The sequence below is a fragment of the Proteus mirabilis HI4320 genome (assembly GCF_000069965.1).
GTDB lineage: Bacteria > Pseudomonadota > Gammaproteobacteria > Enterobacterales > Enterobacteriaceae > Proteus > Proteus mirabilis.
On record NC_010554.1, the window covers coordinates 2191513 to 2306855 of the forward strand.

Sequence of the window (115343 nt, forward strand, 5' to 3'; positions counted from 1 at the left end):
GCGGAAAAGAAGTGATTGAGCGAGTAAAAAATGCCGTAGAAAAAGAATATGGCGCACCGATTGCCAATAAAGTCTTCAGTCAATTTGCAAATAATGAATTCGCTGAAAACGGCGAGGGTATTGATGTTTCAGGGTTAAAAAAAATTCACAGAGCTATTGAGCGGGAACTATCTCCTCATAGTGCAACCTTATATATCTGGAAACCAAGCAATCATAGTAATTTGGGACACGCCACACTACAAATAGGTCAAGGTCGCTTACTGTTAAACACAGAAGACGCACAAAATAATCATAAAGAAAACTACATCAGTTGGTGGCCTAACAAGGCGAAGTCATATTTTGATGTGATGGGAGTCCCCTCACAACCAAAAGAGTCGTTAGCATCGGATGTTGCAGCAGAAGAAAATGATGGCTTTGGTTTAAATTACAAATATAAAGAACTAAACAGATATGACCGACTCATGAATATTGCGAAAGGTGAAACGGTCACCACTGCAGATGATTTATCTCTTGCAGACGCAAAAAATATATTGACGATCCCAAATTATATAGAAAATTCAAAAATACCGCGAACAATTGGACAGCCTTTTATTGATGAATGGGTAATAACTCAGAAAAAACTCAACAACATCGCCACAAATTTTCTAGAAGCTGTACAAGGTAAATTTAGTGGAAATACCATAACTATAAATGGTGCCATGATACTATTGACAGAGCCCACGTTACTATCAAAAAGAAAAATCCCACTTTCTGTTGCACAGCCTTTTATTGAACAATGGGATAATATAAAAACACAACAAGAAGATATATCTATTCAATTATTAAAAGCGATGAAGACTTGGATACAAGAAGGTAAGGATCCAACGTTAACGAAAAAACGAATTGCTTTAGTAGAAAACGAATTTGCTGAGCAAAAACAAAAAAGTATTGACAGATTTAAAACCAGCTTACCTGATGAAGGACGAGTATTCCGTATTAATTTAGAGGGGTTAGACGTTGCTGCTATGCAAGCTGAATGGCAACGAATTAAAAATTCACCTAATGGTCGTTATCATTTATTAACCCAAAATTGTTCGAGTATCGTAGCGAAAATTTTAAAAGCGGGTGGCGCAGATGAACTGATTGGCTATAACTGGCAACCTAAATATAATATTTGGACACCAAATCAAATGTTCGCATTTGCTCAAGAGTTACAAGAAGCGCAAATGGCACGACAACAAAGTAGAATGATTCCACCTAACTTACACGCGTTGTCAGGTTCTGAAAATATCCGTCAAGAGCTAGAAAACACCTCCCCTCTTATTTCTGCTGAACAAAAGCTCAATATTGTTTTTAGTGAACAGGAAACGGGTTTTCTACTGACACAAGCATCAGATGAAACGAATGAAAAATTTATTTATATAAAAAATGGAGATAATCAAGAACAACAAAAAATAATGAGTAATTTTATACTCACTCATTATCGTGATTTTGACTCTATCCCTGAGCAACTTTATTTCTTAGATAATACAATCGTGTCACTCGATAAAAACCATTCACGAATATTATCAGAAAAAGTCGGTGAAAATTGGCAACCTGTTGCCTATTCGAATCTAATGACTGCTGATGAATTAACCTCCGCTGCAGAGGTGACAGGAAAAGCACGCGGTGAAAATTATAAAGCGATCATTCAATCGCTTAGAGATTATGAATTACAAAGTACAAATACAAACAACACACCAATAGATATATTTCAGCAACTATCCACATTACGTATACAAATTAATAGTTATCTGCTTAAACACCCTGATTCAAAACGTAACGAAGCATTGCAACAATTACGCGACCAAGTTGATATACGTTATAAACATGCTTCTATCTTATTAAGTAATAGCCAGCAAGTTGATTCAAATAATACTTTTAGTTATTTATATGAGATTTTTTCAAATGCTAACTTAAAAATCAACAAACATATTTATCTTGATGAAAACGGCAACTTTGTTACAAAAGGGAAAAATAATTTACAAAACCAAGACAAACTTATCAGTGGTAAAAATGCAATCACAAGCATTAAAAGATTGGTCGAAAAAGAGTATGGCAGTGAAATTACCAATCAGGTATTTAATCAATTTACAGAAAATGAATTTGCCCAAAATGGCCATGGTATTGACCTGTCAGGATTGAAAAAAATTCACCAAGCAATTGAACAACAAGTTTCACCAATCAGTTCTACACTATATATCTGGAAGCCCAGCAAACATAGTCGCTTGGGGCATGCTGCGCTACAAATAGGTTCTGGGCGCTTACAATTAGATAGCGATAGTGTGCAGGATAACCATGATAATAATTATGTCAGTTGGTGGCCTGCCGGGAGCAAATCGCTCGCAAACCCACTGAATATTACAACAGAAAAAAATCCTGATTTAAAATTACGCTGGTATGATTTAAGCCAACCAGTGAGTCGCTCAACAAATTTCATGACTTTACAAATTGATATTCAAGAAGAGGAAAAGACGAATTTCAAATTAAATAAAGATGAAGGGGAAAATGACAGACAGTTAAAAGAATTTAGAGATAAAACGAATCTTACCCGAGGTCTCGAAAATATTACACCTGAAATCGCAGGCTTACTGTTGAAAGCTCCTCATTTGATACCAGAAACACTTATCCCACCTGAAATTTCACACCCCTTTATTAAACAGTGGAAAAGCCCAAATAGTAATCTACTTGAAGTATCAACAAACTTTTCAATCGCAGTGAAAAACTGGCTAAAAGTCGCCTTTCCAACAGCGATGATTAACCAAACCTTTGCATTGGAAATCAAGAAAATTAAAGAAATTGAAGACCGAAAAACAGAAAATTTCAAAACAAGTGTCGCTGATGATACAAATGATGGCGTGGTGTTTCGCATTAATCTAGAGGGACTTGATGCCGCCGCCATGCAAAAAGAGTGGAAGCGCATTAATAGCCAGTCTGATCCTCGTTACCAATTATTAACCAAGAACTGTTCTAGTATTGTTGCTAGAATATTAAAAGCAGGCGGAGCAGATCAACTGATTGGTCATCATTGGAAACCTCGATTTGGCATATGGACACCAAATGAGTTGTATAAATTTTCTCAAAAGATACAGGAAGCACGCTTAGCCCAAATTGCGGTACAACAAGGCAAACCTATACATTCTAATTTACAAGCATTATCAGACCACAATAAAGTGGCTATTGATAATGACGGTACATCACCAAACGAGAGAAAAAATCTTAGCCCATTAACACGTTTTTTTAATGATCATTTTTTCGGCAGCTATGAACGTCGTAGAGACATGACAACGGTGATGAGAATAAAAAATGAAGAAAAAATAACATTAAAAGGGGATGCAGGCCGTCTTACAGGATCATATTACAGAGGAAACGACAATATTCCAGAAGCTACCGATAAGAAAGTAGTACTATTTTTACATGGTTCAAATTCCCCTACCGAAAAACAATCCTCTAGTTTTTATCATTATTATAACCAACAAGGCATCGATATGTTAGCGATTAACATGAGAGGGTTTGGCGAAAGCGATGGCTCGCCAACAGAGCAAGGAATGTATGCTGATGCACAAACCATGTTCCGTTATCTCGTTAATGATAAAGGTATCGATCCTAAAAATATTATTATTCATGGTTATTCCATGGGGGCACCAATTGCGGCTAAATTAGCCAGCGATATTTCAGCTAACGGTCAGCATATAGCTGGGCTATTCTTAGATAGACCAATGCCAAGTATGTCAAAAGCAATTGAATCTTATGATGAATATAGCCTTAAGAAATTGACTGGACAACTCGCAAAAAAAATCAATGGCCAATTCTCCGTAGAAAAAAATCTACAGGGTTTCTCAAAAGATATCCCCATTATATTGCTCACTGACTGTGGCGAGCTGGGCATTGGTGGTGAAAAAATGCGCACTAAATTACTTGATAAAGGATATCTAGTTAAAGGAGAAAGAACCGATGTTTCTCATTTAGAGAGCCTTAAGTTGATGAATCAATACGGTAAACAAATAATATCAAGTTTACTATCCCCAGAGTATGTAAATAACACCAATCACAGAAATGCGTTAGATTCGATACAAAACCCGATAAAAAAGAATAAGGTGACTGATTGGGGGATGGTATATGTAAAACCCAATGATAATGGGGGTGATAGTCGTTTTGATAGCCAGATTATTATCCAAACAGAGGATGATCCGATAGTCGCTCAAGCAGCTTCGGCACTTGCCGCTAAACATGCCAAAAATAGTATCGTGGTACAATTGGATGCCGATGGTCATTACCGCGTAGCTTATGGCGACCCAGCACAACTTTCAGGTAAAATACGTTGGCAGCTTGTTGGCCATGGTCGTGAAACAACCGAAAATAATCATTTACGCCTTAGCAACTACAATGCTGATGAGCTTTCCAATCAATTGGTTAAATTCAATACCGTATTCAGCAAAGAAAATAATATCAATACAACTCCTGAACATATCAGTATTGTCGGTTGTTCATTAATAAGTAATGACAAGCAGGCAGGATTTGCCCACCAGTTTATCAATGCATTAGATCAACAAGGCATTCGTAGTAGCGTTTCTGCTCGAGTAACAGAGGTCGCCGTTGATAGCAATGGTCACAAATACACCAAAGATAACAACGGAGAGTGGGTAGCCAAACAAACCCAAAACAAGGTAGTGTTAGATTGGAATAAAGAAGGCAAAATCACGACTGAATTTGAGCAAATACATAATGGTGTTGCTGAAGGTGATATTGATTTGACTAAAGTAGGTGCTTCAGCTGACAACAAAGTACGTGGCGCAATTGCAGATAATAATGAAGTCTTTACCGCCCCCAAAAAAGGTAAAAAATCAACCAAACAAAGCTCATCAGGAAGTGATAATTCATCACTAAGCTATTCTGGCAATATCCAAGTCAGTGTGGGTGACGGCGAGTTTACAACGGTTAATTGGGGAACCTCTAATCTTGGGATCAAAGTAGGTACTGGCGGATTTAAATCACTGGTTTTCGGTGATAACAATGTGATGGTACACGTTGGTAATGGTGATAGTAAACATAGTGTTGATATTGCTGGCTATCAAGCTTTCGAAGGTATGCAATTATTTGTTGGTACACGTAACGTCAGCTTTAATCTGGGGCGTAGTAATGATCTTATTGTGATGTTAGAAAAATCAATTCCAACCCCTCCACTGATCAACCCTTTTGATGGTGCTGCTAGAATCACCAAAGTTCTAGAGTCAATCGCATGCTCAGGTGAAAATAATGATAATGATTGGTTGTCGGTACAAAACGATCAGTGGACACTCGCTGGCGCTAAAAAATTTGCCATAGATATGTCAGGAATAGACCAAACGAGCAATGTTGACTATAAAACACTGACTGATCTGAATTCACAGAATAAGCGTAGTAGCCGTGGATTAAAGAGTGATCTAGAAGCCACACTAAACAAAAAATATAACCAGTGGTTAGGTGGTAGTGGCAATAACAACGAGATGGGAAAAATCAGCCGAGCTGAGCAACTTCGTCAACTAGATAGTAAAATCGCTTTTAATTTCGCCATTGGTGGTCAAGGTGCTGATATTCAAGTTACTGCCGGGAATTGGAACTTGATGTTTGGTGATAATATCCAGTCTATTATAGACACTAATCTTGGCTCATTATTTGGCTTAATGACGCAGCAATTTACAGCAACTGGTATGGTGGAAACCACCTTTACTTATACCCCCCAAAACTTACCAACTAAGTTAAAAAATAAATTGCTAGGTCGGTTAGCCAGCGTGAGTTCAGACACGACTCTGGGGGATATTTTTGGAGTAGACTCTACCACAGATGGAAAAATAATCTCTCGTAATGGTGAGCCCATTGATGTTGTCGCTATTTTGAAAGATATGCTCGCTGTAGTGACTGAGTTTGGAGGTGAAAAACTGTCCGCATTTACTGATCCGACTAAATTATTAGATAACCTCCAATCATCTATTAATCTGGGCAAGGATGGTATTATTTCATTTGCTGAAAGCCATGGTTTAAAAGAAAAAGCGACAGAAGATCAACAAAATGAATCTGAAGTTTCAATTAATGCCCAAACACCAATAACAACGAGTCAAACTGAAAATAGCAAGATCACAGAGGAAAATGATCGCCCTTTCGGCTTCAATTCGCTAAATATCCCCAATCTATTTGCCACAATCTTTAATAAAGATAAACAAACAGATATGCGTGATCTCGCAGAAAACCTCAAAGAAAATTTAGCAGCTGATGTACTGAACATGGAGAAGAAAACGCTCGATTTCTTGCGTAATAGTGGTCATTTAAAAGGCGATGGTGACATACATGTCTCTCTTGGCAACTATAATTTCAACTGGGGGGGAGATGGTAATGATCTCGGCGCTTACCTAGGAGATAATAATAATTTTTGGGGTGGGCGTGGTTCAGATACTTTCTATGCAACGGGGATCTCAAATATTTTTACTGGGGGTTACGGAAATGATCTCGGCGTCTTGATGGGGCGCTCAAACATGATGTTTGGAGGCGATGGAGATGACACTGCTATTATCGCCGGTCGGATCAATAATGTCTATTTAGGTGACGGACTCGATAAAGCATTTGTCTTTGGGGAAGGCGGTGAAATTCACACTAATGCAGGTAATGACTATGTTGTCACTACCGGTAACTACAATCGCATTTTCAGTGGTAGTGAACAAGATTTTGTTGTCACAATTGGTAACCACAACCAAATATCCTTAGAAGAAGGCAATGATTTTGCCAAAATTTTTGGTAACTACAATAGGTTGAATGGAGGGGGCGGTGATGACGAAATTCAACTAATGGGTTATCACGCCGTAGTTGATGGAGGCGATGGAAATGATCAACTAATTGCAGCTTCATTCTCGAAATTTAGCCTTCTTAATGGTAATACAGGTAATGATATTATCATATTAGGTGGATATCAGAACCACTTCAAAGGTGGAAACGGTATCGATAGCTTCCTGATTAATAATAATGTGATTGATTGTTATATAGACGATATTAGCCAAGAAGATAATATTGTACTTGGAGATATTGATTGGAATAAATTATGGTTTGAACGCAGTGGCTATGATTTAAAGATCTCACATATTCGCTTCCCACAAAATACAGGGGAACAAGCCACATTTGAGCGCATTGGCTCAACTACTTTTACTGATTATTTCAATGGTAATCAGGCAAAAATCGTTATCGCAATGACTGATAAAGATCACTCTGATCAGCGCGAATATACGGCTTTATCAAGCAATGCACTCGCTATTCAAATTCAGGCCATGAGTACATTTCCTATGAAGGCAGGCGCATCCGGATTTTTCGATAATATAAGTGATGAGGCTAAACAAATGATAGCCGTAGCTTGGACAGATACAATTTCAGGAAAAGGCATATTAGTGTAGTTTAGCCATACTCTATAACTATAATAAATCCTCTCCGTTGGATGTGAACTGTGACGCGAGAGGTTTTTATCTTAAGAGTACTCTCAATGGAAAAATAATATCGTATCAAATTAAATTCCTATGTTGTTTAATCCATCATAATGAAAAAAGAGCCAAGCTCATAATGAACTTGGCTCTTAACATTTACACTTTGTCTTGATTATAAAATCAACTTATTTTTTCTTTTTCGCTTTTGGATTTGGCAGGTCAGTGATGCTACCTTCAAATACTTCCGCAGCCATACCGATTGATTCGTATAGCGTTGGGTGAGCGTGGATGGTTAATGCGATATCTTCAGCATCACAACCCATTTCAATAGCTAAACCAATTTCACCTAACAGTTCACCACCGTTAGAGCCGACAATTGCCCCACCGATAACACGGTTGGTTTCTTTGTCAAAAATCAGTTTAGTCATACCATCTGCACAGTCTGATGCAATTGCACGACCAGATGCTGCCCAAGGGAAAGTTGCTACTTCATAGCTAACACCTTTCTCTTTCGCTTCTTTTTCAGTCATACCAACCCATGCAACTTCTGGCTCAGTATAAGCGATTGATGGAATAACTTTAGGATCAAAGTAATGTTTCTTACCAGAGATAACTTCAGCAGCAACGTGACCTTCATGAACACCTTTGTGTGCCAGCATTGGTTGACCAACAATATCACCAATCGCAAAGATGTGAGGTACATTAGTACGCATTTGTTTATCAACATGGATAAAGCCACGATCATCAACTTCAATACCAGCTTTACCTGCGTCTAATAATTTACCATTTGGTACACGACCGATAGCAACTAATACAGCATCATAACGTTGAGGCTCAGCAGGTGCTTTTTTGCCTTCCATTGTGACATAGATACCATCTTCTTTTGCTTCAACGGCGGTCACTTTGGTTTCTAGCATCAGATTGAATTTTTTGCTGATACGTTTAGTAAAGACTTTAACTACGTCTTTATCTGCCGCTGGGATAACTTGGTCGAACATTTCAACCACGTCAATTTGTGAACCCAACGCATGATAAACGGTACCCATTTCCAAACCGATGATCCCACCACCCATGACCAGTAAACGCTCTGGTACTGTTTTCAGTTGTAGTGCATCTGTTGAATCCCACACACGTGGATCTTCATGTGGAATAAAAGGTAATTCGATTGGACGAGAGCCTGCGGCAACGATAGCATTTTCGAAAGTGATTGTTGTTGTACCTTCACTACCTTCAACAGACAATGTATGTGAGCCTGTGAATCGAGCTTCGCCGTTAACAACATTTACTTTACGGCCTTTAGCCATGCCAGCTAAGCCACCGGTTAACTGAGAAATAACTTTGTCTTTCCAGATGCGAATTTTGTCGATATCTGTTTTCGGTGCATCAAAAACGACACCGTGTTCAGATAATGCTTTCGCTTCTTCGATTACTTTAGCAACGTGGAGTAACGCTTTAGAAGGGATACACCCCACGTTCAGACAAACACCACCTAATGTAGAGTGACGTTCAACTAAAACTGTATCTAAACCTAAGTCAGCGCAACGGAACGCCGCGGAATAACCCGCAGGGCCTGCACCGAGAACCACTACCTGTGCTTTAATTTCAGTACTCATCGTGACCTCATTATTTATTTGTCCGGCGAGTCAGACGATAATCCATATTTAACACCGAGACTTACATACCGCATGCAGTTTACAGAAATGTTAATAAACTGAAAAGCGCTCTAACATGACAGATCTCACAACCTAGAATGTATGACTGCAAAATCTGTCACGGCAATCAGAGAAACCGGCGCTTAGCACCGGTTTAGATGATTACATTACCAAACGACGTAAATCGCTCATGTACTGATTAATCAGAGTGATAAATCGAGCACCGTCAGCACCATCAATCACACGGTGATCGAAAGATAATGACATTGGTAACATTAAGCGTGGTACGAACTCTTTACCGTTCCAGACTGGTTTCATCGAAGAACGAGACAGTCCCATAATCGCAACTTCTGGCGCATTAACGATTGGTGCAAAACCGGTAGTACCGATACCACCAAGGCTAGAAATAGTGAAGCATCCGCCTTGCATATCAGATGCAGTCAGTTTACCTGCACGAGCTTTCTTAGAAACTTCTGCTAATTCATAAGAGAGTTCTAAGATGCCTTTTTTGTTTACATCTTTAAACACAGGTACAACTAAACCGTTAGGTGTATCTACGGCGATACCGATATTGATGTATTTTTTCAGGATCAGTTTCTGTCCATCTTCTGAAATTGAGCTGTTAAAGCGAGGCATATCAGCCAGTGCTTTAGCCGCTGCTTTCATCACAAAGACTAATGGCGTGATCTTAACATCCAGTTTTTTCTTCTCAGCTTCTTTATTTTGCTGTTTACGGAATTCTTCAACCTCAGTGATATCTGCTTCATCAAACAGATTAACATGAGGGATCATTACCCAGTTACGGCTTAAGTTAGCGCCAGAGATTTTCTGGATACGGCTTAGTTCAACTTCTTCAATTTCACCAAATTTACTGAAGTCAACTTTCGGCCAAGGCAACATACCTGGTAATCCACCACCAGCATTAGCAGGTGCAGATTCAGCACGTTTAATTAACTCTTTCACATAAGACTGAACGTCTTCACGTAAGATACGTCCTTTACGACCGGTTCCTTTAACTTTCGCTAAGTTCACACCGAATTCACGTGCTAAACGGCGGATAACAGGTGTTGCATGGACATAAGCTTCGTTTTCAACAAATTCTTCTTTTGCTGCTGGTGCAGAAGCAGGCGCTTTTGCTGGAGCAGAAGGTGCTGCTGATGTAGATGCTGCAGGCGCTACTGGCGCTTGTGCTGCTGGTGCGGCACCGGCAACTTCAAAGGTCATGATCAGTGAGCCTGTTTTCACTTTATCACCGACAGCAATTTTGATCTCTTTTACTACACCGGCAAAAGGTGCTGGAACTTCCATAGAAGCTTTATCACCTTCAACCGTGATCAGAGATTGCTCTTCAGCAATGGTATCACCCACTTTCACCATCACTTCGGTGACTTCAACTTCATCACCACCGATATCTGGTACATTAACATCTTTAATTGCAGAGGCTGCTGGTGCTGATGCTGCAGGAGCCGGAGCTGATGCAGAAGGTGCTGGCGCGCTACCTGCTACTTCAAATACCATGATAAGAGAGCCTGTGCTCACTTTATCACCGACAGCAATTTTGATCTCTTTTACTACGCCAGCAAAAGGTGCTGGGACTTCCATTGAAGCCTTGTCACCTTCAACCGTGATCAGAGATTGCTCTTCTGAAATGGTATCACCTACATTGACCATCACCTCGGTGACTTCAACTTCATCACCACCGATATCTGGTACATGAACTTCTTTCAGTTCGCTCGCAGCAGGTGCGGCAGCAGAAGGCGCAGGAGCGGCTTCTTGAGCGGGTGCCTGAGCACCCTCTTCAGTATCAAAGATCATGATAAGAGAGCCAGTTTCGACTTTGTCGCCCACGGCAATTTTGATCTCTTTAACAATACCCGCTTGTGGTGATGGCACTTCCATAGACGCTTTATCGCCTTCTACGGTGATCAAGGATTGTTCTTCCTCAATACGATCACCGACTTTCACCATCACTTCGGTGACTTCAACTTCATCTGCACCGATATCAGGGACTTTAATTTCAATAGACATTCACTTTACCTCTTACGCCAGACGTGGGTTTACTTTTTCAGGGTTGATGTTGTATTTTTTGATTGCTTCTTCAACAACCTTCACATCAATCTCACCACGTTTAGCTAATTCGCCTAATGCAGCAACAATCACATAAGAAGTATCAACTTCAAAGTGGTGACGCAGATTTTCACGGCTATCTGAACGACCGAAACCATCTGTACCTAAGACACGATAGTCGTCAGCTGGCACATAAGTGCGAACTTGTTCTGCAAACAGTTTCATATAGTCTGTTGAAGCAACAGCGGGTGCATCATTCATGATTTGAGCAATGTATGGTACACGAGGCTCTTCTGATGGATGTAGCATGTTCCAACGTTCACAATCTTGACCATCACGAGCCAATTCAGTGAATGATGTTACACTGTACACATCGGAACCAATACCATATTCAGTTGACAGAATTTGTGCTGCTTCACGTACGTGACGTAAAATAGAGCCAGAACCCAGTAACTGAACTTTACCTTTCGCGCCTTCCAGAGATTCCAGTTTATAGATACCTTTACGGATACCCTCTTCTGCTCCAGCTGGCATTGCTGGCATATGATAGTTTTCGTTTAACGTTGTGATGTAGTAATAAACGTTTTCTTGTTTATCACCATACATACGCTCTAAACCATCTTGCATAATGACAGCAACTTCATACGCGAAGGCCGGATCGTAAGAGATACAGTTAGGAATAGTCAGTGATTGAATATGGCTATGACCATCTTCGTGTTGTAAACCTTCACCGTTTAGCGTTGTACGACCTGAAGTACCACCAATTAAGAAACCGCGTGCTTGTTGGTCACCCGCAGCCCAACATAGGTCACCAATACGTTGGAAACCAAACATTGAGTAGTAGATATAGAATGGGATCATTGGCAAGTTGTTAGTGCTGTAAGATGTTGCAGCCGCTAACCAAGATGCACCCGCACCCAGTTCGTTAATACCTTCTTGCAGGATCTGACCTTTAACGTCTTCTTTATAGTAAGCAACTTGCTCACGATCTTGAGGCGTATATTGCTGGCCATTCGGGCTGTAGATACCGATTTGACGGAACAGACCTTCCATACCGAAAGTACGTGCTTCATCAGCAATAATAGGGACTAAACGATCTTTAATAGATTTGTTTTTCAACATTACGTTCAACGCACGAACGAATGCGATAGTAGTAGAAATCTCTTTAGATTGTTCTTCTAATAACTGGCTGAAATCTTCCAGTGTAGGAATTTCTAATTTTTCATCAAAACGAGTACGACGAGCAGGTAAGTAACCTTCTAGTTCCTGACGGCGAGCATGCAGATATTTGTACTCTTCTGAATCTTTATCAAAAGTGATATAAGGCAGTTCTGCTACTTTCTCATCGCTAACAGGGATATTGAAACGATCACGGAAATGTTTCACACCGTCCATGTTCATTTTTTTCACTTGGTGAGCGATGTTTTTACCTTCTGCCGTTTCACCCATACCATAACCTTTGATGGTCTGAGCTAAAATAACGGTTGGTTTATCTTTGGTTTCTTTGGCTTTTTGGAATGCCGCAAAAACTTTCTTCGGATCGTGACCACCACGGTTTAACGCCCAAATTTCGTCATCAGTCATATCTTTAACTAATGCGGCAGTTTCTGGGTAACGATTGAAGAAATGCTCACGAACATAAGCACCGTCGCGAGATTTGAAAGTCTGGTAGTCACCATCCAGTGTTTCATTCATTAACTGGATCAGTTTACCGGAAGTGTCTTTACGTAGTAGTGCATCCCAACGGTCGCCCCACATCACTTTGATCACATTCCAGCCAGCACCGGCGAAGATACCTTCTAATTCGTTAACAATTTTGCCGTTACCTGTAACTGGGCCATCAAGACGCTGTAAGTTACAGTTAACCACGAAGCACAAGTTATCTAATTTTTCGCGTACAGCGATAGTGATAGCACCTTTAGATTCTGGCTCGTCCATTTCACCATCACCTAAGAACGCATAAACACGTTGCTTAGTGGTATCTTTTAAGCCACGGTGATCTAAATATTTCAAGAATTTTGCTTGATAAATCGCAGATAGTGGCCCCAAGCCCATTGAAACGGTTGGGAACTGCCAGAATTCAGGCATTAATTTAGGGTGTGGATAAGAGGATAAACCTTTACCACCAATTTCTTGACGGAAGTTATTTAATTGCTCTTCAGTCAGACGCCCTTCTAAGAATGCACGTGCGTAGATCCCCGGAGAGATATGACCTTGGAAGTAAACTAAGTCACCGCCATCATTGTCATTATGAGCACGGAAGAAGTGGTTAAAGCAAACTTCATATAAAGTTGCAGAAGACTGGTATGACGCCATGTGCCCGCCGAGTTCCAAATCTTTTTTGGACGCGCGCAGAACCATCATTACTGCGTTCCAGCGAATAGCAGAACGGATACGACGTTCCAATTCCAGATTGCCAGGGTAAGCGGGTTCATCTTCAACAGGAATAGTATTGATATAATCACTGTGTACAGAGCCACCTAAAGCAATATCAAGACCGCCATTACGGGCTTGTTTTAATACCTGATCAATCAGGAACTGTGCACGCTCAACACCTTCTTCACGGATGACCGAGTCGATCGCTTGTAACCAATCGCGAGTTTCGATCGGATCCACGTCATTTTTCAGCATATCTGACATGGTGTATTCCTTATCTGTTATCTGTTTCTAATGGTTATAGGAGCCTATCTTCCCGTGATACCACGGGGATATGACGGGAAGATAGGCCCTGCTGTTATTACCGCTACCCCTGAATATTGCAGGGAGATAGGTAGTACAGACTCAGCGGTCAGGATCTGTGCTACTAAAATAAATCAGGATGTTGTTGGAGCCGGCGTAAAGAACGCTCACGACGAGTATGTTCACGACTCATATCCAACAAAACATCTTCAATAAAGGCCAGATGGCGGTGTGAAGCTTCACGGGCTGCTTCTGGCTCTCTATTAATAATCGCCTGATAAATCTGTGTGCGATGCTCACTTACAGCAGTTAACATCTCTTTACGTGTATAAAGAAACTCAAAATTTTGTCGGATATTCTGCTCAAGCATTGGCACCATACACCTTAATAAGTGTAGCAAAACGACATTATGAGCAGCTTCCGTAACGATTAATTGGTATTGCAATACCGCATCCGACTCCGCTGCGATATCCCCTTTATCATGAGCATCAATAATGCGAGCATGACTGGCTTTAATACGCTCAAGATCATCATCAGTACCGCGTAATGCAGCATAATAAGCCGCAATACCTTCAAGGGCATGGCGTGTTTCTAACAGATCAAATTGAGATTCTGGATGCCCACTGAGGAGTTGAGCGAGAGGATCGCTAAAGCTTTGCCAAAGGTTATCTTGCACAAAGGTTCCACCACCTTGGCGGCGTAATAAAAAACCTTTTGCTTCCAATTTTTGGATTGCTTCACGCAATGAAGGACGCGATACATCAAATTGCTTTGCCAGCTCACGTTCAGGCAGGAGTTTTTCCCCCGGACGTAGGGTGCCTTCTAAAATAAGATGCTCAAGTTGTTGTTCTATCACATCAGAAAGCTTTGGTTGGCGGATCTTTGTGTAAGCCATATTGCTAGAAGCCATTATTGGATAACTATTACCTTGGTTATTGAAATGTCAATTGGTAATACCAATTTAATGTAATGGATAATAAAGTAACAAAGTATTTACTAACTGTCCATACAGTTGTTGAGCGAAATCATAAAAACCTGCAAATTTTAACAAATTATTTGATAAATTCATCAAATTTGATAACTAGATCGCATTATTAGAAAAGATTAAAAACACTATTTTTTAACATTGATTAAACACATAAACAGTCACACTGAAGCGTGACAGCATTCATATATTGATTGTCAATGCAAAAATATCAATTATTAATGCATTTTGTTGTGTTATTTTGCTAATAGTGCTCGGTAATATGACCAATTAAAATGAGGTCCCGGATCTGTTTTCCGACCAGGTGCGACATCACTATGTCCGGTAATATTTTCTTTAATGCCCGGATAGTGTTCAATAAGTTGCTGAGTGAGTGTCGATAATTGCTGATATTGCTGCGGCGTAAAGTCACACTCATCGGTTCCTTCTAGCTCAATACCAATCGAGAAATCATTGCATTTCTCTCGCCCTTTATAGAAGGAAACCCCAGCATGCCACGCTCGTGCCGTAAAAGGCACATATTGCACAATTTCACCATCACGGCGAATTAAACAGTGCGCAGAAACACGCAGATGTGCAATCTCATTAAAAAAAGGATGATCATCAACAGCAAGCGTATTGGTAAACAGTTGATCAATATAAGGTCCACCAAATTGCCCAGGAGGAAGACTGATATTGTGGATAATCAACAATGAAGGGATTTCACCTTCAGGTCTATTGTCATAATTTGGCGATGGAACGTGCTTTACTCCCGTTAGCCAGCCTTGCTTAATCTCCACAACACCCCTCTTTTTTCTACATTTAAAATCATATTAGCTATTTTTATTAATAATATCCGCCAATTAATGCGAACTTGCTCTCAATAATAGTGGTTAATTTTGTATCACGCCTTTTTCTTTTCGATATTTTACTCAATTCTTAGCTTCTCTATTCGCCAATAAAACGCTTTTTTCTCATACTTCAATAGGTTATTTATCAAGGAGAGAAAAATGAATACATTAAATTATCACTCAACAGAGAATGGATTCACGCTAATGGAATTGATGATTGTGATTGCCATTATCTCAATTTTAAGCTCAGTGGCGATCCCTGCTTATCATGGTTATATCCAAAAAGCCGCCTTAACTGATGTATTACAAACCCTGTCGCCTTATCGTTCTGCAGTGGAACTTTGTCACTATGAACATCAATATAACCAATGCCATGCTGATGCCAGTTTTATGCCTCAACAATTTCGTAGTCGATACCTTACTGATATTCATGTTGCCAATGGCGTTATTAGTGCAAAAGGTAAGGCTCAACTAGAAGGACTAACCATCGTAATGACTCCTGCAGCAAACAGCAAAGAGACACTTCCCCAATGGCAAATTAACTGCACATCAACTAACACTGCGTTACAAACGCTATGCCATAAGGTTTTTAAATCTCATTAAACCAATCTAACGACAACCTCAACCAAGGTGGAAAAGCCAATAGGCTCTGTTTCTAGCCCTTACCATCCATAAATCATTTATCGTAAAAAAGAGCTTTCATGAATAATACTATCCATACAGCAACAGAGTTTATTGAGCAATTGTTACGTCACAGCCTTGCTCAACGTGTTTCTGATCTTCATTTAGAGCCACAACAAAATAGCCTGAGAATTCGCGCGAGAATTGATAATCATCTAGTATTATTTTCTCCCCCTGACAATCAATTAGCTAACGAGATCCTGACACGTTTAAAAATCCTCGCGAATATTAATATTGCCGAAAAACGCCTACCACAAGATGGTCAATTTAATTGGTCTTACCAGAAAAACAATTATTCAATACGTGTTGCGACACTTCCTACTTTATATGGAGAAAAAATAGTTTTACGGCTCATGAATAATCTGCAACAGCCACAATTAGCACAGTTAGGTTTTCAAACAATTCACCTAACACTATTAAAAAAATATCTTACTCAACCTCAGGGAATGATTTTAGTCACCGGCCCCACAGGGAGTGGTAAAACTTTAACACTCTATAGTTGTTTACAATATTTAAATAAAGATAATCGTAATATTAATAGTATTGAAGATCCTATTGAGTTACCTCTCCATGGCATTAATCAAACACAAATAACAGAAAAAGCTGGTATTACTTTTGCAACAATATTACGGGCGCTATTACGCCAAGATCCCGATGTTATTATGATAGGTGAAATACGTGATCAACAAACAGCAGAAATAGCAATAAAAGCGGCACAAACAGGCCACCTAGTTTTATCAACACTGCATACTAACTCTACCCAAGCAACACTCGCCCGTTTGGCTAATTTAGGCATCGCAAAAGATTTAATCGACTCTTGTGTAAAATTAATTATTTCTCAACGTTTAGTTCGTTGCTTATGTAGCAACTGTAAATACCCATCACCTGAACAGAAAAATTTCATTATTAATAATCAACAAATTATATTACCCAATTGGCAAGCAACAGGTTGTCAATTTTGTTATTCCGGCTACAAAGGCAGAACAGCTATTTATGATTGTTTTGAACTTGCCAAGCAATCACTCCCCTCACCTTACGCACTATTTAACTCAGGTATTGAACTGATAAAAAAGGGGATCACGTCTTTAGATGAAGTTTATCAAGTAGTCGGAGATATTGAATGAAATTACATTTTATCTATCGCTATAATGCATTAACTTATCAAGGAAAATGGCTAAGTGGCAACGTTGTCGCTCAATCTAAACATGAAGTTATTGATCAACTTATTCAACAACAAAAATTACCAGTAAAAATTCGCCTATATAGGGTAATAATCTTTCAAAATAGTGATAAACAATACCGCATTCAACTTCTTGAACAGTTAGCGTTATTACTTCATTCAGGCTTAGCACTTTTGCCCGCATTAACACTGCTTAAAGAAGAATGTCGTTATTTACATTGGCAATGTGTTTTAAATGATATTATTTTTCACCTAAATCAAGGAGGCGCGCTGTCTAAACAGTTAAGTCGTTATCCACTCTATTTTCCTGCTAATTTAACCCATTTTATTTATATTGGTGAAGAGAGTGGTAAGCTTGATGAAGTTCTCTTATTACAAACAACACAATTAAAAAACCAGCGGGATTTAATAAAAAAAATAATAAAAGCTTTTCAGTATCCTCTATTCTTATTATTAACATTAATCGTTATTACAATATCTATGTTGATCTATGTTTTACCTGAATATCAATCTTTATACAGTGCATTTAATACTGAGCTACCGATGCTAACATTAACCTTAATTAGATGTTCTCAATGGTTTTCTCAATATAGTTTAATTATCCTGCTGTTTATATTAATAATTTCTTATAGCTATTACACTATTAAACACCATAGTGCTAAATTTCGCGACATTGAACAACGATGTTGGCTTAATCTTCCTTACTTGGGGGTCTTATTAAGATATCACCAGCTACATATTATTTTTCAGATAATGACGATTACACAACAAGCTGGATTACCACTGTTACAGGGGTTAAAAATTATTACAGAGCAATTAACGCATTCACTGTATCAACGAGCACTCACTGATATGATAGCGCATATTACTCAAGGCAAATCACTTAGCTCATTTATGCGACATAATCCTCTATTCCCGCCAATCTGTTATCAATTGATCTCTTCAGCAGAAAATTCTGGACAACTACAGTTTTTTTGCCAGCAACTTACCCACTGGTTTTATCATCAATTAGAAGAACGTCTTGATAGTGTAAAAACATGGCTTGAGCCTATTTTAATGACACTGATCGCATTGATTACTGGCACGCTTATTATTGCGATGTATCTTCCGGTGTTACAACTAGGTGATACCATACATTGATGCTAGCAATATCCTAAAGTCATTAACAATGCGTCTAATAATCAAAACATCAGTGATACAATGCATCATCATTACATTTTGATATATTAATAGCCGATTAAGCGAAGATTTAGCCACTTACTGTAAGCTAGGCTGTCAGGGTAGCAGAAAATCGCTTATCATAATAACTGAATAAAACCCAAATATTGCGGTTATTATCTTGTGATAAAAATCAGTTTAAGCTTTAGAATATCGCAATCAACAGTAAATTTTGATTAATTAAAAATAGACGAACGCAATGACTTATACAGTTGCTCTTACAGGTGGTATTGGTAGTGGTAAAACGACCATCGCTAATGGTTTTGCCTCACTCGGCGTCCCTCTTGTGGATGCGGATGTCATTGCACGATTAGTGGTAGAGCCTGATTCGCCAGGATTAAAAGCCTTACAGCAACACTTCGGTGACACTATTTTATTGCCTGATGGCAAGTTAAATAGAGCGCAATTACGTCATATTATTTTTCAAAATCAACAAGAAAAAGCGTGGGTAAACCAGTTACTCCATCCACTTATACAACAAGAGACGCAAAAACAAATTCAACAAATTCGCGCCCCTTATTTTATTTGGGTTGTTCCTTTATTAGTTGAAAATAAACTAACACATTTAGCCGATCGTATTCTTGTGGTTGATGTGACTGAAGAAGAACAAATTACCAGAACTATGCAACGTGATGGTGTAAGCCGAGATCATGTACTCAAAATTTTACAAGCCCAAGCTAAAAGAGAACAACGATTAGCCGTTGCTGATGATATTATTGAAAATCACGATAATAGCTTAAATCAAGATGAACAAATAAAACAACTTCATCAGCATTACTTAGAATTAGCTCAAAAAAGCAATACAGGACAATAGCCATGAGTGAAGAAACCTCAACAATTATTTTTGAACACCCGCTTAATGAGAAAATGCGTTCATGGCTTAGAATTGAAAACTCATTAATTCAATTAAATAGTTTTCAATCTATTAATTCATTATCTTCTGCATTATCTTTTTTTCGTGCCGTTTCAGAATTTATTGAAGTTTTAGATCGCGGGGAGATCCGCGCAGAGCTACTTAAAGAGTTAGAAAAAAGACAAAAAAAACTGCAACAGTGGTTATCCTTTCCTAATGTCGATAAAGAGATTGTCAGTCATATTATTAATGAGTTATCAGAAAGTGCTTGCGCATTAAGTAAAGCACCACGTATTGGACAACATTTAAAACAAGATAAAATCATCAGCTTAGTAAAACAACGCCTCAGTATTCCGGGAGGATGTTGTAGCTTTGACGTCCCTACTTTGCATTTGTGGTTAAATCTTCCTCAAACGGTGCGTACTGAAAAGTTAACTTGTTGGCAGGAAGGGTTATATCCTCTACAAAATGCATTAAATGCCCTATTAACACTTATTCGTCAATCAGATACATTTAAACCGGTATTAAGCCATAATGGTTTTTATCAAGACAGTACGGAAGAAGGTGAATTATTACGGATCAAACTACTTGCCAGCCAGCAAATTTACCCTCAAGTCTCAGGACACAAAAACCGTTATGCTATTCGCTTTTTGCCTCTTGACAGTGAGCATGGCACAATCCCTTCTGAACTACCTTTTGAGATTTCATGTTGTTAATATAGCTTAATATCAACAACAGAAATCATCTCAATTAAATTCAGGAGAGATAATGAGCGAAAAATTAATAGTGAAATGCCCAACATGCCGAACCGAGGTAATATGGGATGAAAGTAGCCCTTATCGTCCTTTTTGTTGTAAGCGTTGCCAGTTAATCGATTTAGGCGAATGGGCGGCTGAAGAGAAGCGAATTCCAAGTCAAAGCGAAAGCAATGACAGCGATGAATGGAGTGAAATGCCAGAGCAAGATCCTAAGCCGTTTAATTAAACGCCCACAGCATACTCATACAGCCACAACAATCATGAAGTGGCTGTATTGATTATTTTTGCAATAAGGCAACAATAGAGCGATTAGCTGGCGGAAAATCTTCGGCATTTAAGGACATAATAGGTATCCAGCGGGAAAGTTGCCCCTCTTTACCGTAAGGTTTATTTTCCCACTCTGTGACTAAAAAGAATGATAATGTAATATGCCTATCAATAAAATCATGCTCTACCGTTTCAAGCAACTGGCATTGTGTCACATTAATACCTATTTCTTCTTGCAACTCACGGTATAATGCCTGCTCTGGCGTCTCTTTATCTTCTAGTTTTCCACCAGGAAACTCCCAATATCCTCCCATATGAGATGTCAAAGGGCGTTGGGTAATAAATACATTATTTTGCTTATCACAAATCACACCTGCAGCAATATGTAGTTTTTTTTTATCTATCATAAACAGCCTTATTAGATCATACGTTTCACTGACAAACTTCACCATTATACCGTAGATCCAATAGTATGAGGTTGATTTTCTTTCTTCACTATTCGGCATCTGCTCCCCCCCCTGATGAACGACCCGCAAAAGTTGGACTCTTTTCGTTTAAACTCAATCATCACTATTTATTAAGATAAATAAATAGTAAAAGTATAAATGCTTTTATATTTTATTTATTAAAATGAAATAATTATTCACAGAATGAATATTTTATATAATGAAATAAATAAATCACTGCCAACAAATGAAAAGTCGCTTTTAACTTAATTAAATATTTTCAAAACCGCTCTCAGTATTCTTCTTTTTTCTCTAAAAAACCTATTTTTTGGTTAATTGATTTTTTCCAACTGGTAATTTACATAGCAAAAATCACAACAAATACAATAACAATAAAAATTAAACAAATGATTTTATTTGTAGATAACGCTTATTCTCTCTAACAAAATCATACTGATTATTTTACGTTTATTGATAGTTAATACTAAAAAAAGGAAAAGTTTTACTTAAATCCATCAATTTTAAAAATATATTCAATTAAAGAGTAACTGGTATTTATTATTTTTAATTTCAATATAATAATAAAATATTATTTATTATCTATATATATTAAAGCCCTATTATTATATTTGAATTAATACCTTTATCTCGAGGTAAAATGAAAAAAAAAGTTGTTTTATTAACACTATTAAGCTGTTTTTCTACCAGTGGATTAAGCGCAAATGAAACAGGAAATTTAGGCTCAATCAGTGAATCAAGGCGTGCATTGCAAGATAGCCAACGTGAAATTAATCAATTAATAGAACAAAATCGCTATCAGCAACTGCAAGAAAAAGCGGTAAATATTTCACCTACCCCAACTTTAATTACTGAGTCAGAACACTGTTTGCCTATAAAAGGCGTTTATATTCAAGGTATTACTTTACTTACTGAGAAGGATCTCAATTCATTATCTCCATTACCAGATCAATGTATTAAGAGTGCTGATATTAATCGCCTCGTGAAAGAACTCACTCAGCGTTATCTTCAACATGGTTATATTACTGCACGTATCCAATTTTTACGTCCTAACCAACATGGCGAATTAGGTCTGTATGCTATTGAAGGGTTTGTTGAACGTATTGAAGGAGGTGATCGAGGTGTTAACACCACACTACTATTTCCTCGAATCAAAGGGCAACCATTAAAACTCGCTACACTCGATCAAGGCTTAGATCAAGCTAACCGCTTGCAATCAAATAAAGTCACAGTGGATATTCTTCCCGGTACCGAATTGGGGGGCTCTGTCATTAAGTTGTCTAATCAACGAAAATCACCTTGGCATCTCAATATCGCTAGTGACAATTATGGACAGAAAAATTCAGGCCGCTGGTTAATACGAACGAATGCTAGTTTAGATAGCCCATTAGGTTTATCTGATTTTGTAAGCTTAAATGCCAACATAACAACAGATAACCCGAATACCCGTTTTAATCGCGCTTATACTTTGCTCTATTCAATTCCTTATGGTGGTTTTACTTTTAGCTCTTTTGGTAGTTATTCGGAGTACCAATTTCACCAAAAATTACAAACACGTACTGTCAGCTTATATGGCGATACCACTCAAGTAGGTATTAGAGGCGATTATGCTTTTAGCCGTAGCCAAAAACAAATTGATACCTTAAATATTCAAGTCACTCATAAACGTATACGCAACTACTTTAGCCAAATTCGTTTAGATCTCAGTAGCCCTAAATTAACCACGATTGAATTAGGGATTAATCATTTGCAGATTATTCCAAATGGCGTATTGAGCACTAATTTGAGTGTTGAAAAAGCGGTCGGCTGGTTTGGCGCAGAGGAAACACCCTATATCACTAACGGTAATGGTAACGACTATCGCTTTACAAAAGTTAAGCTATTTGCCAATTGGTATCAACGCTTTTCTCTATGGCGTTCTACATTTTTATTCAATAGTACTTTTTTAGGCCAATACAGCCACGATACACTCCCCGGCGTTGAATGGCTAAGTTTAACAGACAAAAACGCTATTCGTGGTTTTGATCAAAGCACACTTTCTGGTGATAACGGTGGCTATTTACGCAATACCCTCTCCTATCCCTATCGACTTAACCACTTTTCTATCACACCTCGTATAGGGGTAGATATCGGTCAAGTAAAACAACATGGTAACTACAAAGGATGGCAAGGTGGTTACGGCCTAAGCTCCGGCTTAAATATTCAATATCAACAAGCACAACTCGACCTTGAAGTTGCAAAAGGCGAGTTACTGTATCACCAAACAAATTCCAATAAAACCAAAGATCCTACTCAACTACTGGTTAAATTTTCATACTTATTTTGATCTACATTCATAGCAACAAATGGAGATAACTCTATGAAATCAAAAAACTTTAAACTTTCACCCTCCGGGCGACTTGCTGCGTCTTTAGCAATAATTTTTGTCTCTCTTAATGCTTATGGTAATGGCATCGTGCCCGATGCAGGCCATCAAGGGCCGGATGTCTCTGCTGTTAATGGCGGTACGCAAGTGATTAATATAGTCACGCCAAATAACGAAGGGATTTCTCATAACCAATACCAAGACTTCAATGTTGGCAAGCCTGGGGCTGTATTTAATAACGCATTAGAAGCGGGACAATCTCAACTTGCGGGTCATTTAAACGCTAACAGCAATTTAAATGGTCAAGCTGCCTCTTTAATTTTGAATGAAGTTGTTAGCCGCAACCCATCATTCTTATTAGGTCAGCAAGAGGTCTTTGGTATCGCTGCTGAATATGTGCTTTCTAACCCAAATGGTATCACATGTGATGGTTGTGGTTTTATAAATACCAGCCGCTCTTCATTAGTTGTTGGTAATCCGCTCTTTGAAAATGGTCAGCTAAAAGGCTATAGCACCCTCAACAACACCAATTTACTATCACTTGGTAAAAATGGCTTAAATACAACAGGGTTGTTAGACTTAATTGCTCCTCGTATTGATAGTAGAGGGAAAATCACTGCCGCTGAAATTTCAGCCTTTACTGGACAAAACACCTTCTCACAACATTTTGATATTCTCTCTTCACAAAAACCCGTTTCAGCATTAGATAGCTATTTCTTTGGTAGTATGCAATCGGGTCGTATCCGCATTATTAATACGGCTGAAGGTAGTGGAGTTAAATTAGCAGGTAAATTTACCGCAGATAACGACCTAAGTGTTAAAGCCGATAATATTCAAACAGATAGTCAAGTCCGTTATGACAGTTACGATAAAGATGGCAGTGAAAATTACCAAAACTATCGTGGCGGGATCACGGTTAATAATAGTGGCTCTAGTCAAACACTCACTAAAACCGAATTAAAAGGTAAAAACATCACATTAGTAGCGAGTAGCCATAATCAAATCAAAGCCTCTGATTTAATGGGGGATGATATCACGTTACAAGGCGCTGATTTAACTATCGATGGTAAACAGCTACAGCAAAAAGAGACCGATATTGATAATCGCTGGTTCTACTCGTGGAAATACGATGTGACTAAAGAGAAAGAACAAATACAGCAAATTGGTAGCCAAATTGATGCTAAAAATAATGCGACATTAACCGCAACTAAAGGAGATGTTACCTTAGACGCGGCTAAAATTAATGCGGGGAATAACCTTGCAATTAATGCCAATAAAGATATCCATATCAATGGATTAATTGAGAAAGAAAGTCGTAGTGAAAATGGCAATAAACGTAACCATACTTCTCACTTAGAAAGTGGTAGTTGGAGTAATAGCCACCAAACTGAGACGTTAAAAGCCAGTGAATTAACGGCAGGTAAAGATCTTGGTTTAGATGCTCAAGGCTCAATAACGGCGCAAGGTGCTAAACTGCATGCGAATGAAAATGTGCTGGTCAATGCCAAAGATAACATTAATTTAAACGTCCAAAAAACCAATAATGATAAAACAGTCACCGATAATCATGTTATGTGGGGAGGTATTGGTGGTGGTCAGAATAAAAATAATAATAATCAACAACAAGTTAGTCATGCAACACAATTAACCGCTGATGGTCAATTGCTCCTTGCTGCAGATAACAATGTCAACATTACCGGTAGCCAAGTAAAAGGCAACCAAGGTGCTTTTGTTAAAACCACACAAGGTGATGTCGTCATTGATAATGCGCTGAGTGAAACCATCAGTAAAATCGATGAACGCACAGGAACCGCGTTTAATATCACTAAAAGTTCACATAAAAATGAAACTAATAAACAAACATCTACAGGTAGTGAACTCATTTCCGATGCACAATTGACCGTTGTCAGTGGCAATGATGTTAATATCATTGGTAGTTTAATCAAAAGTGCTGATAAATTAGGTATTCATTCTTTAGGTGATATCAACGTTAAATCAGCACAACAAGTCACTAAGATTGATGATGAAAAAACATCATTAGCCATTACTGGGCACGCCAAAGAAGTTGAAGACAAGCAATATAGTGCGGGCTTTCATATCACTCATACCACCAATAAAAATACTAGTACTGAAACAGAGCAAGCTAACTCAACCATTAGTGGTGCCAATGTTGATCTGCAAGCGAATAAAGATGTGACTTTTGCGGGATCTGATCTAAAGACTACCGCAGGGAATGCCTCTATTACGGGTGATAATGTTGCCTTTGTTAGTACGGAAAATAAAAAACAAGCGGACAACACAGATACCACTATTTCAGGGGGTTTTAGCTACACAGGAGGTGTAGATAAAGTCGGTTCTAAAGCCGATTTTCAATATGACAAACAACATACACAAACAGAGGTAACAAAAAATAGAGGCAGCCAAACAGAGGTTGCAGGTGATTTGACTATTACCGCGAACAAAGATTTGCTTCACGAAGGGGCTTCTCACCATGTTGAGGGGCGTTATCAAGAGTCTGGTGAAAATATTCAGCATCTTGCCGTCAATGATAGTGAAACATCTAAAACTGACAGCTTAAATGTTGGTATCGATGTTGGCGTTAATCTTGATTATAGCGGTGTAACGAAGCCAGTTAAGAAAGCAATCGAAGATGGTGTTAACACAACCAAACCGGGTAACAATACCGATTTAACTAAAAAAGTTACAGCAAGAGATGCAATTGCTAATTTAGCTAACCTTAGCAATTTAGAGACCCCCAATGTCGGTGTTGAAGTTGGTATTAAAGGTGGTGGTAGTCAGAAATCACAAACCGATAGCCAAGCCGTTTCAACCTCTATCAATGCAGGAAAAATCAACATTGATAGTAATAATAAGTTACATGATCAAGGTACTCACTATCAATCAACCCAAGAAGGTATTTCTCTCACAGCAAACACCCACACAAGTGAGGTCGCGCAAGATAAACATCAAACGACATTCCATGAAACAAAAGGCGGTGGACAAGTTGGTGTCAGTACTAAAACGGGCAGTGATATTACCGTTGCTATTAAAGGTGAAGGCCAAACAACTGATAACGCCTTAATGGAAACAAAGGCTAAAGGTAGCCAATTTACCTCAAATGGCGATATTTCGATTAATGTAGGTGAAGATGCCCATTATGAAGGTGCTCAATTTGATGCACAAAAGGGCAAAACAGTTATCAATGCGGGGGGTGATCTCACTCTTGCACAGGCGACTGATACTCATAGCGAAAGTCAATCTAATGTTAATGGTAGTGCAAATCTGAAAGTGGGCACCACGCCAGAGAGTAAAGACTATGGTGGAGGTTTCAATGCAGGGACAACTCATCACAGCAAAGAGCAGACTACCGCAAAAGTGGGCGCTATCACTGGCTCTCAAGGTATTGAATTAAACGCTGGGCATAACCTGACTTTACAAGGTACTCATTTAAGTAGCGAACAAGATATTGCATTAAATGCAACTAATAAAGTCGACCTACAATCAGCGAGCTCTGAGCGTACTGAAAAAGGCAATAATTTATCTGGAGGAGTACAAGCAGGTTTTGGTAAAAAAATGACCGATGATGCTTCATCTGTGAATGGTTTAGGTAGTGCCCAATTTGCTATTGGTAAACAAGATGAGAAAAGCGTATCTCGAGAAGGAGGAACGATTAATAACTCAGGAAACTTAACGATTAATGGCAATAGCGTCCATCTTCAAGGAGCACAAGTTAATAGTAAAGATACTCAGCTAACATCACAATCCGGTGATATCGAGATCACATCTGCGCAGTCTACTGATTATAAAAACAATTGGGGAACAGATATTGGCTTTAATGGCAAAAAAACCAATACCACCCCAAAAGAAGTTACAGAGGAGAAACCTGCTACCTCTATTCATAACATAGGGGGTAAATTACTGGTTAATGTGGAAGATCAACAAAAAACGAGCCACCAAAATGCAACCTTAGAAACAGGTACATTAACGATTAATAGTAATAAAGATCTGACACTATCTGGTGCTAATGTGACTGCTGATAGCGTTACGGGTAATGTTGGTGGTTCACTCAATATTGCTAGCCAAAAAGAGAGTGATCGCCATGTCACTGTTGGCGTCAATGTTGGCTATAACCACACCAATGATCCTAAATCAAGCCAAGTGAATAAAACGGCTAAAGCCGGAGGGTCATTATTAGAGAAAACTATCAAAGATACGATTGATTCAGGAATTAAATCATCAACCGATGCTATCTCTGATAAATACAATTCCCTCTCTTCAACTATTGCAGATAAAACAGGTATCAGTGATGAAACTAAAGCCAAAATTGATCAAGGTTTTGGTAAAGTTGGTAATGGTATTAAGAATATCGTCACAGGTGCTGAAGGTCATACTGCTAATGCAGATATCAAAGTCACTCATGTAGATAATGATGCTGTCACTAAAACCACCTCCTTAACTAGCAACAACGACCTATCATTAAATGTGAATGGCTCGACAAAACTCACCGGAGCAGAAATTGCGAGTAAACAAGGCCAAGTTGATTTAGGGGGAAGTAGCGTTAAATTAGAAAATATTGAAGGACATCATTATGAAGCCGGCGCTGATCTTGGTCTGAAATCCTCTGTGGTGGATTTAGCAAAACAACTGGTAGGTGGAGATATTTCTTTTAAATCCCCCGTTAAAACGAATGAAACCGTCAATACAAAAGCATCTATTTCTGAAAAATAGTCGATACTTCATAAAAGAGTAACTGCCTATTTTTTGTAAGCTAAGCCCACTTGATTGTCATTATTACAAGTGGGCTTTTTATTATCACACTTATGACATCTGCTCCCGATAAACTTACAATTCTTTAATATTTAAAATAAGCCAAAAAAAATAACCCATTGAATATAAACAAAATAAAAGCAAACAAAATAATTATATAATCCTTGACCTTCCCCTAATGGTAAAGCTTAAGCTTTGTCCCATACCATATTTAAGAGGGAAAGTTTGATGAATACACCTACAACATTATCCTCAGCAAATAGGCTGAGCTTACCTGTAGAAGGTATGACATGTGCTTCATGTGTCGGACGTGTTGAACGAGCATTAAAGGCAGTACCTGAAATAAAAGATGCTGCCGTGAATCTTGCAACAGAACGTGCTGATATTACATTTAGCAGTACCCCCAATCCTGTACTTGCTGTAAGCGCGATTGAAAGCTCTGGCTATAAAGTTCCTGAAGAGATCACTGAATTAGCTATTGAAGAAATGACCTGCGCTTCCTGTGTCGGGCGTGTTGAGAAAGCATTAGCTCAAATTCCTGGTGTATTAGAAGCCACCGTGAATCTTGCCACTGAGCGTGCTCATGTGCGTCATTTATCCGGCGTAGTATCTATTACTGATTTAGAAGTGGCGGTTGTCCATGCCGGTTATAAACCACGGCGGCTATCAGATAATCCAGCCAATACTCGTGATTTAAGTGAAGAGCGTCGTGAAAAAGAAGCCCGCTCGTTACGCCGAGCATTACTTATTGCCACTATCTTCACATTACCAGTGTTCGTTATTGAGATGGCTCACATTTTATCCCCGGAGTCCATCATTGGGTAACGCAAACATTAGGGCAACAGCTCAACTGGTATATTCAATTTGTTCTTGCCACCATAGTGATGTTTGGCCCTGGCTTACGCTTTTTCAAAAAAGGAATACCCGCATTATTACGCGGTGCTCCTGATATGAACTCATTAGTATCAGTCGGTACAGTAGCCGCTTATGGGTATTCTGTCGTTTCAACCTTTATACCCCAAGTCTTACCTGCAGGTACGGCAAATATCTATTTTGAGGCTGCTGTCGTGATTGTTACCTTGATCTTATTAGGGCGAAATCTTGAAGCAAAAGCCAAAGGAAATACCTCACAAGCGATTAAGCGTTTAGTGGGTCTTCAAGCCAAAACAGCACGTGTTTCACGTCATGGTGAAATACTAGAAATTCCATTAGATCAAGTTATGATGGGCGATATCGTTGTTGTTCGTCCTGGTGAAAAAATCCCTGTTGATGGTGAGGTTGTAGAAGGCCATTCTTATGTTGATGAAAGCATGATAACCGGTGAACCCGTTCCTGTAGCAAAAGAGATAGGGGCTGAGGTTGTCGGTGGCACCATCAATAAAACAGGCGCTTTTAGTTTTAAAGTGACCAAAGTGGGTGCCAATACGATACTCGCACAAATTATTCGCTTAGTTGAGGAAGCTCAAGGTTCAAAATTACCAATCCAAGCGCTTGTTGATAAAGTTACCATGTGGTTTGTACCCGCAGTAATGATAGGTGCAACGATCACATTCTTTATTTGGCTCGCATTTGGTCCTGAGCCTGCACTAACCTTTGCGCTCATCAATGCTGTTGCGGTACTCATTATTGCTTGTCCGTGTGCAATGGGATTAGCGACACCAACATCAATTATGGTTGGCACAGGACGAGCTGCTGAATTAGGAATACTTTTCCGTAAAGGTGAAGCTTTGCAAGCCTTACGTGATGTTAGTGTGGTCGCACTCGACAAAACTGGTACATTGACAAAAGGCCGCCCTGAGCTAACTGATCTGATCCCAGCAGAAAAATTTGAATATAACGAGATATTAAGTCTTGTCGCTTCAATTGAAACTTATTCAGAACATCCTATTGCACAAGCAATTGTTAATGCAGCAAACGAGGCAAAATTAACGCTTGCTAGTGTGGATAATTTTGAAGCTATTCCTGGTTTTGGTGTTAGTGCAACAGTTGATGGAAGATCTGTCTCTGTGGGTGCCGACCGCTTTATGAAACAGCTTGGGTTAGATGTCAGTCAGTTCGCTTCATCCGCTCAAAAATTAGGTGAGCAAGGTAAAACACCACTGTATACCGCCATTGATGGCCGTCTTGCTGCGATTATTGCCGTTGCAGATCCAATAAAAGAAACAACACCTGAAGCTATTAAAGCATTACATGCATTAGGTTTGAAAGTAGCAATGATCACAGGTGATAACAAAGCAACAGCAAAAGCAATAGCAAAACAACTTGGTATTGATGAAATAGTTGCAGAAGTCCTTCCTGATGGAAAAGTTGCAGCATTAAAACAACTTAGTCAGAAAGGAGATAAAGTTGCATTTGTCGGAGATGGTATCAATGATGCCCCAGCGCTTGCACAAGCTGATGTAGGATTGGCAATTGGTACAGGAACTGACGTTGCCATTGAAGCTGCTGACGTAGTACTAATGTCAGGTGATTTACGCGGTGTTGTTGATGCGATTGCACTTAGCCAAGCAACCATTCGTAATATCAAACAAAACTTATTCTGGGCATTTGCTTATAACGCATTATTAATCCCTGTCGCTGCGGGCATGCTTTATCCTATCAATGGCATGTTACTTTCGCCTATATTCGCTGCCGCAGCAATGGCGCTTTCTAGTGTATTTGTTTTAGGAAATGCACTACGACTAAAACGTTTTCAAGCGCCCATGAAAACACATTAAACATAAATTATCTTTATTGCCAGATCCGAAAAAGATCTGGCTCATGCTGATAAAGCAATTATCTCTACTTAGAAGAAAAGCGCTTTATTATCAGATAAGGAGAATAAGATGAATATTGGTCAAGCTGCAAAAAAATCCGGTATTTCAAGTAAAATGATCCGATATTATGAGCAAATTGGTTTAATACCTAAGGCAATTCGTACTGACGGAGGTTATCGCGATTACAATGATAGCGATGTAGATTGTTTTCGCTTTATCCGCCATTCACGTGCTCTTGGTTTTTCAACAGAGCAAATATCAACATTATTAGTTTTATGGAATAACAGAGAACGGACAAGTGCTGATGTAAAAGCTATTGCCCTTTCTCATATCGATGAATTAAACCGTAAAATAGCGCAATTGCAACGAATGACGCAAACATTATCGCATTTAGCACAAGAGTGCCAAGGTGATAATAATCCTGATTGCCCAATTATTGCTAAGCTAGTCGAACCCCAAACAGGGACAGAACATTAAACAACAAAAAAACAACCTTTATTACCTCCACTCTCCTATTTTATGGTTTTTTATCCATGATAAAAAAAGCCCACCTTTATTCGAAGGTGGGCTTTCTATTTTTAAAATGGTGTTACATTCTTACCCATATAATAAGCAATAAGTAATTAACCTAATTTACCGTGACAATGCTTATATTTTTTACCTGAACCACAAGGGCAAGGTTCGTTACGACCCACTTTTTTGCCTGATGCCACTTGACCATCAACGGCAGACATTTGTGATTCTTTTGTCACTTCATGGCTAAGTTGTTGCTGTTTAGCTAAACGCTCCGCCTCTTCACGACGACGACGCTCTAACTCTTCAACTTCTTCAGGTAAACGAACTTGTACTTTACTTAATGTGCTGATCACTTCATATTTCAGTGATTCCAACATATTAGCGAACATAGCAAAAGATTCACGTTTGTACTCTTGTTTTGGATCTTTTTGTGCATAACCACGTAAATGGATACCTTGACGCAGATAATCCATCGCCGCTAAGTGCTCTTTCCACAGTGAATCCAGTGTTTGTAACATGACACCTTTTTCAAAGTTACGCATCATTTCAGCACTGACAATCTCTTCTTTTGCTTTATAGACTTCGATTGATTTTTCTAAAATACGTTCGCGCAGTGTTTCTTCGTGTAGTTCAGGCTCTTTATCTAACCACTCTTTGATAGGTAAATTTAAATCAAAGTCATTTTGCAGACAGGCCGTTAAACCTTCAATATCCCACATCTCTTCTAATGATTGAGGTGGAATATAGTTATCAATCATCGAAGTAAACACATCTTGGCGAATACTGTCGATAGTTTCACTGACATCAGCAACATCTAACAACTCATTACGTTGAGTATAAATAGCTCGACGCTGATCATTGGCTACATCATCATACTCAAGTAATTGTTTACGAATATCGAAGTTACGGTTTTCTACTTTACGTTGTGCATTAGCAATCGCTTTAGTTACCCATGGATGCTCAATAGCTTCTGTTTCGTTCATTCCCAGTTTACGCATCATGCCTGATACTTTATCAGAGGCAAAAATACGCATTAAGGAGTCTTCCATTGACAGATAGAAACGAGAAGAACCCTCATCCCCTTGACGCCCCGCACGACCACGTAACTGGTTATCGATACGACGTGATTCATGGCGTTCAGTACCAATAATATGTAAACCACCAGAAGCTAATACCGCATCATGGCGTTTTTGCCATTGTGCTTTGATCTCTTCAATTTGCTCTTCTGTTGGATTTTCCAGCTTCGCAACTTCAGTCTGCCAACTTCCCCCTAATACGATATCGGTACCACGACCAGCCATATTAGTTGCGATAGTCACCGCTGATGGTAACCCCGCATTAGCAATGATATCTGCTTCCATAGCATGGAATTTGGCATTCAGGACATTATGATGAATATTCGCTTTTGTGAGTGCTTGGGAGATCTCTTCAGATTTTTCAATCGAGATGGTCCCCACCAGTACCGGTTGTCCATTTTTAGTACGTTCACGAATATCTTCAATAATCGCGGCAAATTTACCTTTTTCATTCATATAAACTAAATCAGGTAAATCTTTACGTACCATTGGGCGGTTAGTTGGAATAACGATAGTTTCTAAACGGTAGATAGAGTTAAATTCAAAAGCTTCGGTATCTGCAGTACCGGTCATCCCCGCTAATTTCTCATATAAACGGAAATAGTTCTGGAATGTAATGGACGCTAATGTTTGGTTCTCATTTTGGATCTTCACACCTTCTTTTGCTTCTACCGCTTGGTGTAGACCATCCGACCAACGACGGCCTTGCATGGTACGACCGGTATGTTCGTCAACAATGATAACTTCGCCATCTTTAACAATGTAATCAACATCTTTTGTAAATAATGCATGGGCACGTAAGGCTGCCGTTACATGGTGCATAAGCATGATGTTAGCAGGTGAGTAAAGTGACTCGCCCTCTTTCATCATACCTGCTTCGGCTAATAGCCCTTCAATTTTAACTAAGCCACGCTCAGTAATATTCACTTGACGCGTTTTTTCGTCGACAGAGTAATCCCCTTCTCCTTGGAAGGTATCTGAATCTTCTTTTTCTTGAGGCACTAAATGAGGAATAACTTTATTCATTTTAATATAAAGTTCAGAGCTATCCTCAGCAGGCCCTGAAATAATCAGTGGAGTACGAGCTTCATCAATTAAAATCGAGTCAACCTCATCCACTAATGCATAGTGTAATTTACGTTGGACACGCTCTTCAGGGCTAAACGCCATATTGTCACGCAAATAGTCGAAACCAAATTCGTTATTTGTACCGTAAGTGATATCTGCGTTATAAGCTTCACGTTTTGCTGGTGGTGCCATATTAGGGAGGTTGATACCAACACTTAACCCTAAGAATTCAAATAGTGGGCGGTTATTTTCCGCATCCCGTTGCGCCAAATAGTCATTGACGGTAACAACGTGCACCCCTTTACCTGATAGCGCATTTAAATAAGCAGGCAGTGTTGCAGTTAAGGTTTTACCTTCCCCTGTACGCATCTCTGCGATACAGCGATCATTTAATACCATACCGCCAATAAGCTGTACGTCAAAGTGACGCATACCAAAAACACGTTTACTCGCTTCACGTACAGTGGCAAAAGCTTCAGGTAAAATATCCTCTTCTTTTTCACCTTTTTTTAAACGCTCACGAAATTCATCTGTTTTGGCTTTCAATTCATCGTCGGTTAATTTTTCAAATTCTGGCTCTAGTTGATTGATTTGAGCAACCACTTTACGCATACGACGAATAGCGCGTTCATTACGACTACCAAAAATTTTGGTTACAATTTTACCTAACATAACTCTTTATTCTCATTTATGGCGTAAATACGCCGAATACAGCCTCTATGTTTATCGACGATAAATCATAGAGATAAGCATAATCTAACAAAGATTAACAAACTCAATTAAGCTGTTAGGTAAGGTCCAGCACGGATACCACGGATCTGAGCAAGCCATAATCCGGTATGATAGGAAATACGATTTTCCGTTAACACGCCACGGGAAATCGGTAAATTAACTAGGGTAGAAGATGGCGCTTGAGTCAGTAACGCATAAAGCGTATCAAGCATGACCTCAGCAACATTCGCAACAGGTGATGGCTCATCTTTTGCTTTTACCATCAATTCAGGTGAATGAATGGTAAAAGCAAAAGAGAGCTGCTTAATCACATTTTTAACGGCATGCTGTTGCCAGTAATTAAAGGTGAAGGATGAAGCAGGATTCTGTACACTCTGGCGTAAGAATAAATTATCAAAAGCGATTAATGCTTGGCTTTGACGATTTTGTGAGGAAGGTGTATCCGTTTGTGATGGATTTTCAGCATGGGCAGACACCAGCGAAGGCATACCAATACCTGCTGCTACCATCCCTAATAGCAGATGCGACCAAAAATATCGTCTGCCAAATTGTCGCCAAAAATTTATAATGCTCATTAACCTTCGTTATTTAATTTTATAATTTGTGGAGTCAAAATCTATGCGGGATAGCTACCCACAATCATTGGAAAACATCCTAAAAGAGCTTGAAGGTTCCAATAAAAGCACATTACAGCTTATACAACAGCGTGCAACAATTTTACTCAAATTAAATCGTACCGTCATGGCACTTTTACCAGCACCGTTACAAGGTAAATGCCGTGTCGCCAATTATCGCAATGCTATTTTAATTATTGAAGTCACAAACGCAAGTTGGATGACCCGATTACGTTATGAAATTCCATCATTACTTTCTGCATTAAGAAAGGAAATTTTACCATCGTTATCCTCAATAGACATCAAAATAAATCCTTCTTTAAGCATAAAAGCGGGAAAAAAGAGTGTCACTTCATCATTAAAAGATCCAACACCCGTAAAAAAACGCCATTTAAGTGTAGAGAGTGCACAATCATTGAAATATTTGGCAGAGAAAAGCCCGAAGAAATTAAGAGAAAGATTAGAACGGTTGGCTGCACTTGCCGGAGAGAGTACAAGTACAGCCAAAGATGACGCTAATTAGAGATAATTAACGTGCTTTCCAATTGAGCGATTAAGCAAAAACTGTCGATGGCGCTTTAAATGCCACTGGCATTTTCGCTTCGTCTTCAAAGGTGACGAATTCCCAAGCAGACTCTTTTGCTAAAACAGCTTGGAGCAATTTATTATTTAGTGCATGACCTGATTTAAACGCGGTAAATTCACCGATAATGTTATAGCCACACATAAATAAATCACCGATTGCATCTAACATTTTATGACGAACAAATTCGTCTTCAAAACGTAAACCATCATCGTTGAGGACACGATAGTCATCAACCACGATAGCGCAATCAAAGCTACCGCCTAAACACAATCCTTTCGATTGTAAATATTCAATATCACGCATAAATCCAAATGTACGAGCACGACTTATTTGACTCATAAAGGATTCAGCAGAGAAATCTAATTTATAACGCTGAGTACTTGCATCGATAGCAGGATGATTAAAATCGATAGTAAAATCTAATTTAAAACCATTATAAGGACGCATTTCCGCCCATTTATCGCCATCTTCAACACGTACTGTTTCCTTGATACGGATGAATTTTTTCGCAGTGCGAAGCTCTTCAATACCTGCATCAAGCAATAAGAAAACAAAAGGTGCTGCACTGCCATCCATAATAGGAATTTCAGGTGCATCCACTTCAATTACGATATTATCAATGCCTAAACCAGCCAGTGCTGCATTTAAATGCTCAACGGTTGATATACGCACATCATCTTCATTCACTAAGCAAGTACATAACATAGTGTCACGAACTGATTTTGCGTCTGCTGGAAAATCCACCGGTGGATTTAAGTCAGTACGACGGTAGATGACCCCAGTATTAGCTGGCGCCGGACGCATTGTAAGCGTAACTTTTTTACCCGTGTGGAGCCCCACACCAGTTGCTTGTACAATTCGTTTTAATGTCCGTTGTTTGATCATCATTTTATCTCGCAATATTATCCGTCCTACCAATTATTATACTTATAATTGGCAGGACAGTTTAGCACAAAAAGCGGAGATGCCAATCTTTTTGACGATTAATCAGCCTGTTTTCTTAAGAAAGCAGGGATATCTAAATAATCTGGCTCTTTGTTAGCTTGAGTAGATTGTTCATTAACCGCTTTAGCTGCAGGCTTGCTCTCTTCTACTGTAGAGAAAGAGGACATGCTATTTTGCATTTGCTGATAACGATTTTCCATAGCGTTTTGTTGATTTTGCTTATTAGTTACCAGCGTAATTTCTGGACGTTTATCCATGCCGATACCTGTAGCAACCACAGTAACACGCAGTTCATCGTTCATTTCAGGGTCAAGAGAAGTACCAATCACCACTGTGGCGTTATCTGATGCAAATGCACGAATGGTGTTACCGACGGTTTCAAACTCATCAAGACGTAAATCAAAGCCTGCTGTAATATTAACTAACACACCACGTGCGCCAGACAGGTCGATATCTTCCAGTAATGGACTTGAAATCGCCATTTCAGCGGCTTCTTCAGCACGATCTTCGCCTTTAGCTGCACCAGATCCCATCATGGCATAACCCATCTCTGACATCACCGTTCTCACGTCAGCAAAGTCGACGTTCATCAAACCTGGGCGAGTGATCAGTTCTGCGATACCTTGAACAGCACCTTTTAATACATCATTTGCCGCACCAAATGCGTCAAGTAACGAAATACCACGGCCGAGTACTTTTAGCAGCTTGTCATTTGGAATAGTGATTAATGAGTCAACATGCTTAGATAACTCAGTAATTCCCTGCTCAGCAAATGCCATACGCTTTTTGCCTTCAAAATTAAAAGGCTTAGTCACAACAGCAACCGTTAAAATACCTAACTCTTTCGCCACTTCGGCAACGACTGGCGCAGCACCGGTACCAGTACCACCGCCCATACCCGCAGCGATAAATACCATATCCGCACCTTCTAGTGCAGCGCGTAACGCTTCACGATCTTCTTCGGCAGCATTACGGCCTACCTCAGGGTTTGCACCTGCACCTAAGCCTTTCGTAATGGCATTACCGATTTGGATAGTTTGTCCAACTGCTGTTTTACGTAATGCTTGAGCATCAGTATTGACCGCGAAGAAATCAACGCCTTCAATACGTTCACGAACCATGTGCTCAACCGCATTACCGCCGCCGCCACCAACGCCGATGACTTTGATCACCGCATCGTTGGTTAATTCCATAGGTTCAAACATAATTTCTCTCCGTTTTGTGCCTTTTAGGGTCGCTTGCTCAAACGACCTCTTTTTAAATTTGTCTGATGATTAAAACTCTCTTTTTAACCAGCCAGTGAGTTTTTTTAGCCAACCACTAACTGCAGAGCGTTTTTCGGTTTCAGTTTCCTCACCAAAGTGAGATTCTTTACCGTAATGCAAAAGCCCGACTGCCGTAGAATAGAAGGGATCCTGCGCATAATCTGTTAGCCCGGTAATATTTAACGGTTTACCGATCCGTACTTGCGTGTGGAAAACACGTTGAGCACATTCAACAAGTCCATCTATTTGTGCAGCACCACCTGTTAAAACAATACCTGCCGCTAAATGGTGCTTTATTCCTTGCTGACGTAATTGTTCCTGAACACTCAAAATCTCTTCATTAACAAGATTTAAAAGCTCGGTATAACGCGGTTCAATCACCTCAGCAAGTGTTTGCCGTTGTAGACTTCTTGGTGGTCTACCTCCGACACTTGGAACTTCGACATTTTCATCTTTGCCAACTAAAGAGCCTAATGCACAGCCATGACGCACTTTTATTGCTTCGGCATCATTTGGTGGTGTACCAAAAGCGTAAGCAATATCGCTAGTCACAACGTTGCCTGCATAAGGAATGACACGAGTATGTCTTAATGCACCACCGGTATATATGGCGATATCCATGGTTCCGCCACCCATATCAACGACACAAACACCTAATTCGCGCTCATCTTCTGTTAGCACAGCAAAACTTGAAGCCAGTCCTGCAAAAATCAGTTGATCCACTTTTAAACCACAGCGCTCAACTGCTTTTACTATATTCTTCGCCATATCGTTATGGCAGGTAATCAGATGTACTTTAGCCTGCATACGTACACCAGATAACCCAACAGGGTTTTTGATCCCTTCTTGGTAATCAATGGCGTACTCTTGCGGTATTACGTGTAAAACACGGTGTTCATCTTTTACTTTGACGGATTTCGCAGTATGCACCACGCTATCAACATCATCTTGTGTTACTTCTTCTTCTGAAATTGGCACCATACCAATTTCATTTTGGCAGCTAATATGTTTGCCTGATAACGCCAAATATACTGACGATATTTGGCAATCTGCCATCAATTCAGCCTGATCTACAGCCCGTTGTACACATTTTACGACGGATTCGAGATCGTTCACGCCACCTTTGTCCATACCCCGAGATGGGCAACTTCCCACCCCGATAATATTCACTACGCCATCAGGCAGGATCTCACCGACAAGGGTGGCTACTTTGGCCGTACCAATCTCAAGACCAACTACTAATTTTCTGTCCGTCGCTTTGATCATTATTGTTCTGCCTTCGCCTTCATCGTGTCATCTGCCACGTCTTGTTTATTCATTCACATCAAGTAATAAAGGAGCCCATCCAACTGCACCACCACTGTCATAACGTAAATCGACATAATCAACCCGTTTGTCAGTCTGTTGTTGCAAGATAGGATACAGCTCAATAAAGCGAGCAATCCGTTTTTCGGTATCCTTACGCCCTAACTCCAATCGGACATCATTGTCTAAGACTAATTGCCATCCTTGACGAGCTGACATTGATGCTGCTTTTAATTTCAGATTACTGGCAAGAAGCTGATCTCTCATTGCTAAATAACCTGCTAATACCATTTTCTCACTTCCTTGCGGCCCATATAATAGTGGGTAATTTCCTTGTGTTTCCAATCGCGTTGGCAGACTGAAAATTCGGCCTTCTCTATCAAGAAAATGTGTGTCATTCCAACGGGTAAATGGCACATACTCCACCAGATGGATTTTTAATTCGTCTGGCCATTGTTTACGTACGGTCACTTGCCTGATCCATGGCATACGTTCAATTTGTTGCTGAATGATATTGACATCCTGTGTCATAAAAGTGCCTGGTTGGCCTAAAGATAAAATGGCCTGACGCACATCATCATTCGTTGTGTAATGCCGCTCACCAGTAAGTACAAGCTTTGATATCGGTAGACGATTAGCATCTTTCATCCAATTCACAACTTGTATTCCGCCCCAAATAATGGTGGCAATCACACATAAGAAGAAGATTAATCCTGATAAATAGCTACCATTACTCGGTCTATCAGAATGACGTTTCTCTTTTATCTCTTTATTATTTAGCGCTGCTTGTGACATAGTAAATTCATTCACCCCTGCGCAACATTCAAATAAGAGAATCGGCTATTCTTTTGTACGATATTCCTACGATTAATACTTCCACTAGATATATATACTCTATAAATACCTTTAGCTTTGATAATTAAATCACTAAATTGTTCAATCTGTTGAGAATTATTTACCTTAAAAGTCAAAATAGCGAGTTTTTCTTTAAATTTCGCTACTTTTAACTGATAAATTTTTCCCACATCTCTTTGAGCAAGCAAATTACCGATCGTATTTTTCGCAAATAAGATCTCTTTTTGACTAAAATCTCCCACCATTACAGTCATTTTCTTAACCATTTCACCATAAATGATGTTCACTTGCTCAAACATCCGTCTTAATCCTCGCTTAAAGATGGTTGTAATTTTGTTTCTGCTAAGCGACGCGCTATTTTACCAATATTTCCAGCACCTTGAACTAAAACAAGATCATTATCTGTTAATACACCCGCTAATATTGAGGAGATGTTCTCAACATCAGAAACCCAAATCGGATCTAGTTTGCCACGTTGACGAATAGTACGACACAGTGAACGACTATCTGCACCGGGAATAGGCGCCTCTCCTGCTGCATAAACATCGGTTAATAATAAAATATCAACTTGATTAAGCACCGTTGCAAAATCTTCATATAAATCACGAGTACGTGTATAACGATGTGGTTGAAATAACATCACTAAACGTTTATCAGGCCAACCTGCTCGTGCCGCTTTTATCGTTGCATCAACTTCTGTTGGGTGATGTCCATAGTCATCCACCAGCATGACTTCCCCTTCTTGGCCATTCACATGCTCAAGACTGAAATTTCCCAAGAAATCGAAACGACGCCCAGTGCCTTGGAAATTAAGTAGTGCGGCTAAAATATGCTCATCCGCAATCCCTTCTTCTGTAGCAACAGCCACAGCTGCGGTTGCATTTAAGGCGTTATGACGTCCCGGCGCATTTAATACCACATCTAAATCAGGCATATCTTCACGAGAAATAGTGAAAAATCCTTGCGCACCTTTTTGTTCGTAATGAGTAATGCGTACATCAGCATCTTCACTAAAACCATAGGTAGTAATATAACGCCCTACTTTAGGAATAATTGACCGAATAACATCGTCATCAATACACATCACTGCGCGACCATAAAACGGTAAGTTGTGTAAAAAAGTAATAAAAGTCTCTTTTAAATTATCAAAATTACCGTGATAAGTGTCCATATGGTCAGCTTCAATATTCGTTACCACCGCAACCATAGGTTGAAGATGTAAGAAAGAAGCATCACTCTCATCCGCTTCTGCAATTAAATAGCGGCTACAACCTAAACGAGCATGGGTACCGGCTGATTTCACTAAACCGCCATTAACAAAGGTTGGATCTAATCCTGCTTGTGCATAAATGTTCGAAATCATCGCCGTTGTTGTTGTTTTACCGTGGGTTCCTGCAATCGCAACCCCGTGACGATAACGCATTAACTCCGCTAACATTTCTGCACGACGTATCACAGGAATACGCGCTTCTCTTGCTGCAATAATTTCTGGATTATCTGCACTAATTGCGGTAGAAACCACCACAACACTAGCATCACGAATATTTTCAGGGCGATGATTAAAATAGATTGTCGCCCCTAATGCAACGAGTTGTTGTGTGACTACGTTAGGTGCTAAATCAGAACCACTGATTGCATAGCCTTCATTAGCCAACACTTCAGCGATCCCGCCCATGCCAGCACCACCAATGCCAACAAAGTGGATATGCCTAACTTTTCTCATCTCAGGCACAAAAGATCTTAATTTCGCCAGCTGTTGTGTATTCACTATTTACTTCTTCACTCTAAGTTAATGGTTACAAGTTACGTTTATTTTTTAGCCACTTCGATAATTACATTAGCGACTCGCTCAGTAGCATCCGTAATCGCAACACTTTGTGCTTTTTCTGCCATTAGCATTAGCTGATGTCTATCCCAATTTTCTAGGGTGTCAGCTATCGCTTCTGGCGTTAAATCATTCTGTTCAATAATACGCGCCGCACCGGCATTTTCTAATGGCAATGCATTCCAATATTGCTGTCTATCTTTATGTTGAAAAGGAACAAAAATAGCGGGTAACCCCGCAGCGGCAATCTCGCTAACTGTTAATGCACCTGAACGACATACAACAACATCAGCCCATTGATAAGCTTGCGCTATATCATCAATAAATTCAGTAACTTTATACTCAGATTTAACTGAATTTTTAGAAAGTTCATTTTGATAGCGTAATTTGGTATCACTTTCGCTCCCTTTGCCGGCCTGATGCCAAATTGTAACTCGCTCTCCTAATAATCCAGCCACCACTGGCATTGTATGATTTAAGATACGCGCACCTTGGCTACCACCAATAACCAGCACTCGGACAGCACCTTCTCTGCCTTTTAATCTCTCTGCTGGGGCTTCAAGTGCTAAGACATCGTCACGAACCGGATTACCAACAACAGGCGCATTAGCAAACGCACCGGGGAATGCTTGTAACACACGTTTGGCTATTTTTGACAACCAACGGTTAGTTAAGCCTGCAATACCATTTTGTTCATGTAAAACAACGGGAATACCACAGCTCCATGCTGCAACACCGCCTGGTCCAGAAACATAGCCTCCCATGCCTAATACGGCATCAGGCTGATAGCGCTTCATAATCCGACGGGCTTGAAAAATCGCTTTTATAATACGAATAGGTGCCGCAATTAACGCTTTTACCCCTTTACCTCGCAGACCCGAAATACGGATATACTCGATTTCAATGCCATGCTTAGGCACTAATTGTGCTTCCATTCTATCCGCGGTTCCTAACCAACGAATATCCCAGCCTTGGGATTGCAGATAATGAGCAACTGCTAATCCAGGAAAGACGTGCCCTCCTGTTCCGCCGGCCATCACCATTAATCGGCGTTTACGTTCGCTCATTTAGGACTCCTTACAAACGCCTGAGCCTGTGCTAGGCGTGATTCATAATCAATTCGTAACAACATCACGATAGCCGTTGACATAATAATCAAACTCGAACCACCGTAACTAATAAGAGGTAACGTTAACCCTTTTGTTGGCAACATACCGGCTGCCGCACCAACGTTGACTAACGTCTGGAAGGTAAACCAGATCCCAATCGAACAGGCTAAAAAACCTGAAAAACGTTGATCGAGCAGCAAAGCACGGCGTCCAATTTGCATCGCACGAAAAGCGATGAAGAATACCATTAAAAGCACTAAAACCACACCGATATAACCAAGTTCTTCTGCTAAAATGGAGAAAATAAAGTCAGTATGAGCTTCAGGTAGATACTCCAACTTTTGTACTGAATTTCCTAACCCTTGCCCCAGTAGATCACCGCGTCCAAAAGCCATCAAGGATTGTGTTAACTGATAACCACTACCAAAAGGATCTTCCCAAGGTTCTAAGAACGAAGTGATACGTCGTACACGGTAAGGCTCAACAATAATTAACATCACAACAGCGGCAATACCTGTACCAATAATGGCGAGGAATTGCCAAATTTTTGCACCGGCTAAAAAAAGCAACGCTAATGTGGTCACAAACAACACGACCACCGTACCTAAGTCGGGTTGTAATAGCAGTAACACGGCTAATATTAACATCACCCCCATAGGTTTACAGAATCCCCAAAAATTGTTTCTCACTTCTTCTACTTTTCTCACCAAATAACTGGAGAGATAACAAAACAGTGCCAATTTAGAAAGTTCTGCCGGCTGAATACGTAAAGGCCCAAATGCAATCCAACGTGATGCGCCATTTACTGAACTGCCCACTGCCAATACCACGAGTAATAGCAAGATAGAACCAAACAGCATTAAGCTACTGTAGCGTTGCCATACCGCCATTGGCACTCGCATTGTTACTAATGCAAGGCAAAGGGCAACAATCATATAAATGCCGTCACGTTTAGCAAATAGAAAAGGATCTTCTGCTAAACGTTGTCCAACAGGCATTGACGCCGAGGTTACCATCACAAACCCGACAACCGCTAATCCGAATGTAAACCAGAGCAAAGTGCGATCATAAGGCACGAACGCGCTGTTATCTGTTTGATAACTTCCCACCAGCCACTGTTTTAATCTTCGCATTGCGTATACACTCATCAGCCAAGCTCCTGCGCTAAACGGGCAAACTCATCACCACGTTGTTCGAAACTTTTAAACTGATCTAGACTTGCACAAGCGGGTGAAAGTAGCACCATATCGCCAGTTTGCACTGTTGGTGCAAGTAATCGCATCGCCTCTTCCATAGTCGCGGTTAATTGTGAGACTTGTGGTCGTAAATTTGCCAATGCTTGACCATCTTGTCCAAAGCAATATAAGCGAATATTATCGCCACTGAGATAAGGTAATAGCGCGCTAAAATCAGCAGACTTACCGTCCCCACCTAACAACAGGTGCAAAGTCCCTTCTACTTCAAGCCCTCTTAAAGCTGCTTCTGTGCTACCTACATTAGTCGCTTTAGAATCATTGATCCAACGTACCCCATTATGGGAGTAAACTAATTGGAAACGATGAGCAAGGCCATGATAGGTGTTTAAAACAGCCAGTGATGCTTTACGAGAAATTCCCACTGCATCAGCTAACGCTAATGCGGCTAATGCATTGGTGTAATTGTGTTGACCAGAAAGGAACATCTGTGAAGTGGCAAGAAGATTTTCACCATTTACGTTCAAGTAACGATTGGTATTATCAAGCTGATAATCCCCTTGTCCGATACCAAAACTCACACAACGTGCATCTTTGCCAGCTAAAGGCAATGTCAGAACATCATCTGCGTTATAGACACAGGTTTTAGCATTATCATAAATACGTAATTTAGCTTCACGGTATTGTTCTAATCCTAACGGATAGCGATTCATATGATCTTCGCTAATATTTAATACCGTAGCAGCCGCCGCTGTTAAGCTATAGGTTGTCTCTAATTGAAAGCTCGATAGCTCTAAGACATATAAGTCATAAGGCTGTGTTAATAACGTTAAAGCAGGTACACCAATATTGCCACCGACACCGACAGGGATCCCGTCAGCTTTAGCCATTTCCCCCACCAACGTCGTTACGGTACTTTTGCCATTAGAGCCTGTTATCGCAACAATAGGTGCTTTTGCCTCACGGCAAAATAGCTCAATATCACCGACAATTTCCACTCCATGATCTCGCGCTTCAACTAACTCAGGCGTTGATAACGCAATACCCGGACTTGAGACAATTAAATCAGCATCATTAAGCCATACTTGATGAAAACTCCCCGTATGATACTCAACATCAGCAGGTAGCTTATCTAAACCCGCGGGATGCTGGCGAGTATCTATCACTTTAGGTGTTACACCTTGGCGGATAAAAAAGTCAACGCAGGATAGACCAGTAATGCCTAGTCCCACGATAACAACTTTTTTCCCCTGATAATTTGCCATGTTAACGTACCTTTAATGTCGCTAAACCAATAAGGACTAACATAAGAGAGATGATCCAAAAGCGGACAATCACACGAGGCTCTGGCCAACCTTTTAATTCATAGTGATGATGGATTGGCGCCATACGGAAAATACGTTGGCCGCGCAGTTTAAATGAACCTACTTGTAAAATAACCGAGAGCGTTTCAACAACGAACACGCCCCCCATAATCACTAATAAAAATTCTTGGCGTAATAAGACGGCGATAGTACCTAATGCACCACCTAATGCTAAAGAGCCAACATCACCCATAAAGACTTGGGCAGGATAAGTATTAAACCAAAGGAAGCCTAATCCCGCACCGACAATGGCGGTACAAACAATCACCAATTCGCCTGCATGCATTAAATAAGGAATTTTTAGGTAGCTGGCAAAATTGACATTACCTGTAGCCCATGCAACTAATGCAAATCCAGCCGCTACAAACACCGTAGGCATAATGGCTAAGCCATCTAAACCATCGGTTAAATTTACCGCGTTACTGGTGCCAACAATGACAAAATAAGCCAGTAAGATATACAACATGCCAAGTTGTGGCATGACATCTTTAAAGAAAGGCACAACAAGTTGCGTTGCTGGGGTATCTTTACCAATCGCGTACATACTAAATGCAACCGCTAAAGCTAATACCGATTGCCAGAAATATTTCCAACGCGCTATTAAGCCTCGAGTATCTTTACGCACTACTTTGCGATAATCATCGATAAAACCGATGATGCCATAACCAATCAGCACCAAGAGTACACACCATACATAAGGATTATCTAATCGCGCCCACAATAAGGTTGATACAGCGATAGAAAATAGGATCATGATCCCACCCATGGTCGGCGTACCACGTTTGCTAAAGTGTGACTCAGGACCTTCGTTACGCACCACTTGCCCGATTTGCATTTTTTGTAACCATGCAATTAAATGGGGTCCCATCCATAACGCAATAATTAATGCCGTCAATAAACCAACAATCGCTCTGAATGTCAGATAAGAAAACACATTAAAAAATGTATGATATTTAACCAAATATTCGGCTAGCCAAACTAACATTCAAAGCACTCCTTTAATGCGTTCACGATATCCTCCATTGCTGAGCTTCGTGAACCTTTTACTAAAACTGAAACAACATCATGCTGCTGTAATAATGGAATTAATTGGGTAAGCAAATCAGCTTTAAATGAAAAATGCTCACCGCCTTTATTTTCTTGACTAATAAACTGGCTGTAATGACCCACGGTTAATACCCGATCGATACCGACTTGATGGGCAAAACGTCCCACATCACGGTGACATTTTTCTGAATCTTCGCCTAATTCAGCCATATCTCCAGCGACAAAGATTTTATATCCTGGTAATTGAGATAAAACTTGCAGCCCTGCTATCATCGACCCATCATTAGCATTATAGGTATCATCTAACACTATTTTTCCTGTTGTTAATTCAACAGGATAGAGTCTGCCAGGTACGGCTTTCAGTACCGCTAAACCTTGCTGAATATCCGTTAATGTCGCCCCTACCGACAAGGCTAACGCACTTGCGGCTAACGCATTGGCAATATTATGGCGACCAGGTAAAGGTAGGGTGATTGCTACCCCCCCTTCTGGCGTATGCAATGTAAAATCGGTGGTGAGTTGATTAACAACGATATTCGTTGGGTAGAAATCGGCTTGAGAGTCTGCAGATAAAGAGAAAGACCACTGAGTTTGACGTGAGTTAAAATGCTGTTGCCATAACGCAACATCATTACTTTGCTGATTAATAATGGCAGTGCCTTGCTCTTTTAAGCCAGTGAATATTTCACCTTTAGCTTGAGCAATCCCTTGTAAGGAACCAAAACCTTCAATATGTGCAGAAAAGAGATTATTGACCAATGCACTATCTGGTTTAACCATATTCACGGTATAGGCTATTTCACCAATATGGTTAGCACCAAGTTCAATCACGGCAAAACGATGTTCAGGGGTTAAACGAAAGAGTGTCAGGGGAACACCAATATCATTATTTAAATTGCCATGTGTATATAAGGTTTCACCACAGTGACGCAGTATCGAAGCCGTCATCTCTTTAACGGACGTTTTACCCGAAGAGCCCGTTAACGCCACAATTTTAGCATTGCTAAGCGAACGGATATAAGCGGCAATATGCCCCATTGCTAAACGGGTATCTTTTACGATGATTTGTGGACATTCAACATCGATTTTCCGATTAACTAAAACCGCAACGGCACCCTTTTGTTTGACATCAGCAATAAAGTCATGAGCATCAAAACGATCACCTGCTAAAGCAATAAACAGACATGCATCATCAATTTTACGGCTATCGGTAGAAATTGATTTGATCATTAATTGATTGGCTTGGCTTTGAGTAATAGTACTCAACGTGCCTTGAGTGACTAGTGCAATAGTTTCGAGAGAAAGCGCTATCATGCGATCACCCCCAATAACCGTGCAACAGTTAATCGGTCAGAATAATCAAGACGGCGAGTGCCAACGATTTGATAATCTTCGTGCCCTTTTCCTGCCACTAAGATCATATCAGCGGGAGAGGCTTGCATTACTACATTAGTCACGGCTTCTGCTCGACCTTCAATCGCTAATGCACGACCAGGATCCATTAACCCAGAAAGGATATCTTGAATAATGGCTTGAGGCTCTTCACTACGTGGATTGTCATCGGTGATAACCACTTTATCGGCAAACTGCTCTGCTACAGCTCCCATTAGTGGGCGCTTACCTTTATCTCTATCACCACCACAACCAAAGATACACCACAGTTTGCCAGTACAGTGTAAGCGTGCCGCTTGTAACGCTTTTTCTAAGGCATCTGGCGTGTGGGCATAATCAACGATCACCGTAGGACGATTATCCGCACTAAATACTTCCATACGACCACAAACGGGCGTTAATGCACTGGAAGCTTTAATCACTGCATCAAGAGGGTATTCAAGTGCCAAAAGTGTAGCTAAAGCACAGAGTAAGTTACTGACATTAAAAGCCCCCATTAATGGGCTTTCAATTTCACCTTCTCCCCAACTTGAATTAAAATGGATAGTGGCACCCGCATCATGGTAATTGATTTGTGTCGCTTGCACATAGCGTCCTTGCCAATTTGCCGGCAATTTATCCGCCATAGTCACCGCCACTGCATCGGGTAGATGCGTCAACCATTTATGCCCTACCGCATCATCAGCATTAATGATTTTTTCGCCACTATGGTGGGTCGAAAATAACAACCATTTAGCCTGTTCGTAATTGGCCATATCACCATGATAATCAAGGTGATCGCGACTTAAGTTGGTAAATACGCTGGCGACAAAAGGTAGCGCACTAACGCGCCCTTGAACTAAACCGTGTGACGAAACCTCCATTGCGGTAAAGGTAGCGCCTTGATTAACTAATTGCTGTAATTCTAATTGGATATCAACCGCTGAACCGGTTGTATTCATTGCCGGAACAATATGATCTAATAACCCATTGCCTACCGTTCCCATAACGGCACTGACTTCACCTAAACCTTGCGCCCACTGTGCTAACAATTGTGTTGTTGTCGTTTTTCCGTTAGTACCAGTGACACCAATCAGCTTTAATTTATTCGCTGGCTGATGATAAAAAATTCCTGCAAGTTTTGATAATTGACAATTTAGGTTTTCAATATAAATAACGGGTATACCATGACTTTCACGAATTTCGCCATGAGTAGCAATACCTTCAGCTTCCGCTAAAACAGCGCAAACACCTTGTGCAATTGCCTGAGGAATATAGCGTCTACCATCCGTTTCATGGCCTTTAATTGCCACAAACAGATCACCACTCGCGGCTTTTCGGCTATCGAGTGTCATGTCTTTAAGCGTTAAAGACGGTGCTTGTATCCCGAGTGCCCCTAATAGGTCACTTAAATTAGGATCTGCCACTTGTATCCTCTTTTTTATTAATCACTATTTCACTTTTATCGTCTGGCGTTAATGCATCAGGCTCTACATTCATCGTACGTAGAACCGCGCCCATAATTGTGCCAAACACTGGTGCAGAAACTGCACCCCCATAATATTTGCCCGCTTTTGGCTCGTTAATGATCACTACTAAGGCAAAGCGTGGACGGCTTGCCGGTGCAACACCGGCTGCATAAGAAATGTAGGCATTAATATACTTTCCATCTGGGCCGACTTTTTTCGCGGTCCCGGTCTTAATCGCAACACGATACCCTTTGATCGCAGCACGAACGCCACCACCGCCCGGTAAGGCGACACTTTCCATCATATGAACCACTGTTCTCATGACTTTTTCAGGAAAAACGCGAGTACCCGGTACAGGAGGGTCAACTTTAGTAATAGAAAGCGGTCGATAAATACCAAAACTACCGATAGTTGCATAGACACGCGCTAACTGTAATGGCGTTACCATTAGCCCATATCCGAATGAGAAGGTGGCCCTTTCAAGATCGGACCACCGTTGTTTTTTTATTGGAAATATGCCACTACTTTCACCAACTAGCCCCAAGTTAGTTGGTTTTCCGAGGCCAAAACGGGAATAAACATCTACCAGTTCAGACGCCGGCATCGCTAACGCAAGGCGAGATACCCCTACGTTACTCGATTTCTGTAAAATTCCAGTTATCGAAAGCTCACGATAAAGCGCAACATCTTTTATCTGATGACCACTAATTCGATAAGGAACAGTATTAATAACGGTATTTTCTTTAATAATATTATTGTTTAGCGCACTCATAACCACCATCGGCTTTACCGTAGAGCCTGGCTCAAAAATATCGGTGATAGCTCGATTACGCATCGCATCTTTCGGCGTTCCCGCTAAATTATTCGGGTTATAGGATGGGCTATTTGCCATCGCTAACACTTCGCCTGTATTGACATCAACCAAAACCGCCGTACCTGATTCGGCTTTATTTTCAATGACTGCATTGGTTAACTCTCTATACACAACAGATTGTAAACGCTCATCAATGCTTAACATTAAGTTGTGAGCAGCTTGGCTATCTGTTTGAGCGATATTTTCAATCACACGGTTAAAGCCATCTTTGCGTACAACTCGCTCTCCGGGGGCACCGGTAAGCCATTGGTTAAAGCTTTTTTCAACCCCTTCAATACCATCACCATCAATGTTTGTAACACCAATGATGTGAGCGGTCACTTCTCCTGAAGGATAATAGCGTTTGGACTCTTGGCGCATGTTTATCCCTTTGATTTTCAGCTTACTTATGTAATCACTAATTTCAGGATTAACTTGGCGCGCAAGATAGATAAAACGAGCGGAAGGTGTTGCAGAAATTTTTTGAGAAATTTGATTAACGGGAAGTTTTAATGCATCAGCAAGTGCTAACCAGCGTGAATCGGTCATATCAGGGTTAGCTTCTAACACAACTTTAGGATCAGCCCAAATAGCATATACAGGGACACTCACCGCCAATGGTCTTCCCATACGATCGCTTATCATGCCACGAGCTGTGGGGACTTTTTGCACACGTAAAGAGCGCAGATCCCCTTCGCGGATCAGGGGATCTGGGTTAATAATCTGTAAATAGGCAACTCGTATTAATAACGCCGCTAAAGCAATACCAATACCACCGCAAAGCAACGCAAAACGCCAACTCACAAATCCTGTTTTTTCTTCAGGTTTACGGAGTTTGGCATTTGACTTTGTCTTTGTCTTCGCTTTTGCCGAACGTGAAAATTTCATACTTGCCTTAATTATTTAGTAACCACAATATTCTCTTTAGTTGGATCAACATGAACCATGCCTAACTGTTCACTTGCAAAACGTTCAACTCGGCTATGGTCCGCCAATGCATTTTCCTCAAGGATCAAGTTGCGCCATTCAATATCCAATACATTTTTTTCTAACACTAAGCGCTCTTTTTCTGCTGTCAGTAAGCGTGTTTTATGTGCTGTCGTTACCACATAGATCGCGGAGATAATAACGGCGAAAAAAAGAATAAGTGGCAATTTGCCGTGACGCAGTAAATCTTGTCCTATCACTCCCGGTAATGAATGGCGTTCAGTAGACATTTATTCCTCAATACGCTGTGCGACACGTAAAACAGAACTTCGCGCTCGTGGATTCTCCTCAACTTCAACACCGGTAGGTTTCATTTTATGAATACTACTCAGGCGAGCACTTCCTAGTGCTTTAATTTGTTCTTCTGTTAATGGGATCCCCGCTGGAACAACAGGCCCTTTACTTTCATCTCTTATAAAGCGTTTAACTAATCGGTCTTCTAAAGAGTGGAAACTAATCACCGATAAACGTCCTGCTGGCGCTAAAATAGACACGGCGCCTTTTAATGCTTTTTCAATCTCATCTAACTCACTATTGATATAGATACGGATCGCTTGAAAGCTACGTGTTGCAGGGTGCTTATGTCGCTCTTTTACTGGACTTGCTTCACTAATCAAATCCGCTAACTGTTTAGTACGTGTTAATGGCTCTTCAGTTTTATTACGCGCCACAATGGCACGGGCAATGCGTTTCGCGAAACGCTCTTCACCGAAGGTTTTTAGCACCCAAGTAATATCATCTTCTTCGGCATTCATTAACCACTGTGCAGCTGATTGTCCTGTGGTTGGGTCCATACGCATATCGAGTGGCCCATCACGCATAAAAGAGAATCCTCGTTCAGGATCATCTAATTGCGGTGAAGAAACGCCTAAATCTAATAATACGCCATCAACTTTGCCACTTAAACCTAACTCATTGATATAGTGTTCAATATTTGAAAAAGGCCCATGAATAATAGAGAATCGTGGATCATCAATTTCATTTGCCACTGCGATAGCTTGTGGATCTCTATCAATCGCAATGAGACGGCCTTGTTCACCTAATTGCGATAAAATCAGACGAGAGTGCCCGCCACGGCCAAAAGTACCGTCAATATAAATACCTGAAGGTTTAATATTCAGGCCGTTTACTGCTTCATCCAGTAATACACTGGTATGGCTAAAATTATTCGTTGTCATTATTTAAAGTGATAAATCCAATAGTCGTGTCGATAACGGTTCCTGTGAGGTTTGCTCTGCCAAAATGTCTTCTTTGATCTGTTGATACCAGACCTGTTCATCCCACAATTCAAATTTATTGAATTGACCGACTAACATGACCTCTTTGGTTAGCCCCGCGTGCTGTCTTAGCGTGCTAGCTAACAAAAGACGTCCTGCGCTATCCATCTGGCATTCACTGGCATGCCCAAGTAATAAACGCTGCACTCTTCGTTCGGCGGGATTCATGGAAGAAAGCGCTGCCAGTTTTAACTCAATTTTTTCCCATTCAGGAAGGGTATACAGCAATAAACATGGCTGATTGAGATCAATGGTACAGACCATTTGACCTTCAGAAGCCTCGTTCAGCGTTGTTCGATAACGGGAAGGAACTGTTATTCGCCCTTTGCTGTCGAGATTAACGAGTGTTGCACCACGAAACATCCTCATTTCCCTCAGCGTTATAATTTACACCACATTATCCCACAAATCCCCACAAATAGAGTTTACGGATGGTATGAAAACGTTGTCAAGCCAGTTGTAGGACGCTTTATTGATATTTACAGTAATTTTATAATCTCATCGAAATGAACAAATTATCAGCAGGCTAAAAAAGCAGAATATTAACACTATGATTCCTATCGGTTATTTTTTATTTTTCTTATTTGTTCTCAAATAGTGATTATTTATAGAGATGAAAAAGGGAAAAATAAGATAAAGAAGTCATAAAAAGAAAATGACCTATTTAATGAGATAATGCCTATTTATTGTCGTTCATTTACCTTTAACCAACATAACAATACAAAGCCCTCTTTAAATTAAAAAACCGGCTTAATCTACTGAAAAAATAATGTGATATCATGTAGATAATTTTTTACTGTCGAGTTTTCTTTCTGCAAAGTTAATAAATAAATTATTTTATTTAAGTAATATCACTTATAGAAATATCAAAATTTCACCCGCGAATTAAACAAAACAGGATAAATTGTAAAAAAACGTTTAAGATTAATCTCAAATTTTATTTTATTTAAGTCACCCGACATTATTTAACCAAATAAACTATCCCTGCTTTAATTTAATAAAGCAGGGATAGTCATTATAAAAAATGCTGAGTCAGAAAGTGAACGCTAATTAACGAGTACGTCCTAAACTACCTCGGCGACATAAATCACGTCGAATACGTGTAATACCCGCTTGTGGTTTTTGCTCTTCTTCAAGACTTGCCAAAACCAGCTCTAATACACGTTGTGCAATATCACGATGTCGCTGAGCCACCGATAATACTGGACATTCGAGGAAATCTAATAATTCATGATCACCAAATGTAGCAATCACTAACTGCGTAGGTAAGCGTCCACTTCTTTGCAACGTTACATCCATCACACCTTGTAATAGCGCAAAGGAGGTCGTAAAGAGTGCATCAGGCATCGGGTTATTATTTAACCATTCCGAAAATACCTCTGCCGCCGCTTCTCGTTCATAACTATTCGCATAAAGATAAGTCACTTGTCGTGGATCATCTTGCCACACACTACGAAAGCCCTGTTCACGTAAAAAACTGACTGATAGTTCGGGCAATGCGCCTAGATAGAGAACCGATTGAGAAGGAAAAGCTTTAAGCTCACTCGCTAACATTTTTGCGTCTTCTAAATCATCACCGACGACGCTAATAAAATGTTCACTCTCTAACGCCCTATCTAAGGCAATGATAGGCAACGAACGATTAGCCCAACGCTGATAAAATGGGTGCTCTGGGGGTAATGCCGTTGATACAATAATGGCATCAACTTGGCGTTGTAGTAGATGTTCTACACAACGAATTTCGTTGTCAGGTTGATCTTCTGAGCAGGCAATCAGCAATTGATAACCACGTTGACGCGCTTGTCGTTCAAGATAATTGGCAATTCTGGTATAACTGGTATTTTCCAAATCAGGAATAACCAAACCTATAGAACGCGTACGACCAGCACGTAATCCCGCGGCAACAGCGTTCGGGTGGTAATTGTGCTCTCTGACCACCGCCATCACTTTTTCAACAGTCTTGTCACTTACACGGTACTGTTTAGCTTTACCATTAATGACATAACTCGCTGTTGTTCGTGAAACACCAGCCAAGCGGGCGATTTCATCCAGTTTCACTTTAGCCTCTTCTAATTATTAATAGGGTATTTATTACATTATTGCTATGGTTTTCAGTCATCATGCTGATCTGAATCTGCATTTTAACACAATTTACTGATAAAACCGTATGCGTCAACGTTTCCGTTTATACCTTTTACCAATTACTTGCATTGTTACTGCCTATGACTTACCTAAAGTGCAATAAAAAAGCACCTTTACGGTGCTTTTTTGTCTGGTGATCACGACTCTTGATACATCTGCTCAATTTCATTTCGATAGCGTTCAGAAATTATTTTACGTCTTAATTTTAAGGTAGGTGTCAATTCTCCAGACTCCATCGTAAACCCTTCCGCTAATAGGGTAAATCGTTTAACTTGATGGAAACTAGCAAAATTACGTTGCATTTCACGCAAGCGTTCATCAAATAATTCTTTGATCTTAGTATGGCGTAATAACTCTATCCGATCGTGATATTTTAAATTTAATGCTCGAGCATGTTCTTCTAATGCATCAAAACAAGGTACGATCAGTGCAGAAACAAATTTACGGGTATCTGCAATCACAGCGATATGCTCAATAAAGCGATCTTGCCCTAATGTACCTTCAATCATTTGCGGTGCAATATATTTTCCATTTGAGGTTTTCATAAGATCTTTCAAACGTTCGGTAATATATAACATCCCTTCTTCATCTAATGCACCCGCATCACCGGTACGTAACCAACCATCTTCAGTAAACGCAGCAACTGTCTCTTCAGGCTTATTAAAATAACCTTTCATCACGATACTACCGCGCACTTGGATCTCGTTTTCTTCGCCTATACGTACCTCAACCCCCGGTAACGGAGTACCAATAGAGCCTAGTTTATAATGGTTCTCTTCCCAACAAGATACCGTGGCACAAGTCTCTGTCATGCCATAACCATATTTAATATTAATACCAGCAGCTAAGAAAAAGCCGATCACCGCATCATCTAAACGAGCGCCTGCGGCAGGTAAAAAACGAACTCGCCCACCTAAAATTTGACGTAGTGGTTGAAGAACTTTTTTATCCGCAAAGCGATAACACCATTGAGATAGCACGCCTAATGAACGTCCAGCTAAGTGTGCCTGACGTTGTTTTTCACCCTGTTTAAGAGCCCATTTAAACATCCATTGGCGTAGTCGAGGTGCTTGAGAAACTTTCTCTTGAATGGCGCTATATACTTTTTCGTAAAAGCGTGGCACTGCACACATAACCGTTGGTTTTACTGCAGCCATTGCTTCCCTTACGGCATGGGTATCTGTGAGATAAACATTAATAGCCCCAGTATGCATAACATAGAAGCTCCATGCCCGTTCAAATACATGTGATAACGGTAAAAAGCATAATGAAACATCTTTATCCGATAATGAAAGGCGCTGATCATGCAGATAAAGTTGAGAAGCCAGATTGGTGTAATCAAGCATAACACCTTTAGGCTCACCTGTTGTACCCGAGGTATAAATCAGTGTAAACAAATCATCTAAACAACATTCATCAATACGTTGTTGTAGCAGAGAATCATATTGAGATTGACAGTCACTGATTAAGTTTGTCAGATGATAAGAAGGTATTGTCGGATTTAAAACGACCTGAGAATTAAACACAATAATATGTTTAAGTTGCGGGCATAATAGCGCTAACTCAGAAACAACGTCATATTCCTTTTGGTCACCAACAAAAAGAATACGAATATTCGCATCGTTGATGATATAAGCGGCTTGTTCCACACTACTTGTTGCATAAAGAGGAACTGTGACAGCACGCAACTGCAAAGTAGCAATATCGGCAATAGACCAATCAATGCTGTTTTGGGAAAAAATCCCCACATTTTCTTGAACAGCCACGCCCATATCGAGTAATGCATTTGAGAGTGCACGTGTTTTCTTTGCTACTGACGCCCATGACATGGCGATTTCAGACTTAGCATCCCACTGACGATAAGCCGTTTTTTCCCCAGAAGATGAAAATTGCATCTGCAATCTTCTAATTATATGATAATCATATAGATTATTATTATTTATCATGATTTTCCTGTTATTTATGGAAAAGCGTAGGAATAATTAAGTTGAAATAAAGAATAATGTCATCTTCTAATTTCAGCTTACACCTGTTCGCTGACTTATCTGAAAGTCTAAGTGATCCGCAAAAATAAAGGAATCTAATTTTACATAAATTTGTAAAATTGTGAGTCATGAAAAGTTTTGTCAATTTCATCATACTAATGAAAATGTAAAAATGAGCCTGAACACTTTGTGAACAAACAAAGTATTAACAAGAAAAATATAATAAAATCAAAAGATAATTATAAAAATTTATTCATTTACAAGATTAATAACAGAGAAAATAAAGAAAAAAATCGATTAGATGACAATAGTTGCAACTGATAGGGATAGGATAACAATTAGGGCAAAAATAGTGACAGCTACCCAAGAGACTTATCTTTACTATTTACTATTAAAGAATATCTTTTATTGGTTATTAGCAGTAAGCTAACGTTATCTGCCACTATTTCTGCATAATTAGCATAGAGTGCTAATTATGAGTGAATCACTCTTAGTTTTGACAAACCTCACTAAGTAAATTTTTCATCCATAAATGGCCTTTATCTCGCGCCGTTGACTCATGCCAAATTAAATAGCATGGACGTTCTACCTTCTCCCAAGGTAATGATATCGCCTTAATGTTCAATTGTTCTGAATAGCTTTCAACTAACCATCTAGGCGCAATAGCGACCGAATAAGTTTTTGAGACTAGATTTAATACACTATTTAAATCAGTACCTTCATAAGTAATTAAATCTTCTAACTCTGTATTCTTATAATAAGCCGCACTAAAAGACCCCACATCTTCTAAAGAAACAATAGAATGATGCTCATTTAATAACATCTCTTCAGTAACGCTTTCTTTAATTCGTGGGTGTTGGTTAGAGACAGCCAAAACCACTTCATCATTGAATAAAGGGTGTGAATGAAACTCTGGTTTATCAAATTGTTTATAATTAATAAAGAACTCAACTTCCTGATATTTTAATTGGTGTTCAATATTACTATTCAAATAAGACTTAATATTTACATTAATATTAGGGGTTTTATTTTTTATTCTCTCTACAATTTTTGGCGCTAACTTGATATCTAATGGACTGCAAATAGATAAGCTAAACACACGATCACTTTGTTCCGGTTCAAATCCCGCCCCTGGCAATTCATTATGGACTAATTGTAATGCTTGTCGAACAGGGCCAAATAATTGTTTGGCTCTTAATGTTGGTTGAATACCTCGGCCATACCGAACAAATAACTCGTCATTAAACATGATCTTAAGACGAGAAACTGCATTACTGACTGCCGGTTGAGACATACCTAACACCTGTGCTGCTCGTGTGACATTTTGCATTTGCATAACAGCATCAAACACCGTTAATAAATTAAGATCAACATTACGTAAATGCATATCTGCTGACTCTTTATTGGTCGTTGTTGCTGATGTGTAATCCGTCATTTTTTACTCCACTATGTTATTATAATTGGCGAATTAAAACTTATTAATAATATAAAAGCATATTAATAAATTATATATCTAACCATGACTGTAACTTTTATAAAAATATTACTACTTATTATTCATCATCCATGTACATCACAAAATGTATAACACAAACACCAAAAAATAATTCATCTTTATATTAAAGAGAATAAATTGACATTTAAATTACATATTAATGAAATGATTATACCGATATATATTACAACCTGTTTTACCTTATGCCTTGCAAATAATAAAACAAAATATGATAAAAATCATAATAAAATAATAAAATCTATCACCTTACAGGACACTTTCAGAACTATTACAGTCACCACGGTAATAATTTTTATTCTTATATTCAAAATGTTGCTCAAATTTATTGATATTGTTGTTAACTACAACCGCTCATCCCCCTGATAGTTAGTTGTTCAAAAAAAAAGCAAACAATTGTTTAATTTTTTATTTCACTCCCCGAGAGCGATTATGTGAAACATTAACCTAATCAATGATTGTTTGATAGATATAATCATTACTAAAAATTTAGATATTAGTCAGAATTACTAAGAATAAAATATAATTCACACATCAAAACAAATTAAAAAATTCCAATGCTTGACATGATGATTGGTATCCGGTATCAATAAATAAACATTATTAAGAACAAATGTAAGGATGTTTCATGTTAAACGCAATTTTACTATCAAGCCTACTACTATTCGCAACATTGATGCGCGGTCGGCTGATGGGTAAAAAATGAAACATACCTACCCTTAGAGAAAAACCCGCGCTAATCGCGGGTTTTTTTATACCTGGGAGAGCGCAAAAAACGAAATAAAAAAGTATAAGGAACAGATTATGAGCAACAATGTGATTATTTTTGACACCACATTAAGAGATGGCGAACAAGCATTGCAAGCTAGCTTAAGCGTAAAAGAGAAGTTACAAATTGCTTATGCCTTAGAACGTTTAGGTGTAGATATCATTGAAGCGGGTTTTCCTGTCTCTTCCCCTGGGGATTTTGAATCTGTACAAACCATCGCTCGAGAAATTAAAAATAGTCGCATTTGTGCGTTAGCTCGCTGTGTTGATAATGATATTGACGTTGCCGCAGAGTCATTAAACATTGCCGAGGCATTTCGTATTCATGTTTTTTTAGCTACCTCCGCTTTGCATGCTGAACATAAGTTAAAAAAATCCTTTGATGACATTATTGAAATGGGAACACGCTCAATTAAACGCGCCCGACGCTATACTGATGATGTTGAGTTTTCTTGCGAAGATGCGGGGCGTACCCATATTGATAATTTATGTCGCATTGTGGAAAGTGCCATCAACGCGGGCGCAACAACCATTAATATTCCAGACACCGTAGGTTATACCACGCCTTATCAATTCGGTGGCATTATCACTAATTTATTTGAACGTGTACCTAATATTGATAAAGCGGTGATCTCCGTTCATTGCCATGATGATTTAGGTATGGCTGTTGCAAACTCTATTACCGCAGTACAAGCAGGTGCAAGACAAGTTGAAGGGACTATCAACGGCTTAGGTGAACGAGCCGGTAACTGCGCTTTAGAAGAAGTGATTATGGCGATAAAAGTACGTGAACAAATGATGAATGTACAAACGCGTATTAATCACAAAGAGATCTACCGTACCAGCCAGTTAGTCAGTCAATTATGTAATACCCCTATTCATGCCAATAAATCCATCGTTGGCTCAAATGCCTTTGCCCACTCCTCTGGTATTCACCAAGATGGCGTACTGAAAAATCGTGAAACTTACGAAATTATGACACCTGAATCAATTGGTTTAAAAGAGGTGCAATTGAACTTAACGTCTCGCTCTGGTCGAGCTGCGGTAAAACACCGTATGGAAGAGATGGGCTATCGCGAAACAGATTATAACTTAGATTCTTTATATGCTGCTTTCTTACGTTTAGCTGATAAAAAAGGTCAAGTTTTTGACTATGACTTAGAAGCATTGGCTTTTATGGGGCAACAACAACAAGAGCCTGATGAGTTTGTAATGAACTATTTTAATACTCAATCCGGCTCCTCAACAGTTGCCACGGCCAGTGTCAGCATTAGTCGTAAAAATGAAGAAATCACTGAAGCAGCAACAGGAAATGGTCCCGTTGATGCTGTCTATCAAGCTATTTCTCGTGCTACAGGTTATCCCTTAAAACTGGTGACTTATCAATTAACAGCCAAAGGTGAAGGACGAGATGCATTAGGACAAGTTGATATCGTAGTTGAATACCAAGGACGTAAATTTCATGGCATGGGATTAGAAACTGATATCGTCGGTTCATCCGCCAACGCCATGATGCATGTTATCAACAGTATTTGGCGTTCAGAGCAAGTCGAAATAGAAAAACGCAAACACCATACAACACAAGAAGCGGTTTAATCATTATGTCTAAACATTATCATATTGCAGTATTGCCCGGAGATGGCATTGGCCCTGAAGTTATGGCGCAAGCACAAAAAGTGATCGATGCGGTAAATAAACGATTTTCACTGAATATCACGACCAAAGAGTACGATATTGGTGGTATTGCTATCGATAATCATGGCACACCATTACCGGCAACCACCTTAGCTGGATGTGAGCAAGCTGATGCGATTTTATTCGGCTCTGTGGGGGGGCCTAAATGGGAGCATTTACCGGCAGATCAACAACCGGAACGTGGCGCATTATTACCTTTACGTAAACACTTTAAATTATTCTGCAATCTGCGCCCAGCTCGTTTATATAAAGGTTTAGAAGCTTATTGTCCATTGCGTGCTGATATTGCACAACGCGGTTTTGATATTTTATGTGTTCGTGAATTAACTGGGGGGATCTATTTCGGTCAACCTAAAGGCCGTGATGGTGAAGGTCGCGAAGAGCGTGCTTTTGATACCGAGGTTTACCATCGCTATGAAATCGAACGTATTGCTCATTTTGCTTTCAAATCAGCGCAAAAACGTCGTTATAAAGTCACGTCGATTGATAAAGCCAACGTTTTACAAAGCTCTATTTTATGGCGTGAAGTCGTCACTGAGGTCGCTAAGCAATACCCTGATGTGACCTTGCAACATATGTATATCGATAATGCGACAATGCAATTAATTAAAGATCCAGCGCAATTTGATGTATTGCTGTGCTCCAATATCTTTGGCGATATTTTATCAGACGAATGCGCCATGATCACCGGTTCAATGGGCATGTTGCCCTCTGCAAGCGTAAATGAAGCACATTTTGGTTTATATGAACCCGCAGGTGGCTCCGCACCAGATATTGCCGGTAAAAATATCGCCAATCCAATAGCACAAATTTTATCAACCGCCCTATTACTGCGTTATAGCTTTAATGAAGATAAAGCAGCCCAAGCCATTGAAGAAGCAATTACAAGAGTACTAGCAACAGGCTATCGCACCGCAGATTTAGCGGGAGAAGGAAACGCAATAACAACCGCAGAAATGGGTGATCATATCGCTCAGTTTATTCAAGAAGGGGCATAACATGGGTAAAACATTATATCAAAAAATTTACGATGCACATGTTGTCAGAGAAGTAGCGAATGAAACACCTATTATATATATCGATAGACATTTAGTGCATGAAGTGACTTCACCTCAAGCTTTTGATGGTTTAAGAACCAAAGGTCGTGCTGTTCGTCAACCCAACAAAACCTTTGCCACAATGGATCACAACGTTTCAACTCAAACCAAAGATATCAACGCCTGTGGTGATATGGCGCGTATTCAAATGCAAGAGTTAATGAAAAACTGTCAAGAATTTGGTGTGACCTTGTATGACTTAAATCACCCATATCAAGGAATTGTTCATGTTATGGGGCCTGAACAAGGCTTAACTTTACCAGGCATGACAATTGTTTGTGGCGACTCACATACAGCAACACATGGTGCCTTTGGCGCATTAGCTTTCGGTATTGGCACTTCTGAGGTTGAGCACGTATTAGCGACACAAACCTTAAAACAATCACGTGCTAAAACCTTAAAAATCGAAGTACAAGGCAAAACAGCCAATGGCATCACGGCAAAAGATATCGTATTGGCGATTATCGGAAAATTGGGTAGTGCGGGAGGTACGGGGTATATCATTGAATTTACGGGAGAAGCTATTGAAGCTTTGAGTATGGAAGGGCGAATGACGTTATGCAATATGGCGATAGAGATGGGGGCAAAAGCAGGCTTAGTTGCTCCTGATGAGACTACATTTGCTTACTTAAAAGGACGTCAATTTGCCCCTCAAGCCCCATTGTGGGATGAAGCTGTCGCCTATTGGAAAACGTTAAAGTCGGACGAAGATGCTATTTTTGATGCTACTGTAACGATTAATGCCGCAGAGATTGCACCACAAGTGACTTGGGGGACGAATCCGGGACAAGTGATTGCTATTGACCAAATTGTTCCGCGATTGAACAGTTTTAACGATCCTGTTGAACGAGCTAGCGCCGAAAAAGCCTTAGCTTATATGGGATTAACTGAAGGTGTTAACTTAACTGATATTACAATAGATAAAGTTTTTATAGGCTCTTGCACTAACTCTCGTATTGAAGATTTACGCGCAGCCGCAAAGATAGCTAAAGGGCATAAAGTCGCCTCCCATGTACAGGCAATTGTTGTTCCCGGCTCAGGCCCTGTTAAAGCCCAAGCAGAAGCAGAAGGTTTAGATAAAATTTTTATTGAAGCCGGTTTTGAGTGGCGTTTACCCGGCTGCTCAATGTGCTTGGCAATGAACAATGACCGATTAAATCCCGGAGAGCGTTGCGCATCGACCAGCAATCGTAATTTTGAAGGTCGCCAAGGTCGTGGTGGCAGAACTCATTTAGTCAGTCCGGCAATGGCCGCTGCCGCCGCCATTCATGGACATTTTGCTGATATTCGCACTTTTGCAACAGTATCATAACGGAGAGCCTAATGAATAAATTCACACAACACACTGGAATTCCAGTACCTTTAGATGCTGCCAACGTGGATACTGATGCGATTATTCCCAAACAATTTTTACAAAAAGTCACTCGCACAGGATTTGGTAAACACTTATTTCATGATTGGCGATTTTTAGATGATGAAGGCACCCAGCCTAACCCATCATTTATTTTAAATCAGCCCATCTATCAAGATGCTTCTATTTTATTGGCGCGCGAGAATTTTGGTTGTGGATCTTCTCGCGAACATGCGCCTTGGGCGCTCACAGATTATGGCTTTCATGCGGTGATCGCGCCGAGTTTTGCTGATATTTTTTACGGCAATTCCTTTAATAACCAGTTATTGCCAATCAAATTAAGTGATGAGCAAGTTACCCAGTTATTTAATTGGGTAACAGAGCATGCTGGTACGCCTATTACCGTTGATTTAGTTGCCCAACAAGTGATCGCTGGTGAATTATGCTTCTCATTTGAAATCGATGCATTTCGCCGTCATTGCATGATTGAGGGATTAGACAGTATCGGATTAACGTTACAACACCAAGCAGAGATAAGTGCTTATGAAGCTAAACAACCAGCTTTTATGCGTTAATCACTGACTCAATTACCTTATTTCACTGTTTGTTATCTGTAAAAATTTAAACTTTGTCATTCTCGCCGCTATTTACCTCGCGGCATTTTTTTTCAGTAAAACGAACAAAAAAGCCAGTGAACTATTATCACTGGCCGGTAATCACCGCATGCTCAAAGGGGGAGTCTGTTAGTATTCATAATTTGTGATAACTAACATAAGAGCTAACTTTAAACACAAACATTATCGGTCTAATATAAGGAAATTAAAATTGATCACTTTAATAAGGGATTTCCTCTTTTATGACATCACCCCGCTTAGAGTTGCAATTTATTCGCTTATGGCAAGCTTTTGAGGGAAAAGAGACTGAAACCACATTACAAGAGCTTGCTGAAACATTACATTGCACTCGTCGCCATGTGCGTTCGTTACTAAACAAAATGCATCAAACTGGTTGGATAGATTGGCAAGCAGAAGTAGGAAGAGGAAAAAAATCCACCCTGACTTTTCATTCTAACGCCTTTGACATCCAACAAAGCCGAGCAGAGCGATTACTGGAAGAAAATGATATAGAAAAGCTCGTTGCACTGATGGGCGATAAAGACTCGTTACGGCAAATGGTGCTTTCACAGATTGAAAAAAGCTTTCACCCTAGCCAACAACGTCTACGAATAATTTACTATCGCCCTTTTCGTAATTTATTACCCGGTACGCCGCTTCGGCGCTCTGAATTACATTTAATGAGCCAAATATTTAATTCATTACTTCACTTAAAAGAGGAAAATGGGGAAGTCGAAGCGGAATTAGCCCATCACTGGCAGATGATCAGCGAGCAACATTGGCGCTTTTATTTACGCCCTGCTATCTATTTTCACCATGGACGAGAATTAACCATAGAGGATATCAGCACCTCTTTAATGAGAATGAAAGTCTGCAATCCACTTTATGCACATATTGAGAAAATAACCTCACCGCAACCTTATGTTATTGATATTTATTTAACCGTACCGGATAAACAATTTGCCACCCTATTAGGTAGCCCACAAGCAGCGATCTTACCCCAAGAATGGCGAACTCTCGCTAATTTTTCTCAGCACCCCATTGGCACAGGGGCATACCAAGTGATGAGCAATGATCAACATAAACTGCAAATCAAAGCGTTTGATCGCTATTTTGGTTTACGCGCACTATTAGATAACATCGATATTTGGGTGGTTCCTGAATTAAAAGACAAAATGGTTTGCTCTACCCTTCATTTAACCGATGATGATACTCATAACAACTCACTGGAAAGCCGCAAAGAGGAAGGCTGTTATTTTTTACTTTACGATAGCCGCTCAACACAATGCCAACAACCTGAGATCCGCGAATGGCTTAGTAGTGTATTAACACCGGTGAATATGTTGGCCCATTGTGCGCCCTCTTATCAACGCCATTGGTCACCTGCTTATGGTTTATTGTTACACTGGCACCATAGCAAACTGATCCCACCGCATACTAAACCCGCTTCACTCACAAAACTGACCATTACACTGTATAAAGAGCACCACGAATACAGCACTATTGCTGAACTGATCAAAAAAATCTTATCTGACTATGATATCGAATTATCTATTCAAGTGCTTGATTATGAACAGTGGTATTATGGTGATGCAAAGAGTGATATCTGGTTAGCTACCGTCAATTTCTATAAACCGCTCGAGTTTTCTATTTTTGCAGCACTTTATGAACTGCCCCTATTTCACCAGTGCATGGGTGAACGTTATGAAGATGCCCTAGCCTTATGGCGTCAAAAAGTATTACCGCTTGAAGAGTGGTGTCGCCAATTAACACAAAATAATTGGCTTTTCCCGTTATTTCACCATTTACTTGAATTACAAGGGCAACGTACGATACGCGGTGTAAAAATGAATACCTTTGGTTGGTTTGATTTTAAATCGGCATGGTTTATACCTGATTTAGAAACGCCCCCATTAAAATAGCGTTTTCACTTATAACTATGTTAATTCACAGAAACCCGCAAAGTTATAAACACCAACAGTAAGGTCTAGGGGATTTATTCACTTTTTCTGTGGATATCTATGTGAAAAAGAGTGAGATAATCAGGGTATAGTTTTTATATTAGCCTACAGACTGTTGAAACATTTTTTAAAATATCACTTATAATTCAAATTAGTAGATAAGTTTTTATCCCTATTTCAACGATTGGATAAACCAATGAATAAAGTCCAATGGTTAAATTGTACAAAAAACAATCATAGTCGGTTTTATCCACAGGTTGTGCCGATTAGTTAATCGAAATAGGCAGATTTTGGGGAATATCGGCAAAAGTCAAGGCTGTAAATCAGAACAGTGATCTCACTTTTGCGGAGTTATCCCACAAAGCTGTGGATAACCTAGTGCAAAAGCCTGTTTATGATCTAAGGATAACCCTGAACAACTTATATCATTTATTATTAAAACCTCGATTCACATAAAAAAATGATGATATATCATGCTATTATGTTTTAACTTAAATCAGTGAAAAAACATTTTCCATCATCCTTTTTTTCTGTTTATTTATTGTACAGGAAGACAGTTATTTATGTTTACGCCACCAGCAGCACCTGAAAATGAATCCGTTTTACTCGCACGAGCACAAGCGCTGGCTGGTTATACCTTCGGTGAACTCGCCGCTTTTGCACAGCTTCCTATTCCTGAAAATTTAAAGCGTGATAAAGGTTGGGTCGGTATGCTATTGGAATACTATTTAGGTGCCAGTGCCGGCAGTAAACCTGAACAAGATTTTTCTCATATCGGTGTTGAGCTAAAAACCATCCCTATCGACCGTTTTGGTATGCCATTAGAAACGACCTTTGTTTGTGTAGCCGCACTTACAGGAAACAGTGGGATCACATGGGAGAATAGCCATGTAAAACGTAAGCTGTCGAAAGTATTATGGGTACCTGTAGAGGGAGAACGGGAGATCCCATTAGCACAGCGTAGAGTCGCTTCCCCGCTACTTTGGAGCCCCAATCATCTTGAAGAAGAGCTACTGCGTCACGATTGGGAAGAGTTAATGGATATGATTGTCTTAGGAAAAGTAGAAAGCATTACTGCGCGTCACGGACAAGTATTACAAATTCGCCCTAAGGCTGCTAACAGTAAGGCATTAACCGAAGCCATTGGTGAAAATGGACAACGCATCATGACACTTCCCCGTGGTTTTTATTTAAAAAAGAACTTTACAGCGCCACTGATTGCTCGTTATTTCCAACTTTAATGCGTTACAGTAAACAAAATGCCCCGAGTTATCTTAGTGAATAACTCGGGGCACATCGTATTTTTTGCTGGTAAATTATTAAACACAGTGAGTTGATGCTAATCGAACGCCTACTGCTCTGGTGATTTCTGTCAATGTTGTCAGTGTTGGATTACCATTTTCAGATAATGCTCGATAAATATGTTGTCGAGATAATCCTGATTTTTTCGCAATCACGCCCACTCCACCATGAGCCTCAATAATTTGCCGTAATGCAATTAAAAATGCACCTATTCCCCCAGGCTCATAAATACCTTCTAACGCCGTTTGCAAATACACCTCAGCATAATCAGGATCTTCTCGTAGTTCATTTATCATCTCTAAATCATGGTCAAGATATGCAGGAACAGTTTTTCTTTTTACTACATCTATTTTATTGGTCATTTTTCATCCTTACATGATAATCTTCAAGATAGTTCACTGCTTTATCAATATCTGCTTGTTGAGTACTTTTATTCCCTCCAACAAGTAAAAGAATAATAAATTCATTTTCTATTGAATAATAAACCCGATATCCCTGCCCGAAGTTTATTCGTAAAGCCCAGACTCCATCACGAACAAATTTATGATCGGCGAAGTTACCATAACATGCTCGAGTTACTTGTACTTCAATTTTAGCAGCCGCTTGAGGATCTCGTTTCCTAAGCTTTTGTATCCACTCTCGATAGGGTACTTTTTGGTTTCTGTCCTGATAACGCACTATTTTATATGGCATTTGCTTTCCTTATTGCCAAAGTCCTAATTGTTGCTTATAAATCACACTAAAAATGTAACTTATAACAGACAAAAATCAAAGAGGAAATATTTTTCGTACACATATCATAAAAAAATGCCCCGAGTTATCTTAGTGAATAACTCGGGGCACAAATAACAATTATGATTAAGTAATCAATAATTAACGATAGACAATACCGCCATCGGTTAAGATAGCTTGGCCCGTAATATAGTCGGAATCATCACTTGCCAAGAAGGAAACTAACGCAGCTACGTCATCAGGAGTTTGAGCACGTCCTAGAGCAATACCGTCCACATATTTTTTATAGGTCTCACCTTTTGGTGCTCCAGTAATTTCAGCGAAACGCTCGTCAATCTCAACCCACATATCGGTGCCGACAATGCCCGGGCAATAAGCATTAACAGTGATGCCTGCGCTCGCATACTCTTTAGCTGCCGCTTGTGTTAATGCACGTACTGCAAATTTAGTGGCAGAATAAACCCCTAACATGGCAAAACCATCGTGCCCAGCAATAGAAGATGCATTAATAATCTTCCCTTTATGGCCTAATGCTTTAAATTTCTCAGAAGCGGCCTGAATACCCCACATCACACCATTAACGTTAATTTTGAAGATCCGATCCATATCTTCCGGAGTCACATCTGCAAGAGGTTTCACCTGTGCAATACCTGCGTTATTGATCATAACATCAAAACCGCCTAAGGTTTTTTCAGCATGTTCAACTGCCGCAAAGACTTCATCACGGTTGCTAATATCTGCAGCAAAGGTCGTTACTTTACGCCCTAACGCTTCAATTTCTTTTGCTACATCGGATAATTTATCTGCTTTTAAGTCAACCAGAGCAATATCGGCACCCTCTTTAGCAAGACGTAATGCGATACCACGACCAATTCCCTGAGCAGCACCTGTAACTAAAATTACTTTACCATTCAAAGCCATTGTCTTTCTCCTGAATATTTACAGATGAAAAAGCTCTTCCAAAAAAGAACTTTATTAATAATTTAACAGTAGCAATTAAAGTGCGATGTGACAAAGAAATGATCATTCACTAGTAAACACAATAAGTAGAATAGAATATAGTGAAAATAATTATCATTTAGAATAACAAGTTACCAAAAGGCCATCATCTGTTGCAAAAGAGCAGATGATCTTTTTTACTCATTAACTTTATAGTTAGCAAAAAATGCTTAACTCATTCATTTAATGGATAAAAATAAGGCAATATCTAAATAGATATTGCCTTGACATTATTTATGACAAAAAAGTAATTATTTTTTAGCCGCTTGCAGATATAGCATATCAAGTGCAATGGTTGCTCCGGCAAGGGCAGTAATATCTGATTGATCATACGCTGGCGATACTTCAACTAAATCCATGCCTACAATATTTAACGGCTGTAGAGCACGCAGCATTTTCAGCGCCTTATCCGTGGTTAATCCACCCACAACCGGTGTTCCTGTACCCGGTGCAAATGCGGGATCAAGGCAATCAATATCAAAAGTCAAATAAACAGGAAGTGAACCCACAATCTCTTTAATTTGCGCGACTAAATCATCAACCCCACGATCATTAACTTGTGCAGCATCCAAGACAGTAAAGCCGTTATTAGTGTCATGCTCGGTACGAATACCAATTTGCACTGAATGCTGTGGATCAATCAAACCTTCATTAGGAGCATGATAGAACATCGTACCGTGATCAAACTTACTGCCATTAGCATAAGTATCGGTATGAGCATCAAAATGCACCAAAGCCATTTTGCCAAAGTGTTTAGCGTGAGCACGTAATAGAGGTAATGTCACAAAGTGATCACCACCAAAGGTTAAACATCTTTTACCTGCTGCTAGCAATTTTTCCGTATGAGCTTGTAGCTTATCACTCATATCTTGCGCATCACCGAAGTTAAATACTAAATCACCACAATCAACAACTTTGAGGCGTTCACGCATATCGAAGTGCCAAGGCCAGCGATGTCCTTCCCACGCTAAGTTAGTCGAAATCTGGCGAATAGCGCCGGGCCCATGGCGAGTACCTGCACGACCTGAAGTTGCCATATCAAAAGGCACCCCAGTGATCACCCAATCAGCATCACTGCTATAAGGTTGAAAATTCAGTGGAAAACGTAAAAAACCAAATGCATTTGAGATCAAAGAATTATCAGTCTCATTACCTAACGTACAATTTTTCATGCCATTACCTCTGTTACTTATTTTAACAAGCAACATATAAATCAATATGATAGATAAAGAGTGATGTATCAACACCACTCTGCATTAGGAAGTAAGCATTACTCCTCTTCTTCCAGATAGGTATAACCGTATAAGCCACTTTCAAATTCAGTTAGGAACTGCTCTTGGAGTGCTTTATCTAACTGTGCATTTTTCACTTGAGTACGGAAGCGCTCCAACAATACCGCAGGATTAAGTTTTACATATTGAAGCATATCCGCAACGGTATCACCCTCTTCACTCAACTGATAAGTAAGATTGCCTTTCTCATCAAGATAAACATCAACAGCAGCTGTATCACCAAATAAGTTATGCATATTTCCAAGGATTTCCTGATACGCCCCCACCATAAAGAAGCCAATCATTGGTGGATATTCAGGATCATAAGCTGGCATTGGCATCGTGGTTTCGACCCCATCACCATCGACATAATGATCGATAATACCATCTGAATCACAAGTGATATCTAGCAATACAGCACGGCGATCGAGCGGTTTATCTAAACCTTCAATTGGTAATACAGGGAATAATTGATCAATTCCCCAAGCATCAGGCAATGACTGGAACAGTGAAAAGTTGACATAGAACTTATCTGACATACGCTCTTGCAGTTCATCAATAATCGGGCGATGGGCTCGATTACTTGGATCTAAATCATATTGAATATGACGACAGATATTCAGATATAACTCTTCCGCCCATGCACGCTCTGTCAGACTTAACATACCGTGTACATATTGAGTATGGACATCATGTAAATCTAATTGGCTATCATGCAGCCATTCACGCAATGAACGGCTATTCCCTTTGGTTTGCATCTCTTCCCATGTTTCCCAAAGGCTTGCGATAGGTCTTGGAGCATCTTCGGCCGGCGGCGTGATTGCAGTAAATTCGTTACGTTCAACACCAATAACATTGGAAATAAGCACCGTATGATGCGCAGTTAATGCTCGACCTGATTCTGTAATAACGGTTGGATGAGGTAATTCATTTTCATCACAAGCATCACCAATCGCCCAAATAACGTTATTAGCGTATTCATTCAGGCCATAGTTAACGGAGCAATCAGATTGTGAGCGCGTACCTTCATAATCAACGCCCAAGCCACCACCAACATCAAAATACTGAATATTGACCCCTAACTTATGTAGCTCAACATAAAAACGGGCTGATTCACGCACACCTGTCGCAATATCACGGATATTAGCCATCTGTGATCCAAGGTGAAAATGCAATAACTGCAAACTATCTAAACGACCAGCTTGGCGTAGCGTATCAATCAGTTGTAGTACTTGTGTTGCAGCAAGGCCGAATTTTGATTTTTCACCCCCACTGGCTTGCCATTTACCGGAGCCTTGAGAAGCAAGGCGAGCACGAACCCCTAAGCGGGGGATCACTTCTAAACGTTCGGCTTCTTCAAGTACCATTTTTATCTCAGACATTTTTTCAATGACCAAGAACACTTTATGACCGAGCTTTTCCCCTGTAAGGGCTAAACGAATATATTCGCGATCTTTGTAACCATTACAAACAATCACCGAACTGGTCATGTTGGCATGAGCAAGCACTGCCATTAATTCAGCTTTAGAGCCAGCTTCTAATCCTAATGGCTCTCCAGCATTAATTAGCGATTCAATCACACGACGCTGTTGATTGACTTTAATTGGATAAACTAAAAAGTAATCCCCTTTGTAGCCATAAGACTCACGTGCACGATGAAAAGCGGCATTAATTGAGCGCAAACGGTGCTGTAAAATTTGTGGAAAACAAAACAGCGCAGGAAGGCGTAAATGTGAATGCTCTTCTTGTACTTGCTTAACTAATTCTGTTAAATCCAGCGTTGCTTCAGGCACATCAGGATTTGGGCAAACACTAATATTGCCGCGATTATTCGCGCAGTAGTATCCTCCCCCCCAATATGTGATGTTATAAGTCTGTTGCATCTTACGAGCGATGTTATCATTCATGACATTCTCCTTAGGGAGTATGAGTTTATACCTTGCCTGTCACTATAGTAGTCAATAATTTCATGGCTAGCTGAAATGACCGATAAATAACAGTTAGAAGTAATGACTCACTATATATTTTTGTATGATTATCCAGCCTAACGCAGGATATAGTAGTAGAAAGCGATGAAGTTAACCGACTAATAGTTAACACAATCACCTATTGGCAAGTAACAGACAACTTCGCTCTAAAGAAAAAGAGCTCAAAGAGGAAATCACTCTAGACATACTACGGGTATAGTATTGGCGAGTACTGTTTTGGTTTTTGAAAAGAATAACCAGTAGACAATGGATCATTACCCATTCACTCCACACATGGCTTAACCTTATAAGCCATTTCCCTAACAGAGAAACAGGATCAGCAATCCTGCGGTTTACACTGTGATTCAGTTTTCACAGTAACGGCGAGGTTATACCTGTAGTTGAATCAAAATGCAAAAACAAAATAGATAAATCGCTTTTTTTTATTATTTTTCTTTTTGCTCACTTGAAAAATTGTGTCACACAAAAAATGATATCAACTATTGGATGCGAGTTTATCCCTATATTTGATTAAAAAAAGCTGGAATTAAAGAGAAAACAGTCCTAAAATGGACGTCTAGATGTTAAAACATCCATCCTTAGACCATCTGTATTAAGGTAACGAGATATAATGACTACACACCTTTTTACTTCTGAATCAGTATCAGAAGGTCATCCAGACAAAATTGCGGATCAAATTTCTGATGCCGTATTGGATGCAATTTTAGAACAAGATCCAAAAGCACGTGTTGCCTGTGAAACTTACGTTAAAACAGGCATGGTGATGGTAGGCGGAGAAATTACCACCAAAGCTTGGGTTGATATCGAAGAGATCACACGTAAAACAGTACGTGAAATCGGTTATACCAGTTCAGATATGGGCTTTGATGCTAATTCCTGCGCCGTTATCAGTGCGATTGGTAAACAATCCCCAGATATCAACCAAGGTGTTGACCGCGCAGATCCCCTTGAACAAGGTGCCGGTGACCAAGGCTTAATGTTTGGTTATGCCACTAATGAAACTGACGTTCTGATGCCAGCGCCTATTACTTATGCTCACCGCTTAGTCCAGCGCCAAGCTCAAGTACGTAAAAATGGCACACTACCATGGTTACGTCCAGATGCTAAAAGCCAGATCACTTTCCAATACGACAATAACAACATTGTTGGTATTGATGCCGTGGTTTTATCAACTCAGCATGCTGAAGATATTTCACAAAAAGACTTACATGAAGCGGTAATGGAAGAGATCATTAAACCTATTCTGCCAACAGAATGGTTAAATGAACAAACCAAATATTTCATTAACCCAACAGGTCGTTTTGTTATCGGTGGCCCAATGGGCGACTGTGGATTAACAGGTCGTAAGATCATTGTTGATACTTATGGTGGTATGGCACGCCACGGCGGTGGGGCATTCTCTGGTAAAGATCCTTCCAAAGTTGACCGTTCTGCGGCTTATGCTGCACGTTATGTTGCAAAAAATATTGTTGCTGCGGGCTTAGCAGATCGCTGTGAAATTCAAGTGTCTTACGCTATCGGTGTTGCAGAGCCAACATCTATTATGGTCGAAACATTTGGCACTGAAAAAATCCCTACTTCACAACTGATCTTATTAGTACGTGAATTCTTTGATTTACGCCCTTATGGCTTAATTCAAATGCTGGATTTACTGCATCCGATCTACCAAAAAACAGCAGCATACGGTCATTTTGGTCGTGCTGAATTCCCTTGGGAAGCAACAGATAAAGCTGAGATTTTACGTGAAGCTGCGGGTTTAAAATAAATTTCCCTTGTTTCATAGCAAACTCATTAAACCACATCTTTTAGGTGTGGTTTTTTTATTCCTGAAATTTATCTGTTTGTTAACCATAAAAAAACCCCGCAATATTAACGGGGAACTCAAAGTCAGTAAGAGAACAGGGAGTGATGATGAAATAAACAAATCAATCAGGGTAGTCTATCCACTCTCCTTCATTTAATTTGATATAAGATTTCCCTTGATAATCAACCACAATGGTATTTTGATTTTCTGATACCGTCGCGGTTTGTGGTAATTCACGGGTTAAAGCATTCCAATCAATGGTGGGTTGATTAAAGATATCGCCATTCACATTACGGAGAATAAAATCGGATAACGCTAAATAACTGCTTGGTTTATCTATCATCATAGGCGTATGAGGTAAACGTTGATTTTTAAGTCCAGTAAAACGAATACCGACAGGAACTGTAGTAATACTTTGGCTTGGAATATCTCGCAAACCAGACATCTGAGTTATATCACCTTGTAATGCGGCTCCATGTTCAGGAACAATCACTACCATCACTTTTCTGCCACGTTTATCAAGGGTATTAATAAAAGCATTTAAGTTATCAAGTAGTGCTGAGGCTCTTTTGCCATAATCAGCCGTTGTATTTTCGCCAACGAACCTATTACCATCATGAAGTGACACTAAATTGACAAAGGTCACCGTCCGTTTTTCATCTGATTTTTCTCGTGCTTTTAACCAACGCTCTAAGGTCTCTTTATCGTTATAGATTTTAGAGCCATCAAAAGCGGTAATTTGATGAGAGAGTCCGCTTTGATCTTGCAACGGCACATTAAGATTACCTAACTCTCTAATTTCTTGAAGATAATGACCAAACTCGCCATTATGATCGAGCACCAATTTCTTCTCAAAACCTAAAGCAGCCAGATTATCCATCAATAAGCATTGCATATCGACAGGATCATACAAATCAGCGTGTTGTGTTTGCCCACAACTGGCTCTTAATAAACGTAATGAAGCGGGGCCACTATAAGAAGCAACACTATTAAAGCGATTAAATAACACATCAAAGTTACCCCAAATAGGATGTTGCTGTAATCCGACGGCTGCCGCATCAGCGGTAGAGAGTGAACAAATATTAATAATTAAAATATCAAAGGGTTGTGCATAAGAAGAGAGCTGAGCGGGAGCGGGTGTGCTGCGTTTATTTTCGTAACGATAAAACTGAGCAAGCCATTCATCTAACACTTTGTTATTAGCCGGCTGTTTTTGTGGCGGGTAAGGTGAACTCAGTACGTTATTATTTGGCGCTCTAGTCTGCGCTGTCGATAATATTTCTGTATTTTGCGGTTGTGGCTGATCGATAGATGTGTTGGTTTGCTGAGTAAAGCTATTGGCAGAAACAGCAGAAGCCATAGCGCCTGAAAAATGGGTAAAACCACTAATATTAAGCCACACTACACCCGCGATAATAAACACCGACACTCTTACCCACTGTTCAATAAAGAGATACCCTACCAGTAAAATAAATGCCACCCCGATCATCTTTAAGTTAATAAAATTAACAGCTAATTCAATGAGGTAAGAGAATGAAAAATTTTTTAACTGCCCTCCTTGTTCTAATACCGTTGAAAAACTAGGTAGCCAAGTGTCGTGGTAGAAAAGCATAACCCCTATAGGGATCGCTATCCAATTACGTAATTTATGCCAAAATTTTTTCGGTAATGGAAATAATAAAAATGCTAGAAAGAGTAAATTGCTAAATGCATCAAATTTTAAATAACCATACCAAAGCAAAACAAACTTTAGCAAAAAATAAAAATTCCAGGCGCCCAACCCATGCCAGTAATGTAAAAAACTGAACCGAGTTGTTTTAGTCTTGTTCATTTTAATTACCTACTTATTCGTATCTATATAATATCCGACATTGATATGAATATTCATATTTGCCTTTTTATACTTCTTATTTTTATAAATAACTATAAAGTTAACTCTTAATAGAATATTCCCCCATCAATTAGTAAAACTACTTACATGTAAAAGAAAAAGTACATAAAATAAATTACTGACAAATAAATATAAGCAATCAACTTAAAAATAATTAAGTTGATTAATAAACAAAACGCCACTTTATATTTATATAATAGACATAAATTTTATAGTTGTGTTGTTATTTTAAAAAATAAATAGCAACACAGAGTTATCTTATTTTCTTATATCCAAAACCAAACAAAATAATCACAAATAGAACGGTTAAATTAACAAATGCATTACAAAACAAACACTATAAGAACATAAAGCTAAAAAACAAAATAAAAACAATAACAAACAGATGATTTAACTAATTTAATGGTATTTTACTTGATAAAAATCAAATCTTTTTTGATCATCTAAAAAAGACTATCTTAGAATTTGTTATAAATAGGTAATTTACAATTATCTTATATTTCGTTTTTTTTGACTAATAATGGTTTATTTATTATTTAAATGAATTTATTGAGAATATTATCATTGTCAAAGAGGGTTATTATTTATTCCCAATAGAATTTAAATTCGTATATTTAATTTATGTATTTATACGTAATTGAAATAACTATTTTTAAGGCATATCCTTAAATAAAGAATATTAATATTTTATTTAACACTTACCCCTTCTTTGACTAAGAAAAATAAAATTACAGGTTAAGAATTTATTTTTACATGAGGGTTAAAAAATGGAAAATAAAAAAATTATTCGCTCGGAGATAAAAAGAGAAAAAGAGAGTACAAACCAAGATATAAATAAATTAAAGAAATTATTTTCAATAAACAACTATCACTATAGAGATATTAATAACGAAGAAAATCAACATAGCCTTATTTATCGTTGGCCATTACTCAACACATTTAATTCAATAACTAAATGAGAAAAACTATGCCACTAATTGTATTAAAAGGGCTCAGAGGTGGAGTAGGAACCACCTCAATAACCGTTGCACTGGCTCGCCAATTTCATCACCATAAATACAATGTCATTGTTATCGATAACTGTGTGAATAATATCTTACATTTCTATTTTCCAGAAAAATCACAAGTCACCACATTAGGACAAGCACTACTCGCGCATACCCCAATAGAACAAGCGATTTGTGATTATCAAAACGGTTATCAAATTTTACCTTTTGGAGTCGTTAATTCAGAAGATAAATTGCACTTGCAAGCATCTGCCACTGCCAACCAACATCTACTGCATTTTTTTACCGCTTTTACTCAACAATACCCAGACACTTTAATTTTTCTCGATTTACAACCAGAGCACGATACCCTTTTTAAATCATGGGTTGCGAAAGCCAATATCGTATTAACCGTTACCACACCTGAAAGTAACTGTCATATTCGGCTTAACCAACATACCTTTGCTGCCAATGAGTATATTCTGGTGAATCAATTTTGTGCCACTAGCCAAATCCATCAAGATTTTTATCAATTTTGGCAAACCAGTCAGTTTCCTTTCTGCCCAATAAAACTTCATCGCGATGAAGCATTATTAGAAGCCTGTGCTTCACGCTTACCTTTATATGATTACCGCGCTAATTGCATGTTAGTTGAAGAAATTAATCAACTTCTACAATGGTGCTTGCCTTTATTGTTAAGCAAAAAAGGATAGCCACAATGTCAACCATCGATTATCCAGAGAAAAAAGCGTCCCGCTCGATAAGGCAACAGGCTACTGTGCAGCCGCATATCTTAACCCGTTATTACAAATTTTATCGTCATAATGGGGCTTCATTCAGTGCGGCTATCGTGAATGAGCTTTTCTGGGTATTAATGTGGCTCTTTTTGCGTATGGAATCCCCTTTTTGGCAGAAAATAGCACAAAAACAACAACAACTATTTCCTCATATTAATCCGCGTCGCCCTAAATTATGCGATCCGATCCGATACTTATTACAAAGTATTTGGCTTATTTGCCATTATTTGATGCTCACCTTGGTGAAAAAACCGATTCAATTTATTGTCTATATTAGACAGTATTATCAAAATCTCTTTGCTCGCTTATCTCCTGTTGCGCGAGATATGATCCATCATAAGAAAAAAAACACGCCACTATGGCAATACGCTCTATTATCGCTCGTTGCTGTTTTTGCCATTTTTATTATCTTATTAAGTATTACTCAACCTTTTGATTTAAAACTACAATTTGTTTTTGTTCTCGTGATTTGGCTGATAGCCTTAGCTATCCGCGATATCCCTGGCCGACTGTCTTCTATTACCATTATTATTTTATCGCTGACTATTGCTTGCCGATATATTTGGTGGCGCTATCAATACACACTCTACTGGGTGGATAATCTGAGCCTTTTCTTTGGGATCTTACTATTACTGGCTGAAACTTATGCATGGATTGTGTTATTTCTTAGTTTTATGCAATGTATTTGGCCACTCCATCGACAACCTATTTCAATGCCTCAAGATACAACACAATGGCCTACTGTCGATATTTTTATTCCCACATATAACGAAGCGCTACAAGTTGTAAAACCAACACTTTATGCCTGTTTAAACATTGATTGGCCTAAAGATAAATTAACTATCTATTTATTAGATGATGGCTCTCGCCCTGAGTTTGCGGCTTTTGCTAAAGAAATTGGTATTCAATATATCACTCGTGAAAAACATGATTTTGCTAAAGCCGGCAATATCAACCATGCATTGAGCAAAGCCTGCGGAGAATATGTGGCTATTTTTGACTGTGACCATATTCCGACACGCTCATTCTTACAATTTACTATGGGCTGGTTCCTAAAAGACGAAAAAATGGCATTGGTACAAACACCACACCATTTTTTCTCTCCAGATCCCTTTGAACGTAATTTAGGCAATTTCCGCGAAACACCGAATGAAGGCACGCTTTTTTATGGATTAGTGCAAGATGGTAATGATACTTGGAATGCAGCTTTTTTCTGTGGCTCCTGTGCTGTATTACGTCGTTGTGCTTTGGATGAAATTGGCGGGCTGGCAGTTGAAACTGTGACCGAAGACGCACATACCTCATTACGCTTACATCGCCATGGTTGGACTTCCGCTTATATTCGTATCCCTCTTGCCGCAGGATTAGCAACAGGATCACTTTCAGCACATATTGGCCAACGCATACGTTGGGCAAAAGGAATGATACAAATATTTCGTTTAGATAATCCACTCTTTGGCAAAGGGCTGACACTGCCACAGCGCTTTTGTTACCTCAATGCCATGTTGCACTTTTTATCAGGCATACCAAGGATGATCTTCTTATTAGCACCACTAACGTTCCTTATCTTTCATGCCTATATTATTTACGCACCCGCCATCGCTATCGCTTTGTATGTCGTGCCTTATTTATTACACATTTGGTTAGCCGCGACCAAATTACAAGGTCCTTATCGCCACTCATTTTGGGGAGAAATTTATGAAACGATTTTAGCTTGGTACACCACTCGCCCCGTATTAAGCACCCTATTCTCACCTTATAAAGGTAAATTTAATGTCACAGAGAAAGGGGCAATTATGAAGAAAAGTTTTGTCGATTGGCAAATTAATCGCCCCTATATTCTGTTTCTTAATCTTAATTTGTTAGGAATTCTATTTGCTTTCTGGCGTATCGCAACAAGCGATCCCGATGAAAGGTTAGCCGTACTCATGTGCTTAGTTTGGGTATGCTATAACTTAGTATTACTAGGTGTTGCCATTGCTGTTTCTGTAGAAGCAAAGCAAGAGCGACAGTTCCCACGGGTACGTCTAAGAGTACCCGCAATGCTATTACTCCAAGACGGTTCGCTTTATTCTTGTCAGCTCAATGACTTCTCTGATAATGGCTGTGCCATTGTATTACCAGATAATTTTACAGTTCCCTTATCTTGTCACCAAGAGATCACCGTTATTCTCAAACAAAATCAACGTGAATATGCTTTTGAAGCACGTATTTTACGGATTGATAATCGCATTATTGGCTTACAACTGCTTAATATGGATACACAAAAATCCATTGATTTTACCGCCTGTACTTTTGAACGAGCCGACACTTGGGCTAATTGGCAACACGCTCTCCCTGCCGATAATCCACTGAATAGTTTAAGAAATATCATTTATATCAGTATGCGGGGCTATAACACCTTACTTAAACGCGCCCCGTATCTTGTTTACCTCTTATTTCGTTTATTAGGGCAGTGTTTATTGTGGCTATTATCGCTACTTCCACGACGTGTCAATGTTTCACAAATATTTCATTAATCTTAACGGTAAAACTCAGCTTTTTGGGAATTTATTAATGAACAATAAGATCTATGGGTAATAATAATGAAAAAATATTTTCTACTATTCGCCTTACTTATGCTTTCCGGTTTAGCTTATAGTGATGACGAAAAAGAAGTGCCAGCGGTTATAACGGAACAACCTTTCATAACGGTTGAAGAAGAGAAAATCACTTTAACATCACCGGATCAGATAATCCCATCTCGCCAAGAAACACGACTATTTGCAACAACAGCACCTACTTATGGAGCTCTAAAATTACAAGGCGCTAGCCCTGATGGTTATCTAGAATTTGGTGTTCGTAGTGATGAATATGTTTCACAGGCAATATTAGATCTAGAGTTTACCCCCTCGCCTTCATTACTGCCTATAGAATCACATCTTAATATCTATTTAAATGATGAGATCATGGGCGTGATCCCCCTGAAAAAAGAAGAACTCGGCCATAAAAACCACATTACATTACCGCTCGATCCACGGTTTATTCAAGATTTTAATCATTTAAAATTTACTTTTATCGGCCATTACCGAGAAATTTGTGAAAACCAAGCCAATACCACCTTATGGCTTGATATCAGCAAAAATAGCCAACTGCATCTCACCTATCAATCATTGAAATTGAGTAACGAATTAGCCAATTTCCCCGAGCCTTTCTTTGATAGTCGCGATTTTGGTACTTTTACCTTACCTATGGTGTTTAGCCAATCCCCTAATCTTACCCAACAAAAAGCGGCGGGAATACTCGCTTCTTGGTTTGGTACACAAGTCGATTGGCGCCAGCAACACTACCCTGTGTATTACAATCAGTTGCCCAATCAACACAGCATTGTATTTGCCACTAATAAACAACACCCCAACTTTCTTAATACACATGCCAATGTCAATGCTCCCACCATTGAATTAGTCTCACACCCAACGGATCCTTATGTAAAACTGCTGTTAGTAATGGGTCGTGATGACAATGACTTAATTACCGCCGTCAATGGTATTGCCCGGGGACAAGTTATTTTTAGAGGGGATACCGTCACCATTAATGATGTCAATCTATTGGCACCACGTGAACCTTATGATGCACCTAAGTGGGTACAATTAAATAAACCAATCTACTTTAATACCTTGCAAGATTATCAAGGTCAGTTGCAATCTCGTGGACTAGAGCCTGCTCCCATCACACTCAATATGACCTTACCTCCTGATTTATTTATGTTTAATAATACAGGACTACAGATGCAATTGCGTTATCGTTATACCGCTCCGGCATTTCAAGATGATTCTCGTATGTCGATTTCAGTCAATGATCACTTTATCAAAGCCTACCCTTTAGAGAGAGATAAAAAAGAGAACTTTATTGTGGCTTATCTACCGTTAATTCAAGGTTGGATCGAAAACAAAAATCTCCTCAATATCCCCGCGGTAAAATTAGGTGAACGTAATCAGATCCGTTTCTCTTTTGACTATACAAATCCGATCCCCGGAGGCTCCGTTGATCAATGTATTACTTATCACCCAGTCCCTAACACGGTAGCATTAGATGAATTATCAAGCTTTAATTTTACTGGTAACTATCGCCACTATATTGCTCTACCTGATTTGCGTGTTTATAGTCATGCTGGGTTCCCATTTAGCCGTTATGCCGATTTGTCAGAAACCCTTATTTATGTCAACCAATCCCCTTCACCTGAGCAATTAACAACGTTATTGATATCATTAGGTAATATTGGTGCACAAACTGGCTATCCCGCGTTAAATGTCTCTTTAACTGCATCATTAGAGGAATTATCAAAACAAGAAGCTGATTTATTATTAATCGGGACAATTCCCCCAGCACTCAATAATGATAAACAGATGAATGTCTTGATTGATAAAGCACGTAGCGAAATTACACTGCCATCACGTGAAATCACCATTTTTAGTCATACCAATTATCAAGATCTAGATAAGCGCCCAGATAGCAGAACATCTTTAACATCAACCGGATCACTCGGCACTATTATTGGTTTTCAATCTCCGTTCTTTTCACAGCGTAGTGTCGTGGCGCTATTAGCCGATAGTCCCCAAGGTTATCGATTATTAAATGAAGCGATAAGTGATAGTGGTAAACGTGATGCAATGCATGGCTCTGTGGTATTAGTCAGAGAGTCTGGTGTCCATAGTTTACGTGTTGGTGATACCTATTTCGTCGGTTATTTACCTTGGTGGGAAGAGGTTTGGTATGTTTTTGCTTCGCATCCTATTTGGCTAGGGTTAGCTGCCATTGTCGGTATTGTGCTTATTTCTCTTCTTATTTGGCAAGCAATGAAAATAAGAAGCCAACGTCGTCTTGCGGATAAGGAGTAAGTTATGATGTGGCGCATTTGTTATCAATATCGCCAATATCTCCTTGCTCTTAGTTTGCTGGCAGGCATTTTGCCTGTCACGCAAGCCGCAGATGATCCGACTGAAACTTTTTTATATGAGCAAGTTAGACTAGGCAACTCGAAAAGTAACGATGTTTTAGTTTCTCAATCACTGTATCGTTTATCACTTATAAAACCGAACGATCCTAGTGTGTTGTTAATGCGTATCCAATTTGCTGTAAAACAAAAAGAAACAGCAAAAGCACAACAACTGGTTGAGCAATTACGTATGCATGGCGAAAATACTGAACAATATCAACGTGCGATTAAGCTACTATCATTAACCCATGAAGATAACCGCCAAATCCTACAAAAAGCCTACCTTTATCAGACTGCGGGTCGTTATGATGAAGCCTTGCAATTATATGATGATATTTACCAAGGCACGCCCCCTGATGAAGGGTTAGCCCTTGAGTATCTCAATGTATTAATTGCTTCAAGCCATGCCAACAAAATGGCACGTATTAAGCAGATTTATCACACTTATCCCAATAACCAACAGATAGCTAATATCTATCAGCAATATCATCTTACCCCAGCATTATCTACCGCATCGGCGGGCTCTGTCTCCTATAACACACTATCTATTCGTGCATTAAAACAGCAGTTACGCCAGCAGCCTGATAATGCAGATATAATCGGAACATTAGGCGTGCGCTATTCGCGCGCAAATCAACGAGCACCCGCGATTTATTATCTTTCTCAAGCACTCACATTGGCTCCCAAACACAACGATAGTGATTTGTGGCGTACGCTGTTGCAATCAAATCAATATTGGCATTTACTTGCCAAGGCTGATGAAGCGTTATTAAATCAAGAGTACTCTACCGCTAAGCGCTATTTTACCCAAGTACGTCAACTCAGCCCCTATAAAAGTGAAGCTTATATTGGTTTAGGGGATATCGAGTTGGCGCTGCATCAATTAGAGCAAGCTGAACGTTATTATCAACAAGCGCTACAATATCAGCCTAATGATGCGGCGACTTTGCATAGCCTGACCAAGCTCTATCGTCAACAATCGCATCAAAAAGCCGCCCAATTTATGGCTAACTTAACATCACAGCAATACAAAAATTTAGCCCAAGACTATGGGTATATCATTTCAGGTATACAACAAGACTTAGCTGCTGATGATGAACAGCAACAACACTATCTCAGTGCGATTGAGAAACGTAAGGCTATCGCTAAAGCGTATCCTGATGAAGTCTGGAATATTTATCGTCTGGCGGATGATTTACTTATCACTCAACAACCCCAACTTGCTGAGGATTACTTTAATCAACTTAATCAACGACGACCTAATGATCCCTCTCGACGATATGCCTATGCGTTATATCTCAATAAAACAGGGCGAGCACAACAAGCACTTAACACCTTAAAGACGATCCCTTTATCGCAGCGCAGTGAAAGTATGAACGCCTTAGATAGCCAATTACGTTTTGGTCAAATTATGGCGCATGCACAATCACTAAGAGAACATAACCAACAACAGCAAGCTGTCGAATATCTTTTCACCCATATTCCTCCTGAGCAAAAAATAGAAAGCTATCTGTTATTAGCGCAATGGGCCGAAGAAGATGACCAACTCAATCAAGCATTAAATTATTATCATACAGTATTAAATTTAGCGCCTAATAATGAAACAGCACTATTAGGTGCAACAGAGATATCTTTAGCGCAACATCAAATAGATCAAGCTCGTTATTACTTAGCTCAGATAGAACAATTATCTCCTGAAAAATTTAACCACTATTCACTAAGACGTTTAGCAAACGCTGAAAAAACGGCGGGAAATATTGATAAAGCCAAACACTATTTTATCTATTTAGCTCGCCAAGTTGACAAGGAGCCAGATAGTGCTGATGGATTAATTTTACGTGATATTGGTCGTTTTTATCGTGATAGCCAACAAGTTCAATCCGCTCATCACTATTATCAACAAGCGATGCTAAAAGAGGGTATCACGGATACACTGCCAACAAACAATATTGAATACACCACACTTATGCGTAACAACCCAAATGATAATTGGCTATCACGTAGTGTACGTGATGATGCAAGTACCCTTTATCGTCAACAAGAGTGGCGTTTTGCCCTAGAGCATGATTATTGGGGATCAAATGGCAGTGAGGGATACTCTAAATTACGCGCTCATACCACCATGTTACAACTGGATCATCCTATTTATCATGGCCGTTTCTTTTGGCGTACTGATTTTGTGCACTTAAATAGTGGCACATTAGGTACAGCGCCATACGATGCTAAATTTGGTAGTTGTTATCGCATAGGTTGTTTCCCTCTAAAGCAAAAAGCCTTTGGTGTTAGTCCTGCTATCGGTTGGGAAAATGAGCAATGGCAATGGGATTTAGGTACCACGCCACTCGGTTTTAATGTGACTGATTGGGTAGGTAAAATTGCTTATAACGATAGTTTTTATCATCTCGGTTGGAGTGTAGATCTTCACCGTCGCCCGGTAAATAGCTCACTACTTGCCTTTGCTGGCCAACGTGATAGTTGGACCAATCAAATTTGGGGGGGCGTTAGAAAAACGGGGCTTCGTTTAAGTGGCAGTTATGATCTGGGAGGCAAGGATGGGTATTGGGGAGAAATATCGCTTGATAGATTAACAGGAAAAAATGTTAAAAATAACAGCAGTGTAAAAGCCATGGGTGGTTATTACTATAAGTTAATCAATGAAAATGATCGCCGCATTTCTGTTGGCTTAAATAGCATGCTTTGGCATTACAATAAAGATCTTAGTGGCTACACCTTGGGGCAAGGGGGTTATTATAGCCCACAACAATATCTCTCATTCTCACTGCCCGTTAATTACCGTCAACGTACTGAAAATTGGTCATGGGAAGTATCTGGCTCTCTCTCTTGGTCTTATTCAAAAACCTATGATAGCAGACGTTATCCATTACAAAATCTCGGTTCAAGCGATAAATTTAATTCTGATCCCATAAAAGAAATATTTAAGCATGAGAGAAATATCATTGATAAGGGGGATTCGGGTCATGGTTTTGGTTATACAGCAAGAGCATTAATTGAACATCGAATAACACCACATTGGTTTATAGGTGCCGCTATCGATATTCAGCAAGCGAAAAACTATACGCCAAGCCATGCACTAATGTATTTACGCTATTCATTTGATGGATGGAATGGTGATTTAGATCTTCCGCCTAACCCGCTTATTCCTTACGCAGATTTTAAATAATCCCGTAACAAGATTAAACAACAAACAGACAGCTAATGCGGTCCGTTTGTTGTTTTTTATCGCGTGTGATTAAAATAGTGATGATTATTGTGGTTTGCGAATTAACCCAATAAATAGCCACCCAACAATCATAGCTGACACAAATAATACACCTTGGGTAAAACCACCCCCCGCTAATACCAAACCCGGTCCGGGGCAAATACCCGCAAGCCCCCATCCTAAACCAAATAAGATACTGCCGAAGACGAGAGGTTTATCAATCACTGTTTTAGTTGGAATGGCCAGAGGACAGGCTAATAAACTTTGTTGACGATGACGTGCAATTTGGTAACTAATAGCACTGACGATAAGACCCGCCCCCATAATAAATAACAATGACGGATCCCAATCTCCACGAATATCTAAAAATGCCAAGATCTTTTGTGGGTTGCTCATACCACCGATGATCAATCCAGCACTAAATAATAGGCCACTAATAAAAGCAATTAATTTGGTCATTATCTTAGCCTCCGATGACATGGCGTTGAATATACACAGTCACAAATGCCGTCACCATAAAGACAAGAACTGCAACAATAGAACGACGCGATAATCGTGCTAATCCGCAAATTCCATGCCCACTGGTACAGCCATTCCCCAGACGTGTACCTGCTCCCACCAGTACACCGGCAATGATCAACTGCCAAGGTGAAACGTCGATAATAGGTGTTAACGGTTTATCGAATAGATAAAATAGTGTCGGTGTAATCAACATACCGAGTAAAAATGCCCATCGCCACCCATTACCTTGTTGGTTAGTGGTTAATACTCCTCCTAAAATCCCACTAATACCTGCAATACGACCATTAAACAGTAATAAAATAGCCGCTGCTAAACCTATTAATAGCCCACCCAATGCCGAGCTCCAAGGCGTAAAGTGAACCCAATCTATATTCATAAGTTAACCTGCTATAGGACAATATAGCTGATAAAGTGTATTTAATAGCACCAATACTTTTTCATCAGCAATAGAATAAAAAATACGTTTTCCATCACGACGAGTATTCACAAGCCCTTCATTTCTTAACACAGTAAGTTGTTGAGAAAGCGTAGGCTGGCGGATCCCTAAACTTTCTTCCAATTCACTGACACTTTTTTCGCCCTGACTTAATTGGCACAATAAGAGTAGTCGATCACCATTGCCTAGCGTTTTCAGCATACTAGAGGCTTCATTAGCCGCTAATTTCATGGCTTCCAATAAATCAGGTTGAACTCGTTGTGTCATGGTAAACTCCATAATCAATATACTTTTTAATAATATGTTAATTTATATATTGTGCAAGTTTTCTTTTATTGCGTGTTTTAATAAGGCGCTATATGCTCTCTAATATGAAAACAGTAAGAGTCCCTATCGCCTTAGTGCAAAGTGTTATGCGTACACTGCGTGAAAAACTGCAACAGGCCAATAAATATCTTAATACAGATTACCCAGAACCCACTCTACAATATAACCAGAGAGGAACTATTGCAGGCAGTGCCTATTATGCAAATTGGGAGATCCGTCTTAATCCTACATTATTGATTGAAAATAAACAGAATTTTATTGAAGAAGTTATTCCTCATGAATTAGCACATCTGCTAGTTAGTCGCCATTTTGGTCGTGTGGCACCTCATGGCAAGGAGTGGAAATGGATGATGGAAACTGTGTTACAGGTGAGTGCGAAACGGACCCATCATTTTGATATCAGCAATGTAACAGCAAAAACGTTTAGCTATGCTTGTCGCTGCCAAGAAATACACCAGTTAACTCTTCGCCGACACAATAAAGTACAACGAGGAGAAACCCAGTATCGTTGTCGTCATTGTCAGGCGATTTTACAATTAATTAAAGAGTAAAAAAAGTAAGCTTGGTCTTTAAGACTAAACGTCAGCCGAGGTTCTGAGTGACACTGAGCAGGGATGTTAGTATAAACACTGGCAATAAAACTGCGGGAAGTCATTTCAAATCTTGATGAATTCAAATGATCAATTAAGTAAAAGTATATCAGGCAAAAAGATAGAGAAACTTATTGAATTTTATGCAAACTATATTCAAATACTTCACAAAATTACAGTGAATTTATCAAACGTTGCATCATTGCAAGTAAGGAAGTTTATGATGAAAATAGAAAGGCAAATGCAATATCGCATGTAATTCAAGTAAAGCCTGAAGAGCCAAAGAAAAATATTCCTACTAAAAAAGATCAAGAGTAATTTCTCACTGAGTCATATAGCCAAGATCAAATCATCTAGCCCATCCTTGGGATGGGTGATGGTATATATCCTTTAGCTTTAAATGATGTATACTTTGTATGCGTATCTATTTCAGCGAAGGTAATAAACTATGATTTCTGAGGCTATTATGATGGCAATGCTATCAAATCCAATGGATAAAAAAGATGTGGATTCAGGCTTGGCTAATTTAGCCATGTCGATAGCTACCATTGTTGATAAAAAGGCAAAAGGTGATGTATCACCAGATGAAATTATGGATTTAATTGTTGGTGGTAAGACCGTGCTAACGACCCTTGTTACATCAATCGATGAAATAGTGGCTTTACTTGATGACCCAACAAAAGATGACATAAAAAAATATGCAGGTAATAACCCTGATGAGGTTATGCGTGAATTGGAACGAATGATTAACCATGGTAATAATGTAGTTATGATGATTGAGGCAATGTATAGCATTGCTAAAACTACCAAGGCTTTTCATCCATTTGAAAGCATAGCTGATGGTTACTTCAAAGAAGTTATTATTAAAATGGCTGCACTAAGAAACCATACACAAGCACTTTATAGACAATTTAATCAGCATATTAACCCGTTACCCGCAATGGAGGTTGAAGATGGATTCGGTGAAGAGGATATAGCATTGTTTAATTCCTCAATAGCTGAATTTAATCAAGATCTGCTTGCAGGTAACTTGCAATGCCGATAGTCACAATCACGCCCAGATATAAAGATAACGGTGTTTATCGGAAGTATGCGGCTAAGCTATCAGCTGCTCTTAATGGCTCATCCCTCTCTGGGTATGTAGGTAAATTTGCTGATTTTAGGAATAGCGCCATAGCGCGTCAGTCATTTATTGAAAAGGTTCATATAAGAACGCCAAATGAAAAACCTTGGGATGGCGAAACTCGACAGGCTGTTAGAGTGAGCGATAACTTTTTAGTGTTTTGTAAGCACTGTATGTACGATGATTATTACCAAATTCTGGCAATCATAACTCCTGATGCACATGCTCGTTCAGCTGCGTTGCTTCCAATATTGGCAGATATGGCAGAAACTTATTTTCATTCTTTATCGCTTAAAGAGTTAGCTGGATTAGATCAGTTCTAGCCACACATAGCTCAAGGACGACTTGCTTGAGATCACATAGCGGGTGGTTTTATATTTAAGACGCTGACGCGACTTAAACAGGCTAAAGCCCATAACAAAAAATAAAGCCGATAACTTGTTAGTTTATCGGCTTTATTCGGTATAAATAGGGGAGAATTGATATATTAAGCAAACACACTCATAGTATGAGATGCTATTTCAAAGTAGATAATAAGCCCAGTGCCATCAATAAACGTTGCAATAAAAGGTGCAGACACCACCGCTGGATCAACACCAATACGCTTTAATACCATTGGAATAATAGAAGAGACAATAGCACTCCAAACCGTAATTGAAATTAGCGTTAATCCCACCACTATCATCACTTCCATGCCAACCCCTAAGGTCCAAGCACGAATAAATCCTGCTATTCCCATGGTTAAAGCCACCATTATCGAGGTCGTGATCTCTTTTCTTAATACTGACCATACATTACGCAAACTCACCTCACCTAATGCCATGGCACGTACTAATGTTGAGGTAATTTGTGTACCGCTATTGCCACCAGTACCAATTAATAATGGAATAAAGAAAGCTAAAGAGATAGCAGCTTCAAGTCTGTCTTCAAAAGCATGTAACACCGTACTGGTATAAGCTTCAGCAATAAACAGCATTAATAGCCAGACAACACGTTTACGCCACAAAGTAACCGGACTTGTCTCTAAATAAGGTTGTTCTAATGGCGACGTTGCCCCCTGCATTTGTGCATCTAGCGTATTTTCATCTTCAATTAAATCAGCAATATCTTGAGGTCGTAATACACCAACTAACTTACCAAAATGCATCACAGGTACACTGTCTAAACCACTTTGGCTAATTAACTGATAAACATCATGTCGGCTTTGCTCCGGTGAAACTGAGAAAAATGTTTGGCGCATAATATCCGAAACAAAAAGCTCATTATCAGCAAGTAGTAATGATTTAACCGGCAAAATACCGTTAAGATAATTATCTTTATCTACGACATACAGATAAGTTGGAATTAATTCATCTTTTAAATCATTAACCAGCTGTGCTTTTACATGTTCAACCGAATCTGCGACAGAAACAGAAATATAATTCTGGCTCATATAAGCACTAACGGTAGCATCATCTTTTAAACGATGATGTTGCTCTTGTATTGAATGATTATTGGGTGTGTTTAAGGATGCGCCTGCCATTAATGCAGCATCCATTTTATGTTGAGGAGTAAATTTCATTTTTTTGGTTCCCTATGACTGTTTGTGTTTAGCAAATCAGTTCTCAATAGGGGCGAAACCAGATGCGAGAATGCAAAAGCTATCTACACGTCTCGGTTTTAGCACTATACAACGTATCCGATGAATACTGGAAGTTACATGGAGATATACCTTCGGTCGATATATCTTGTCCTAATCTTGGGCGTCTCTCGACGTCGTCAGATCAGTAACCTGTGTTTGTATAGGAGCCTCGCCTAACGAGATACTGCACTTTTCTTGCGAATGCGGCGCGCATTATAACCACTCACATTATAATGAAAAGTCTCATCGTAGTTTTGTTTAAGTTCTATTGATAAATCTTAAATCGCTTATTTTTACATCATTAATTAAATACTCACCTCAAATAGAGATGAATAAAATAGTTTTAAATAAATTGGTTATTAATTGATTATTTTAATGCTAATTTTTGTACTTTTATTTCTTCAGCTTGTGAGAAGATCTCATTGACTGTTTTACCATCTAACGATTGACACATTTTTCGCGTGATCATATCAGCATTTTTATTGCGCCCAGCAATGACTAAATCATTAAAATTAATATCATTTAGCATGGCTAATTCTATTGCTTCATCAAAGCGTTGCTGCTCTTCAAGCGGTAATGAATTGCGCATTTCTACAATCGATATTCGTAATGACTCAACATTAGAGCCATCTAGGGTTTGATTTTTTTCGCAACCAGAAAGTATGACAGTAAATAAACAAATAAATAACAATTTTCTCATATATCCCCCCTTTCCCTATCATAAATTAAATAATAGCAGAATGTGTATCAGTAAACTGCTAATTAAGTAAAATAAATATTTAATTCATTATAGCTTTACGTGTTATATATTATATTGAATAAATAAACTCTCTTTTTAAAAATAATAACAAAAAACCCCGCTAATAAATTAGCGGGGTAAAATAGAAGGATAGATAAAGAATAGATAATAAAATGAATGATTAGGCTAGTTCAACATCACCTGTTAATCGACAACTACAGGCTAAAACATAACCTTGTGCTATCTCATCAGCAGTTAAAGTACTGGTGCTGGTGACCTCATAATCACCTTTCACAATGCGTGTTTTACAGCTACCACACACTCCAGCACGACAAGCAGCCAAAACAGGAACACTATTTTCTTCCATCGCTGTTAATAATGTCATCCCCACCGGTACGTTAATTTGCTTTAACGGATGACGAATAGTCATAGTAAGTTGTTGTGCTTCATCAACACACATTGGCTCATCACCAAAACGTTCCATAAAAATATTCTCTGCACAAACACCAAGATTTTTGGCAAAACGCGCAGTATCTTCCATATAACTATTAGGCCCACAACACATAACTGTACGATTGGCAATATCAGGCACTAAAGCGGCTAGTTTTTCTTGAGAAATACGTCCACTAAAAATTCCCTTATCATCCGGCAACTTAGGCATCATAATAAAATTGAGATTATAGGGATAAGCATTAGCCAACTCTAACCACTCTTTTTCAAAAATAAATTGGCTCTGTTCGCGAATATTAAAAATGACCGTGATATCCGCTTTAGGTTGATTATTTAACAACCAACGCGTCATCGACATAATAGGGGTCACACCGCACCCCGCAGCGAGCATTAAATAGCGCGTTCCTTCTCTATCTGCACAGGTGAACTCCCCTTGTGCGTCTGATAACCAGAGATAATCCCCCGGCTTAACTTGGGATGTTAACCACGTTGACCCCACCCCATTGTCGATACGACGAACCGTTAAAGAGACAAAAGGACTTAATCCCGGAGAAGACGAGAGCGTATAAGCTCGCATCGTTTCATCGCTATTATTAATACTGACTAGTGCAAATTGGCCGGGTTTATAGCGATAAAAATCATGGTTAATTAAATTCAGTGTCCACACTTCCGGGGTTTCCTGATGGATAGAGTGAACTTGCATACGATTAGGACAAAGAGCTGTTGGCATCGTCATGGATATTGCTTCCTTACCGAAGCCTTTAGGCTTCGGCAATGATGATGAATAAATAAATTAAGCAGAAAGAATTTCTTGAAGATCTTGTTCTGGCGTGGTGATCGCACGCATACCAAATTTTTCATTAAGTATTGCGAGCAAATTATCGGTTAAAAATGCAGGCGCAGTCGGCCCAGTATAAATATTTTTTACCCCTAATGAGAGTAGGGTTAATAAAATAACAATCGCTTTTTGTTCAAACCACGACAAAATCAAGGACAGGGGTAAATCATTTACACCACAACCTAATTTTTCTGCAAGATTAACCGCTAGCATAATCGCAGAGTAGGCATCGTTACACTGACCCACATCAAGTAAGCGCGGTAAGCCCTCTAATGTGCCAAAATCAAGTTTATTAAAGCGATATTTACCACAAGCTAATGTCATAATTAAGCAATCTTGGGGAATGGCACGAGCAAGATCGGTATAGTAGCTACGTTCACCACGACTACCATCACACCCCCCAACTAAGAAGACATGACGAAGTTTTTTCTGTGAAACTAAATCAATCACTGTATCAGCCGCATTTAATAGTGTTTGACGACCAAATCCAACAGTAATTAAGTGTTCAATTTCACTGTACGGAAATCCCTCTAAAGAGAGCGCTTGCTCAATCATTTCAGAGAAATCATCACCTTTAATGTGTTTCACACCCGGCCAACCAACAATACTACGCGTCCAAATACGATCGCCATAGTTCCCCACATTAGGATCAATAATACAGTTAGATGTCATTAACACAGGGCCAGGAAATTTGGCAAATTCACTTTGTTGATTCTGCCAACCACTTCCGTAGTTACCGACTAAGTGTTTATATTTTTTCAGCTCTGGATAACCATGGGCGGGTAACATTTCACCGTGCGTATAAACATTAATGCCTTTACCTTCGGTCTGTTCAAGTAGCATCTGTAAATCTTTCAGATCATGGCCTGAAATTAAAATAGCTTTACCTGCTACTGGGCGTACATTAACGGAAACAGGGGTTGGATCACCATAAGCTTGAGTTTCACCTTTATCCAATAACGCCATAATACGAAAGTTCATTTGACCAATGCCCATTGCATTGTCTAGCAACTCATTCATATCCGCAGGATCGGTACCTAACCATGCCATGTAACGATGATATTCAGCATAAATTTCATCATCGTACTGGCCTAAAACATGAGCATGCTCCATATAAGCAGCAGCACCTTTTAAGCCATACAAGCAAAGCATACGTAAACCATGTAAATCATCCCCCACTTGCGCTTTATCATTATTTAATGCAAAGCGTTGGGCTTGTTTCTGTAGACTGGCTAAGTCGTTGCCTTCTAATTGAATTTCGGCTTTAGGATGAGCGACTTGGATGGCTGCATTTTTGGCTAACGTACGTGATTTTAAGCTTTCACGTAAATAAATAGCCTCTTTGGCATATCCAACAATACGTTCAGAATCAAAATTAACATTGGTTAACGTCGAGAAGAAAGCCCGTGGCGCAAAGCTGTCTATATCGTGATCAATAATATCAACACTACGCGCAGCTAATGCCCATGCTGACAGCCCTTCTAATACTGCCACCAATAAGTCTTGTAGATCAGAGGTTTCTGCTGTTTTACCGCACATACCTTGTGCATAGGCACAACCATTACCAACAGGTGTTCTCATTGTTTGTTCACATTGCACACAATACATATCGAATTCCTTCTATAAGATGACGCTTTATTTTTATAAGTTGCATTAAATATGCAACATAAGAATACGCCATTTTTATAGTAGGAAAAGTGTCAGATGAAATAATCTGCGCCATGTTTGATCTAACGCAATTTATTGCTGTGCTTAAGAGCTTGCTTTTTTTTCTGTTGATTTGGCTTCACACCTCGTAAGAGGGTGAGTAAACAAAGTAAAGGGCTTTTCTTATAAGGGAAATTGAGAAGAAATGTTGCAGTGTCGCACGGGATGATTTTGTTACATCTCAGCTAAAAAAGAGTGAGATGAATCGATTAAATTAATTAGTTCTCATTGTATATATAATATCTATTTATTATTTTTGATAGTTAATATTACCTATTGCATCAATAGCTAATAAAATTACTACAATTGATATATTTTAATAGTACGAGTATTACGAAATGAAACTATAGAATTTGACGATACTCCCCCTACACTGGAGATTAAAAATGATTAAATTAAATAATGTTCCATCCGAATTTCGTCCCTTAGAAAGCTACAAAATGTTAATCGGCGGCGAATGGGTATCCAGTACATCGCAACAAACGACCAAAACCTATAGTCCCGCAACCGGTGAGTTATTAAGTGAATATCCATCAGGTACAGCTGAAGACGTTGATCTTGCTGTAAAAGCGGCTCGTAAAGCTTTTGATCATTGGCGTAAAACCTCTCCTGCTCAACGCCAAGCGCTATTATTAAAAATTGCTGACCGTTTAGAACAAGAGCAAGAACGTTTTGCTTGGATTGAGTCTCTTGATAACGGTAAACCACTCAATGAATCGAAAAACATCGATTTACCCGCCTCTATTGACCATTTTCGATATTTTGCAGGCGTGATACGCTCTCATACCGATGAAAGTGCTGTCTTAGACGAAAATACCCTGAGTCTTGTTATTCGTGAGCCCATTGGTGTCGTTGGACAAATTATTCCATGGAATTTTCCATTATTAATGGCTGCTTGGAAATTAGCCCCTGCCATCGCCGCTGGAGATACCGTTGTTATTAATCCAGCCACACTCACCTCACTTTCATTATTAGAGCTAGGTCGTATTTTAAATGAAATATTACCAGCCGGTGTTATAAATATTGTTACTGGTCGTGGATCTGTTGCTGGACAAGCTATTCTAGAACACCAAGACATTGATAAACTAGCATTTACCGGTTCAACCAATGTAGGTTATACCGTTGCAGCTGCGGCGGCGAAAAAAATGGTACCAGCCACTTTAGAATTGGGGGGTAAGTCAGCCAATATCGTCTTCCCTGATGCGAATATGAAAAAAGCCGTTAAATATTCCGCACTAGCGATATTGATGAACCAAGGACAGGCCTGTGAATCTGGCTCCCGTTTATTCTTACATAGAGATATTCATGACGCATTCTTAAAAGAGTTAAAAGCAGAATTTGAGCGTATCCGTGTTGGTGATCCACTTGATCCTAATACACAAATGGGTACCCAAGTCAGCCAAGCGCAAATGGATACCATTTTAGGGTATGTTGAACTGGCCAAAAAAGAAGGTGCAACCATACTCACAGGAGGTGAGCGTATTACGGGTGAAGGGTTTGATGATGGCTTTTTTGTTCGCCCAACCATTATTATCAATGCCACAAACCAAATGCGTGTCGCACGTGAAGAAATTTTTGGCCCTGTATTATGTGTGATCCCATTTGATAATGAAGAAGATGTTATTGAAATGGCTAATGACTCTGAATATGGCCTTGGTGGTGGTGTCTGGACTCAAGATATTAACCGCGCACTACGAGTTGCAAAAGCCGTTAGAACTGGCCGTATGTGGGTAAATACTTATCATGAACTTCCTGCTCATGCACCATTTGGCGGTTATAAAAAATCAGGCTTAGGTCGTGAAACGCATAAAATGATGTTAGATGCCTACAGCCAAGTGAAAAACATCTTCATTAGTACCAAAGAATAATTAACCTCTAGTTAAGCATATTCTTATAAATATAATTATCTATACTCATCTCTTAGCCTTCTCCCCAGAAGGCTTTTTATTTGCTGTAAGCAACAAAAAACCGTATGCGCTTTTCCTAATATCTAATATTAACTGCTCACATACGGTTATTCGTTTAGATGGTCATTTAGCCTTAGATAAACAAACGCGTTTATTCCGCTTCTGCTTCTTTTTTGCTTACAGAATTCACTTGTTCATTTAGATCAATATCAACCGCATTAACATCTTTTATATAGTCTTTTGTTAGACGATAAACGATGGGGCTAAGCAGTGCTAATGCAATTAAGTTAGGAATAGCCATCATCGCATTTAATGTATCAGCAAGTAACCAAACAAATTCTAAGGATTGAGTCGCGCCAATTGGCAAGGCAATTAACCATGCAATACGAAAAGGCATAATGGCTTTCGGTCCAAATAGATATTGCACACATTTCTCACCGTAATAGCTCCAACCTAAAATAGTGGTAAAAGCAAAAACAGCCAATGCGATCGCAACAATATAGTTACCTCCAGGGATAGCCATAGAGAACGAACTTGCAGTAAGTGTTGCCCCACTTTGCCCTGTCAGCCACTGTCCGGTGATCACAATCGTTAATCCGGTGACAGAACAGACAATAATGGTATCAATGAAAGTCCCCAACATGGCAATTAAGCCTTGACGGATCGGGTTTTGTGTTTTGGCTGTCGCATGAGCAATGGGTGCACTACCTAATCCTGCTTCATTGGAGAATACACCTCGTGCAACACCAAAACGTATTGCCGCCCAAACAGCCGCACCAGCAAACCCACCTTGCGCAGCAACCGGTGTGAAAGCAGATTTTACAATCAACATAAATGCATCAGGAATAGCAGTAATATTCAGTGCAAGTACGACAATCCCTGCCCCAAAATACCCTACTGTCATAATGGGCACTAATTTACCGGCAACATCAGCAATACGCTTAATTCCACCAATTAATACAGCACCGACTAAAATAACTAATGCAATTGCTGTCACTGTGGTAGAAATACCAAAATTACTTTGCAAAACATCCGCCACTGAGTTTGCCTGTACCGTATTACCTATACCGAAGCCGGCAAAACTACCAAAAATAGCAAATAGCGTTCCTAACCAAAGCCATTTTTTACCTAAACCGTTTTTAATATAATACATCGGTCCGCCAACGTAGTTGCCGTATTTATCAACCTCACGAAAACGTACCGCTAACACAGCTTCTGAATATTTAGTCGCCATACCGACTAAAGCAGTCATCCACATCCAAAATAGCGCTCCCGGTCCACCTAATACAACCGCTGTAGCGACTCCAGCAATATTGCCCGTACCGATAGTGGCAGAAAGCGCCGTCATTAATGCATTAAAAGGTGAGATTTGTCCCTCACCTCTTTTATCATTTTTCTCAAATAAGAGTTTAAATCCTGTACCTAATTTTCTAATTGGCAGAAAAGAGAGTCTAAACTGCATAAATAGACCGATGCCTAGAATGCCGACTAACATCGGTACTCCCCACACCACGCCATTAATAGCGCTTAATATATTTGTGATGAAATCCATACGTTACCCTTTTTATCCAAATGTTATGTAAATATATATTTTTTGTTATCAGATACACTAAAGATGAAAAAAAGGAAATATGCTAGAAAAAAAACCGACTAATTATGAAATTGATTACATTATGTGAGAAATATCACTTGATGATTAAATTACGCTATTATTAGATACATTGTTATTTATATATAAAACATAAATTATGTATCAGCGAAACACGATCAAAAAATCGCAAAATCAACAACGCTTTAATTGGTTTAGAAAAGCGAAAGAAACTAACCTTGCCCCGGTGAAAACGCTTATTCTTTCCGCCATTATCGGTACGTTAGCCGGATTAATTGGGGTACTATTTGAAAAAGCCGTTGGCTGGGTCATTCATTTAAGACAAGATAAATTAGCCGAGGTATTAACCAACCCTTATCTTTTGGCTATTGGCACGTTACTTGTTTCCTCTCTTTTAGCCATGAGTGGCTACTACTTAGTGAAGAAGTTTTCACCAGAATCTGGTGGTTCAGGTATACCGGAAATCGAAGGGGCAATGATAGATATTCGGCCAGTTCGTTGGTGGCGGGTATTGCCAGTAAAATTTATAGCCAGTATCGGTACCTTAGGCTCAGGTATGGTACTTGGTCGTGAAGGCCCCACCGTGCAACTAGGGGCTAATATTGGTCAACTCATTAATGATGTCTCTCGCGTTAAAGATAAAGGAACGCGCCAAACACTATTAGCCACAGGGGCTGCTGCCGGTTTAACGGCTGCCTTTAATGCTCCCTTGGCAGGCATTCTATTTATTATTGAAGAGATGAGACCACAATTTAAATATAATCTTATCTCTATTAAATCCGTCTTCATTGGCGTGATCATGTCTTGTATTGTATTTCGCCTAATTAATGGTGAAGGAGGCGTCATACAGATAGGTAAATTTTCTTCAGCGCCGATGAATACACTGTGGCTCTATTTAGTGTTAGGAATGTTATTTGGTGTTGTTGGGGTTATTTTTAGTAAATTACTGTTTTATGTTCAAACACAATTCCAACATTTTTATCAAGATAAAACCTCACGTTTTGTTTTAGCCGGTGGCGTGATTGGTGGTGCATGTGGTTTACTTGCGTTGATTATTCCTGAAATAACCGGAGGCGGTTTTAGTATTATTCCTGCATTAAGTGCCGGAGGATATTCGTTAACTGCACTGCTAATATTTTTTGTGTTACGTACCATCACCACCATTATCAGCTTCTCCTCCGGTGCACCAGGAGGAATTTTTGCCCCCACATTAGCCTTAGGCACACTCTTTGGTAGCGCTTTTGGATTAATGGCAACCTATCTTTTCCCTGATTATCAAATTCAAATTGGCACTTTTGCTATTGCTGGAATGGGTGCTTTATTTGCCGCAACGGTGAGAGCACCACTAACTGGGATTGTGTTAGTTCTAGAAATGACCGATAACTATCAACTTATTTTGCCAATGATAATTACCTGTCTTGGCGCAACCATGCTGGCGCAATTATTAGGCGGGCGACCTATTTATACGGTTCTACTCGAAAGAATACTACAACGCTCAGAAGCCAAAGAAAAAACAGAGGCTCCCAAAGAGCCCCTATAGTTTTCAAATACTAAAATACCCTCGCTGTGATCTAACGAGGGTATTTTTCTCACCATCTATTTATTATTTTTTACGCGCAATTAATGTCGCAAAATTAAGTTGAATACGATTACCATTAGCATCAGTTTTATGTAGATGCCCTGGATTTTCATTATATTTAATAATATCCCAGCCTTGGTAATAATCCGCTAACTCACCTTGGCGCAAGAAGGTTTTGAAAGGAACTTCAGCAGATCCACTATTTGCTGTTTCAACAGGACAAACAATGACATTAATCCCCTCTGGATTTGTACACTCCTGCATATTTTTAATAATATCTGCGATACGTTGACGCTGGCAAAACATCAAAACCACAGTAGAAATAATAATATCGTATTTCTCATTTAATGCTGCTTCATTTATATCATATAAGCCGCTTTTGATCGCTAAACCGGTTTTAGCTTTGACGGCTTCAATTGCATCAATATGAGCGGCATTAATATCTAATGCGGTCACATCATAACCTTGTAATGCTAAATAGAAGCTATTACGACCACGCCCTGCGCCTAAATCAAGCACTTTACATGGGGTAGTCAATGTTGCCATATAACGCACTTCCGAATGAGGTAATGACAAATCATTTTCTTTAAAAAATTTATCTTCGGGAGTGCATAAAAAAGAGAGCTGGCAAAGCACATCATCACTCGCTTTATCGATTTTATGCCATTGCTGAGGTTGAATAAGCGGAGGCTGATTTTCGCTATCACACTCTAGGAACACTTGTTCTCCATTATCCTTAAATAGCACAAATGTCATACTCCCTTGTAATATCCGCATTTGCGCATAAGTGCCTTCTTTTGTGTTATGACGCTCTAATAATGCTAAAGGGATCGCTGTTAAGTGCCATTCAGGTAGCGTTTTATACGTAACAAGTTCCATAATTCAACCTCTCTTAAGATGCATTTTAAATACATCTTATTGCAATCACTCTCTTAGGTAAAGGGTGATTTTTGACATACATTATTTTAAATATTTATTGATTAATAAATCAGTAACATCAGACGAATTAATAGATTCACCACAAAGGACTTTCATCATAATTTCTTTGCCTAACGAAGCTAAAGACAACAGCATATCTGGACGTAATCGACTTATTTTTTCTCTATTCTCATCTTTATTAATGATAGTGATTAATTTCGCTTGAAGATCTGGGCACTCTTGAATAGTTAATAAAATAAAGGTATTTTCCGCATCACTTTCAGATAACGTCGCCACCCAACTCGCTTGGCGAATATTTGCCGTTTGTAATGTTTTTACATTGGTTGGATCACCTTCAATAATATTGGCTTCTTTATCATACATGGCTTGCTTTTTATCCGAACAAATCGCAATAACCGGTTTACCTTGCTCTCTAAGCCCTTTCTCTAATTGTGCTGCCAACATTGAAGAGCCAATAATAATAAAATGATCATGCATTTTAGCGATCCTTTTCTTCACAATATCGCGAGTACCACGAGCCAAAAATCCCATCACATAAACAATAGAAGTCGTAAAAACAGTGATCCCCAAAATAACCACTGTTAGGGTAAACATTCTCGCATTACTTGAGATAGGAACGATATCGCCAAAACCGAGTGTTGTCATACAGACAATGGAAAAGTAAAAAGCATCCATTAACGTTGTGATATGTGGTTTAAATTCATCACCAATATAGAGGCTGCCTAACATAGAGAAACACAGTAGCGAAATCGTACAGATAAAAGCAACAAAACCGGCACTGGTTAAACTATGATGAGGAAAAGCACGCCGGCTGATAACCAATACAATGGCTAATGCTAATGAAGTATAGGCTTGAGTACCAGCTTGGTGATAAACCGCGACATCTAAAAAAACGATCGTCACTAATAATATTAATGAAACGCACCACGCAATCCGCGCCCCCATATACATAAAGAAAGAGAGCAAAATAAGTGCACTCGCTAACATCACTTTAGGAATATCAAGTAATTTCAATATACCTAACGATTTTAGCCAATCAGCAAAACCGTGTATTTCCCAATCAAGATAAACACCACGAGAAAGTAATATCGAGTAAATAATAAAAAGACTATTCAAGATCAATAAGAAAGACATCGTCTTTCTGCTAAAAGACGATGTCTCCATAAAATTAACGACTGCCGATAACTTCATTTTTATCTAATTTCTATTAATTTTGTATTGGTATATTTTCTAACCCTTTAAATTTAAAAGGTTTCGCTGGCTTAAACTGAGAGCTTGCATCTCCTGAATAAATCGTTGACTGCTCTTGGCCTAACGCTAACATCATCACTTTTCCTGTTTCTTTTGAAAAATCAATTTGTTTCAAATCAACCCAAAAAGTATTTGGTGATAATGCAGATTCAAAAAAGTAGAGCTGATTTTTATGATCAGCGACAGTTCTCCAACGAGTCGATGATATTTCTGGAGATTCTACGGTACTTAATCCATAAGGCACCGAAACATTGCGGATCACCCCAAATACACTGGCAAGTGATTTTTTGCTCGATTGCGATTTAGGAATAGCATTAATATAAAAAGAGGCTCTTGCAAAACGATCCGATGCTCTATTAGTACCCGGTAACATTACCGTACCACCAATCTGCTGCCAATAGCTATTTAATGCTAACTGTTCAGAAAATATAGGGGAGTTAGTCATCACTTGATATTTTCGGCTATGGTGGATCACCTGTTTACCATCAATATATTCAATAATTGCGCTATCACCAGAACTGTCAGACAATGATAAATGTAACGTTGCGACTCTATCCTGTCCGGGTACTTTGTCTGTTAAGACAATAAAAGGCTCATCTTTTAAAGCAGTTACCGCCTCTTCAACAGTAGCAAAATTATCTAATACATATTGTGCCCATGCAGAAATAGCCATTGCAGGCTTATCTTTGGAATAACTTGGGTAATCTGATTCAGCAAGCCATAATAAATTAGCCACTAATCCTTTTTCATTAATACCATCAGTAGTAGAAATATCATAACCTGATGCAATCACACTACCATATTTTGATTGCCATTGAACTGAATTATCACCAGCCTCACCAGAACGTTGCATTCCTTGAGGGAATATCCATAAATTAGTACCAATTTCGTATTTCCAGTCCATAGAACGAGCGGTAATTATTTGGTTATTTTCACCTAAATAAACAACTCGGGTACAAGCTTGCGCCGTAGTTATACTACTTAAAAAGGTACCTGAAATAATTAATGTACTTAATAAAGTATGTCGTAATTTTTTTAGCATAATTTTTCACCTTTAAATTATTAGATAAGCTTAATCTTATTTTCCTCATTTTGACCACTTTCTTATCACTTATAAAAAATAAACTCTCTAATAATTAATAACGATTTATCTATCTTACAGAAATTTTCTTAAGTAAGTATAAGACAAGTTACGTATCTTAAGTAAAAAAAAACTGATGCTAAAAGCATCAGTTTTTAATCTATTAGGTGATATCGCAAATTATTGCTTACCAATATTCGCTACGTTTAATTTTTTTTCACACCTTCAACAGAGATGATTAATTCTGCTTCTTGCGATTTTGGTCCTAAATCTGATTTAAAGTTAAACTCTTTCAGATTAACTTTACCTGTTGCTTCAAAACCAGCGCGATACCCTTTCCACGGATCAGTACCTTCACCAATTAATTTTGCATTTAGTGAAATTGGTTTTGTAACGCCATTAAGTGTTAAATCACCCGTCACCGTATAATTTTCACCATCACGAGTCACTTTGGTTGAGACAAACTTAGCTTCAGGATATTTACTGACGTTAAAGAAATCAGCACTACGTAAGTGTTTGTCACGTTCAGCGTGATTAGTATCTAAACTACCCGTTTTAATCACAACATCGACTTTATCTTTTGAAGGATCTTCTTTATCGTAAGTGAAGCTTCCATCAAAATCTTTAAATGTGCCGTATAACCAGCTATAACCTAAGTGTTGGATACGAAATTGCACAAAAGCATGTTGCCCTTGTTTATCAATTTGATAATCAGCCGCTAATGCTGAACTAGCATTAAATAATAATGCACCTGCAGTTAAACTCAATAACGCCTTCTTAAACATTGTTCTCTCCATAATATTGTTATTAACAGGGTAATATAAATTTAATTATTGTGTTTTTATGCCAAGCATACGTTTCAATGTAATATCTTTATCTATAAAGTGATGTTTTAATGCACCCGCGGCATGTAATAGCGATAACACAACAACCGCCCAGGCTAAATAAAGATGTACATCACCGGCTAAATCAGCTTGTTCCCCTTCCCCTGTGAAAACAGCAGGTACTGAGAACCAATCGAATACAGATATTGGCTGACCATCAGCAGTAGAAATTAAATAGCCACTTATAATGATGGCAAATAAAATTAGATATAACAGCATATGAGCCACATGGGCACTAATGCGAGTAAGTCGGCTATAGCTGGATAATGCTGTTGGTGGAGGAGAAATCCAACGCCAAATTGCTCGGAAAAGAAGAACAATAAATAGAATTATCCCTATACTTTTATGTATTTCAGGGGCTGAATGATACCAGCTATCGTAATAGCCTAAATTTACCATCCACAATCCTAGGGCAAACATGCCATAGACGGTTAATGCTGTCCCCCAATGTAAAAGAAGCGACAAGTGCCCATAGCGAGTAGATGTATTCCGCCACTGCATAATGATCCTCAATCGATATTTTATTAACAAGCCGTTAACTATATTAGTAGATTAAATATAAAATGTTAGTCTAAAATTCAACAAATTATTTGTTTATCTTTTTCAATAATAATCAATGAGTCATTATCGCTTATTAGTTGCCTTATTGATTAATTTATCAATATAATTATTGATTATAATATATACAAAAAACAGTATATAGGCGATTTATGTAACAGTAAAGTCGAAGGTGTAACAAAAAATTAACTTAATATTATTACTGTATTAATATTGTTACGATAAAAGAAAAGTAGCGAAATGAAATGAGAATAAATAGGCGAGTCAGTTAATTTTAATATCGAAAAAATTTACAAAGCTATATATGATTTACTTAACATCGCCTAAACTCAAGAATTAGAAAAAATGAGTCCAACCACAAAAATTAACAGCGGTAGTGTAAAAAAAACAGATAGCCAGCGCATTTCATGAATAATACCCCAAATAATTCCAATAAAGCTAATAATAAAAATAACTGAAATAAGTTCAGAATAGTGTTCATGAAAATAACACATCAAGAAATAAAACCAAACATCCTCACTATCCATACAACAATCTAAGCCTTCAAAATAATTTAAAATAAAGATAGCAATAAATTACTATTATTATCTAATAAGGCAAGTAACCTATTATAAATATTAGCCATTGCGCACAAAAACACTAATCTATTTTAAATTAGTAATAAACACCAACAAAACAACTTAAAATATGGTAATAAATTAAATTTAAAATGAATTAAAAAACACAATCACAAATAAAAAATAGCCCACCATAAGACTTAAAATAATATAATGGGTTTTACTTTAGACTTGAAATAATTATTTCACCCAAAGTTAAACTCAAAAAAATAGTTTCACATTATGATAATAAACCATCTTACTTTTAACACGAATAGAGATTTTAACATTGAATAATTACCTTTAGGTTATTTATTTAATTAAAATTAACTCATGATTTCATTTTAATAGTTATTAACTAAAAACATTCAATTTGACTTGAAAAAACACTACAATTGTAGCCGTATTTTTATTGAGGGCACTATGTCTACTGCAACAAATCTGAATGAACTACAGGAACAAGTTCGCTCCCGCTATAATGGATTAAGTAAAAGGCTACAGCAGGTTGCACATTATCTTTTGGATAATAAAAACAGTGTAGCATTTGATACAATCGCGATCCTTGCAGATAAAGCAAATGTTCCTCCATCAACATTAATCCGTTTTGCCAATGCATTTCATTTCAAAGGATTTAATGAAATGAAACTTTTATTTCAACGTCATTTAATGGGTGAAATGGATAATGAAAAATTAACCTATAAGCAGCAATACAAAAAGGAACCACCAAACTTAAATGAGCCAGATTATATTCTGCAAGAGTTTGCACAAGCCAATAGCCACGCTTTGCAACAGTTAGCTCATCAAACCCATAAGGATATGTTAAATAAAACTATACAACTACTTGAGTATGCAGAAACTATCTATATAGGTGGTTTTCACCATTCTTTTAGTGCTGCGAGCTATTTTTTTCACGCGCTTTCTCATATCCCTTGTGAAACCGTCTTTGTTAATTGCCTAGGGGGAATGTATAAAGAACAACTTAGGAATATTACACATAGAGATGTGCTGTTTGGCATCCATTTCCACCCTTATTCAGAAGAAATGCAAAAAATGTGTGAGATTGCAGCTTATAAAGAGGCTAAACAAATTATTGTAACAGATAGCCCCATAAGCCCATTAGCAAGTCTAAGTGATGTTTGTTTAACTGTAAAAGAAGCACAAATAAAAATGTTTCGTTCTCAAACCTCAACATTATGTTTACTACAAGCACTTTCAGTTGCATTCGCTTTTAGAAAAAAGAGCCATTAACATATTATTTAAAACTGCATCTTATATAAGGTGCGGTTTTATTAAAAATAGAATAAATAATAATTAATAAAAATAAATTAAATAGCATGCTATATTAAACAAAATTAATTTTAAGAGTGATTTCATTTATTCTAGATTGTGATGAGAAAAAGAATCATTTAGCATTTATTGGCAACTCTGTTATCCATTACAGGACGAATAACATGCTATTAAAAAAAATATTTTTAGTGTCTTTTTTATTCCCTACACTCTCTTACGCTAATACCTTACCAACATCAAATATAGATAATTCACTAACTCCCAACCATGATAATCTTGCCCGTTTTTCACTCGGTGACAATAGTCAAGCATCCGGCAGCGGTGCCACTGCTATAGGTATCAATAGCCAAGCCACCAATACTCGTTCGGTTGCTATTGGTTATGCTGCATTAGCCAATGAGGAAAATACGGTTTCATTTGGTAATAGTGAAGAGAAACAAACAGCACGACTCACCAATGTCAGTGAAGGTAAAAATAATACTGATGCAGTCAATCTGGCACAAACAAAAGCACTACTTAGTAAAAATAAAAGGTTAACTGATAGCCAAATAAATGTTTTTAGAAATCAAACTAATAATAACTTAAACACCATCAAAAAAACCATTCATGAGTTTGATGATTATTATCGAAGACGACAAGCATCAATTACCGATGCAATTGAAGCACTTGATAAAAAAGTTATTTCATTAGAAAAAAAAGTCTATGCAGGTATTGCTTCCTCAATTGCCATGAGCAATATTCCTTATCTTACTCATCATACTTTTAGTGGTGGCCTCGGTATTAGTAATTATCGTACTGGCATAGCACTTGCTGGAGGTATCCAATATCAGCCAAATAATGATATAGCATTTCGATTTAACTCATCAATTAATAGTGAACAAGAGCTTATTTTTGGCGGCGGATTAGCTTATGGCTGGTGATCTTATTAATTAACCTCACCTCTTAATAAGAAAGTTTTTTATTATTTAAGCAGTAGTATCCTTATTGCTGCTTAACAATATTTTTCTAAATAAAATAAATGCATAACACTTATTAAAAAGATAAGCTTATCTTCTGTTTTTATTCCCTTTTGTGATAGTGACATTTTTCCTATAATGACATAATTCTCCATAACTGAAAGAGACACAACATGAGTTATCCATTACGAAAAATGACCCTCGCTGATATCAAAGCAGTGACTTCATTACTACAAGAAAACTCACAGTCACAGCAAGGTGGATTATATGGTGATTATCCACACGATAAAGTTGAAGCTATGTACCAAAGTAGTACCAATGCCATAGTCGCAACTGACCAAGAACAGATTATAGCAGTTGTTTTCAGCTTTCCGGTCAGTTCTTTTTCTCTTCCACCTATTGCTCAAGAAATTAACCGACGTTTTCCTAGCCTTACATACAATAATTGGTTTTACGGTCCTGTATGTATTGATAAATCATACCGCGGAAAATCGCTATTAACCGATCTTTACCAATATATTTGTGCGTTACAAGGTGGTCGCCCGATTGCATTTATTAATAGTGAAAACATCCGCTCGCTAAAAGCACATCAAAAATTGGGTATGAATATTGTTGAAAATTTTCAATTTCAAGGAAAAGCATGGTGGGTAATTAGTGGATAATGAAAACAAATGAAAGAAAAAGTACGCATATGTATTCTTCAATGAGTTACGATATCGAACAGTGATAATGAGTATTATTTATAACAAAAATAAATTTATATATAAAATTAATTAAAAATCAATATGTTATTAGTATTTCATAAATTAACTCATAATTATTAACAATATTTGAACCCGACTTTTCTCTATCAAATTGCTTACAATTTGACACCATTCTGTGATCTCTCCTTCAATTCTAGATCTTTCGTTAACTTACTTTTTGATCTTACATAAAAGTATAAATAAGATAAACACCACCAATTCGAAAGCAAACGTAAAATAGGAGGAAGCAATGACTGTTTCCCGTAGAACTTTTATCAAAGGTCTTGCCGCCAGTGGGGCTGCAATCTCTGTTTCTACACCTGCTCTTGCTACTTCAGGTGACTTTACAGCAAGCAAACGCACTCGACCAGAAAATGCACCTAACTTATTAATTGTTTTTCCTGATGAAATGCGAGCCCATGCTCTACAGTTTATGGGGGAAGATCCATCGATTACACCAAATCTTAATAAATTTGCCAAACAAGCCAAAGTAATGACACAAATGGCATCAAATTACCCTCTATGCTCCCCTTTTCGAGGCATGTTTATGACGGGTCAGTACCCTGTGCGTAATGGTATCACAGGTAATGCCCATGATTACGGTGGAAAAGTAGGTATTGACTTGTCTCCTTACGCAAAATGCTGGTCTGACGTACTTAAATCCTTAGATTATAGCACTGGGTATATTGGCAAATGGCACCTTGATGCTCCCTATGAGCCTTTTATTGAAAGTTACAATAATCCAATGGAAGGTCGTTATTGGAATGAATGGGCTGCTCCAGATAGGCGTCATGGTTTTGATTTTTGGTATTCTTATGGTACTTATGACTTACACTTGAAACCGATGTATTGGGCAAACGATACACCTCGTGATAAACCGATTTATATCGATCAATGGGGGCCTGAACATGAAGCCGATATGGCAATCAAGTTCCTCAAAAATGAAAATAATCAATTTAGAGATAATTCAAAACCATTTGCATTAGTGGTTTCAATGAACCCACCTCACTCTCCTTATGATCAAGTACCGAAAAAATACCTCGATGCTTATCAAGGTAAGACATCAAAAGAGTTAAATACACGCCCTAATGTACAGTGGGACAGTGAATATCAAGAAGGTTATGGGCCTCAATATTTCAAAGAATATATGGCAATGGTCAACGGTGTTGATGAGCAATTTGGTCGCATTGTCGATGAATTAGAAAAACAGGGCCTTGCAGATAATACTCTCGTCGTTTTCTTCTCTGATCATGGCAGTTGCTTAGGATCAAATGGACAAGCAACAAAAAATAATCCGTATGAAGAATCGATGCGTGTCCCTATGATGTTTCGCTTACCGGGTAAAATCAAACCAGGTTTTGATGATGCATTAATGTCAGCACCTGATATTTACCCAACTATTTTAGGGTTACTTGGTTTATCGGAATGGATCCCTGATTCAGTAGAAGGCACAGATCTTGCAGATAGAGTCATCACAGGCAAAGGCGACACAGCAAACTCTCAGCTTTATCTTTTTATTCCTTATGGTGAACCTTCATTCGGTAAACGAGGTGTAAGAACAAAAACTCATACTTTGGTGATAGATAGGCAAGATGGGCAACCATTAAAATATACTTTATATGACAATGTGAACGATCCATATCAAATGAAAAATATTGCCAAAGATAATATGCCTTTAATTGATAAATTAATTAAAGAAGAATTAACCCCTTGGTTAGAAAAAACAGGAGATTCTTGGAGAGCGACTGAATTTATTACAGCGACAACGAATAAATTAAATAAAAAAATATCAATATGTGAAGAAAAATAATAAAAACATCTGCGCCATAACCTTATGGCGCTATATATAAACCTAATTCGCTAATATAAAAATCCTTTTAATAAAATAAAAGGAAGACGTCCTACATCTAAAAATAGATATAAATAAAAGCGAATAAAGAATTGGATATAGACCATGAACAAACTTCGTATTGTGCTTTTCTTACCTCTTTTTGGCTTAGCTTTAACTTCTTTTCATTCTCACGCAGCAACAGTTAATGCGATGTTCTCGTGGGAATCTGCTGATTATGATACATCGAATAACTATTCTGGTTATCGTGTTGATTTTAATATTAATCCAGACAAATCGAACTGGTATTTTGACGTCGGTTTTCGTCAGCGTGAACATGACAATAAAAATCGTTATCAGCGTTATGATTTACAAGGTAGTTATCGTTTTAAATTAAATAATGGTTGGATACAACCAGGATTAAAAATACGTCAAGATTTAACTAACTATGATAATGGTAGCCGTTTAACTATCGACTTTTATGAATCAAAAACAAATTATCAATTTCCTATTAATAAAGACTGGGTTTTAACCGGTAGTGTTTTGTTTGGATTACAAAAAAAAGAGGACAAACGAAGTAATGGCGTCACTAATACGGATTATTTAGGTTGGGAAATTGAACCCGGTATTCGCTACTTTATCACCCCGAATCTAAATACAACAGTGGCTTATTTTGATGGTGGAAAACAAGCAATAAGACATGAAGAGTATGATACAAAAGAAACAAATCACAATCAGCAATTACGTATGTATGTAAACTGGACGACACCTATCGGTGTTATTATTTCGCCCTCAATGCGTAAGTCTATTTTTGGAAAAATAGAAGACAGAACAAATAAAGGTGAATATATCGATAAAGATATGACTCGTTATACCTTACAAATGGCTTACCAAATATCTCCTCAATGGCGTGTTATGACAGAATATTATAATGAGCGTGTTGAGAATAAAAATAACGGCAGCAAGTCAACTCAAGATTATTTTAAAGTATCGGTAAGAGCAACTTTCTAATAATTAAAACCATATAATAGTCATAAGGTTATATCTCATGAAAAATAAAAATTTGTTATTTTTAAGTGCTGCTGTCCTTTCAGCTATATATGGCTCAGCCGTAGCGGCTGATTGCGATAGTACTTTAACCATTTGTGAAACCGTAAACATTAATAATGGCGATACAGCGCAAATAAATAAAGATGTTAATGTATCACAAGGTGACGGTGTAGTATTTAATGGCTCATCAACAGAATATAAAGCTCAAGCAATTACAAAAAATATTACTGTTACTGGTAATGGAGCAAATGCAATTAAAATAAATCAGGGAGCTACTTTTAGTAGTAATATTAATTTAAATGGCGCTAACGTTACTAGTGAAAATGGTACAGCAATATTAGTTGAAGGTAACTTTCCTAAACGAGGAACAGGTGTTTATATCCGAGATGGCGCTATTATCAGAGGAAAAACCGCAGCGATTGATTTTAGCACTTTAAAAACAGGCTTTAGAAGTGATGTTAATGGCGAGATCCACGGTGATATTTTAGGGAATAATCATGTGGATACCAAAATCAATTTTGCTTATCAGGGAGGAGCACAAAATGCATTATTTGACGGCTATAAAATTACCGGTGTTCCTTTAATTGAAAACCATGGCAATTTAACTATCCAAGGTAAAGATAAAACCATTCAATGGGAAGGTAACTTCATGAATAAGGAAAATAGCCAGCTTATTTTCCGCCTTGATGATAATACCAATACTGATGAAACTATCTTACATGTTACCGGCGATGTCACCTTTAAAAAAGGTAGCCAAGCAAAACTTGATTTTAAAGGCACCAGTGTTGATAACATCATTAATAAAGATATTGTATTAATTGCTTCAGACTCGGCAATTAAAGATGAAGCGGGCATTACAGTGACTGATGCAAATGCCATAGCGCCAGATATTTCACCTTTATTAGAAAAAACCGATTCATGGTTAGAAACGACACCACCAAATATTAGCGGTGGTGTCAGTGGTAATCAATTAATTGCGCGTTATGGTATTAGCTACGAAGGGGGGGATAATTTTATTAGCGCTGCTGAACGTGGCAATGTCACAGAGAATGGATTAGCAGCAGCTAATTTTATTATTCCAACAGTATTAAATGAATTTAATAATACACGTAGCCAAATTTCAGATGAAGCATTAAGTTTATTAGTCGCCGCTGGTAATAATGATAATAATATTGCTGCACTATCAAATGATCTGGCGCCCATTGCTGATGGTAGTGATATTCAAGCAGGATTAATCATGGTTGAAGATATGCGCAACAATATTGCTCATCGCTACTTACGCTATGATAATCAGCTCCCCATTGAAGAAAGAGAAATAGGTTGGAATAGCTGGGCAAATATTCTGTACGGTTATGGTACGCAAAGTCAACAAGGTGGAATTAACGGCTACAATACTTATCGCACTGGTATTCAAATCGGTACTGATTATGAAATAAATCAAGATGCGCTAATTGGCATTTCTTTAGCATATAACTACGCTAAAGCCGATGCTAAACAACGTAATGCAAGCAAAGAAATTAGCCATTTTGAATTTATGCCTTATGCCGGTTGGTATAGTGATACATTATTCTTAAACGGTAATTTAAATATTGGTTATTACACTGTCGATAGTGAGAGGGATATTGGTGGTAATACGGGATGGCAAGGAAATACCAAAGCAAAAGGTGACTACTCTGGTGTGCAATTAGGCTATCAGATTAACGCTGGCACCTATTTGGATTTTGATTTTATCCATATTAAACCGATGCTAACTTACCAATATCAATGGCTCAATATTGATTCTTGGGAAGAAACAGGCTCTACATTATCTATGCGTACTTATGGCCAACGCTACGCAGTTAATCAATTAGGTGGCTCTGTTGCTTTATGGAATGACTACCAAACCTCTTATGGCAAATTAACCCCTTCTCTTAACCTTCGTTATATCAAAGATATTGCAGGTAATAACGATATTAATCAACGCCACAGCCTTACCTATTTTAATACTGGAGGAAGCACCTTCGATATTAAAGGAAATACCGTTGGTGGTGACATCATTAGTGCTGAATTAGGTGCAAACCTTGATATTACCCAATCGTTAAATTTAGGTACAACAATGGGATATCAGCGTTATGACAAATTCAATGAAGGGCGTATCGGCTTTACTGTTAGCCAGCGTTTCTAAGGAGAAAATATAATGCCGATATTTCGTTTTACTGCGCTTGCAATGACATTGGGGTTATTATCAACCCCCTATCATGTTATTGCTGCTACCAGCAATCCTGCATTTGATCCCAATCATCTTATGCAATCAGAAATCTATCATTTTGCACAAAGTGATCCATTAGCTGATTTTTCATCAGATAAAAATTCAACACTAACTTTATCTGATAAACGTAGCATTATGGGAAACCAATCCCTTTTATGGCAATGGAAAGGTGGCAGTAGTTTTACTTTACATAAAAAGCTTATAGTTCCCACAGATAAAGAAGCCTCTAAAGCATGGGGACGCGCTTCTACACCTGTTTTATCATTTTGGCTTTACAACGAAAAACCTATTGATGGTTATCTCACTGTTGATTTAGGGGAAAAGCTCAATGCCACCAGCGAAGCCCAAGCTGGCTTTAAAGTAAAACTAAATTTCACTGGCTGGCGTGCTATTGGTATCTCTTTAAATAACGATCTTGAAAATCGTGAGATGACTTTAAATGCAACAAATACATCATCCGATGGTACTCAAGATAGTATTGGTCGCTCTTTAGGTGCGAATGTTGACAGCATTCGTTTTAAAGCCCCTTCTAATATCAGTCAGGGTGAAATTTATATCGACCGTATTATGTTTTCTATTGATGACGCCCGTTACCAATGGTCTGATTATCAAATAAAAACACGATTATCAGAGCCGGAAATTGAATTTCACACCGTACAACCTCAATTACCTGTAACACCAGAAAATTTAGCTGCGATAGATCTTATTCGCCAACGTCTTATCAATGAATTTGTTGGTGGTGAAAAAGAGACGAATCTTGCTTTAGAAGAGAATATCAGCAAGCTAAAAACGGATTTTGAGGCACTGAATATTCGCCCTCTTTCGGATGGAGGAATGCAAGGTCGACATCTTATCACCGATAAACAAACTATCATCTATCAGCCAGAACAGCTTAATTCTCAAGACAAGCAACTTTTTGATAATTACGTCATTCTTGGTAACTACACCACATTAATGTTTAATATTAGCCGTGCTTATGTGCTCGAAAAAGATCCAACACAAAAAGAACAGCTAAAACAGATGTACCTCTTGATGACCAAGCATCTATTAGATCAAGGATTTGTCAAAGGTAGTGCCCTAGTAACCACTCACCACTGGGGATATAGTTCACGTTGGTGGTATATCTCTACATTATTAATGGCTGATGCACTAAAAGAAGCTAATCTACAGACAGAAGTCTATGATTCTCTACTTTGGTATTCACGAGAATTTAAAAGTAGTTTTGATATGAAAGTTGGCGCAAATAGCTCTGATTTAGACTATTTTAATACCTTATCTCGTCAACATTTAGCGCTATTATTACTTGAACCCGATGATCAAAAACGTATTAACTTAGTCAATTCTTTTAGTCATTATATCACTGGTGCCTTAACTCAAGTACCACCGGGGAGTAAAGACGGTTTGCGTCCTGATGGTACGGCATGGCGACATGAAGGTAATTATCCCGGCTACTCTTTCCCAGCATTTAAAAATGCCTCACAGCTGATTTATTTATTACGAGAAACACCTTTTGCTGTAGGTGAAAGTGGCTGGAATAACCTAAAAAAGGCAATGATTTCAGCATGGATCTATAGTAATCCTGAAGTTGGCTTACCTTTAGCGGGAAGACACCCCTTTAACTCACCTTCCCTACAATCTATAGCACAAGGTTACTATTGGCTCGCGATGTCTGCCCAACCAGCGCCAGATAAACAGTTAGCATCTATTTATTTAGCAATTAGTGGTAAATCGCGAAATGAATCTCCCACTATTTTTGGTGAAGAGATAACGCCAGCGTCCCTTCCTCAAGGGTTCTATGCCTTTAACGGTGGTGCCTTTGGTATTCACCGTTGGCAAGACAAAATGGTGACATTAAAAGCCTATAATACCAATGTATGGTCATCTGAAATTTACAATAAAGATAACCGTTATGGCCGTTATCAAAGTCATGGTGTTGCTCAAATCGTTCGCAATGGCTCTCAACTTTCACAAGGCTATCAGCAAGAAGGCTGGGATTGGAATAGAATGCCTGGCGCCACAACCATTCATCTTCCGCTTAAAGAACTTGATAGCCCTAACCCACACACCTTGATGCAACGAGGTGAGCGAGGATTTAGCGGCACATCAGCCCTTGAAGGAAAATATGGCATGATGGCGTTTGATCTTCTTTATCCCGCTAATCTTGCGCGTTTTGATGCTAACTTTACCGCTAAAAAAACCGTCTTAGCGGCGGATAACCATTTAATTTTTGTCGGTAGCAATATTAATAGCAGCGATAAAGATCACCCTGTGGAAACAACGTTATTCCAACATGCTATTACGCCTGAGTTAAACACTATTTGGATTAATGGCCAAAAAATAGAAGGTTTTCCTTATCAAACTACGCTAAAACAAGGAGATTGGATAATCGATAGTAATGGTAACGGTTATTTAATTACTCAAGCAGAAAAAGTGAATGTCAGCCGCCAACACCAGACTTCGGCTGAAAATAAAAATCGTCAACCCACGCAAGGAAATTTTAGCTCCGCATGGATCGACCACGGTATTCAACCCAAAGATCATAGTTATGAGTACATGGTTTTCTTAGATGCAACACCGGAAAAAATGGCGCAATTAGCCGAGAAATTCCGTGCTAACAATGGGTTATACCAAGTTATTCGTAAAGATAAAGATGTACATATTATTTACGATAAACTCAGTCAAATAACAGGTTATGCATTTTATCAACCAGCAGTCATTGACGATAAATGGATCAAAAAAGTCGATAAGCCGTCCATCGTTATGACACATCAGGAAGGAAATATACTGACGGTGAGTGCTGTAACACCTGATTTAAATATGACTCGCCAAAAAGCGGCAACCCCCGTCACCATTAATGTGACAGTGAAAGGGAAATGGCAACCCACAGCTCAAGACAGTGAGGTAAAATATAACGTTTCTGGGGATAATACCGAACTTATTTTCA

81 protein-coding genes, 1 pseudogene and 1 riboswitch (2 of these 83 only partly in view) are annotated in these 115343 nt (G+C 38.8%); of the genes and pseudogenes, 36 read left to right on the forward strand and 46 right to left on the reverse strand.

All coding sequences use genetic code 11. The features are described from left to right. A protein-coding gene (gene rtxA / locus PMI_RS10070) for an MARTX multifunctional-autoprocessing repeats-in-toxin holotoxin RtxA (protein ID WP_041707097.1) crosses the window boundary here: on the forward strand, positions 1-7433 show its 3' portion. 6427 nt of this gene lie to the left of the window's left edge; only the last 7433 of its 13860 coding nucleotides appear in the window; its start codon lies beyond the left edge, outside the window; its stop codon occupies positions 7431-7433. Positions 7434-7645: 212 nt separating this feature from the next. On the opposite strand, the gene lpdA is transcribed toward rtxA, so the two are convergent. The 5 genes from lpdA to ampD all read right to left on the reverse strand — a co-directional run bounded on the left by lpdA (position 7646) and on the right by ampD (position 15622). Beyond that, the gene (lpdA, locus tag PMI_RS10075) at positions 7646-9073 is read right to left on the reverse strand and encodes a dihydrolipoyl dehydrogenase (protein ID WP_004244077.1); all 1428 of its coding nucleotides are present in this window, start codon (positions 9071-9073) and stop codon (positions 7646-7648) included. A gap of 201 nt (positions 9074-9274) precedes the next feature. Then, positions 9275-11140, reverse strand: coding sequence for a pyruvate dehydrogenase complex dihydrolipoyllysine-residue acetyltransferase (gene aceF, locus PMI_RS10080; RefSeq protein ID WP_012368226.1), 1866 nt, complete (start codon positions 11138-11140; stop codon positions 9275-9277). A 12-nt stretch (positions 11141-11152) separates the two neighbouring features. Beyond that, a complete protein-coding gene (aceE, locus tag PMI_RS10085) occupies positions 11153-13819 on the reverse strand; it encodes a pyruvate dehydrogenase (acetyl-transferring), homodimeric type (RefSeq protein WP_004244080.1) in 2667 nt (888 codons plus the stop codon). Positions 13820-13982: 163 nt separating this feature from the next. After that, complete coding sequence (pdhR, locus tag PMI_RS10090; protein ID WP_012368227.1) at positions 13983-14753, reverse strand: pyruvate dehydrogenase complex transcriptional repressor PdhR; 771 nt, start codon at positions 14751-14753, stop codon at positions 13983-13985. A gap of 326 nt (positions 14754-15079) precedes the next feature. Then, positions 15080-15622: a 1,6-anhydro-N-acetylmuramyl-L-alanine amidase AmpD gene (ampD, locus tag PMI_RS10095; RefSeq protein WP_004250361.1), complete on the reverse strand. Its 543-nt coding sequence runs from the start codon at positions 15620-15622 to the stop codon at positions 15080-15082. 210 nt (positions 15623-15832) lie between these two features. Here ampD and ppdD point away from each other — a divergent pair, with 210 nt between their 5' ends. The 6 genes from ppdD to yacG all read left to right on the forward strand — a co-directional run bounded on the left by ppdD (position 15833) and on the right by yacG (position 20589). After that, a complete protein-coding gene (gene ppdD, locus PMI_RS10100) occupies positions 15833-16276 on the forward strand; it encodes a prepilin peptidase-dependent pilin (protein WP_012368228.1) in 444 nt (147 codons plus the stop codon). 98 nt (positions 16277-16374) lie between these two features. Beyond that, positions 16375-17478 (forward strand): ATPase, T2SS/T4P/T4SS family, encoded by a 1104-nt coding sequence (locus PMI_RS10105; protein ID WP_004250359.1) that lies wholly within the window; start codon positions 16375-16377, stop codon positions 17476-17478. After that, entirely contained in the window at positions 17475-18674 is a 1200-nt protein-coding gene (locus PMI_RS10110) for a type II secretion system F family protein (protein WP_012368229.1), read from the forward strand. Before PMI_RS10105 ends, PMI_RS10110 begins: the two co-directional genes overlap by 4 nt. A 277-nt stretch (positions 18675-18951) precedes the next feature. Beyond that, positions 18952-19566 (forward strand): dephospho-CoA kinase, encoded by a 615-nt coding sequence (gene coaE, locus PMI_RS10115; RefSeq protein ID WP_004244087.1) that lies wholly within the window; start codon positions 18952-18954, stop codon positions 19564-19566. 2 nt (positions 19567-19568) lie between these two features. Further along, positions 19569-20321 (forward strand): cell division protein ZapD, encoded by a 753-nt coding sequence (gene zapD, locus PMI_RS10120; protein WP_004244089.1) that lies wholly within the window; start codon positions 19569-19571, stop codon positions 20319-20321. A 52-nt stretch (positions 20322-20373) separates the two neighbouring features. Continuing rightward, the gene (yacG, locus tag PMI_RS10125) at positions 20374-20589 is read left to right on the forward strand and encodes a DNA gyrase inhibitor YacG (protein WP_004244091.1); all 216 of its coding nucleotides are present in this window, start codon (positions 20374-20376) and stop codon (positions 20587-20589) included. Between the two features lie 52 nt (positions 20590-20641). Here yacG and mutT read toward each other — a convergent pair whose 3' ends face one another. After that, complete coding sequence (gene mutT, locus PMI_RS10130; RefSeq protein WP_012368230.1) at positions 20642-21037, reverse strand: 8-oxo-dGTP diphosphatase MutT; 396 nt, start codon at positions 21035-21037, stop codon at positions 20642-20644. 697 nt (positions 21038-21734) lie between these two features. On the opposite strand from mutT, the gene hpmB reads away from it, so the two are divergent. The 4 genes and pseudogenes from hpmB to cueR all read left to right on the forward strand — a co-directional run bounded on the left by hpmB (position 21735) and on the right by cueR (position 31459). Beyond that, positions 21735-23420: a hemolysin secretion/activation protein HpmB gene (gene hpmB, locus PMI_RS10135; protein WP_012368231.1), complete on the forward strand. Its 1686-nt coding sequence runs from the start codon at positions 21735-21737 to the stop codon at positions 23418-23420. Between the two features lie 33 nt (positions 23421-23453). Beyond that, entirely contained in the window at positions 23454-28187 is a 4734-nt protein-coding gene (gene hpmA / locus PMI_RS10140; RefSeq protein ID WP_012368232.1) for a calcium-independent hemolysin HpmA, read from the forward strand. A 267-nt stretch (positions 28188-28454) separates the two neighbouring features. Beyond that, positions 28455-30943, forward strand: a pseudogene (locus PMI_RS10145) (heavy metal translocating P-type ATPase). A 108-nt stretch (positions 30944-31051) separates the two neighbouring features. Further along, positions 31052-31459 carry a Cu(I)-responsive transcriptional regulator gene (gene cueR, locus PMI_RS10150; protein ID WP_004250349.1) on the forward strand — a complete coding sequence of 136 codons (408 nt, stop codon included), beginning with the start codon at positions 31052-31054 and terminating at the stop codon, positions 31457-31459. 146 nt (positions 31460-31605) lie between these two features. On the opposite strand, the gene secA is transcribed toward cueR, so the two are convergent. Both secA and secM read right to left on the reverse strand, forming a co-directional pair. Beyond that, positions 31606-34314, reverse strand: a complete 2709-nt coding sequence (gene secA, locus PMI_RS10155; protein ID WP_004244101.1) for a preprotein translocase subunit SecA — start codon at positions 34312-34314, stop codon at positions 31606-31608. Positions 34315-34421: 107 nt separating this feature from the next. Further along, the gene (secM, locus tag PMI_RS10160) at positions 34422-34949 is read right to left on the reverse strand and encodes a secA translation cis-regulator SecM (RefSeq protein WP_004244104.1); all 528 of its coding nucleotides are present in this window, start codon (positions 34947-34949) and stop codon (positions 34422-34424) included. Between the two features lie 43 nt (positions 34950-34992). Here secM and PMI_RS10165 point away from each other — a divergent pair, with 43 nt between their 5' ends. Beyond that, positions 34993-35511, forward strand: coding sequence for a DUF721 domain-containing protein (locus tag PMI_RS10165; RefSeq protein ID WP_004244106.1), 519 nt, complete (start codon positions 34993-34995; stop codon positions 35509-35511). Positions 35512-35541: 30 nt separating this feature from the next. Here the strand turns inward: PMI_RS10165 and lpxC are convergent, their stop codons facing one another. The 19 genes from lpxC to leuO all read right to left on the reverse strand — a co-directional run bounded on the left by lpxC (position 35542) and on the right by leuO (position 58001). After that, a complete protein-coding gene (lpxC, locus tag PMI_RS10170; protein WP_012368233.1) occupies positions 35542-36459 on the reverse strand; it encodes a UDP-3-O-acyl-N-acetylglucosamine deacetylase in 918 nt (305 codons plus the stop codon). A 98-nt stretch (positions 36460-36557) separates the two neighbouring features. Further along, positions 36558-37724 carry a cell division protein FtsZ gene (ftsZ, locus tag PMI_RS10175; protein ID WP_004244108.1) on the reverse strand — a complete coding sequence of 389 codons (1167 nt, stop codon included), beginning with the start codon at positions 37722-37724 and terminating at the stop codon, positions 36558-36560. A gap of 69 nt (positions 37725-37793) precedes the next feature. After that, the gene (gene ftsA / locus PMI_RS10180) at positions 37794-39050 is read right to left on the reverse strand and encodes a cell division protein FtsA (RefSeq protein WP_004244110.1); all 1257 of its coding nucleotides are present in this window, start codon (positions 39048-39050) and stop codon (positions 37794-37796) included. Positions 39051-39095: 45 nt separating this feature from the next. Further along, positions 39096-39884, reverse strand: coding sequence for a cell division protein FtsQ (ftsQ, locus tag PMI_RS10185; protein WP_012368234.1), 789 nt, complete (start codon positions 39882-39884; stop codon positions 39096-39098). Positions 39885-39895: 11 nt separating this feature from the next. Then, a complete protein-coding gene (locus PMI_RS10190) occupies positions 39896-40243 on the reverse strand; it encodes a hypothetical protein (protein WP_004244114.1) in 348 nt (115 codons plus the stop codon). 5 nt (positions 40244-40248) lie between these two features. After that, positions 40249-41712, reverse strand: coding sequence for a UDP-N-acetylmuramate--L-alanine ligase (murC, locus tag PMI_RS10195; RefSeq protein WP_004244115.1), 1464 nt, complete (start codon positions 41710-41712; stop codon positions 40249-40251). 41 nt (positions 41713-41753) lie between these two features. Then, positions 41754-42836, reverse strand: coding sequence for an undecaprenyldiphospho-muramoylpentapeptide beta-N-acetylglucosaminyltransferase (murG, locus tag PMI_RS10200; RefSeq protein WP_004244116.1), 1083 nt, complete (start codon positions 42834-42836; stop codon positions 41754-41756). Beyond that, complete coding sequence (gene ftsW / locus PMI_RS10205; protein WP_004244117.1) at positions 42833-44026, reverse strand: cell division protein FtsW; 1194 nt, start codon at positions 44024-44026, stop codon at positions 42833-42835. Before ftsW ends, murG begins: the two co-directional genes overlap by 4 nt. Further along, on the reverse strand, positions 44026-45336 hold the full coding sequence (gene murD / locus PMI_RS10210; RefSeq protein WP_012368235.1) for a UDP-N-acetylmuramoyl-L-alanine--D-glutamate ligase: 1311 nt from the start codon (positions 45334-45336) through the stop codon (positions 44026-44028). Before murD ends, ftsW begins: the two co-directional genes overlap by 1 nt. Before the next feature lies 1 nt (position 45337). Then, positions 45338-46420, reverse strand: a complete 1083-nt coding sequence (gene mraY / locus PMI_RS10215; protein WP_004248563.1) for a phospho-N-acetylmuramoyl-pentapeptide-transferase — start codon at positions 46418-46420, stop codon at positions 45338-45340. After that, a complete protein-coding gene (murF, locus tag PMI_RS10220; RefSeq protein ID WP_012368236.1) occupies positions 46414-47796 on the reverse strand; it encodes a UDP-N-acetylmuramoyl-tripeptide--D-alanyl-D-alanine ligase in 1383 nt (460 codons plus the stop codon). Before murF ends, mraY begins: the two co-directional genes overlap by 7 nt. Beyond that, complete coding sequence (gene murE / locus PMI_RS10225) at positions 47793-49280, reverse strand: UDP-N-acetylmuramoyl-L-alanyl-D-glutamate--2,6-diaminopimelate ligase (RefSeq protein ID WP_004244121.1); 1488 nt, start codon at positions 49278-49280, stop codon at positions 47793-47795. Before murE ends, murF begins: the two co-directional genes overlap by 4 nt. Then, on the reverse strand, positions 49267-51063 hold the full coding sequence (ftsI, locus tag PMI_RS10230; protein ID WP_004248565.1) for a peptidoglycan glycosyltransferase FtsI: 1797 nt from the start codon (positions 51061-51063) through the stop codon (positions 49267-49269). The genes murE and ftsI overlap by 14 nt, the downstream gene beginning before the upstream one ends. Positions 51064-51074: 11 nt before the next feature. Then, on the reverse strand, positions 51075-51392 hold the full coding sequence (gene ftsL, locus PMI_RS10235) for a cell division protein FtsL (RefSeq protein WP_004244124.1): 318 nt from the start codon (positions 51390-51392) through the stop codon (positions 51075-51077). Further along, positions 51393-52340, reverse strand: a complete 948-nt coding sequence (gene rsmH / locus PMI_RS10240; protein ID WP_004244125.1) for a 16S rRNA (cytosine(1402)-N(4))-methyltransferase RsmH — start codon at positions 52338-52340, stop codon at positions 51393-51395. A 3-nt stretch (positions 52341-52343) separates the two neighbouring features. Continuing rightward, positions 52344-52802: a division/cell wall cluster transcriptional repressor MraZ gene (gene mraZ, locus PMI_RS10245; RefSeq protein WP_004248567.1), complete on the reverse strand. Its 459-nt coding sequence runs from the start codon at positions 52800-52802 to the stop codon at positions 52344-52346. Between the two features lie 687 nt (positions 52803-53489). Further along, positions 53490-54497 (reverse strand): catabolite repressor/activator, encoded by a 1008-nt coding sequence (gene cra, locus PMI_RS10250; RefSeq protein WP_004244128.1) that lies wholly within the window; start codon positions 54495-54497, stop codon positions 53490-53492. 221 nt (positions 54498-54718) lie between these two features. After that, the gene (locus PMI_RS10255; protein WP_012368237.1) at positions 54719-56527 is read right to left on the reverse strand and encodes an AMP-dependent synthetase/ligase; all 1809 of its coding nucleotides are present in this window, start codon (positions 56525-56527) and stop codon (positions 54719-54721) included. Positions 56528-57056: 529 nt separating this feature from the next. Next, complete coding sequence (gene leuO / locus PMI_RS10260; RefSeq protein ID WP_004244135.1) at positions 57057-58001, reverse strand: transcriptional regulator LeuO; 945 nt, start codon at positions 57999-58001, stop codon at positions 57057-57059. An 882-nt stretch (positions 58002-58883) separates the two neighbouring features. Between leuO and leuA the strand changes: the two genes are divergently transcribed. The 6 genes from leuA (at position 58884) to mutH (ending at position 66806) form a co-directional block, all read left to right on the forward strand. Continuing rightward, complete coding sequence (gene leuA / locus PMI_RS10265; protein ID WP_004244137.1) at positions 58884-60443, forward strand: 2-isopropylmalate synthase; 1560 nt, start codon at positions 58884-58886, stop codon at positions 60441-60443. Between the two features lie 5 nt (positions 60444-60448). Then, entirely contained in the window at positions 60449-61540 is a 1092-nt protein-coding gene (leuB, locus tag PMI_RS10270) for a 3-isopropylmalate dehydrogenase (protein ID WP_004244138.1), read from the forward strand. A 1-nt stretch (position 61541) separates the two neighbouring features. Then, positions 61542-62951: a 3-isopropylmalate dehydratase large subunit gene (gene leuC / locus PMI_RS10275; RefSeq protein ID WP_004244139.1), complete on the forward strand. Its 1410-nt coding sequence runs from the start codon at positions 61542-61544 to the stop codon at positions 62949-62951. Between the two features lie 11 nt (positions 62952-62962). Beyond that, positions 62963-63565, forward strand: coding sequence for a 3-isopropylmalate dehydratase small subunit (gene leuD / locus PMI_RS10280; protein WP_012368238.1), 603 nt, complete (start codon positions 62963-62965; stop codon positions 63563-63565). A 281-nt stretch (positions 63566-63846) separates the two neighbouring features. Beyond that, on the forward strand, positions 63847-65526 hold the full coding sequence (gene sgrR, locus PMI_RS10285; protein ID WP_012368239.1) for an HTH-type transcriptional regulator SgrR: 1680 nt from the start codon (positions 63847-63849) through the stop codon (positions 65524-65526). 602 nt (positions 65527-66128) lie between these two features. Further along, positions 66129-66806 carry a DNA mismatch repair endonuclease MutH gene (mutH, locus tag PMI_RS10290; protein ID WP_004248572.1) on the forward strand — a complete coding sequence of 226 codons (678 nt, stop codon included), beginning with the start codon at positions 66129-66131 and terminating at the stop codon, positions 66804-66806. A 78-nt stretch (positions 66807-66884) separates the two neighbouring features. On the opposite strand, the gene PMI_RS10295 is transcribed toward mutH, so the two are convergent. From PMI_RS10295 to speA, 5 genes are all read right to left on the reverse strand, one after another. Continuing rightward, positions 66885-67229: a helix-turn-helix domain-containing transcriptional regulator gene (locus tag PMI_RS10295; RefSeq protein ID WP_004244143.1), complete on the reverse strand. Its 345-nt coding sequence runs from the start codon at positions 67227-67229 to the stop codon at positions 66885-66887. After that, positions 67219-67560: a type II toxin-antitoxin system RelE/ParE family toxin gene (locus PMI_RS10300; protein ID WP_004244144.1), complete on the reverse strand. Its 342-nt coding sequence runs from the start codon at positions 67558-67560 to the stop codon at positions 67219-67221. The genes PMI_RS10295 and PMI_RS10300 overlap by 11 nt, the downstream gene beginning before the upstream one ends. A 180-nt stretch (positions 67561-67740) precedes the next feature. Continuing rightward, positions 67741-68520 carry an acetoin reductase gene (locus tag PMI_RS10305; RefSeq protein ID WP_004244145.1) on the reverse strand — a complete coding sequence of 260 codons (780 nt, stop codon included), beginning with the start codon at positions 68518-68520 and terminating at the stop codon, positions 67741-67743. 329 nt (positions 68521-68849) lie between these two features. Then, the gene (gene speB, locus PMI_RS10310; protein WP_004248574.1) at positions 68850-69770 is read right to left on the reverse strand and encodes an agmatinase; all 921 of its coding nucleotides are present in this window, start codon (positions 69768-69770) and stop codon (positions 68850-68852) included. A gap of 98 nt (positions 69771-69868) precedes the next feature. Then, the gene (gene speA / locus PMI_RS10315) at positions 69869-71776 is read right to left on the reverse strand and encodes a biosynthetic arginine decarboxylase (RefSeq protein WP_004244147.1); all 1908 of its coding nucleotides are present in this window, start codon (positions 71774-71776) and stop codon (positions 69869-69871) included. Positions 71777-72467: 691 nt separating this feature from the next. Here speA and metK point away from each other — a divergent pair. Beyond that, positions 72468-73622 carry a methionine adenosyltransferase gene (gene metK, locus PMI_RS10320; RefSeq protein ID WP_004244148.1) on the forward strand — a complete coding sequence of 385 codons (1155 nt, stop codon included), beginning with the start codon at positions 72468-72470 and terminating at the stop codon, positions 73620-73622. A 160-nt stretch (positions 73623-73782) separates the two neighbouring features. Here metK and bcsG read toward each other — a convergent pair whose 3' ends face one another. Then, positions 73783-75492, reverse strand: a complete 1710-nt coding sequence (gene bcsG, locus PMI_RS10325) for a cellulose biosynthesis protein BcsG (protein ID WP_012368240.1) — start codon at positions 75490-75492, stop codon at positions 73783-73785. An 827-nt stretch (positions 75493-76319) separates the two neighbouring features. Here bcsG and bcsR point away from each other — a divergent pair. The 5 genes from bcsR to bcsC all read left to right on the forward strand — a co-directional run bounded on the left by bcsR (position 76320) and on the right by bcsC (position 85491). Continuing rightward, complete coding sequence (gene bcsR, locus PMI_RS10330; protein ID WP_012368241.1) at positions 76320-76511, forward strand: BcsR/BcsP family cellulose biosynthesis protein; 192 nt, start codon at positions 76320-76322, stop codon at positions 76509-76511. 8 nt (positions 76512-76519) lie between these two features. Beyond that, on the forward strand, positions 76520-77251 hold the full coding sequence (locus tag PMI_RS10335; RefSeq protein ID WP_012368242.1) for a cellulose synthase operon protein YhjQ/BcsQ: 732 nt from the start codon (positions 76520-76522) through the stop codon (positions 77249-77251). Positions 77252-77256: 5 nt separating this feature from the next. Next, the gene (bcsA, locus tag PMI_RS10340; RefSeq protein WP_012368243.1) at positions 77257-79854 is read left to right on the forward strand and encodes a UDP-forming cellulose synthase catalytic subunit; all 2598 of its coding nucleotides are present in this window, start codon (positions 77257-77259) and stop codon (positions 79852-79854) included. A gap of 66 nt (positions 79855-79920) precedes the next feature. Continuing rightward, positions 79921-82212 (forward strand): cellulose biosynthesis cyclic di-GMP-binding regulatory protein BcsB, encoded by a 2292-nt coding sequence (bcsB, locus tag PMI_RS10345; RefSeq protein ID WP_012368244.1) that lies wholly within the window; start codon positions 79921-79923, stop codon positions 82210-82212. Between the two features lie 3 nt (positions 82213-82215). Further along, positions 82216-85491, forward strand: coding sequence for a cellulose synthase complex outer membrane protein BcsC (gene bcsC, locus PMI_RS10350; protein ID WP_012368245.1), 3276 nt, complete (start codon positions 82216-82218; stop codon positions 85489-85491). An 84-nt stretch (positions 85492-85575) separates the two neighbouring features. Here the strand turns inward: bcsC and PMI_RS10355 are convergent, their stop codons facing one another. From PMI_RS10355 to PMI_RS10365, 3 genes are read right to left on the reverse strand one after another with little or no spacing between them, the layout of a single operon-like run. Next, on the reverse strand, positions 85576-85989 hold the full coding sequence (locus PMI_RS10355; protein WP_004250328.1) for a DUF6691 family protein: 414 nt from the start codon (positions 85987-85989) through the stop codon (positions 85576-85578). Between the two features lie 4 nt (positions 85990-85993). Further along, positions 85994-86428, reverse strand: a complete 435-nt coding sequence (locus PMI_RS10360) for a YeeE/YedE family protein (RefSeq protein ID WP_004244158.1) — start codon at positions 86426-86428, stop codon at positions 85994-85996. A 3-nt stretch (positions 86429-86431) separates the two neighbouring features. Continuing rightward, entirely contained in the window at positions 86432-86755 is a 324-nt protein-coding gene (locus PMI_RS10365; RefSeq protein ID WP_004248583.1) for an ArsR/SmtB family transcription factor, read from the reverse strand. A 104-nt stretch (positions 86756-86859) separates the two neighbouring features. Between PMI_RS10365 and PMI_RS10370 the strand changes: the two genes are divergently transcribed. From PMI_RS10370 to PMI_RS10385, 3 genes are all read left to right on the forward strand, one after another. Then, positions 86860-87366 (forward strand): SprT family zinc-dependent metalloprotease, encoded by a 507-nt coding sequence (locus tag PMI_RS10370; protein ID WP_012368246.1) that lies wholly within the window; start codon positions 86860-86862, stop codon positions 87364-87366. A 487-nt stretch (positions 87367-87853) separates the two neighbouring features. Further along, positions 87854-88450 carry a hypothetical protein gene (locus PMI_RS10380; RefSeq protein ID WP_012368248.1) on the forward strand — a complete coding sequence of 199 codons (597 nt, stop codon included), beginning with the start codon at positions 87854-87856 and terminating at the stop codon, positions 88448-88450. After that, positions 88441-88851 (forward strand): type II toxin-antitoxin system YafO family toxin, encoded by a 411-nt coding sequence (locus PMI_RS10385; RefSeq protein ID WP_012368249.1) that lies wholly within the window; start codon positions 88441-88443, stop codon positions 88849-88851. The genes PMI_RS10380 and PMI_RS10385 overlap by 10 nt, the downstream gene beginning before the upstream one ends. Positions 88852-89015: 164 nt before the next feature. On the opposite strand, the gene mgtE is transcribed toward PMI_RS10385, so the two are convergent. The 4 genes from mgtE to hcp all read right to left on the reverse strand — a co-directional run bounded on the left by mgtE (position 89016) and on the right by hcp (position 93784). Further along, positions 89016-90089 (reverse strand): magnesium transporter, encoded by a 1074-nt coding sequence (gene mgtE, locus PMI_RS10390; RefSeq protein ID WP_012368250.1) that lies wholly within the window; start codon positions 90087-90089, stop codon positions 89016-89018. 76 nt (positions 90090-90165) lie between these two features. After that, a riboswitch (M-box (ykoK) riboswitch) is annotated at positions 90166-90337 on the reverse strand. Between the two features lie 179 nt (positions 90338-90516). After that, entirely contained in the window at positions 90517-90849 is a 333-nt protein-coding gene (locus tag PMI_RS10395) for a DUF6694 family lipoprotein (protein WP_004244170.1), read from the reverse strand. 220 nt (positions 90850-91069) lie between these two features. Then, on the reverse strand, positions 91070-92074 hold the full coding sequence (gene hcr / locus PMI_RS10400) for an NADH oxidoreductase (protein ID WP_012368251.1): 1005 nt from the start codon (positions 92072-92074) through the stop codon (positions 91070-91072). A gap of 57 nt (positions 92075-92131) precedes the next feature. Then, positions 92132-93784 carry a hydroxylamine reductase gene (gene hcp, locus PMI_RS10405; RefSeq protein WP_004244173.1) on the reverse strand — a complete coding sequence of 551 codons (1653 nt, stop codon included), beginning with the start codon at positions 93782-93784 and terminating at the stop codon, positions 92132-92134. A gap of 485 nt (positions 93785-94269) precedes the next feature. Here hcp and PMI_RS10410 point away from each other — a divergent pair, with 485 nt between their 5' ends. After that, positions 94270-95751 carry an aldehyde dehydrogenase family protein gene (locus tag PMI_RS10410; RefSeq protein ID WP_004244174.1) on the forward strand — a complete coding sequence of 494 codons (1482 nt, stop codon included), beginning with the start codon at positions 94270-94272 and terminating at the stop codon, positions 95749-95751. Between the two features lie 190 nt (positions 95752-95941). Here PMI_RS10410 and PMI_RS10415 read toward each other — a convergent pair whose 3' ends face one another. Further along, positions 95942-97342, reverse strand: coding sequence for an alanine/glycine:cation symporter family protein (locus PMI_RS10415; RefSeq protein WP_004244176.1), 1401 nt, complete (start codon positions 97340-97342; stop codon positions 95942-95944). 196 nt (positions 97343-97538) lie between these two features. On the opposite strand from PMI_RS10415, the gene clcA reads away from it, so the two are divergent. Continuing rightward, a complete protein-coding gene (gene clcA, locus PMI_RS10420; protein ID WP_012368252.1) occupies positions 97539-98939 on the forward strand; it encodes a H(+)/Cl(-) exchange transporter ClcA in 1401 nt (466 codons plus the stop codon). A gap of 63 nt (positions 98940-99002) precedes the next feature. Here clcA and tehB read toward each other — a convergent pair whose 3' ends face one another. The 5 genes from tehB to PMI_RS10445 all read right to left on the reverse strand — a co-directional run bounded on the left by tehB (position 99003) and on the right by PMI_RS10445 (position 103634). Continuing rightward, positions 99003-99857 (reverse strand): SAM-dependent methyltransferase TehB, encoded by an 855-nt coding sequence (gene tehB / locus PMI_RS10425; RefSeq protein WP_012368253.1) that lies wholly within the window; start codon positions 99855-99857, stop codon positions 99003-99005. An 81-nt stretch (positions 99858-99938) separates the two neighbouring features. Continuing rightward, complete coding sequence (locus tag PMI_RS10430; RefSeq protein ID WP_023843605.1) at positions 99939-101051, reverse strand: NAD-binding protein; 1113 nt, start codon at positions 101049-101051, stop codon at positions 99939-99941. A 73-nt stretch (positions 101052-101124) separates the two neighbouring features. Then, entirely contained in the window at positions 101125-102210 is a 1086-nt protein-coding gene (locus PMI_RS10435; RefSeq protein ID WP_004244182.1) for a linear amide C-N hydrolase, read from the reverse strand. Positions 102211-102455: 245 nt separating this feature from the next. Then, positions 102456-103034 (reverse strand): YceI family protein, encoded by a 579-nt coding sequence (locus tag PMI_RS10440; RefSeq protein WP_004248606.1) that lies wholly within the window; start codon positions 103032-103034, stop codon positions 102456-102458. A gap of 45 nt (positions 103035-103079) precedes the next feature. Then, positions 103080-103634: a cytochrome b gene (locus PMI_RS10445; RefSeq protein WP_004244184.1), complete on the reverse strand. Its 555-nt coding sequence runs from the start codon at positions 103632-103634 to the stop codon at positions 103080-103082. A gap of 1076 nt (positions 103635-104710) precedes the next feature. On the opposite strand from PMI_RS10445, the gene PMI_RS10455 reads away from it, so the two are divergent. The 7 genes from PMI_RS10455 to PMI_RS10485 all read left to right on the forward strand — a co-directional run. After that, on the forward strand, positions 104711-105535 hold the full coding sequence (locus PMI_RS10455) for a MurR/RpiR family transcriptional regulator (RefSeq protein WP_004244186.1): 825 nt from the start codon (positions 104711-104713) through the stop codon (positions 105533-105535). 203 nt (positions 105536-105738) lie between these two features. Then, positions 105739-106494, forward strand: a complete 756-nt coding sequence (gene aipA, locus PMI_RS10460; protein WP_036895484.1) for a trimeric autotransporter adhesin AipA — start codon at positions 105739-105741, stop codon at positions 106492-106494. A gap of 209 nt (positions 106495-106703) precedes the next feature. After that, positions 106704-107192: a GNAT family protein gene (locus PMI_RS10465; protein ID WP_012368256.1), complete on the forward strand. Its 489-nt coding sequence runs from the start codon at positions 106704-106706 to the stop codon at positions 107190-107192. 331 nt (positions 107193-107523) lie between these two features. Further along, positions 107524-109083 carry a sulfatase-like hydrolase/transferase gene (locus tag PMI_RS10470; RefSeq protein WP_004244191.1) on the forward strand — a complete coding sequence of 520 codons (1560 nt, stop codon included), beginning with the start codon at positions 107524-107526 and terminating at the stop codon, positions 109081-109083. A gap of 144 nt (positions 109084-109227) precedes the next feature. Then, positions 109228-110112, forward strand: a complete 885-nt coding sequence (locus tag PMI_RS10475; RefSeq protein ID WP_004244192.1) for an OmpG porin family protein — start codon at positions 109228-109230, stop codon at positions 110110-110112. Positions 110113-110149: 37 nt separating this feature from the next. Then, a complete protein-coding gene (locus tag PMI_RS10480; RefSeq protein ID WP_012368257.1) occupies positions 110150-112315 on the forward strand; it encodes an autotransporter family protein in 2166 nt (721 codons plus the stop codon). Between the two features lie 12 nt (positions 112316-112327). Beyond that, positions 112328-115343 carry the 5' portion of a chondroitinase family polysaccharide lyase gene (locus tag PMI_RS10485; RefSeq protein ID WP_012368258.1) on the forward strand. Its footprint extends 50 nt past the window's final position, so only the first 3016 of its 3066 coding nucleotides appear in the window; it begins with the start codon at positions 112328-112330; its stop codon lies beyond the right edge, outside the window.

What these genes read in the sequence shown, in the direction of transcription:
- leuB (WP_004244138.1), top strand. Translation starts at nt 60,449, where the DNA reads ATGTCTAAACATTATCATATTGCAGTATTGCCCGGAGATGGCATTGGC.
- ftsA (WP_004244110.1), bottom strand. Translation starts at nt 39,050, where the DNA reads ATGATCAAAGCGACGGACAGAAAATTAGTAGTTGGTCTTGAGATTGGT.
- ftsZ (WP_004244108.1), bottom strand. Translation starts at nt 37,724, where the DNA reads ATGTTTGAACCTATGGAATTAACCAACGATGCGGTGATCAAAGTCATC.
- hcp (WP_004244173.1), bottom strand. Translation starts at nt 93,784, where the DNA reads ATGTATTGTGTGCAATGTGAACAAACAATGAGAACACCTGTTGGTAAT.
- PMI_RS10255 (WP_012368237.1), bottom strand. Translation starts at nt 56,527, where the DNA reads ATGATAAATAATAATAATCTATATGATTATCATATAATTAGAAGATTG.
- lpxC (WP_012368233.1), bottom strand. Translation starts at nt 36,459, where the DNA reads ATGATCAAACAACGGACATTAAAACGAATTGTACAAGCAACTGGTGTG.
- PMI_RS10370 (WP_012368246.1), top strand. Translation starts at nt 86,860, where the DNA reads ATGAAAACAGTAAGAGTCCCTATCGCCTTAGTGCAAAGTGTTATGCGT.
- cueR (WP_004250349.1), top strand. Translation starts at nt 31,052, where the DNA reads ATGAATATTGGTCAAGCTGCAAAAAAATCCGGTATTTCAAGTAAAATG.
- pdhR (WP_012368227.1), bottom strand. Translation starts at nt 14,753, where the DNA reads ATGGCTTACACAAAGATCCGCCAACCAAAGCTTTCTGATGTGATAGAA.
- mutH (WP_004248572.1), top strand. Translation starts at nt 66,129, where the DNA reads ATGTTTACGCCACCAGCAGCACCTGAAAATGAATCCGTTTTACTCGCA.
- PMI_RS10470 (WP_004244191.1), top strand. Translation starts at nt 107,524, where the DNA reads ATGACTGTTTCCCGTAGAACTTTTATCAAAGGTCTTGCCGCCAGTGGG.
- PMI_RS10440 (WP_004248606.1), bottom strand. Translation starts at nt 103,034, where the DNA reads ATGTTTAAGAAGGCGTTATTGAGTTTAACTGCAGGTGCATTATTATTT.
- leuD (WP_012368238.1), top strand. Translation starts at nt 62,963, where the DNA reads ATGAATAAATTCACACAACACACTGGAATTCCAGTACCTTTAGATGCT.
- ftsW (WP_004244117.1), bottom strand. Translation starts at nt 44,026, where the DNA reads ATGAGTGTATACGCAATGCGAAGATTAAAACAGTGGCTGGTGGGAAGT.
- aceF (WP_012368226.1), bottom strand. Translation starts at nt 11,140, where the DNA reads ATGTCTATTGAAATTAAAGTCCCTGATATCGGTGCAGATGAAGTTGAA.
- aipA (WP_036895484.1), top strand. Translation starts at nt 105,739, where the DNA reads ATGCTATTAAAAAAAATATTTTTAGTGTCTTTTTTATTCCCTACACTC.
- murF (WP_012368236.1), bottom strand. Translation starts at nt 47,796, where the DNA reads ATGATAGCGCTTTCTCTCGAAACTATTGCACTAGTCACTCAAGGCACG.
- metK (WP_004244148.1), top strand. Translation starts at nt 72,468, where the DNA reads ATGACTACACACCTTTTTACTTCTGAATCAGTATCAGAAGGTCATCCA.
- ftsI (WP_004248565.1), bottom strand. Translation starts at nt 51,063, where the DNA reads ATGAAATTTTCACGTTCGGCAAAAGCGAAGACAAAGACAAAGTCAAAT.
- murD (WP_012368235.1), bottom strand. Translation starts at nt 45,336, where the DNA reads ATGGCAAATTATCAGGGGAAAAAAGTTGTTATCGTGGGACTAGGCATT.
- PMI_RS10465 (WP_012368256.1), top strand. Translation starts at nt 106,704, where the DNA reads ATGAGTTATCCATTACGAAAAATGACCCTCGCTGATATCAAAGCAGTG.
- speB (WP_004248574.1), bottom strand. Translation starts at nt 69,770, where the DNA reads ATGAAAAATTGTACGTTAGGTAATGAGACTGATAATTCTTTGATCTCA.
- PMI_RS10435 (WP_004244182.1), bottom strand. Translation starts at nt 102,210, where the DNA reads ATGCTAAAAAAATTACGACATACTTTATTAAGTACATTAATTATTTCA.
- PMI_RS10445 (WP_004244184.1), bottom strand. Translation starts at nt 103,634, where the DNA reads ATGCAGTGGCGGAATACATCTACTCGCTATGGGCACTTGTCGCTTCTT.
- hcr (WP_012368251.1), bottom strand. Translation starts at nt 92,074, where the DNA reads ATGACGATGCCAACAGCTCTTTGTCCTAATCGTATGCAAGTTCACTCT.
- PMI_RS10455 (WP_004244186.1), top strand. Translation starts at nt 104,711, where the DNA reads ATGTCTACTGCAACAAATCTGAATGAACTACAGGAACAAGTTCGCTCC.
- PMI_RS10385 (WP_012368249.1), top strand. Translation starts at nt 88,441, where the DNA reads ATGCCGATAGTCACAATCACGCCCAGATATAAAGATAACGGTGTTTAT.
- mgtE (WP_012368250.1), bottom strand. Translation starts at nt 90,089, where the DNA reads ATGAAATTTACTCCTCAACATAAAATGGATGCTGCATTAATGGCAGGC.
- PMI_RS10410 (WP_004244174.1), top strand. Translation starts at nt 94,270, where the DNA reads ATGATTAAATTAAATAATGTTCCATCCGAATTTCGTCCCTTAGAAAGC.
- bcsB (WP_012368244.1), top strand. Translation starts at nt 79,921, where the DNA reads ATGAAAAAATATTTTCTACTATTCGCCTTACTTATGCTTTCCGGTTTA.
- ftsQ (WP_012368234.1), bottom strand. Translation starts at nt 39,884, where the DNA reads ATGTCACAAGCAGCGCTAAATAATAAAGAGATAAAAGAGAAACGTCAT.
- leuC (WP_004244139.1), top strand. Translation starts at nt 61,542, where the DNA reads ATGGGTAAAACATTATATCAAAAAATTTACGATGCACATGTTGTCAGA.
- leuO (WP_004244135.1), bottom strand. Translation starts at nt 58,001, where the DNA reads ATGACGGATTACACATCAGCAACAACGACCAATAAAGAGTCAGCAGAT.
- aceE (WP_004244080.1), bottom strand. Translation starts at nt 13,819, where the DNA reads ATGTCAGATATGCTGAAAAATGACGTGGATCCGATCGAAACTCGCGAT.
- PMI_RS10300 (WP_004244144.1), bottom strand. Translation starts at nt 67,560, where the DNA reads ATGCCATATAAAATAGTGCGTTATCAGGACAGAAACCAAAAAGTACCC.
- PMI_RS10480 (WP_012368257.1), top strand. Translation starts at nt 110,150, where the DNA reads ATGAAAAATAAAAATTTGTTATTTTTAAGTGCTGCTGTCCTTTCAGCT.
- bcsG (WP_012368240.1), bottom strand. Translation starts at nt 75,492, where the DNA reads ATGAACAAGACTAAAACAACTCGGTTCAGTTTTTTACATTACTGGCAT.
- PMI_RS10110 (WP_012368229.1), top strand. Translation starts at nt 17,475, where the DNA reads ATGAAATTACATTTTATCTATCGCTATAATGCATTAACTTATCAAGGA.
- secM (WP_004244104.1), bottom strand. Translation starts at nt 34,949, where the DNA reads ATGAGCATTATAAATTTTTGGCGACAATTTGGCAGACGATATTTTTGG.
- tehB (WP_012368253.1), bottom strand. Translation starts at nt 99,857, where the DNA reads ATGGAACTTGTTACGTATAAAACGCTACCTGAATGGCACTTAACAGCG.
- murG (WP_004244116.1), bottom strand. Translation starts at nt 42,836, where the DNA reads ATGAGCGAACGTAAACGCCGATTAATGGTGATGGCCGGCGGAACAGGA.
- yacG (WP_004244091.1), top strand. Translation starts at nt 20,374, where the DNA reads ATGAGCGAAAAATTAATAGTGAAATGCCCAACATGCCGAACCGAGGTA.
- PMI_RS10355 (WP_004250328.1), bottom strand. Translation starts at nt 85,989, where the DNA reads ATGACCAAATTAATTGCTTTTATTAGTGGCCTATTATTTAGTGCTGGA.
- zapD (WP_004244089.1), top strand. Translation starts at nt 19,569, where the DNA reads ATGAGTGAAGAAACCTCAACAATTATTTTTGAACACCCGCTTAATGAG.
- PMI_RS10365 (WP_004248583.1), bottom strand. Translation starts at nt 86,755, where the DNA reads ATGACACAACGAGTTCAACCTGATTTATTGGAAGCCATGAAATTAGCG.
- PMI_RS10295 (WP_004244143.1), bottom strand. Translation starts at nt 67,229, where the DNA reads ATGACCAATAAAATAGATGTAGTAAAAAGAAAAACTGTTCCTGCATAT.
- mutT (WP_012368230.1), bottom strand. Translation starts at nt 21,037, where the DNA reads ATGATAGATAAAAAAAAACTACATATTGCTGCAGGTGTGATTTGTGAT.
- bcsA (WP_012368243.1), top strand. Translation starts at nt 77,257, where the DNA reads ATGTCAACCATCGATTATCCAGAGAAAAAAGCGTCCCGCTCGATAAGG.
- PMI_RS10430 (WP_023843605.1), bottom strand. Translation starts at nt 101,051, where the DNA reads ATGTCTTTCTTATTGATCTTGAATAGTCTTTTTATTATTTACTCGATA.
- ppdD (WP_012368228.1), top strand. Translation starts at nt 15,833, where the DNA reads ATGAATACATTAAATTATCACTCAACAGAGAATGGATTCACGCTAATG.
- PMI_RS10190 (WP_004244114.1), bottom strand. Translation starts at nt 40,243, where the DNA reads ATGTTTGAGCAAGTGAACATCATTTATGGTGAAATGGTTAAGAAAATG.
- hpmA (WP_012368232.1), top strand. Translation starts at nt 23,454, where the DNA reads ATGAAATCAAAAAACTTTAAACTTTCACCCTCCGGGCGACTTGCTGCG.
- bcsC (WP_012368245.1), top strand. Translation starts at nt 82,216, where the DNA reads ATGATGTGGCGCATTTGTTATCAATATCGCCAATATCTCCTTGCTCTT.
- rsmH (WP_004244125.1), bottom strand. Translation starts at nt 52,340, where the DNA reads ATGACAACGAATAATTTTAGCCATACCAGTGTATTACTGGATGAAGCA.
- coaE (WP_004244087.1), top strand. Translation starts at nt 18,952, where the DNA reads ATGACTTATACAGTTGCTCTTACAGGTGGTATTGGTAGTGGTAAAACG.
- PMI_RS10305 (WP_004244145.1), bottom strand. Translation starts at nt 68,520, where the DNA reads ATGGCTTTGAATGGTAAAGTAATTTTAGTTACAGGTGCTGCTCAGGGA.
- PMI_RS10165 (WP_004244106.1), top strand. Translation starts at nt 34,993, where the DNA reads ATGCGGGATAGCTACCCACAATCATTGGAAAACATCCTAAAAGAGCTT.
- ftsL (WP_004244124.1), bottom strand. Translation starts at nt 51,392, where the DNA reads ATGTCTACTGAACGCCATTCATTACCGGGAGTGATAGGACAAGATTTA.
- mraZ (WP_004248567.1), bottom strand. Translation starts at nt 52,802, where the DNA reads ATGTTTCGTGGTGCAACACTCGTTAATCTCGACAGCAAAGGGCGAATA.
- clcA (WP_012368252.1), top strand. Translation starts at nt 97,539, where the DNA reads ATGTATCAGCGAAACACGATCAAAAAATCGCAAAATCAACAACGCTTT.
- mraY (WP_004248563.1), bottom strand. Translation starts at nt 46,420, where the DNA reads ATGTTAGTTTGGCTAGCCGAATATTTGGTTAAATATCATACATTTTTT.
- PMI_RS10380 (WP_012368248.1), top strand. Translation starts at nt 87,854, where the DNA reads ATGATTTCTGAGGCTATTATGATGGCAATGCTATCAAATCCAATGGAT.
- leuA (WP_004244137.1), top strand. Translation starts at nt 58,884, where the DNA reads ATGAGCAACAATGTGATTATTTTTGACACCACATTAAGAGATGGCGAA.
- speA (WP_004244147.1), bottom strand. Translation starts at nt 71,776, where the DNA reads ATGAATGATAACATCGCTCGTAAGATGCAACAGACTTATAACATCACA.
- PMI_RS10475 (WP_004244192.1), top strand. Translation starts at nt 109,228, where the DNA reads ATGAACAAACTTCGTATTGTGCTTTTCTTACCTCTTTTTGGCTTAGCT.
- bcsR (WP_012368241.1), top strand. Translation starts at nt 76,320, where the DNA reads ATGGAAAATAAAAAAATTATTCGCTCGGAGATAAAAAGAGAAAAAGAG.
- PMI_RS10335 (WP_012368242.1), top strand. Translation starts at nt 76,520, where the DNA reads ATGCCACTAATTGTATTAAAAGGGCTCAGAGGTGGAGTAGGAACCACC.
- lpdA (WP_004244077.1), bottom strand. Translation starts at nt 9,073, where the DNA reads ATGAGTACTGAAATTAAAGCACAGGTAGTGGTTCTCGGTGCAGGCCCT.
- PMI_RS10360 (WP_004244158.1), bottom strand. Translation starts at nt 86,428, where the DNA reads ATGAATATAGATTGGGTTCACTTTACGCCTTGGAGCTCGGCATTGGGT.
- PMI_RS10395 (WP_004244170.1), bottom strand. Translation starts at nt 90,849, where the DNA reads ATGAGAAAATTGTTATTTATTTGTTTATTTACTGTCATACTTTCTGGT.
- sgrR (WP_012368239.1), top strand. Translation starts at nt 63,847, where the DNA reads ATGACATCACCCCGCTTAGAGTTGCAATTTATTCGCTTATGGCAAGCT.
- PMI_RS10105 (WP_004250359.1), top strand. Translation starts at nt 16,375, where the DNA reads ATGAATAATACTATCCATACAGCAACAGAGTTTATTGAGCAATTGTTA.
- secA (WP_004244101.1), bottom strand. Translation starts at nt 34,314, where the DNA reads ATGTTAGGTAAAATTGTAACCAAAATTTTTGGTAGTCGTAATGAACGC.
- hpmB (WP_012368231.1), top strand. Translation starts at nt 21,735, where the DNA reads ATGAAAAAAAAAGTTGTTTTATTAACACTATTAAGCTGTTTTTCTACC.
- PMI_RS10415 (WP_004244176.1), bottom strand. Translation starts at nt 97,342, where the DNA reads ATGGATTTCATCACAAATATATTAAGCGCTATTAATGGCGTGGTGTGG.